The following is a 115,343-nucleotide window of genomic DNA, read 5'->3' on the forward strand; positions in this document are numbered from 1 at the left end:
TTTTATAGGCGTACCGTTGCGAGAAGTAATTACCGATTGCTGCAAGTCTTCAATCGATGTAACCCGCCCAACTCCTCGAATTAATAACTCTTGGTCTGGATTAATCAAAAATCCACCAGGAGCGTTGACATTGGCTTTCTCGGCAGCTTCAGTAACATCCTGCAAAGATACATCAAAAGCTTTCAACTTGGCTGGATCGACTAATACTTGATATTGGCGGACATCCCCGCCATACGCGATCGCCTGGGACACTCCAGGAACAGCCAAAACACGATTTGTTACTTGCCAATCCACAATCCGCCGCACTTCCATTAAAGAAGTTGTTTCCGATGTAAAAGCATATTGCAATACAGTCCCAATAGGTGAACTGATGGGAGAAATTTGCGGCGAATCTACACCCTCAGGCAGCTTCTCTTGCGCTTGCTGCAATCTTTCTGTCACCAATTGTCGTGCTTGATAAATATCAGTTTCCCAGTTAAAGATAACTTTGACAACTGATAATCCTACTGCGGATGCCGAGCGTACTGTTGTAACACCAGGAGTGCCATTAATTGCACTTTCAATAGGTAAAGTGACTAGAGATTCTACTTCCTCTGGCGCTAATCCTGATGCTTCAGTTTGAATTTCTACTTGGGGTGGCGCAAACGGGGGAAATACATCCAGCGGCATTTGCGACGCCACCCGAAATATCCAAACCGTAACCAGAATTGCAGCTAGAATAACTAGCCAGCGTTGTGCAATTGACCACTTGATGAAGGCACTGAGCATTTTACTTGTCAGTTGTTATCCTGAAAATACCCTTTTAAATAATTTCACAAAAAAATGAAATTAGGATGAAATTTGATAGCATCAGATATTAAATCTGGCGATCGCTCTTTTAAACCTTTGGCGTTGGTTGATGAGAATTAGACTCTTGTTTGTCCTGAATTAGAGGAATTGAAAAATCAACTAAGCTGGGTGTTGATGGCTGATAGGTTACTTTTTTTGAGCGACGACCTAACCAAAAAGCACCAGATGCGATCGCTCCCCCTGCGGGCAACATCCACCACAAAGGAATAAAATTTTGAATTTTAGATTGTGGATTTTGAATTGAAGAATCTGGCTTTTCTGTTTTGGTTTCTTTAGCTTTGCTATCACCGCGTAAAGATTGAGCATAAAGTTGAATTGCTCCTTGGGTGACTACTTTATCCCCATCAAATAAACCACTTTTAATTTCAACAACATCTCCAGCTATTTGGCCTAATTTCACATCAACAGACTCGAAAGCTGTACCATTTTGAACATAAACAACTTGCTTACCATTTGCTTCCACCACCGCTGAAGTAGGAATTGCCACAACAGGTGTCGCTGTTTTATCGGTCACTACCTCCAATTCAGCAAACATCCCCGGCTTTAACACACCGACAGAGTTATCTAATTCTGCCTTTACTGGCACAACCCGCGTTTCCCCTTCCACTACCGACCCAATTAAAGTAATCTTTCCCTCAAAAGTGCGGTTGGGTAAACTCGCAACTTTAACTCGAACTTGCTGGCCCTTTTTCACCTTGTCCAAGTCTTTTTCATAAATATTAGCCGTTGCAAAAACCTTACTATCATTCAAAATAGTCATCAACGGTTTAGTAGCTGCTTCAACCGATTGACCCGGCGTAACTTCTCTATCTGCAACCGTCCCCGAAATAGGAGCAACAACAGTAACAAGACCCTTAGAATTCGCAACACTTCCTAACTGTTGCAGTCGAGTTTCATAACCAGTACTACTCAACCGAATGCGCGATTTTGCAACATCAACCGCTGATTGAGCGCGTTTGAGTTCAGCTTCAGCTTCGACAACTTCCCGGCGGCTGTTTGCCTTAGTAACTTGCGCCTGTACTTCTGCAACTTTACCTTCCGATTCCCGCATTTCTCTTAGTGGCAAATCTACCTCGGCGCGTCTGACTTCTGTTTCCGCATCGAGAACATTGCGGCGGCTGTTTGCCTTGGCTAATTCGGATTTTGCTTGTGCTAAATGAGCTTGCGATTCCAACATCTGCCGTCGTGGAATAGCTCCCTTATCCGCCAAGTCCTTATCTCGGTCATACTGTTCCTGCGCGACTGCCAGTTCCGTTTTGGCTTGCGCTATATCTGCTTCCGATATTTTTAGCTGCCGCTGATAGTTTTCTTTGGCAATTTTTAAGATTTCTTTACGTTCTACTAAAGATTTGTCTCGTTCATACTGTGCCCTTGCTGCTGTTAGTTGAATTTTGGCTTGTGCTATCTCAGCGGCGGCTATCTGCGAATATTTATCATAGTTTTGTTGTGCTAACTTTAAATCAGCTTCAGCTTTTTGCAAATCTGCCTCAGCTTCAGCCCGTTTTTGCGCTGATTCTACGCGCAATTGTGCTAGTTCCGCACTTGATAAAACGGCTACTGTTTTACCCTTGGCTACCACTTCACCCGGTTTCACCAATAATTCGACTACGGTGCCGTTGATGGGAGCAGTCACCTCTACTTTTTGGTTGGGCAAAGTTTCAATTTGTCCTGTAGTTTTAATACCAACTGCTAGCTGCTTTTGGGTGACAGGTTCAACTTTAATTCCTAACCTTTTTGCTGTTTCTGCATCAACTTGAATAGCACCGGGAGCCTGAGTTGCTTCGCTTGCTCCGTGAAATTCATCTCCATGTCCAGCGTGTGCTAAAACAACTGTCGGAGCAGTTATTAATACTAAACTGAGTATTCCACTAGATAAGCTATGAATATAAGTGTGGGCTAGGTGGTGCGATCGCATAATTACAAAATTCTCTGCAATTTATCCCTACACTTGCACACAAAAATGAAATTGCCGTGAAATCTAGCGATCGCCAACCACACTCACAATATGTGGAGTACGCTTTGCCCAACTCTTCAAAAAACCTTACCTCCGATAGATGCAAGCTAAAATGGCAGGGCTAAGTCCATCTCTAAACCCTCGTTGCCGCGATCGCTATGAACGACCAACAACGTGCCTTAGAAATCCTCCAGCGCCTCAAACCGCTCTATTCAGATTCCCCGTGTCCCCTCAACTACGAAACCCCCGTGCAACTCTTGCTAGCCGTTATCATGGCGGCTCAATGTACAGATGAGCGCGTAAATCAAGTTACAGCAGAACTTTATAGCAAATTTCCAGATGCAGCCGCGATCGCCAGCGCTGACCCAGCCGAGTTAGAAACCATCTTGCGCCCGCTAAGTTTTTTTCGCAACAAGACAAAAAACATCCAAGCCACCAGTAAAATGCTGGTAGAGCAGTTTGACGGCCTGGTACCGCAAGATATAAACCAGTTAGTCAAGCTACCAGGGGTTGCCCGCAAGACAGCGACAATGGTGCTGCATTACGCTTATGGCATTGATGCCGGGATTACCGTAGATACCCATGTCAAGCGCCTAAGTTCCCGGATGGGATTTACCCAACAAACAGACCTCGACAAAATTGAAAAAGACCTGATGCCCCTATTACCGCAGTCAGAATGGGGAAATTGTTTCGTTTTCTTGACATATCACGGGCGGAATGTTTGCAATGCTAAAAAACCTGGATGCAGCACTTGTACCGTGGCAGACTTGTGCCCCGCTGCCGTCAAATAGGTTAACAGACTAAGTTTGGTGGCGATCGCGGGGTAATGGGCTAGCGCGATCGCTCTAGACAAATTTGTCTTCCTTGAGTCGTATGCAAAAAATTGCATCATCCCCCGCAATAGGTAATTCTTCACTAAAAATGCAGCCCAAGCCAAACCAAAAAAAGTCAAGCCCAACCAGCAAAAATCGCGGTGTAATACAGAACTGGATGATATCATTGCGATGAAATCAGAGAAATTAAAGGGCAATTAAATATGGCGAAAGCACCTGTTTCTCCCGTGGTGCTAGTCATCTTAGACGGCTGGGGCTACCGCGAAGAAACCGAGGGAAACGCGGTTGCAGCCGCAAAAACCCCGGTAATGAAGAGCCTTTGGGCAGCATATCCCCACACCCTGATCCGCACCTCTGGCAAAGCTGTAGGGTTGCCAGAAGGCCAAATGGGCAACTCAGAAGTGGGCCACCTGAACATAGGTGCAGGGCGGGTTGTACCGCAAGAATTAGTCCGCATCTCAGACGCCGTAGAAGACGGATCCATCCATCTGAACCCCGCGATCGCGCAAGTCTGCCAGGAAGTCAAGAGTAACGGCGGCAAGCTTCACCTAATCGGGCTTTGCTCTGAAGGCGGCGTGCATTCTCACTTAGGCCATCTAATAGGATTGCTAGAGTTAGCTGCATCCCAAGAAATATCCAATGTTTGCATCCACGCGATCGCCGATGGACGAGATACCAGCCCCAAAGAGGGTGTCGAGGCACTTGGCAAGATTCAAGACTGCATTGACAAACTTGGCATCGGGCGCATTGTCACCGTCAGCGGTCGCTATTACGCGATGGATCGAGATAATCGCTGGGATCGCGTCAAACTTGCCTACGACGTAATGACGACTGATGGCCCGGGCACTGGTCAAGCAGCCGTAGAATTATTGAAGGCTTCCTACGCAGAAGGTATCACAGACGAGTTCGTCCAGCCCACCCGACTTGCCCCCGGTGCAGTCGAAGCCGGAGATGGAGTAATATTCTTTAACTTCCGCCCAGATAGGGCAAGGGAACTGACTCAAGCTTTCGTAAATTCAACCTTTAAAGGTTTTCCACGAGAACATATCGTTCCTCTGTCATTTGTCACGTTTACCCAATACGACCCCACGTTACCCGTCTTGGTGGCTTTTGAGCCTCAGAACTTGAATAATATTTTGGGGGAAGTAATATCTAAGCACGGCCTGCGACAGCTTCGCACTGCTGAAACAGAAAAATATGCCCACGTCACTTATTTCTTCAATGGTGGCTTAGAACACCCCTTTGAAGGAGAAGACCGGGAACTCGTTCCTAGTCCAATGGTTGCGACCTATGACATGGCACCAGCAATGTCCGCAGAAGCAGTGACGGATGGGGTAATTGCCGCGATTGAAAAACACATTTACTCGCTGGTTGTGATTAACTACGCCAACCCAGATATGGTTGGGCACACTGGGAAGATAGAACCCACAATTCAAGCCCTCGAAACAGTAGACCGATGTATGGGGCGTCTGCTAGAAAGCATTAATAAAGCTGGTGGCACGGCGATTATAATAGCCGATCACGGCAACGCAGAATCTATGCTGGATGACGAAGGCAACCCCTGGACGGCGCACACAACGAACCCCGTGCCATTTATCCTGGTAGAAGGCGAGGGATTAAAAATCCCCGGATATGGCACTGATGTAGCTTTGAGAACCGATGGCCGTCTGGCGGATATTGCGCCGACGATTCTAGACATTTTAAAGCTGCCGCAACCGCCTGAAATGACTGGGGTATCAATGATAATCCCAGCTGATTTTGAAATCAGAAAAAATCGCACCCCAGTGCGAGTTTCCCTATGATTGGGGAATAAGGAATGGGGGCTGGGGAGACGCGATAAATCGGTGTCTCTACAAGGACTCCGGAGTCCGGAGTCCGGACTCCAAATGCCCAATTACAAAGTACCAAGTACAAATTAGAAATTACCATGACTCTTGTTACCATCATCCAAGTAATCTGGACACTATCTGCTCTGCTCCTGGTTGTTTTAGTGTTGCTGCACAGTCCCAAAGGCGATGGTATTGGGGGCATTGGGGGTCAAGCGCAGATGTTTACCAGTACTAAAAGTGCAGAAACTGCTTTGAACCGAGTCACCTGGACATTGAGTGTTATTTTTATGGGCTTAACTGTAGTTTTAAGCGCGGGTTGGTTGCCAAAATAGAAGTTGGAGTTAGGAGTTAGGAGTTAGATGGGTTGGAAAGTTTAAAAGTAGAAAGGTGAAATATTTAGACCTCCAAAGATTTAAATTTTCAAGTCTCTACAAGACTCATAATTCTTATTCTTCTAACTCAAAACGTGCTAGGCAAAGCTGCGCTAATAAGACTCAAAACGTGCTAGGCACCGCTACGCTAACAAAACTATTGGCAGCGATCGCTACCTTTTTTTTGGTCGTTTTAACCCATTTTCATAACTTGGGTAATGGCGATGTTGCTATAGCCCAAAAGCCACCCCAATTATCTGAAACTGCCCTACCCGCCGCTCAAGTTCACCCTTTGCCGCCCTTTTTGTTGCAATGGCAAGATAAGACTAATAGCGGCGATTACTTTTCTGGGGTGAAGCAAACTTCGGTTGGCTATTTGGTTTGGTCTAAGTTTCCAGTTAAGGTTTACCTGGAACGACCAGTAGAGTTAGATTCAGCATCCTTTGAGGGACGAAAATTTCAGGAATGGGTAAAAGGCGTGTTGCAGGCGGTGCAGGAATGGAAGGTGTATTTGCCCCTAGAGGTGGTAGAGAAGCCTGAAATAGCGGATATTAGAATCGGGCGATCGCGCCCTCCCCTACAAGCATCTTTCAACCGCGAAACCAGAGAATTTCAAATTCCTCGCGCCCGTTCTGCCCAAACCCGCTATGAGTTTTACATTAGTCAACAAGGAATTTTATCTCATCGCTACAATATCCAGCTTAGTCCCGACCAAGTAGGCAATTACATCGCCGCCGCTGCACGTCACGAACTAGGTCACGCGCTGGGAATTTGGGGTCACAGCCCATTAGAAACAGACGCCTTATATTTTTCCCAGGTACGCAATCCTTCCCCAATTTCTCCCAGAGATATTAATACATTGAAGCGAGTTTACCAGCAACCAACTCGTCTAGGTTGGTCATTATCTAGCCCAAATCTTTAAATAGTTTTTTAACGCAAAGACTTATATAGACGGGGATTTATCGCGTCTTTCAATAGCGCTTTGCCCTTAGGTATTACTGGCTACCTGACAAATTACCAAGAGATGAGACTTATTTTTATTAGTTCCGAGATGGGCGAGTTCAAGCCCAGCTTGTGATAGTTCTTGCAGCAATTCAGGTAGTTCATAAGCATGATGTCTCCAAATAGTAATTTCTTCACCTTCAGAGATTTCAACTTTCTTATTTATCCCTTTAATATCAAACTCTATAGAGTAGTTATGATTTAATTTAATATTTGCAACTTTGCTGTCTGTTTCTACATCATACTTTCTCACTAATTCACAATCTTCTGCTTGAATACCAATTTTTTCTTTAATTCCTGCGTATACTCGATCTACATGATATTTAAAACCGCCTCTGGCTATTCCATCCCATTTGGCATTAGAACCACTTTCGCTAGTGAAAATCAGTAAATCGTTTTTACCCATGCTGTCTCTAAAGTTTTTGAGCGCCTGGGATCTATTCTTATGATTGCTAATTGTTACGCCTAAATGTAAAAATACGTTTGCTGTATTGGCAGTTTCAAGATTAGCCTCATGTTCTACTAATAGTTTATTCAAAGAATTATTTTCTACGTCAATGCTATAGCTACTAAATTTTGTTTTGGGAAACCACTTAGTAAAATTATCTCTAGATATGGCAAGCATCTCTTCGCTAATATCTACAGCAATATATTTATTAATTTTCCCTAGTTTTAATAATTTAGAAATAAATTCTTTAACAGGATATGAGTTGCCAGAACCTACATCTATAATATTTAATTGCTCAACTTCTTGGGTGAGGGAGTTAATAAAGCTAAAATTGTTCCTCAATAGGTCAATTTCCAGGTTGGATGAACGATACCATCTAGGAATAAGATGTTTTAAATAAAAGTTATTCCAGCTTGTCGCTCCTTTGCCTTTGTAAGAATATTTTAAAGGTATTTCTCGTTTTACTTCTAAGGCATGAATTATCTCTAAAACTTCTTCTTCAGAAAAGATAGAGTAAAATTCATCACTTGGGTGAACGTTGCGAGGGAGGGAAATATTAGATGAAGAGGAAGGTTGCGAATTTGCATGAAAATTTGTAGCCATTGTTCTTACTCCTTGGCTTTATTTGCCTTTGCTAAAACTTGATAGGTTTCAGATAAAGTACAAGTTTATCTTGGTTTTATGCAAGCATTATTTAAAATATTCAATTTCTTCTAGGGATTAGATTTTACAACCCAAAGGTATTAGCCTGCACGGGCAGGCTGTAGAGTAGGCGGATAATTGAGCAAGAGCGTATTTAATAACGCCGTCCGCTGAGGGGAACTTTTCGCTCCTGCAAAACTTCGGTGTAAAGCTTTTCTAACTGGCTGATATTGTTCCTGAGCGTGTAACGTTCTAAAACCCTCGCCCTTGCTTTTTGACCCAGCAAAGTTGTTAACTCTGAATGATCGCGAAAGACTGGTAAAAGCGTTCTTAGCTCCGTTACGACGCGCTGCGTCTTAATCACGACACCAGCGCCTTTCTCCAATACTTCACCATCGGCACCAGCATCAGTCGCGAGACAGGCTAGGCCACACGCCATCGCTTCTAATAAAGAAAGTGACAAGCCTTCGACCAGAGAAGGTAAAACAAATACATCAGAACCGCGCAGAATTTCGATGCGCCGCTGTTCGTCAGCCTCGACGCCCCACCAGATGATGCCATCTTCAGAGTTATAGATTGGTTCTAAAGATGGCCTTAATGGGCCGTCGCCAACAATGACTAACTTGCTGCCTTGACCCATATCGGACTGGTTCCAGCCTTTTAGCAGCGCTTCGATGTTTTTCTCTGTTGAAATCCGCCCCAGGTATACGAAGACGCGCTGGGCTTTCAACTTAGATTTTAAGTTAGAAGGGCCGGGAGAATATTTTTGGACATCGACTCCGTTGGGAATTACGGCGATTTTTGCCTTCGGAACGCCGAGTCGTGCGAGTAAATCGCGCTGAACTTGAGAAAAGATAATTGTCCGGTCGTAGTTAGCCAAAAAAGGAGCGTACAACTGATACGCAAGAAGTTGCGTTCCCGATTTGAGATTGCGTCGCTTGGTATCAAATTGGGCGTGGAAGGTAGCAACTAGGGGGATATTCAGTTCCTCGCAAATCTCCGGCAGCAGGAAGTCTAGAGGAGAGAGTGTGAGGGAAGCGTGTACTACGTCTGGCTTTAGCTTCTGGAGCGATCGCGCTAAGATTTTGCTCGATTTGAGCGTGGGAATCGTGTAAACCTGGGACTTGTAGAGGAAGGGCAGAGAGACTTCTTTGAACCCAGGCCACTGATCCTGATTAGGTTCTTCTTCTTCGTCGGCGAAGTGCAAAAAGCTGACTTGATAGCCTCGGTCTAACAGTGCATTGGTGACTTCTCTAGAGTATGTGACATTACCGCAAAAAGGTGATTTCTTTCCCAGCCAAGCGATATGCATTTTTTAAGAGTTTTAAATTTTGAATTGTGAGTTTTGAGGTTTGAGCGATGGAGTCAAAACTCATAATTCAAAACTCATCACTTTTCATTTCCTGTACGGGAAATATACCAGGTTAAGACCCCTCCTGCGATCGCAATCGCTGCTAAACCCAGAAATACTGTCTGCAACCCCAAAATTGTCTCGGCAACTCCTGCTAAGGCTAAAGGCAGACTCAGCGCTATATTAATGACGTTGTTCTGCAAGCCAAACACTTTCCCCCGCATTTGGTCTGGGGTTTCTGCCTGGATCGTTGTCTGCATCGGTACGGCCACCAAGGCGGCAAAAGTACCTAAACAGGTTGTCAACAGCAATGACAGCCACAGACTGTGAGTAAATATACCCAATCCGACCAGAGACGCTGCCATTCCCATAGAACCATAGAGGCTAAGCTGGGTATGGGAGAATTTTCTTCCTGCGTGGCCCACTATTGTAGCCCCGAAGGCCATGCCTAAACCGCCAGCGGCTAGTAAAAAGCCGAACTGGGAGGCTCTGATGCCAGGAAGCACTGTTGCCAGACGCACTGCCAGAACTGAAAGGGCGGCAAAGATGGAAAACAAAATTATTAGCTGGATCAGGGCATTGCGGACGTTTTTGTTGGAGCGCAGATAACTCACTCCGTCGCGCACGTCTTGCCAAACATGAGGAGATTCATGCTCGATGCTGGTGTTTTCGCCAGTTTTGATTAACAGCAACACCAGTCCGGCGATCGCGTAACTTCCGCCTACCACAAGTTCCTTGCCAATGTCAACCCCTAAACCAAAATTAGCGGCGATCGCGTCGGCAATTCCCAAAACTGGTTCGCCAACTGCAAAGCCCACAATTACCGATGCCATCATCGTCATCGTGTAAAGTGAGTTAGCCGACAGCAGATGTCGGGGTTCGACAATCAGGGGAATAGTTGCCTGCTCTGCGGGTGCAAAAAACTGTGTCAGGGTAGAAACTAAGAAAGTGATGCCTAGCAGAATGCAGAAACCGAGGGGCAGGGTTCCCAACGGTGCCCAACCCTGGGAAATCCACAGCAGGAAGGGCATAGCTAAAACTAACCCACCGCGCAGCAGATTGGTTGCCACCATCACCCACTTTTTCGGCCACCTGTCTACAAACACGCCAGCAAGGGAACCAAACACGACGGCTGGGATGGTGAAGGAAATCATTACGGCAGAAACCCAGCCGCTGATAGTCTGATCTTCAGACCCAAAGTGATTGGCAATTAGGGCGATCGCCAACACCAGATACACCTTATCTGCCAGTTGGGAGAATACCTGCCCGCCCCACAAGGCTAGGAAGTTACGGTTTTTTAATACCGGGGCAAAGCCACCTTCTGCAACAATTTCGCCGTTACCAGTTCCGCCGGAATCAGGCATTAGGGAATTGGCATCAGGGCTAGTTAGCTCATCTGCTTTCATTTCCCCGTTTGAGGTGACAGCAACTTTTGCCTGTTCCTCGTTTTCTGTTTCCGGGACTTCCAGACGATCCTCAGCGGCAGGAAATGATGTAGCGGGGTTGGCAACTGTATCGGCTGGGTGCGATCGCGAGCCTTTGTCTCCTTTTGCTGCATTGTTTGCTGGGTACACACCCTTATCCGCTACAGCTTTTAACGAGTGCGAGGCTCGCGTGCGGCTTCGTGCTTCCAAATCAGAATAAGATCGTTGAGTCATGGTTTATACGGAATTCAGCTGGGACGAGAAACAAGCATCCATCAACTCTGCCGAGCGAATCGACCGACCGATGTGATACTGGACGTACTGACGTAAGGTTTGCTCAACTGACACCCATGCAGCGTTTTCCGCCTTACTCCTTTCGATCTCGGATAGTTCGGCGAGCGACATTTGCTGAAGCAGCGCCAACTCGATAGCAGTTAGCTTGGTAGTCAGCTTCAGGGGTGTTTGTGGATGGGCATCGGTCGTGTAGCTAGTGGAATCAGACGAATTTTGGTTGCCAGACTTATTCGCCATACCTACCGCGATCGCGGCAGGGGGTTGCTTTACCCCCGCCCATTGGCTGGACAATGCTGCCAAACTGACGGTTCCACCAGCGGCGGAACTAAATCCCACTCGCCAATCGGGGTCTTTAAAGTTCGGCTTTAGCGTCTGCTGGGTGATGCAACAAACCTGAACCTGGGGCGCAAGTCCAAATGTGGCTAGAAGGTGAAAGACTGCATGGGACAAGTGGGCTAATACCAAGAATGCACCGCTACCGTCGCCCTTTGATGCGGGTAAACGCTCCAATCGGCTCAGATGTTCGTTTAACAAACAAAATAGTTCCTCCTGTGGCTGATCGCTCAAAGCTTGAGAAAGTACGAATTCAGCTAGATATTGCCCTGCTGAGAGTTTGCCCAAGTCTTTGCTTAAACCAGGGTAAGACTCCAAGGTTTCTGCCTGAGTTATTTTATCGAGCGATCGCCCTTTGGCAATCATTAGTTCATTAACCACAAATAACCCACTCCGGCCTCCCAGCGTTGATTTGTGCTTGCGTGCCCCCGGTGCTACCGCCCGGAGCAAGCCAAATTCTTTTGTCAAAATTGTCAGCAGTCGGTCAGACTCCCCCAGCGGCATGCTTTTGAGATTAATTCCAGTGGCTTTGTAAGTTCGACTCATAAATAGGGGGTTTGACAATGGGGACTGGTGAGTAGGGAAGAAGTAACTGGTGAGTGGCAAGACTATATCCCCAATCCTTAGTCCCCAATCCCCTTTTCTAGCCTATCGCGCTGCCGAATCAAGTCGGGACCGCGAGAAGTGCCTAAACGAGTGGCTCCTGCCAGAATTAACTCTATAGCTTGCTCGATAGTACGGATTCCCCCCGATGCTTTAATGCCCACTCGCTCTCGCGTGACTTCCTTCAAAAGTCCCACGTCTGCAATTGTGGCTCCTCCATACAGCCCTGTGCTGGTTTTTAAGAATGCTACTCCCGCCTCCATACATATTTCCGCAGCGAGTCGTTTTTCTGCATCTGTCAGCAGGGCGGTTTCCAAAATCGCCTTCACTGTTTGTCCTGTTGACTCGCAAATTTCCGCAATTTCGCGATGCAGCTCGTTTGTTTTCCCTGATTTCAATAAGCCCAAGTTGATGACTACATCTAGCTCAGTTGCGCCATTGTCGGCTGCTTCTTGCGCTTCATAGAGCTTAGACGCCTTCGTTGTTGCTCCGGAGGGAAATCCGATCACGGTACATACTTTTGGTGACTTGCCGTGAAGACGCTCAACTGCTAGTCGAACGTAGGCGGGATACACGCACACCGCCGCAAATTTAAACCTATCGGCTTCGTCGCACCACTGCTCTACTTGCTCTGGCGTAGCTGCTGGGTTCAGCAGAGCGTGATCGATGAACGGGGCAATATCAATATCTGGATAGTCTGCCGCCATTGCTTTTACTCACTCTCACCTATTGTTAAGTTTTATCAGAAAATTAAGAAAAGTTAAAGTAAGTTTACCGAACTTTCCCCAAATTAATCTTTAGCGGGGATCGCCACAAGCAGGGGATTGGGGTAATCCGTACTATGGCGATCGCATAACTTCGCTAGCAAGCTTTTACCTAGTAGCAATTGCCCTCGTTTGCCTTATCCGGAAAAAGTTATAGAGAAATTGTAGAATTTAAGGTGAAGTAATTCCCGAATTAGAGTTTAGCCAAATATTCTCTACTAAACGTGAGGCGATATGAAGACAGAAGACAAAACGCTGACTATAATAATCACTGTTTTTAGTTTAATTGGCGCTACGTTCTTTGGAATCGGCCTTTTTAGTTTTATTGATACACAAAAATTTATTAAAACTGCTGCTTCTACTGAGGGTGTTGTTTTTGAACTTAACCCAGTGCAGTCTAGAAAAAATAGAGGCTTTACTTATGCTCCCGTCGTAAAATTTCAAACCCCAGATGGTAAAAATATCCAGTTTCAATCAAGCACTTCCTCAAACCCACCTGAGTTTAGTGTTGGACAAACGGTTCCAGTCCTCTACAATCGCAGCAATCCGCAAGAAGCACAAGTAGATTCGTTTGTTCAGCTTTGGCTGCTACCTACGGTTTTTGGCGGTTTTGGCATAATTTTTATGGGAGTAGGACCAACGCTAATTGTAATTCCTCTCTTATCAAAGAAGAAGGAAAAATGGCTTCAGGAAAATGGTCAAAAAATTCAGACTAAGTTTAGCAATGTAGAATGGAATACTTCTCTGAAAGTAAACGGTCAGTCCCCTTACATAATCGTTTCTCAGTGGTGCGATCCAGCTGCTTATGAAGTTTATACCTTTAGAAGCCAAAACATTTGGTTTAACCCTGAAGAGTTTATTAAAAGTAGCGGTACAGATTTAATAGATGTATATGTCGATCCAAAGAATATGAAAAAGCACTATATGGATATATCTTTCCTGCCAAAATTGAATAATTAAAGTTATATAAAAGCTTGCTGGCGATCGCGGATTAGATGAAGTGCTAGTGCGCGATCGCCCATCGATTCAAATAGCATAATTTAAAATTTTTATAATTAAGTAAATCTTTACCAAACTGCCTTAATGTTAGTTTTTAGCCCGTTGTGGTGTTATTCCCGCTACAGGTGGGAATACTAACTACTGATATGTTAGAAAAACCCTGACTTGGCTATGTATATGAATAAACCTGACAACTTAAATCGTATCAATGGAAAATTGTGGGAACGGTTTTGGGCGATCGCGAAACCTTACTGGGTGTCAGAAGAAAAAAAAGGCGCGATCGCGCTTTTAGTAGTTTTAGTAGTTTTGAGGATAACTATCAGCAGACTTGATGTGTTCAAAATAGAGCTTTACAGCGACTATATGAACGCACTCTCTGAGAGAGACTCAGCTACATTTTATCGGCTATTATTCACCTACGGCGCTGTGTTGATATTTATCGCTCCCATATTAGTTAGCCGCAGATTTGTGAGAGATAAATTAGGGTTGTTTTGGCGGCGGTGGTTGACGAATCATTTTTTAGATAAATATTTCCGCGATCGCGCTTACTACGAAATTAACCAAACCGGACAAATTGACAACCCGGATCAGCGCATATCTGACGAAGTAAAAGCATTTACTAGAACATCTCTAGGTTTTTTATTAATTTTTATAGGCGAGTTTGTTGAACTAATTTCTTTTATAGATGTTTTGTGGCGAATTTCTATAAATTTGGTAATTGTAGCTCTTGGTTACGCGGGAGTAGGTACGGCGATCGCTGTTGTTGTGGGGAGGAAATTAATTCCGCTGAACTTTAAGCAACTCAAGTTAGAAGCAGATTTTCGTTATGGTTTAATTCACGTCCGCGACAATGCTGAATCAATAGCCTTTTACAGAGGAGAGGAGCAAGAGTCAGCACAAGTAAAGAGAAAATTTGATAAAGTATTCAATAATTTTACTAAACTGATTAATTGGCAGCGAAATTTAGAGTTCTTTACAACGGGATATAACTACGTTGATAACATCATCCCAGTCTTAATAATGTCCTATCCATATTTTGCGGGGGACATTAAGTTGGGAGTTATTCTAAAAGCAGTTATTGCTTTCCGTCATGTTTTGAGCGCGTTTTCGGTAATTGTGAATCAGTTTGACGATTTGAGCGCTTTTGCAGCAGGGGTGAATCGTTTAGAAACTTTTGAAGAAGCGTTGGTTGCGCCTGATGAAGCACGTCGAAACGGCGCTAATATTGATACAACTGAGGCTTCTCAGTTTGCTTTAGAACATATTACTTTGTCTACCCCGAACCGTGAAAAGACTTTAGTTCAAAATGTTTCAGCAACAGTGGAACCGGGGGAAGGGTTATTGATTATGGGACAAAGTGGATGCGGTAAGAGTTCTTTATTGAGGGCGATCGCGGGTTTGTGGAATTCTGGTACTGGGCGAGTTTTACGACCAAAATTAGAGGAAACATTATTTTTACCGCAGCGACCTTATATGATTTTGGGCACGTTGCGACAGCAGCTATTATATCCCCACACGAGTCGTGAAGTTGAGGAAAATAAGCTGCATGAAGTGTTAGTTATGGTAAATTTAGCAGACTTGCCGGAAAGAGTGGGCGGTTTTGATGCTGAACTAGATTGGGCTGATATTTTATCGTTAGGAGAACAACAGCGTTTAGCATTTGCAAGGCTGTTGTTAACAGCGCCTAAATACGCAATTTTGGATGAATCAACAAGCGCCTTGGATATTAAAAACGAACAACGTTTATATCAGCATTTGCAAGAGAAAGGGACAACGTTGATTAGTGTAGGTCATCGTCCCAGTTTGTTGGCATTTCACCACCAAGTTTTAGAACTAGAGGGGGGTGGTAAGTGGCGATTGGTTCCAGCGGAGGGATATACCTCCGCCGCTTATGGAATGGGGTAACGGAGATAGTATGCGATCGCGCTTCTGGAGAAGCAGGAAATCCCTCACTTCTTAGTTGTCGTCGCTGTCTGAAAGGGCGTATATTTTCCCCCCAAGGCTTCCACAATTGTGCGAGTATTTGCCTCAATCATTTTGATGTAGGAATCGCCATCGCTACCAGGTGCGCCAATCGAATCAGAATATAACTGACGTGGGGCTAATTTAACTCCAGATTCTTGCGCTACTGTATTAATCAAAGCTGGGTTAATTGTTGTCTCTGCAAATATCGCAGCAACTCCAGCTTTCTTAACAGCTTCCACTAACTTTTGTACAGTTTGGGCACTCGGTTGTTCTTCGGTACTGATGCCAATTAAAGTACCCGCGATCGCTATCCCATACCCGCGAGCATAATATTGAAATGCATCGTGTGTTGTCACCAATTTGCGCTTATCGGCTGGAATAGTTTTAATTTCTTCAGTAACCCAAGTATCTAGTTGCTTTAACTCAGCAGTCAGTTTCTCTGCATTCTGGCTAAATTTATCTCTGTCTTCCGGTGCAAGCTCGATTAATGCATCGCGTATAGCATTGACCATTAGGATGACGTTATCAACATCGCCCCAAACATGGGGGTCTGGCACAACTTCTCCCTTGCCTTTCTCGAGTTGTAACGGCTTTGCTACCTCACCAACCGCTACCTTGCGAACCTGAACGCCGCTGGCGTTCATTAGCTTAATCAGCCCCGGTTCCAAATTATAGCCGTTGTACAGAATTAGCTTCGCTTTCTCCAAAGCTTGAGAGTCTGCTGGTACTGGTTCGTAAACGTGGGGGTCGGCTCCCGGTTTCAATATTCCTTTGAGCTGAATTTCGTCTCCTGCTACCCGATTGGTTAAGTCCGCGATGATGGTGCTAGTCGCCACCACACTAGGCTTGCCATTTGCGGCTGGGTTAGCACGGTTATCGGCGCGATCGCAGCCGCTTACCCAGAGTGCCAGTATTACGCTAAACGTCTTCAGCCATCCCTGTTTTCTAACTTGCTTGTGAGCCATCACTTCTATCTATCTTTAGTATTCTTTCCCTTTATAGATGTTTTCATAATTCTCTCATTTTTACAGTATGCTCTAGGAAAGCACTTTGGAGGATCAGCATGAACACCGTTAGTTTGCCACCAGACGCCGATTGGACTCAGATGGTATGCAATTTGCAAGATAGAGCGCTAGCGACACATGCTGGTACAACGATTAATGTCAGCCATGTGGGAGTGCAGTACCGGATGGTAGAGGCGCTGCGCGATGTCAGTTTTGCCATACAACCAGGGCGGCTAACTGGAATTATTGGCCCAAATGGTGCTGGCAAAAGTACCCTGATGAAGGCGATGCTGGGGTTGATTCCCGTTACAAGTGGCACTGTGGTGTACGGGGGTAAACCTTTGATGGAACAACGGGAACGGGTTGCTTACGTGCCGCAGCGATCGCAGATTGACTGGACTTACCCCGCTACTGTCTGGGATGTCGTAATGATGGGCAGGGTGAAGAAAACTGGCTGGTTCCGTCGCTTCTCCACAGTTAGCCGCCGCGTAGCAGCAGACGCCCTAGAACGGGTAGGTATGGGCGCTTACCGCGATCGCCCCATTGGGCAACTTTCAGGCGGACAGCAGCAGCGAGTCTTCCTAGCACGCGCACTAGCTCAAGAAGCAGATGTTTTCTGTTTTGATGAGCCGTTTGCTGGTATTGACCAAAAAACCCAAGCCATCATTTTTAACATCTTCCAAGAATTAGCCACCGCTGGCAAAACAGTTTTAGTTGTCAACCACGACTTAGGCGAATCTATCAACCATTTTGATGACTTGATTTTGCTAAATACCGATTTAATCGCCGCAGGTTCCCGCCAAGAAGTGTTGAGTAAGGAAAACTTGTATAGGGCTTATGGCGGTCAAGTGATGTTCTTTGCTCAAGCAGCTTAGAAAGTTTTGAATTTTGAGTTTTTTTAGCGTAGCCAAGTAGCACGTTTTAAATTAATCGCTCATAATTCATAATTCATCATCCCTAATTTATTATTATCCTGCGGGGTTTACCTAATAGATTCTTATGCTGGAATCACTAATTGAGCCGTTGCAGTATGGCTTCATGCAGCGATCGCTCGTAATTGCCATTCTAGTTGGGTTGCTCTGCGCTGTGGTTGGCAGCTATCTCATGGTGCAGCGACTAGCTTTACTGGGAGACGCCATCAGCCACTCAGTATTGCCAGGGTTGGCGATCGCTTTTATGCTGGGGGCCAATATCTTTATCGGGGCCTTTATTGCCGGGGTTTTGAGTACAATGGCGATCGCCTGGATAAGGACGCGATCGCCCATCAAAGAAGACGCCGCGATGGGTATAGTATTCTCCGCCTTCTTTGCCCTCGGCGTCACCTTAATTACCCTCATCCAGAAAGATAACAAAATTGACCTTAACCACTTTTTATTTGGCAACCTTTTGGCTGTCACAATTGAAGAAGTCCGCGACACAGCAATTATCGCCGCAATTGTGTTAATTCTTGTCGTGTTGTTGTACAAAGAGCTGCTATTTTACACCTTCGATCCGTTGGGCGCAGAAACAGCAGGATTGCCAGTTAATCTGCTCAACTTTGGGTTGATGCTGCTAATTGCCCTAACGATTGTCGCCAGCATGAAAGCCGTCGGTGTCATCCTAGTTTTATCCCTGCTAATTACGCCAGGAGCAACAGCCTATCTATTATTTAAGCAGTTGCACCAAGTAATGATTTTTGGGGCAATAATTGGAATTATATCCAGCATCAGCGGGATGTATCTCAGCTATTTCTACAACTTGCCTTCTGGCCCAGCCATTGTATTAGTTGTATCGGGCTTATTTGTGTTAGCGCTATTATTTAGCCCCAGTCACGGCATATTCACGAATAAACAGGCTAAATCTGGGCAACTATCGTCAGTACTGCGAGAGTTAAAAACGTTGCTCGGTTCGCGTAGCCTGCGGTAGAAATAAACCAAGCGATCGCGCTTACTAACCATTACAAAAAAAAATCATTTTTCAATAATTTTTATTGGATTTGTATAGGTAGTTTTGTACTAATTTTATATACTGTTTTACTGCTTTTACGTGTTTTTCTGTGGCCTTTACGTGTTCCTTTGCGGACTTTGTATATTCCTCAGTTGAATTGACCGCATCATCCTGTGCAGCCTTTGCGTGTTTGAGAGAGGCGTTTGCGTGCTGCTGTACGGCCTTGCCGTACTCTTGAATTAACTTTACCTGCTCCTGTGGAACCTCCCCGTTCCCCTCTAAAGCCTTTCCAACCTCCTCTACTAACTTCCCATGTTTTTCGCAGACTTTAGCGTGTTCCTCTGCTGCCTTTGCATTCTCATCTGATATCTGATGCATGAGTTGCTCGCCTTCCTATTGCTATAAAGTGTCTTCTGTACAGCTCATTTGTCTAAAATTTAATAACTATCTGCCCTTCCTAACCTCTACCTTATTGCCAGTATCGGAAGCCTTGCTTAAAAATGCCTGTTCTATCCCGGCATTGCCCACCTAGAACAGGCATCGGTGGCTCTGAACAACCTACTTTATAAAAAAATCAGGTTGATGGATTTTGTACAGCCCAAATAAAATAACTAGGAGCAATGTAGGCAAGACTACCTTGCTCCTAGCCATTATCAAGATTGTGCGTTAATAAGGATACGGCTGGTATGGCGATCGCGGGTAGCGCGGATAGGGTGCATAAGCTGGCGGTAAGTAGCCCCGATAAGGATTTGGTTGATATCGCGGCTCCTCAACTGGTACGATTTCATAGACATGAGCTTTCACCCTTGCTCCTGGGGGAATTCCATAAACAATCGGTGTAATTAACTTGTTTCTAGTTAAGGGCTGAGTTTTCCAAATTGTTTCACCGTTGCTATCTGTAAGAGATTCAAAAATAGTTCCAGCAGGCAAGATTTGGTTATAGGTTCTGACTATTGTTCTGCACTCACTATCCCCCCTATCCCGGCGTCGTCCACGCCATTGCGGTGTCTCGCAAATAGTAGTAGTTTCATTGTTATCGAAGATCAGTTGAGTACCGCTGGGGTTGACTACTCGCCAATAACGAATGTTTACCAACTCATCGCGTTTATATATGCCATTGTTTCCAGCTAAATCCTTGGGGGTTTGAGCAACAAGTTGTCGCTCTTGAGTAGGAACAGCAGCGGCAATTGGCTGAATTATAGCTGCGATCGCACTTAGAAAACTTAAGGAGAAAACTACTGCGGCGCTACGTTTGTTTAATTTATTGTCCATTTAGATAAATACCCCGTCTAGCCAAATCGCTCTACACTTTTAGAGTAAGATTGGCACAAGCGATCGCACTTCACTCAGTTGATTCACCTGAATGGGTGATTGTAACCTTATTATTGAAACTGTCTAAATTAAGCGCCATCAATCGTAGAGATAATCTAAAATATAAAATCTAAAAGCCAAAATCGAATGACAGTTCGCGGTTTTTTCCGAGCAGTTAAAGTCGAAAGTGCCAAGCCACCTTACGACACCATCCATTTAAAAGTGCTATATCCTGCCCAAATATCGGGAAGCCAACAGCAACTTGCTCAAGGCATACTGCCAGCAGATTCCGATTTAGCACCATTTCCAATAGTTATTTTCTTTGGGGGAATCAACTGCGAACCCTCTATGTACCACTGGCTTGCAGTTCAGCTTGCCCAACGGGGAATGGTGGTAGTGACATATGCCTGGATTGGCGAAAACCTGCCAGGGATGGTTAGCCTAAGTCCTGGCGTTGATATAGCTATGGCTAAGCCCGCAACTTATGGCACTGGTTCGACAGCTTTGGCTTTACCTGCACTGCTAGCCGAACTCGAAAGCCTCCAGGCAAACGGGATACTGGCGGGAATGCTGAACTTGCAACAAATAATTTTGGGCGGTCACTCCGCTGGTGGGAGAATGGCTCTAGAAAATGCTAACCCCCGCTTTTATCCCCCCGTCGCGGCGGCTTTTTCCTATGGTGCCCACAGCGCCGCAGCCACTATGCTGGGGTTTCCACCGAATACGATTTTACCCCTTCCCTCCGATGTGCCAATGCTTCTTATGGGCGGTACAAGGGATGGGGTTATTGCTGCGAACAGATGGATTTATGGCATGAGTGGCGCAGATCCTACGGAGTCAATTAGGCGTACTTTTGAGGAGGCGATCGCTGGTGGGCGAGATGACAAGTATCTACTACTGCTGGAAGGGGCTAATCACTTTTCCATCGCTTATCCGTCAGATAGTACCGTTGGCTCGTCACTTCAAGACTTGCCCGCTACTCAGCCGGAAGATGCAATCCGTTCTCTACTGGGCGACGCTGTTGGTTTGTTTATTGATGCTCATGTTCGGCACAAAAGGGGAGCATCCCAGGCGCTTGATGAGTTGCTAAGTAGCCATAATCCTTTAGTTGCATTTTATGTTGAGCGGAAGTAGCGCGATCGCTATAGCATTGGCCAAGGCGATCGCGGTAGCATAACAAAAGTTAACATTGCCTAAAATTTAGTTTTAGCTATCTGCAAGATATGGCTATCAAAGTTGGAGATATCGCGCCGGATTTCACCCTTACTTCCCACTCAGGAGCGCAAGTAAGCCTGAAAGACTTTCGAGGCAAAAAATCTGTCGTCCTCTATTTCTACCCAAAAGACGACACTCCTGGATGCACTAAGGAATCCTGTGCTTTTCGAGATCAATATGAAGTTTTCAAACAAGCAGGTGCAGAAGTAATTGGCGTTAGCAGCGACTCAACGGCATCTCACGAACAATTTGCTACCAAGTACCAATTACCTTTTACTCTATTAAGCGACACTGGCAATCAGTTGCGGAAGCTATACGGCGTCCCGTCTACTTTAGGAATTCTTCCGGGTCGAGTAACTTATGTTATCGATCGCAATGGAGTTGTCCAGCATATCTTTAACTCGATGTTAAACTTCAACGGTCACGTTGAAGAGTCGCTGAAAACTTTGCAACAACTGGCTAAGTAGTGCTGATTGTTCGTAGTTAGCGGTTGCTTTTTGGCTGGCCTAAATAAGGATAAAATCAGCCTTATGTGCTTGATATTTGTTTTTTAGAGTTTTCATGTTGTAGGCGATCGCGGTTTTCAATTAAGAACCGCGATCGCCTTTTTTGGTATCAGAGCTAAAAATTATAATAAGAAACCCGTTCTCTATAAGAAAACGGGTTTCTGGGTGTTTGATTTTTTGGGTTAAATTCTCTGCCTTAGCTCAATGTGCTTTTTCTGGCACAGCGCTATTGCCCAATGCAGTTTTGCCATTTTTGCCATTAGTATGACCGTTGCCATTACGAGGTTCAATTACGCCATAGCCGCCGTGATTGCGCTCGTAAATCACGTTAATTTCGCCCGTTTCAGCATTGCGGAACATATAGAAATCGTGACCGACTAGCTGTAGCTGTTCTAAGGCTTCATCTAGGGCCATCGGCGGCATAGCAAAATATTTGGTACGCACTACTTCTGTCGGCAGTTCTGGTTCGCGATCGCCAACCAAATCGCCCACCACTGGCTGTTGTTCCACAACCTCTCCAGTTTTTGGTAGCGCATTGGTCTTCTTATCCAGACGCCGTTCTTTATATTTACGCAGTTGTCGAGCAATTTTATCAGCAACCAAGTCTATGCTAGCGTATAGGCTTTCGCTGCTTTCTTCAGCGCGGATCACCGTACCGTTAGCGTAAATTGTTACTTCAGCCGCCTGTTTAGTATTTATCCGGGGATTGCGAGCCACTGACAAATGCACGTTTACTTCGGTCGTTAAGTTTTGAAAGTGGCTTACTGCTTTCTCAATCTTTTGATTCACGTATTCGCGAATCGCATCTGTGATTTCTATGTTTTTCCCGTGGATAACAAGCTTCATACTGAATACTCCATGCTGTACCGTAGTGGTAATTCAAAAAGTGTTCTGCGATTGCTGCTAAAGTAAGTAGCAATCTCGCTTCCGTTTTTGGTGTTAATAAACCAATAACGGAGGTAAAACTTTTAGACAAATCAAGTCTTTGGGTATAGTCACACGTTTTTCCATGTCCTAGCTTGCAGACTGCTCAACCAGGGGGCTTGTCCCTAGATGGGGCGGGCAAAGCAACGAATGGTGTTGTTGTCTCTTTTCTGTGCTGTTCAACCCAATGTGCATGCAGATCGGCGGTTGGGAGATACCCAGCCAAGCTATTGGGTTGTTGTGAAGAGGCTTCCTTTTTCAACTTTTAAGGTTATAACTTCAGACTAGCACTTTGTATTCTATAGAACATCCCCTTTTGGGTTCTCTTCAGAATCCTTTGCATCACTTGACATTTCTTGATCGCATATAGTTGATTTTTGTTGGAATTTAAGTCGAATCACTGTTGATTTTTGTCATGATTTTAAGTAGAGATGAATGTTCTGCTGGGGATGTTGGCTCGCCGTTAAGGGAATGCTGGTTGTACAACCGGGGGCTAATGCGCTATGAAGAAGCCTTGGCATGGCAGCGATCGCTTCAAAGTAGCCGCGTCAACGATCAAAATCTGAATGATGTCTTGATTTTGCTAGAACATCCCCCCGTCTATACGTTGGGTACTAGAGCAACTCTGGATTTTCTCAAATTTGACCCAGCCGCAACTAACTGGGATGTCTACCGAGTCGAACGAGGGGGGGAGGTGACTTACCATTGTCCAGGTCAGCTTGTAGGCTACCCGATTCTAAATTTGCGGTATTACCAGCAAGATTTGCACTGGTATCTGCGAAAGCTTGAAGAGGTGTTGATTCGCAGTCTTGCTGTCTATGGGCTAAAGGGCGATCGCGTTCCTGGTATGACTGGCGTCTGGCTGGAGGGGAAAAAAGTCGCCGCTATTGGTATCAAAGTCAGCCGCTGGATTACCATGCACGGCTTTGCTTTAAATGTTTGTCCCGATCTGGGCGGCTTTGAGCGCATTGTTCCTTGCGGCATTGCAGATAAACCAGTCGGTAGTCTGGCGCAATTTATTCCAGGAATTGACCTCGATGAGGTACGCGCTGTTGTTGCTACAGCTTTTGCAGAAGTTTTTGGCGTCAAGCTAATGAATGGGGAATAGGGAATAGGGAACTCCAGACTCTGGACTCCAGACTCCGGACTCCGGACTCCGGACTCCGGACTTTCAATGCCCTATGCTCAAATACCAATTACCGAGTTATATTGTTGAGCAAAAAATTATCCAAATCTACAAAAGAGCCAGCATAGGTCAAGGTTGGCACCTCGTATCCCTTTAAATTGACCGTATATTGCTCAAATCCCTTCTCGTTTGCGCCCAACTGTAACAGATAGGTATAGGTTGTTTCTCCCAAGGCGACATCTAGACCAAGCTGCTTGGTGGCTGATTCCAAACGAAAGGCTGCATTAACTGTATCGCCGATGGCAGTGTAGTCAGGGCGATCGCCCGAACCTGTGTTGCCTACCATTGCATAACCTGTATTGATCCCAGCGCCGATTCGCATGGGGAAAGGCAATGGATACTTATTGCTCAAATCTACGGTCATTTTATACAGGTCGCTCACTGCCTGTAAAATTTGCATCATCTCTTCATTGGTGACGCCTTTGGCACCGTGAAACCAGATGGCCATTACTGCGTCGCCGATGTATTTATCGACCCAACTGCCATAGTCTCGGATGATATTCCCGGCTTGACGGAACCAAGTACCGATGGCGGCTGAGAGAATCTTTTCATCAATTTGCCTGGTCAGTACGGTAAAGTCGCGGATGTCTACGACCATTACTGAGATTAGACGCCTGACGTGCAATGTTGAGGTGATGGTCTCTTTGTCTACCAACCCCATGTTGGTTTGATTGTCACGTTTTACCGATGGGCAATGGAACTCTAGTTCTGTCTGGCCAAAAGTGAGGCGATCGCCAGTGCGTAAAGTTACAGGAATGCTTACTCTGCGGCCATTGACAAAAGAACCATTGCGGCTCCCCAAGTCAATTAGATAAAACTCGCTCGTCTCAGTTGACTGCAACATGGCGTGGTTGCGCGAAATCCATCGATCCGACAACACAAAATTGTTATCGTCGCTGCGGCCAACTGTCCAGCAGTTACTACCCACCAATGGCAGATAGCGATTACCGGACTCTGTTTTAAGGAGCAGATATGGAGTGGGTCGCACAGTCACGGGGGCGAGGAGCAACGACGACTCGTTGCGAAGTGTTAAGTTTTCAATTTATTGTGGCAAATACACAAGATTGCGGGAAGCGTAACTAGCAATATTACTATTACTACGGGTATGTTGAGTGGATGTTATCAGGATTTAATAAATCCTAGACTCTGCCGCTCACCTACACCCCTTAAAGCTATTAGCTATTAGCCGCATTTAGGCCATAGATGCCGCCAGCCAAAACAAGCTGTCTACCAAAATTGTACTCAACACTGCTCCACCAAATGCCCACCAATGCAGGGTTCGCGATCGCAAGGCTGAAAGACCAACAACTAAGAGTATGGCTACCAGAACGAAAGACCAGCTTATACCCCAGGGGCTATTAACGATCGCGATCGCACTTTGAAAAATCGGTGTTGCCAGTGCTGGGTCAACTTGCATCAAGCTTCGCCAGTGCGGAATCAGATCGACTATGTAAAAGTATAAGTCCGTTACCACCGTTCCAAACAAGGAACCTAAATAAAACAAATTGCCAACCAGTCCCCAACCACGCCACACGCACCACAGGGCAAAGGGTAGACCAATTGCTTCTATGGGCAGGTGGATTGTGGGTTCCCACCTCAGCCAACCCCAATAAATTGAACCTGCCAACCAACTCCAGCTGAACCCCAGCAGCAAATCTCCCCATACTTGGGTTTTAGGACGCTGCATTAGAGTTACACCCAGCCACACCCAGCCTGCTGTCATCACTAGGCTTACCATCGGCATTAGCCGCACTAGGGGCGCTTGCACAAATACTGGCACTGAAACTAAAAAAGAAGCTGCGGCAAACACCCACCAAGCTTGACTTATCCCTTTTTTCCAATTAGCAGATGTTAAAAAATCTTTACAATCCTCGGCTGGATACTCAGGGGCGGCAGAAGATGTGAAGGATGACCAGGTATTGTTAACCAATGTATTTAATATTATTTACTTAAGTTTACATTACTCAAGATAACACAACATATATCCCAGGGGGGGGCATATTCTTAATCCTATCTTAAAAATGCGATCGCAATTAATGGTTATTGGTGAAGAGAGTTGAAGATCGGGGAATGTTATTAGAGACGCCGATTTATAGCGTCTCCCCAGGGAGAGAGGAAAACCTTCTCCAATCCAAAATCATCGCTGCGGAGAAACTCCGCCTGGGCAAAATCCAAAATCCAAAATCGCCAATCCCGATGAGGAGCGATCGCGGTAAGTAAAGGTTGATGGTTTTGGTGATATAACGTAGGCATTTGTGGAGTCTGGTTAATGGCGACAATGTATTTAGAAGCTGCTAGCAGCGGATGGCAGGTAGTAAATCCAGGGCTGTCAGTGGTGTTCCCCAGTTGGGGACAACCCTTACTGGGGGATGTGACTCCAGGAAATGAAGTTAATTTATTGCAGGGGATTGTTCAGGCATTCATTCTGGGGATAGTGCAAGGGTTAACAGAATTTTTGCCTATCAGCAGTACTGCACACCTCCAGGTCTTCAGCAAAGCCTTTGGCTGGGATGCTGTAGCGGGGAAGCCGTTTGTGGCGACAATTCAATTCGGTAGTATCGTCGCAGTTGTAATTTACTTCTGGAAAGATATAGCTCAAATTTTGACGGGAGGCGTGGAGGCAATTCGTCAAAAAGACTGGGGGCGCGATGAATGGAAAATAATCGTAGGGATAGCAATAGGAACTATACCGATCCTGGCGGGCGGCTTTATCCTCAAAAAGGCGCTAAACGACGATAAATCGAGTATTAACAGCATGACTACTATTGCTGTTGTTGCAATTGTGATGGCACTTTTGCTAGGAGCAGCCGAGAAGTTTGGCAGCCGCAAGCGGGATTTTAAGAGCTTGCAGATTATGGATGGGATTTTGATGGGATTGGGACAGGCGATCGCGTTAGTTCCTGGCGCTTCTCGTTCTGGTTCTACTATGACGGCGGGTTTATTTATTGGATTGGAAAGGCAAGCAGCAGCGAGGTTTTCCTTTTTGTTGGGTATTCCAGCCTTAGCGATCGCCACTATTTATGAATTTTTTCAAGAGGCGTTAGGCAAAGTCGATCTAACCCTAGTGTTTGTGGGGACGTTATCGGCGTTTGTGTTTTCTTATTTATCGATCGCGTGGTTGCTGGGGTATCTGCAAAAGAAAAGTACGTGGGTTTTTGTCTGGTATAGGTTAGCTTTTGGGGCGGCTATTTTAGCAGCAGTAGCTGCTGGGGCGTTGAAAAATTCTTAGTAATCGATCGTGGTTCGTAGGTTCGTAGGGTGGGCACTGCCCACCCTACAATTATGTTTAGATGGTGGGCACTGATGAGCAAATTTCATTATAAGAGAATATTTATTGAGCAATAGAAACCGGAGAATTTAAAACCAAAACTGCCGAGATTTCCACAAGGCTAAGTAGCGATCGCGCTTGCATCAACTCTCTCCTAATTTATAAAAACTCAAGGTAGCTTTATTAAGTTGTCAACAGCCACAATACCCTTTCACTCGTACAATTTTATTACGTCCACCACTGCTAACTGTAATGGTAGCATTGTAAAGTGCTGATTCATATCCAGTTTCTGCTAGAACATAATCAACACGCACCCTGATGCCATTAGCACTATAGGTAATACTAACTGTGTCTCCTTTTTTATTCCGTTTTTCACTTACAAATTTTAATTTAGTGTCTCTACCGTCGATATTCATCAATCCACCCTCATATAATGAACCCGATACAAAAACCCGGCGGCTAGAACGTTTACGATGGTCGGCAGGGGATTGCAAAGAGCAGCCACATCCTGATTCAACATCACCCTTAATGACCCCAACCACAGGTTGGTTAAGCATTTTGGCACTCGCTGATTTATCTTTGGAAATAGTATTTTGAGATGCTTGACCTGAAAGCATCAACTGAGATAAGACTGTGGCAGTTACAAGTGTTGAAATAATTGTCTTTTTCATCATTTTTCTCCCAAATTACCTAGATCCAACTCTGGTTGCTTGTGTCCTTTGCGGGTAAAAAAATTGTGCTGCTGCAACCAGCGTACCACTTGAACAAAACAACAATTTTTTATTCATGGTAAATTTTACCTTGGTTGATTGACTTGACACAGTAAAGTTTGTCTTTAACCCGCTAATGCTTTATAAAGCAAAATTACTCAACTTGTCTGCGCCCTCTGGCTAAATTCTAAACTCATCCTCAAAGTTAACTGACGAAGCGAACGTGCAGTTTCCATGAGCCATGTTGAATTTATAAGAACCGTGTTTACAATCTGGGCTGTTGCCTAAACCCTTTGTCAAAGAAGCTTGACACAAGGTACTTGCTCGCGACGCAATTACTCTCAGACAACTTACGATAAATTGCTAATGTCTGGGGGTTATCCTTTGGTGTAGGGTGGTTATTAAGTCGTCTGGGAGACAAGAGGATGAGATCATTCAAGTTGACAGCTGCTTTACTGGTACTGGGAGCAACGGTATACAGCACGAAGGCTGATGCAAGACGAGCGCCAAATCACAAATCATCACTCCTAAAAGAAGCAACCTCACAATCTCCATCACTGGTAGCGCAAAACGCTAGGAAATGTCCTAAAGATCGCATACCAGTGACAGTAAACGCGCCTGGTGGTCAATCACCATCCTATGCTGGCAAGCTTAATCCAAACGTAGATCCTGGAACGCGCTGTATCTTCTTTAAAGATGTTAGCTTTGATGGGCGACTACAGCGGTCAAGGCCAAGACAAACATGGCTGATAATTCACGGTTGGAGAAACGACTCTGAAGATGGTAAGACGGTGCGTTTAGCAAAAGAAATCGCCAAGCAAAAACCAGAAGACAGAGTTTTAATTCTTGACTGGGGACAGGCAGCAAAAAATGAAGGTGAAACTAACATTCCTGTTCTCAATGTGAACCTGGGTAACTATTATGCTACAAGCTGGATTAGACCCGTAGCTGAAGTGGCAGTCCAAGAACTGAGAAAGAGGGGAATTGACAACAAGGAAGCAAGCGAAAACCTCAATTTAGTTGGTCATAGCCTTGGCTCAATGCTTGCTGCTGAAATCGGTGCCGTTTATCTGGGACTAGATCCAAAGGGAAATAGAGTAAGCAATGAGGGGGTACGTGTCAACAGAATAATTGCACTTGATCCGCCATCAGAACTGAATGTCGATATATTTGCCAACATTGGGGGATATGATGTAGACGGCAGGACACCAGCCTACACAGCAGCAGAAGGTAAAAAACCAAGGGTACTTCATCCCGAAGCTGTAGACTCACCTAAAAAGTTCCGTGATGTATCTCGGTTTTCTAGAGCATTTGTAGGGTCGCGAAGCGTTGCTGGAAATCAAGAATTTGCTAGCTGGGCGCATGAGTCATTCCAGATGGAATTTGGTGGTCTTAGTGATGAGCATGGGCGGGTTGTGGAGACTTTTATCAAACTTATCTCCGAACATCCATTTAAACAACCAGGTTCAAAGGATAGCTTCCTAGACCTTGACGATAGCAAGGAACATAATGATTGCAATGGTAAAAGCAATAAATTTATAAAATGTGACGCCTATAACCCCAAACATGAAGGATCAATTGGAGTTGATTCTTCCAATAAACCTACTTCAGTGCGTTTTAGACAGCCTGGAATGCAAGCTCCTGATGAAGTAGTTGTCAGTGCAAATGGAGACTACACTTACAAGATAGATGGTATCAAGGGAAATAGAACGGTTAGCATTACATCTTTAGGTGGGAATCCTAAAATTTTAATAGATAATTATATTCCAGGTAATCCTGATTCGCCTTTATTCAACCGCTCGGCTAGATATTTAGATGTAAAAGTCGAGTTAGGTCAAGGACAAGCAAAGATAACGATACCGGAAACTAAAGTAACAATTAATTTCACGGGTGTTGGAGAAGTTATTAGCCGCAGAGAAAATCAACGATGGCAGATAGCAGCTGGTTCCACATCGGCGAAACCAGGTGGTTTAATCCGCACTGGCGGCAGCGATTTATCTTCCAGAGAAATACCCTTTGAGATTTGTGGCGAGTCTAAAACTTGGGTGCGCCCAACAGCAACAGAACAAAGAAGACACCTCCAGAACATGGGAAGAGGGCGATATTCTCTAGAGGTTATTGGAGAACTAGGGGGGGATTATTGGACGCATAATATTTTTTCATTTACGAGTTATCCTGGGGGAAGCGGTACTTTTGATATTACGCATCTTTCTGGGTTTTGGACACCTCAAAATCCTTCTCGTCCCTCGACGTGCGATAATGCCATCACCGCCCTTAACTCTGGAAAATTAGCTAGAGTCTGGGTGTTAAATTACAGAGTAATAAGTATCAAATGGTTGGCAAACCGCTATGTTATGGTAGTTAAGCCTACAAGTCGCGGTGCCCAAATAATTAACTTTTCAAGGCGAGAGCGTCAAGATTTACTTCCATTAACAGTTGTAGCGGAAAATGGTAGGAAAGTGGCAGTGTTGGCAAAGTGATATTAAGGTATTTCCAATTAAGCACTAGCAAGTAATTCACGCATTTAGAATAACGTAGAATATCCTCTATACATAGGCGATCGCCCTTTCGTTAACTTCCCCCGTTCAATACTCTGTCAATTTATGAAAATAGTACAACAACGGTCAGAAATGCTATTCTTAGCTACTGATTCAATAGTAAAAACCCAAAAATCATATAATGCTAACCTTAAACGCTACTTATGGAAATATTCCTTAGCTGCATTTTTCGCCATTACTGGAACAGCTTTTTTTAGCAATAAAGCCAACGCAACACAATTAAAATTTAAAACCCTAGCTAATCCTGACCTACAGACAGTATTGCTAGTGGCACAAACACAAGAAGCTGGAAATGTTATCTACAGGTCTGAGTTTAGAGTAAATCGTCAAAAATATTGGTTTTTTGCCACTCAATACCAGGGTGGTGCAGTAGTATTAAATATTTCTAAACAAAATTTTAGGGAAACACGACCTTTAAATGTTTTTAAATATCAGTTTATTTCTGATATTAAGAAAGCTCCGAGTAAAAATGCTAATTTCTATTTTACGGTGCGAGATGGTAATGGCTCGAACGTACCTACTACGATTTATAGGCTAGACCTTACTAACCCTAACAATCCAGTAGTGAAAAAGATTCGTACATTTCGCAGCTGATAAGGAAAAAGTCACGAATGAGATTACTAGCGATCGCTGCAAGTTTAGCAACCATTCTACTGATAACCTTTTCTGCTGTAGCTCAGAAAATTGATCGCCTCCCCCCAGCACCGGGAATTAATCTGAGTAGAATTCAGTACGTGCGTGGAGAAACCTCTCCCGATCGCAAACTTGAACGAGCAATCCTCCAAACCGAGTACAGGAAAGATGCGAGTAATACCTCGTATCCGCTACGGTACTCTTACAACAAAGTTGATTTAAACGGCGATGGCAATCCAGAAGCAATAGTTTCTGTCAGATCGTTTGCTGTCTGCGGAACAGGAGGTTGCCCTACCCTGATTTTCAGTTCAGATGGAAAAGACTACCGTTCAGTAGTGTATGAAGTCCTCAGCTTTGGCAGAATCATTGTTACGCCACAAAGAACATCTGGTTGGAACGATTTAATCCAGCCTTATCGCGATCGCGCTGCAAAAGTTACTCGTTATTACATCTCACGGTTCAACGGTAGAAAGTACACTAACTCAGATACCGTGCGACCGAAATCAACCATTAGTGGCAGAGTTTTTCTTGTCTCCGATGACGAACATCCTCTGCGCCCTTGAGTGCTAGCTAGGAGCTTTGGCTGATTGTGCAGCTATTGGAGGCTAGGCACAATACAAACAAGATTGGGTCTAGTATTAGAGTCTTTTGGGAGACAGGGTAATGAGTTTGCTAGATTGGCTGCTGAACAATCAACCGGAACCAGAAGAATCGCAACTCGACCTATTCGACAACTCGCAGCTAACCAAACATGAGCGAGCAGACACAGCTACAATCCGCAATGGCTTTACCATTGCAGCGTGAGCAGATTTCTAACTCTACTCAAATACTCGCTGGTTTAAGGTTTAAGAAAAAATTGATTCGCCAACTTTGCACAGGAGGAATTATAGGGGAATCTGTTATTTACCAACAAATCCTCGAATAAGAGAAGCAAGCAGAAGCATTAGCCATTTTTTTCCGCCTACTTCCGCGCCGGATAGGTACGGTTGAACCAGAAGTGCAAGAGCAAATTCGAGAACTATCCACAGCGCAGCTTGAGCATTTGGGTGAGGCGCTGTTGGATTTCTCAGAAGCGGCGGATCTGACTGTTTGGTTGGAGTCTCGTCAAGGTTAAAAGCCCAAAGCGAGCGCGATATCCAAAAACGCGATCGCCCGCTCAAATTCTTATACGCTATAAAACTAACTACTTTTGCTATTGTTATGAGCGAGTCTTCTATCCATCCTGCCTTAATTACCAAAGTTCTCCCAGATTCCATTGCCGAAGAAATCGGGTTTGAAGCGGGCGATCGCATTGTTTCTATCAACAGCCAGCGTCCCCGCGATTTGATAGATTATAAGTTTCTGTGCGCTGATGAAATTCTAGAGTTAGAAGTTATCGACGCCAAAGGTAAAACCCACTCCCTTGAAATAGAAAAAGACTACGACGAAGACTTGGGATTAGAATTTGAAACAGCCCTATTTGATGGCTTAATTCAGTGTAACAACCGCTGTCCCTTCTGTTTCATCGACCAACAACCACCAGGTAAGCGAGAAACTCTTTATCTCAAAGACGACGATTATCGCCTCAGCTTCCTCTATGGCTCTTATCTTACCCTGACAAACCTCACCCAACGCGAATGGGAACGCATTGAACAAATGCGGCTATCTCCACTCTACGTTTCCGTGCATGCAACTGAGCCAGATGTGCGAATTCGCCTGCTTAAAAATCAACGCGCTGGTCAAATTTTAGACCAACTCAAGTGGTTCCAAAAGCGGCGGTTGCAAATTCACGCTCAAGTTGTTGTTTGTCCCGGAATTAATGATGGGGAACACTTAGAAAGAACGCTGTTAGATTTAGCTAAATTTCACAAAGGTGAAGTGCCTGCTGTAGCTTCTGTGGCAGTAGTTCCAGTTGGTTTGACTCGGTTTCGCCCAAATCAAGATGAACTAAGCCCAGTAAGCCGGGAAAAAGCTGCTGAAGTGATAAAGCAAGTGCAAGCGTTACAGGCACAATTTCGTCAAAAACTGAAGTCTACTTGCGTTTGGTTGGCGGATGAATGGTTTCTGATTGCTGGGGAGGAATTACCCCCAGAATCCCATTATGAAGACTATCCCCAAATTGGTAACGGCGTCGGTTCGATTCGGCAATTTTTGAAGCAATTTCAAGAAGCTGCACAACAACTGCTACCGCAAGAAGTTTCTCCACCCAGAAAGTTAACATGGGTAGTGGGAAATGCTGTTGAAAAAGCGTTTCAACCCATCTTGCAACAGCTTAATCAAGTGCAAGGATTGGAAGTAAATATGGTTGCTTTGTGCAGCCAATATTGGGGACAGACAATTACTGTTACTGGGTTGTTAACGGGTGAGGATTTGCTTGGCGGGTTGCAGGGGAAAGAATTAGGCGATCGCATCCTTCTTCCATCTGTCATGCTAAAGCACGGCGATACTCTGTTTCTCGACGATATGAAGGTTGAAGAACTCGCCGATAAACTGGGTACTCCTATTTTGCCCGTCAGCGGAATTAACGAACTAATCGAGGCTTGTATAAAGCAATCTAAAGGTGAAAATTAATGAGCGTGCATGATGAAACAATCGCCAAAATTCGCCAACTGCCCGAACCGCTTGTTCAGGAGGTGAATGACTTCGTAGAACTCCTGTTGATGAGAAGCGAAGTAATGGAAGTTGCTGAATCAGACTTCTGCGAATATTTGCCGAATTTACAAGAGTATGAAGAACGTCTAGCGCGAGGAGAAATCCAGTGGTGACAATTGGGCGGGGAGATGTGGTTTTATGCGATCTTAACCCAGTGAGAGGTACAGAGCAGGCAGGAATAAGACCTGTGGTAATTATACAAATCGATCGCGCTAATGCCGTTAGTCCTCACACGATAATTGCACCGTTTACAACCAAAATTCGTCGTGTTATTTTACCCTCTCATGTGTTTGTTCCAGCAGGAATTGGGGGTTTAACTGCGGATTCGGTGTTACTTTGCGAACAGCTTTGAGTTGTAGACAAATCCAGAATTATTAAAGCGATCGGTCATTTGGATGATGTCTACCTAGAAGAGTTGGCAAAAGCACTGTGCGCGATTCTAGGTTTGTCACTATAAAACACGCGATCGCCAACTTTTACCATAAGTAGAGACGTTAGATGTAACGTCTCTACTTTGGTTAAACCTATCTCGTTTATTTGCGTTTTGCAGAAGCTTTGGCAGCTTTAGCAGCTTTTTTAGCAGCTTTCTCAGCTTCTAAAGCTGCTAATCTTGCCTGCTCTTTCTCTTCAGCAATTTTGTCAAGATAGTAATGGTAATCTCCCCGATACAGGCGAAATTCTCCATCGCGAATCTCGACAATTTTGTTAGCGACTTTGGAGATAAAATAACGGTCGTGCGATACTAAAATTACCGTACCGTCATAGTTTTGTATCGCCTCTTCCAGCATTTCTTTAGCTGGAATATCCAAGTGGTTGGTAGGCTCATCCAATATCATTAAATTGACTGGAGTCAACAGCATTTTTGCTAATGCCAGACGAGCTTTTTCACCACCGCTGAGAGCTTCAACTTTTTTGAATACGGTGTCGCCGCTAAACAAAAATCGTCCTAAGAGGGTGCGGACTTCTTCATTTTTCCACTCTGGCACTTCGTCATGGATAGTTTCCATAACTGTTTTTGTCAGTTCCAAGGCTTCCGCTTGATTCTGCTCGAAGTAACCGGGAAGGACGTTGTGATCGCCTAATTTAACTATCCCTTCCGTTGGCTTTTCCATACCCGTAATTAGACGCAATAGGGTAGATTTGCCAGCACCATTGGGGCCGAGAAATGCGATGCGATCGCCCCGTTCAATTAACAGTTCCGCGTCTAAAAATAGAATTTTGTCGTCATAAAAATGCGACATTTTTTTAATTTCCACCACCTCTCGTCCGCTGCGCGGCGCGGGGGGAAAGCGGAAGTGCAGGGTTCTTACTCCCGCCACTGGCGCTTCGATGCGCTCAATTTTTTCTAGTTGTTTTTCCCGGCTCTTTGCCTGGGTGCTGCGGGTAGCACTGGCGCGGAAACGGTCAACAAATACTTGCTGTTTTTCCAGCTCTTTTTGCTGGCGTTCGTAAGCACTTAACTGCGCTGCTTGATTCTCTTCTTTTTGTTGCAGATAAGCCGAGTAATTGCCTAAATAAGTAGTAGAAACTCCCCGTTCTGTTTCTACAATTTGCGTGCAGAGACGGTCGAGAAATTCTCTATCGTGGGAAACTATTACCATCGGGGTTTTTAATCCTTTGAGGTAAGTTTCTAACCACTCAATCGTTTCTAAATCTAGGTGGTTTGTAGGTTCGTCCAGCAGCAATAAGTCTGGTTTTTGTAGCAGAATTTTGCCCAAACTCATCCGCATTTGCCAACCGCCACTGAAGGCGCTAACAAGGCGATCGCCATCTTCTGGCTCAAACCCCATCTCTGGCAACATTTTCTCTATTTTTGTCTCTAAGTTGTAGCCATCAAGTGCTTCAAACTGACGCATATACTTATCCAATTTATGGATAAGTTTGTCTAGTTCCTCTGGGGTGGCGGTTTGCATATCTCGCTGCACCTGCGACTGAGACTTCATCGCTTGGTTGGCTTCTTTGAAGACTGTCCAAAATTCTTCCCGTACCGTCCGGGTGGGGTCTACTTCAAATTCTTGGGTGAGGTAAGCTATGTGTAAGCTAGCTGGACGGATGACTTCTCCCGTCGTGGGTTCCATCTCGCCAGCAATAATTTTTAGTTGAGTGGATTTTCCAGCACCGTTGACGCCGACTAAGCCAATGCGATCGCCTGGTTTGACTTCCCAGTTCACATCCTTAAGGATTTCGCCAGTCGGGTAAATTTTACTGATATGTTCTAGTCGCAGCATCAAGTAGTCTCCAAAGCAGGGGATGAATAGGTCAGGCGATCGCAGGTGTCGATTTTATCGTAACAAATTTTAACTATAAGTTACTGACTGACAACCCCTTGGAGACAGATAAAATATTCAAAGGTGCGAGCAGCGCTTCGCGATCGCGCCTCTCCCCCTACTCCCCCACCCGATTAGCTTTCTTGCTGCTGTTGCGCCGCCTGCGTCACTTCCTCTACGCTCAACCCTAGTGCAGTTGCGACTTGCTGGACAATCAATCCCAACGCCAAAAATCGCGCTACTGCTTCTAATTTTGCCTTGAGTTCAGCATCCTGAAAGGCTTCTTGATAGAACCTCGTATTTTTTAGATCTCTTAAACTAACATTGCTGCTATGTCCTTGCGACTATTGTTCGGCAACTTATAAACATAGTTTGACCCTGTTTTCTTTTCTTAAGTTTCAAAGCAAGCGTTGTGAGTCTAGGCAATATCTACTTTGAAAGTATATTTTTGAAATGCATCCAATTAGGATGCATTTTAGATGAAAATATAGAAGTCATCAGCAGCCACAACAACTAATTTATCGCCTATTAGCTACTTAAGAGGAGCAACAATAAAGGCAGCCATTGTGACGCTCTGATAACAGTAAAATAGTAGGATAAAAATGCGATCGCGCCTCTGCTTTATTGCTTTTAATCTTTAACATTCTTGACATTTAAAACACCGTTTGGGCAATATTTCGCACAGTACGAAATAGAGCTTTTTGCCTTTAAGTGCAGGTAATTGTATAAGTTTTGTTTAAACAAAAATGTGCCTAGTTCCTTGACAGGGAACTAGACACATCTTTAGAAAAGCGATCGCGCTGTAGATAATTAGCTAGAAGTTGAAGCAGCCAACTCTGCCAGACGTTCCTGCTGGTCTTGAGAAATACAAGACTGAATAATTTCATCGATATCACCTTCTAAAACCGGGTTCAGCGAAAAATTCTGACCCAAGCGGTGATCCGTCGCCCGACTGTCTTTGTAATTATAAGTGCGGATTTTCTCCGAGCGCGATCCCGTGCCCACCTGACTGCGCCGCATCGACGTAACAGCTTCCTGTTGTTCGCGCAGCTTGATCTCATAAAGCTTGGCACGCAGGATCTGCATCGCCCGTTCTTTGTTTTGCAACTGCGATCGCTCTTCGGTACAGAAAATCCTAATCCCCGTAGGCTTGTGCATCAGGTCAACAGCTGTTTCCACCTTGTTGACGTTTTGCCCACCCGCACCGCCAGACCGAGCCGTAGTCATTTCAATATCCTTCGGGTCGATATGGATTTCCACATCGTCCACCTCTGGCATTACGGCGACAGTAGCAGTTGAGGTGTGAACTCGTCCCCCAGCCTCGGTGACAGGCACGCGCTGCACCCGATGGACGCCCGCTTCAAACTTCAGTTTGCTGTAAACTTGGTCGCCCTGAATCTCCAGAATCGCTTCTTTGAAGCCGCCCATCTCGGCTAGAGACTCGCTTACTAGCTTGACCTTCCAGTTTTGGGTTTCAGCATAGCGCGAGTACATCCGCACTAAGTCGCCAGCCCAGATACTCGCTTCATCACCGCCAGTACCAGCGCGGATTTCCAACATGATGTTCTTGTCATCATTTGGGTCGCGGGGCAATAGCAATACTTTGAGGCGCTTTTCCAACTCTTCTAGCTTTGCTTCTAGTTCTTCGACTTCCAGAGCTGCCATTTGTTGGAACTCTGGCTCGCTTGCCGATTCTTTAACTACCTGTTTTGCTCCCAGCAAGTCTTGCTGAGTGGTTTTCCAGGTATCGTAGGTGTTGACCACTTCCTCTAGTGAAGAGCGCGACCTGGCTACCCGTTGATACTCGTTGGGATCTCTGGCGACATCGGGATCGGCCAGTCGGCGAGTTAATTCATTAAAGGTTTGCTCGACAGATTTTAGTTTCTCCAGCAGGTAAGTTTCAGCCATGACGAGTGCGATCGCTCCTTAAAAACAGCTTGCGTTGCAAAGCATTAAAACTTTCAACCCAGCATCGGCTGGGTGTTTGTAATAAAGCAAGCAACCCCGCTATTTTTTCTGTTTTTTCCCTGAATCCTCTGTTTGGGATTGATCTTCTGAGAGCATGCCGTATTTCCGCATGAAGCGCTCAACTCGGCCTTCTGTGTCAATGATTTTTTGAGTTCCGGTGTAGAAGGGGTGATTACCAGACCATACATCAACGTGCAGTTCTGGTTTAGTCGAGCCAACGGTCATCACTTCTTTGCCGTTACAGAACACCTTCGCTTCTGGATACCACTTGGGGTGAATATCAGGTTTAGCCATTTTTTTCCTCTGTTTGGATTAACGGTTAATAGGGTAATTGGTAATGGGTAATTGGTAATGGGGAAGATTTATTCCCCAGTCTGTTGAACAGGCGTCTTGTCTGTGTCCCAGTGCCCAGTTCCCACTACCTACTAGCTTAACGCTTAGAGTACTGAGGCGCTTTGCGGGCTTTGTGCAAGCCGTATTTCTTGCGCTCTTTAGCTCGCGGATCGCGGGTTAGATAGCCTTCTATTTTCAAAGGCTTGCGGTTTTCTGGATCTAGCTGGCACAGCGCTCTAGCTACTCCCAGACGTATTGAGTCAGATTGTCCTGTCAATCCACCGCCGTGAGCCTTCACCAGAATGTCATACTCAGTTTCGAGTCCCAGCGTTTCTAGCGGGGCTTTCGCTGTTGAGATATAGCTGGCATTGTAGTTGAAGTAATTGTCTCCAGGTCTGTCGTTGACAATCAACTGTCCAGTACCGGGAACTAGGCGCACTCGTGCAATGGAAGCTTTGCGGCGTCCTGTGCCCCAGTACATTGCTTGTCCGCTCTGTTGTTCTAGTGCTTGCATTAGTTCTGTTCTCCTGGAAGGGTATTAATTTTTAGTTCTTGGGGTTTTTGCGCGTCGTGGGGATGGTCTGGCCCCTCATAAACTTTGAGCTTGGTGAACAACTGTTTTCCGAGGGAATTTTTTGGCAGCATCCCCTTGACGGCGTGTTCAATAATTCTCTCTGGCAGACGAGCTTGCAGCTTGGCAAAACTTTCTGTCTTCATACCACCAGGGCGTCCGGAATGGCGGAAGTAGACCTTCTGCGTGCGTTTTTTGCCAGTGACTTGGACTTTCTCGGCGTTAATGACGATTACGAAGTCGCCCGTATCCATGTGGGGGGTGTAGGTTGGTTTGTTTTTTCCCCTCAAAATCATGGCGATCGCGCTGGCCAAACGTCCCAATCGGTGGTCGGCAGCATCGATGATGTACCAAGTTTGGTCTAGGGTATCTTTAGTGGGAAGAGGAGTTTTGTTCATAAGATTTATGAGTGTTGTAGAGACGCGCTGAATCGCGTCTGAGTTTTGAGCTAGTTATTAATCATTACTCATTGGTCAAAAGGCCAATGAGTAATGATTAATGACTGAGGACAAACTTGGGCTGGGTGTCAAACCAAACTTCGCGGTCGAACGGCATTTCTGGGTAGCCAACGCGCAGCAGGCACAGACCTTTGGCGGGGGCAGCATATTTTACTTCATGTCGCCGCTGGTTTACCCAGATTTCGGTGAAGTCTTCGGGCGATCGCTCTCCCTTGCCTACTTGCACCAGCAAACCCACCAGCAGCCTCACCATACCGTATAAAAATCCGTTGGCCTGAATTTCGATCTGAATAAACTGACCTGTTCGGTTACATTCTGCTGCCTGCACGTCTACCCATGAATGAGATCTTCCTGAGTTAGACCTGTGAAAGGCAGCGAAATGGTGCTTTCCCATCATTGGGTTCAGAGCCGCTTGGATTTTCGATTCATCAAGCGGTGCATAATAATAATGCCAACTGAAGGGCTTTACGAACAAGTTAGGCCGATGGTCGGTGTATATCGTATAGCGATAACGCCTAAAGGAAGCTGAGAAGCGAGCGTGCCAGTTTGGGGGTACGGGGGCACTCGCTCGAATCAGAATATCTTTGGGCAGGTGATTGTTTAGAACTGCCGCCCACTTGTCAGCTGGTATGGAACCTGTGGCGTCAAAGTGTGCGACTTGCGCTGCCGCATGAACTCCGGTATCGGTTCGACCGGCTCCTATTAGATTTACCGCTCGCTCCTGCACGCTAGAGAGGACTTTTTCTATTTCCTCCTGTACGCTTCGTCCGTTGGTTTGCCGCTGCCAGCCATGAAAATGAGTGCCCAGGTATTGAATTACCAGGGCAACTCGCTGTTTGTCTGCGTCCTTAGCGTTGTCCATTGCTATTGACTTTTGACTCTGGGGCTATGACCAGCAATGATGACCTCAGACCAGCTCGATGATAGCCATTTCGGCATTGTCTCCCCGACGGCGGATGGTTCGGGAAATGCGGGTATATCCGCCCTGGCGATCTCCGTAGCGAGAAGCGACCTGCTCAAATAGAGCGTGAACGAGATCCTTGTCGTAGATATAGCCCAGGGCTTGGCGACGCGCTGACAACGTGCCGTCTTTAGCTAGGGTAATTATCTTTTCGACTTCTGGCCTCAGCGCTTTTGCTCGCGTTTGAGTGGTGGTGATCCGACCGTGACGAATCAGTTCAGTAGCCAGCGTCCTAAGTAGCGCTTTGCGCTGGTCGGCTGGTAATCCAAGTTGTGGGACGCGACAACGGTGACGCATAATGATCGGTTAATGGGTAATGGTTAATGGTTAATTGGTGATGGATAAGGGCTACCAAAATGGCGATCGCTATTATCCTCTTACCTCAACTTTGTTTTGCCGCCTTTTCATGTGGCAAAGTTATGCCTAGCCGCTTCTGCAAGGCTTCAATTACCTCCTCAGCAGACTTTAGGCCAAAGTTTTTAATTTCTAGCAAATCCTCTTGGGTGTAATCCCGCAAGTCTGCTACCGTGTTAATTTGGGCACGCTTTAGACAGTTGTAAGCTCTCACCGAAAGCTGCAATTCTTCAATTGGAATCTGGCTTGTGGGGTCTTCATCATCTGTATAGTCGTCTTTCATCGACTCTAAGGTGATTTCTTTGAGAGGATTAAACAGATCCACCACTATGCTGGCGGCTTGACTAAGTGCCTCTTGAGGACTAATGCTGCCATTTGTCCAAATTTCCAAAATCAGCCTATCTCTTTCGAGAGAACCATCAATTCTGGCATCTTCAACGCTGTAATTTACCTTATGCACTGGCATAAATACAGCATCTATCTGGAGGAAGTCCACAGCTGTGGCTTCATCGCGTCCCCGTTCTACAGCTCGATAACCTTTGCCTTTGTCAACGCGGAACTCCATTTCCAGCGTTGCTCCCTCAGCTAGTGTTGCCACATATTGCGAGGGAGAAACCACCTCTACTTCGGATGGCAAATCAAATCTTTCGGCTGTTACGGTTGCCGGGCCTTTTACCAGAAGCCTACCAATTTGGTGTTGCGAGGTATGGCTTTTGAGAACAATTTCCTTCATGTTCAGCAAAATTTCCAGAACATCCTCTCGCACCCCCTTTATTGTGGCAAACTCATGGTTAACCCCCGCAATGCGAACCGCTGTCACCGCTGACCCTTCCAGGTTGGACAGCAGAACCCGCCTCAGCGCGTTGCCCACGGTCGTGCCTTGACCGCGTTCGAGAGGCTCCAGGACAAATTTGCTATATTGACTCTGATTCTTCTCAGTCTTGGACTCTACACACTCGATCTGAAACTGCGCCACGGAGTGACCTCCCTTGTTCATAAGACCCCTGGAAAGCACCTTCACGCCTTCCCAACGTTGCTCGATGCAAATTTGCCTAATTTAGATGACAATCCCTACGCACTAACTTTTTTAGATTTAGCTCATAGGCTGCGAACAGTATTAACCGCCGGGATCGTACTCCAACCGACACTTTTTTCCGCCGAGCCGAAAGTAAAATTGTCCCTAGACTCGACGCCGCTTGGGTGGACGGCAGCCGTTGTGGGGAATTGGCGTCACATCGCGGATCATAGTAATTTCCAGATTTGCTCCTTGCAGCGCCCGAATTGCTGTTTCTCGACCTGCTCCAGGTCCACTTACCATTACTTCTACCTGCCGCATTCCCTGATCTACAGCTCTTCGAGCAGCACTTTCGGCGGCTGTCTGAGCCGCAAAAGGCGTTCCTTTCTTAGCTCCTTTAAAGCCGCTAGAGCCGCTGGATGCCCAGGAAATAACGTCACCATTTATGTCAGAAATTGTGACAATAGTGTTGTTAAACGTAGACTGTATGAATGCTACTCCGTTGGGTACGTTGCGTTTTTGCTTTTTTGCACCAGTTTTCTTAGTTGGTCGCGCCATGTCGGTCTATTTGACTGTAGTGATAATTGGTTTGCAGCAATTCGATTGGATATTGGAGATTTTAGATTTTAAATTTAGTCAAAATCTAAAATCCTCGGAGGCGGAGAATCCCGACCTCCGCAAAATCCACAATTGAAACACAGTTATTTAGGCCCTGGAGCCTTTCTCTTGCCAGCAACAGTAAGGCGTCTGCCACGTCTGGTTCGCGCATTTGTGCGCGTCCTCTGTCCGCGCACGGGCAAGCCCATGCGGTGACGGCGGCCACGATATGTACCAATGTCAACTAGGCGCTTGATGTTTATTGACTCCAAGCGCCTAAGATCTCCTTCTACCTCATAGTTGGTTTCTACCGCTTCTCGCAGGGCGGCTACTTGAGGATCGGTTAAGTCTTTTACCCTGATATCGGGATTAACCCCTGTTGTCGCCAAAATTTCCTGAGACCGTGATAGCCCGATTCCATAAATGTATGTCAGACCGATCTCTACGCGCTTTTCGCGGGGAAGGTCTACCCCAGCAATCCGTGCCACGCTTTTTGTCTCCCTCTTATGCGTTGAATGCTAAATTTTTTGACTTTAGACTTTAGACTTTAAACTTTACAATTTAGACTTTGGTTTTTATACCATTAACTGTCTATAATCGATTGTTTGCAGTCTACCCTCACCTCTAGGATGAATAGGGTCAGTCTATAGTTTTTCGTCCCTAGTCACTTGTGTGTTGTGGTTGAACGAGTTATCCTTGGCGTTGCTTGTGTTTTGGGTTAGCACAAATCACCATAACTCGTCCGCGCCGCCGAATAACTCGGCATTTCTCACAAATTTTACGAACAGATGCTCGAACTTTCATGCCTCTCCTGGCAATACTGCAAGCTCAGTATTATATCATTTTTTGCTTGTGTTTGTCAGTAAATTGGAATTGAGTAATTTAATTAGATAAGCTTTTTTTAAACCTATTTCTTGCGTAGACGGTAAGTGATTCTGCCTTTGGTTAAGTCATAGGGTGTCAGTTCAACTTTGACGCGATCGCCTGGGAGAATTTTGATGTAATTCCGGCGTATTTTACCGGAAATATGGGCTAAAACATTAAACCCATTATCCAAATCAACACGAAACATAGCGTTGGGCAGCGATTCTGTCACCGTGCCTTCCATTTCGATTAAATCTTGTTTAGCCAATTTGTCTTTTCCTCAATTAGTACTTGTTTGCTGAAGTTCACTCAGCTGTTCCCAACCCTTTACTTCACGAACGGTATGTTAATCAAGGGGTGGCTTAACATATTTTATCAAATATTTATTCCCAAGCAGGTGAGAGACTTAACTCCTAGTCATCTCACCTAGAGCTGTGACTAACCCCGTACAGATTAAGGAAGGGTAGTTAAAGAGCGATCAGCTCTTTAAGAGTGGTTGTAACTTCATTAAGGGAGCGATCGCCATCCACCGATACCAAAATTTGGCGATCGCTGTAGTAATCAATTAAAGGAGCAGTCTGCTGACGATATACTTCCAAACGGTGGCTAATAACCTCCGGCGTATCATCCGCTCTTCCTTCCTTACGCGCCCGTCCCAGCATCCGCTCAACTAGAACTTCGTCCGCTACTTCCATGTTGACTACGCGATCGCAGCCTTGACTCATTTCCCGCAACAGGTTGTCCAAAAAATTAGCTTGGTTAACGTTACGTGGAAAGCCATCTAGTATCCACCCAGCTTTAGCATCTGGCTGATTTAGACGTTCCCGTATCAAATCCAAAATCAAATCATCCGGAACCAACTCGCCGCGATCCATGTAGGACTTTGCTTTCAGACCCAGAGGCGTACCTTCAGCCTTGGCATTGCGTAAAATGTCACCAGTGGAAATATGAGGAATTTCGCAAACATCAGCCAGTATTTTGGCTTGCGTTCCTTTCCCTGCCCCTGGAGGTCCCAAAAATATCAATCGTGTCACTTGTCGCTTGTCCTTTGTTAGTTGTTAGTTGGGTAAAGGCTAAGCATTGCGGCAATTAAATTTTGGTATGAGCCGCTAAATATTTGTCGCGCAACGCCTGCCACCCTTACAGTTGTTAGTTGTTAGTTGTTATTCGCCACTACCCACTAACAAAAACTACTAACCCCTAACCACTGAGCGCCGCCTACTGTTTGACCATTCCTTCGTAGCGCTGCGAGATAACGTAAGTTTGAATTTGTTTGGCTGTATCAATTGCGACGCCAACCAGAATCAATAAAGAAGTAGCTGCCAAACCCCTAAATGTCGTTACACGGATGACTCCTTCGATAGCTGTTGGGATGATGGCCACCAAACCCAAAAATATAGCACCCAAGAACGTCAGGCGATTCAATACGCGCTCCACATAGTCAGTAGTGGCTTTACCCGGACGAATTCCGGGAATGCTTGCTCCCATCTTCTTCAGGTTCTGCGACAAATCGACTGGGTTAACAATCAGCGAGGAGTAGAAATAGCTGAAGAACACAATCAATACTAGGTAAACCGTTGCATATATCCAGGGTGTCTGACCGTTTGGGTTCAAATAATTACTAGAAACCTGGACTATAACTTGATGGAGATTCGCTACTACTTCATTTTTGCTGTTCTTTGTAACCTGTTCTAAAAAACTAGGTAGAACTAGGACTGAAGATGCAAAAATAATGGGCATAACTCCACCTTGGTTTAGCCGCAGCGGCAGATAGCTATTGCGCTCCCGATATAGACGACGACCTACCTGACGGCGTGCAGAAACAATAGGAATTCGTCTGGTTCCTTCTTGCACAAAGACAATCCCCACAATCATGATGAGGAAAACCAGTAGCAGGATAATTACCCTACCCACGAACTCGCGATCGCTGTTCTGAGCCTGTTCGATAGTTTTGCCCAGAGATGTGGGCAGAGTAGCAACAATATTTAGAAAAATCAACAAGGATGCGCCGTTACCAATCCCTCGCTCTGTAATCAGCTCCGACACCCACATAACAAACATGGATCCTGCTGTCAGAGCCAGCGCTGTTGAAGCAACAAATAACGGTCCTCCGCCATTTATTGCATACCGCTGTAGCAAGGTAGTGGTAATAACACCACTTTGAATTACGGCCCAAACCAGCGATACATACCGAGTTATCTGAGAAATTTTTCGCCGTCCTGCCTCACCTTCATCCTTCTGCAATTTTTCCAAAGAGGGGATGGCCGCAGTCAAAAGCTGGATAATGATGGAGGCATTAATATATGGCAAAATTCCCAGAGCAAAAATGCCCACAGCGGAGAGGCCGCCTCCAGAGAAAATGTCTAAAAAACCAACCAGTTGGTTAGTTTGAAGATCTTGCCCTAGCTGAGCGCGGTTAATTCCGGGGACTGGTATATGAATGCCAAGGCGAATCAAAATTAGCAAGCCGATGGTGACAAGCAGCCGACCGCGAAGGCCAGCTGCTTGAGCCATCTGCATAAAAGTCTCTTGAGCTGTTGGGGCTTTGTCTCGACTTACGACCATTAAGGAATACCTCGCACAAAAGGAGTCATTAGTAAGCAGCCATTAATCAGCACTCTTCAGTCAAAAGCCAGATTAATTCTGGCTTTTTGCTGATAAATTCTGACTTATGGCTTACTTTTGTCTTCATTCTGGCTTCTGGCTTGCAGACTCCTCGATTACTTCACAGCTCCCACCCGCTGCCTCAATCTTGTTGCGAGCACCAGCGGTGAAAGCAGCTGCTTTCACGTTCAGACTCACATTTAGATCTCCGTCACCAAGAATCTTGAGAGGGCCATCATTTGTTGTAATAATTTTGGCCTTTATCAACGAAGCTAGGGTAACATCTGTATTAGCCGGGAGTGAAGCCAGCTTACCTACGTTGATCGTAGTGTATTGTTTGCGATTGATGACAGTAAAGTGCTTTAACTTGGGCAGACGCCGATACAGCGGAAGTTGACCCCCTTCAAAGCCAGGGCGCGTACCTGCCCCCGATCTCGACTTTTGTCCGCGCATCCCTAAACCTGCGCTGGCACCTTGACCTGCTGCAATACCCCTACCTACACGGCGGCGGCGCTTTGTTGAGCCTTTTTTAGGCTGAAGATTATCTAATTTCATGTCTTTTTCCTTTGTTAGTTGTTAGTTGTTAGTTGTTAGTTGTTTAGTGTTGGTTATTAGCCATCTTTACCTATTACCTACTAACTACTAACTACTAACTACTAACCATTAAGCGTATAGGTTTTCGATGGAAATGCCACGTTCTTCAGCCACATCAGCAAATGTGCGTAGTGTGGAAAGGGCATTAACGGCAGCTCTAGCGTTGTTCAATGGATTATTTGAACCCAACTGTTTGGCCAAAATATTGCGAACACCAGCTAATTCCAGCACCGTTCGCACTGCTCCACCTGCAATAACCCCAGTTCCAGGTGCGGCGGGGCGCATCATTACTTTTGCACCTCCACCATCACCGTTAATTGGATGGGGAATGGAATTGGACTTAGTTAAAGGAACATCAATTAAGTGCTTTTTGCCGTCTGCGACGCCTTTGCGTACTGCCCCAATAACATCGCTAGCTTTACCGACTCCAACACCCACCTGCCCACGTTCGTTACCAACGACAACGATCGCACGGAAGCTGAGTTTTTTTCCACCTTTAACAACCTTGCTGACGCGACGTATTTGGATCACGCGCTCTTGAAAGGTGCTTTCCTTTTCTTTGCGGGCAGAGCTTTTGCGACGCTCTTTGCCCTGGCTTTTGTCTTTATCTCTAGGAGTGCGATTTGCGTCCATTAGAAATCTAAACCAGCTTCTCGAGCTGCCTCCGCTAAAGCTTTTACGCGACCGTGGTATAAGTTGCCGCCCCGGTCAAAGACGACTTTTTGAATTCCTTGCTCGAGCGATCGCTGTGCAATCAACTTGCCCACCTGGGCTGATGCTTCACAGCTTGCTCCCGTTGTTAATTGCGACTTTACCTCTGGTTCCAGAGTGGAGGCAGCAGCCAAAGTATGCTGCTTTTGGTCGTCAATAACCTGGGCATAAATGTGCTGGTTCGAGCGAAACACTGCTAGCCTTGGACGGTCTGCTGTCCCGTCTACCTTGCCGCGCACCCGCCGATGTCGAATCCGAATTGATTCTCTACGACTAACCTTCATAATTACTTCTTACCTGCCTTACCAGCTTTACGTCTAACCACTTCACCGGCGTAGCGGATACCTTTACCCTTGTAAACTTCCGGTGGACGGACAGCACGGATTTTGGCGGCTGTGTTCCCTACGATTTCTTTATCAATGCCGCTGACAATCACGTTGGTGTTGTTTTCCACCGCCAACTGGACGCCTTCGGGGGGTTCAATTTGAACCTGGTGGCTGTAACCGACATTCAAGATCAGATTGCGGCCTTGAACCTGCGCTCTATAACCGACCCCTTGAATTTCCAAACGCCGCTGAAATCCTGTAGACACGCCTTCGACCATGTTTGATACCAGGGTGCGAGACAAGCCGTGACGCTGGCGGGCAGGCCGGGAGTCATTTTTGGCTTTCACCAGTATGGTGGAGCCTTCCTGCTCTACTGTCACCTCAGCTGGTAGAATCCTGGAAAGTTGACCTTTAGGACCTTTAATTGCAACTTGTTGCCCATCAATAGCAACTTCTACCTTAGCCGGGATGTTAATGGGGCGCTTGCCAATACGAGACATTACTCACTACTCCTTACTAATTTTGGATTTTGGATTTTGGATTTAATCTAAAATCCAAAATCTAAAATCGGGACTACCAAATGTAGCACAGCACTTCCCCACCTACACCCTGACGCCGCGCTTGACGATCCGTCATAATGCCACTGGAGGTAGAAATAATTGCAATTCCGATACCTCCCAGCACGCGGGGTAATTCTTTGCGGTTGGAGTAAACCCGCAAACCGGGTTTGCTAACTCGCTTCAAGGCGTTAATCAGCGGTTGGCGGTTCTTGCCCTTGTATTTGAGGGTGATCGCCAAATTTCGCTTGACGCCTTCGCCAACTTCTTCAAACTCACCAATGAAGCCTTCTTCCTTGAGTACTTGGGCAATGCTGCGGGTCATTTTTGTTGCCGGTACTTCTGTTGTTTGATGCCGCGATAAACCTGCATTCCGAATGCGGGTCAGCATATCTGCAATTGTGTCGTTCGCCGCCATTGTTCCCTCTTTACTTTACTGCCTCAGCTATCCCGGAAGGGCATACCCATTTCTTTGAGTAAGGCGCGTCCCTCTTCGTCCGTCTTTGCCGTTGTGATGATGGAGACATCCATGCCTCGAATTTGATCGATGCTGTCGTACTCTATTTCTGGAAAAATAAGCTGCTCTCTAATGCCTAAGCTGTAGTTTCCGTGACCGTCAAAGCTTTTCGGACTGACGCCGCGAAAGTCACGAATCCGAGGCAGTGCCAAGCTAATTAGGCGGTCGAGAAAGGCATACATCCGATCGCTTCGCAGTGTTACCATGACGCCCACTGGCATACCTTGGCGGATCTTGAAACCCGCGATCGCTTTTTTGGCTCGCGTCACTACTGGTTTTTGACCTGCGATCCGGCCAATTTCGGTTATAGAAGATTCCAGCGCTTTGGCGTTAGAAGACGCTTCACCCAAGCCCCTGTTGATCGTAACTTTCACTACCTTCGGTACTTGATGGATGTTTGTGTATTTAAACTGCTCCATCAGTTTGGGGACAAGCGTCTCTTGATATATCGATTTCAGTCGTTGTGCCATAGTTTTTTTGTTCCTCCCTGGGCTTGGTCAGGGAAATAGTTTTGCCTGTTTTTGTTGAGTTTTGAGTTACGAAAGTAATTCTAAATTCTCCACTCAAACCTCAATATTATTTGTCGATGATCTCACCAGTTTTCTTCAGCATCCGCACCTTACGCCCATCTTCCGTAAAGGTGTAACAGACACGGCTGGCTACCTTCTCTTTCGTGGAATAAAGCATAACGTTTGAACTGTGGACAGGAGCCTCCAAAGTGATGATTTGGCCGGATTCTCCTTCTTGTTGAGGTTTGACGTGCTTGGTTATGATGTTAACCCCTTTGACAATCACCTTACTGAGTTTTGGTAACGTCCGGAGGATTTCACCTACCTTGTCTTTATCTTTACCAGAAATCACCTGTACCGTATCGCCTTTTTTGACGTGCATTTTATGGCGTACAGTAGTTTTGGTTTTGGCAGTTTTATATTGTTTTGCCATCAGAGTACCTCGGGAGCTAAAGAAACAATTTTGGTGAAGTTCTTATCGCGCAGCTCACGCGCAACAGGACCGAAAACGCGAGTTCCTCTGGGGTTGTTGTCTGCGTTGATAATTACGGCAGCATTGTCGTCGAAACGAATGCTCATACCGCTATCGCGGCGCATACCCTTGCGGGTGCGGACGATCACAGCTCGCACTACGTCTGATTTTTTTACCGCCATATTAGGAATAGCATCTTTGACAACGGCGATGATCACGTCGCCAACGCCGCCATAGCGACGGTTCCCGGCACCCAAGACGCGGATGCACATCAATTTTCGTGCCCCGCTATTGTCAGCGACATTTAGGTAGGATTGGGGTTGTATCACAATTTATCTCCCTGCAAGATTTTGGATTTTGGATTAGTGATAATGGACTTTATTTGTAAATCCAAAATCTAAAATGCAAAATTTATTTGAGGATTTCCGCAACGATCCAACGCTTGGTACGACTTAGGGGGCGCGTTTCCTGAATGCGGACGCGATCGCCCTCTTTGCACTCATTTGCCTCGTCGTGAGCTTTGTATCGCTTGGTACGCACCACAATTTTTCCGTACTTGGGGTCTGGAGAACGGTTTTCCACCGCCACTACGACTGTCTTATTCATCTTGTCGCTTACAACCAGACCCACTCTTTCTTTAACTGGCATTGGAGTCTACTCCTCGTCTTTTGCATCAGGTTGTGTAACGCTCTCTGTCTCAGAAGAAGCCGCAGCTTGCCGCCGCTCTCCTTCCACAGTCATCAACTGCGCCAGACGATGTTTGGCATGTTTAAACTGGTGCGGCTTTTCCAAACGTCGAGTTGCTTGCTGCATCCGCAATTCAAACAACTGACGCTTGGCAGCTAAAATCTCATCAGCCAGTTGTGCGTCGTTTAAGTTTCTGGCATCTTCTATCTTGGGCAGAGGCATAATCTACGACTGTTCCTCTTCACGAGTGATAAACTTCGTCTTAATCGGCAACTTTTGTGAAGCCAAGCGCATGGCCTCTCTCGCGGTTTCTTCGGAAACTCCGGAAATTTCAAACAACACGCGCCCCGGTTTAACTACAGCCACCCAAAACTCTGGCGAGCCTTTACCAGATCCCATCCGCGTTTCAGCAGGACGCATGGTAACGGGTTTATCCGGGAAAATGCGAATCCAGATTTTTCCACCCCGACGAATATAACGGGTCATCGCTCGACGGCTGGCTTCAATTTGGCGCGAGGTAATCCAGGCGGGTTCTGTGGACTGGAGACCAAACTCACCAAAGTTAAGGTTGTTACCGCGAGTGGCTAGGCCAGCCATACGCCCGCGCTGTTGTTTGCGGAATTTAGTTCTTCTGGGACTTAACATGATTTGGTAATTGGGAATTGGGAATTGGGAATTGAGAATTGGGAATTGGGAATTGGGTTTGTTCTTTCCTATTACCCATTACCCATTACCGCTTCCCCTTATTCAGAACGGTCTTCAAAATTCTGACGGCGGCGACGCTGTTGTTGACGGCGTGGTTGAGCCGCAGGAGTAGGCTCTTGTTCCTGACCGGGAATTATTTCCCCTTTGAAGATCCAAACTTTGACGCCAAGAATTCCGTAGATGGTTTTGGCTGTCCGGTAAGCATAATCAATGTCTGCGCGGAGGGTATGCAGAGGTACTCTGCCTTCTCTCGTCCATTCGGTTCGGGCAATTTCCGCCCCATTTAACCGACCGCTTACCTGCACTTTAATTCCTTGAACTTCAGCGCGTTGGGCGCGTTGAATTGCCTGACGCACGACTCTCCGGAAGGAAACCCGTCTCTCTAGCTGTTGGGCAATGTACTCAGCAATCAGCCCTGCATCGGCATCAACCCGTTGTACTTCCACAACGTTAATGCGAATCTGACGGCTGCCGCTGCCCAGTTCTTGTACAAGACCGGCACGCAGTTGTTCAATGCCTGCACCGCCTCTACCCACAACTACGCCAGGACGAGCTGTATGGATTTCTAAATCTATCTGATCGGCTTTGCGCTCAATTCGCACTGCTGCAATACCAGCATTGCTGAGAGTTCTCTCAACAAACTGCCGAATTTTGTGGTCTTCTTGCAAAAGTTCGGGATAGCGCTTGGCATCGGCATACCAACGGGAACGATGCTCTTGGGTAATACCCAGCCTAAACCCAATTGGATGAATTTTCTGTCCCACAAATACCTCCTATCTAATAGCGTTGAGCGTTGAGTTTTAAGTTTTGAATTTAATAATTAAAACTTTTCACTCCTAATTCATAACCCGTTGATGCTAAGTCTTGACTATTCTTGCTCGCTTGCGTCAGCCGCAACAGCAACGGTGATATGGCACGTTGGCTTGCGAATTTGATAGGCTCTACCTTGAGCGCGGGGTCTAAATCTCTTCAGCGATGGCCCCTGATCGGCATAAGCCTGAGAAATCACCAGGTTATTACGGTCAAGCCCAGCGTTATGCTCGGCGTTAGCCACAGCTGAACGGACTAACTTACGGATTGGTTCGCAAGCGCGATAGGGCATAAACTCCAAAATAATTAGAGCTTCTCGATAAGATATTCCCCTAATCTGATCGAGAACCCGCCGTACTTTGTGAGCCGACATTCTGACGTAACGCGCGCTCGCTTTTACTTCTGTATTTGTATCAACCGCCATAATCTTCTCCTAGACTTATAAATTCTGAATTATGAATTACAAATTCCGAATTAAATTCATCGTTCATAATTCAAAATTCATAATTATCTACCCGACTTCTTATCGCTCTTCGAGTGTCCGCGAAACGTCCGCGTGGGAGCAAATTCGCCTAATTTGTGCCCTACCATCTGTTCGCTGACAAAAACGGGAACGTGTTGACGTCCGTTGTGAACTGCTATCGTATGTCCCACCATCTGCGGCAGTATTGTCGAAGCACGAGACCAAGTTTTGATCAACTGCTTTTCGCCCTTGGCGTTGAGCTTTTCAATCTTACTCAGCAGATGATCCGCAACAAAAGGACCTTTTTTAAGAGAACGACCCATATTTACAGAATTGTGAGTTTTGAATTATCAGGCAACCAACTAAATACTAAAGATAGTTAATAAGTTTGAGCTTTGAGTTAAAAAGCCTTACCTTCATCACTCAAACTCATAACTATTTAAGACTCGCGACCACCACGGCTACGCTTAGAGGTTTTCCGACGACGACGGACAATCAAAGAATTACTAGGCTTCTTCGGTTTGCGAGTTTTAGCTCCCAAGGTTGGCTTACCCCAAGGCGTCACTGGCCCCGGACGACCGATAGGCGCACGCCCTTCACCACCACCGTGCGGGTGGTCAACTGGGTTCATCACGCTTCCTCTGACTTTGGGGCGGCGTCCTTTCCAGCGATTACGACCAGCCTTACCAATGCTTATATTTCTGGCTTCGATGTTGCCGACTTGTCCAATTGTGGCGTAGCACTCGCGACGCACCATACGGACTTCACCTGAAGGCAGCTTAATCGTTACATAATCGCCTTCTTTAGCTACCACCTGAGCGGCTGCACCAGCTGCGCGAACAATTTGGCCGCCCTTACCTGCCACCAATTCCACATTATGAACTGTTGTACCCAAGGGAATTTTGCCTAGTGGCAGAGCATTGCCAATTTCAATTGGTGCGTCGGGTCCAGCGCTGATGGACGTACCCACCATCAACCCAACTGGGTGGAGAATATAACGTTTTTCTCCATCTTGGTAAAACACTAGGGCAATCCTAGCGTTGCGGTTGGGGTCGTACTCAATCGCGGCTACTTTAGCAGGTATGTTGCGCTTGTCGCGACGAAAGTCAATTATGCGATAAAGCTGTTTGTGGCCGCCACCGCGCCGCCTGCTGGTTATGATGCCGCGATTGTTGCGCCCTTGAGGGCTATGGCTGTTGCGAGTTAGTGATTTCTCCGGCTCACTCTTTGTGATTTCAGAAAAGTCAGAAACGCTACGTTGCCGAGTTCCTGGAGTGTATGGCCGATAAATGCGGGTGCCCATAACAGAGTTGTTAGTTGTTAGTTGTTAGTTGTTAGTCATTGGTTGTTAGTTTCTAGTTGCTAGTTGTGGTTAGCCACTAGCCGCTAGCCAAAACCCCACCAGCCACTAACTAAACTTCTGGGAATAGGATATTTTGGAGCGATTCTCCTGCTGCTAGAGTCACGATCGCTCTTTTGTAATTCGGCTTAAATCCGATAAATTTGCCGACGCGGCGCTTTTTGCGTGGAGGGCGAATGGTGTTTACGCTCTCGACTTTGACCTTTAACAGGTCTTCAATTGCCGCTTTTATTTCTGGTTTTGTCGCGGTGGGAACAACTTCAAAGACATACTTGTTCTGCTCCATCAGCAGAGTAGCCTTCTCGGTCACAATTGGCCGCAGCACCAAATCCGCGAGGTCGCGGGGGTTATACTTAGTCACTGTAAACCTCCTGGATTTTGGCTAGGGCGGATGCGGTTGTCACGATTTTGTCAGCATCCAACACGTCATAGACATTTATGTTAGTGGCGGATATTAGCTTGAGGTTGGCTATATTTCTAGCTGACAAATAAACCATTTCTTCGCGTTCATTCAAGATGAGTAAGATTTTTGATTCTGGCTCAACTCCCCAACGCGCGATCGCTTGTACAAGTTCCTTGGTTTTAGGCTGAGGCAACTTATCAGCAAATGGCTCAACCACAATTATGTCTTCAGCACGACTCTGAATTGCTGTTCTCAGTGCTAGCCGCCGCTCTTTGCGGTTCATCTTGGTTTCATAGTCCCTCGGCTTGGGACCGAATATCACACCGCCGCCCCGCCACAGTGGGGAACGAATAGAACCAGCTCTAGCGCGACCAGTTCCTTTTTGGCGCCAAGGTTTGCGTCCTCCACCTCTAACTTCCGCACGGGTTTTGGTGCTCGCTGTTCCTTGACGCGCATTTGCTAGTTGTCTGACTACGGCTCTGTGGACAATATGACTAGCATTCTCTGCTTTAGCAACCTGTAATTCCAGTGTTGCTTGTCCTACTTGTTCGCCGTCCCAGTTTCGCACCACGCATTCAACCATCTTCTCTGTCCTCTGTACGTTTGTCCTTTGTCCGTTTGTTACTGGCCAACCAGCAATTACCGATGGCCAATTACTAATGGCCAATGACTATCGACCTACTTTTTTCTCAGGCACAATACTAAGAAGCGCACCGGGTTTACCGGGAACAGCTCCCTTGATCAGCAACAAATTGCGCTCGGTGTCCACTCGCACGACGGTCAATTTGCGAATCGTAACGCGCACGCCTCCCAAACGGCCAGCCATTCTCTTCCCCGGATAAACCCGTCCTGGTGTGGTTCCAGCACCAATCGATCCAGGCAAGCGATGGTTTTTGGAACCGTGGGACATTGGCCCGCGCTTGAAATTGTGACGTTTTTGATAACCAGCGAAGCCTTTACCAATACTTGTGCCAACTGCATCTACAATTTGGCCTGCGGTAAAGATATCAGCTTTGACTTCCTGACCTAGTTGAAATTCACCCACATCATCTAGGCGATACTCTTCTAGATGACGCAAAGGCTTTTCTCCAGACTTTGCCAAGTGACCTAGTTCTGGCTTATTCAGCGACTTTGGTTTGACTTCTTTAAAGCCCAGCTGAACGGCTGTGTAGCCATCCGTCTGCTTGGTTTTGATCTGCGTAACGGTGCATGGCCCTGCTTGAATGACCGTAACAGGAATGGCTCTTCCTTCCTGGTCAAACACTTGGGTCATGCCGAGCTTGGTGCCAAGGATACCTATAGACACGAGTTTCAGGTTTCTCCCTTCTACACACTACAAATATGTCGGACTACTACCGACAGACAAATTCGCATATCTCCTGCGATCGCTGCGTAAACAGCTACCGACGGGAAGATGCCCCGCAGATTCGCTATTAACGCTTCTAGCAGGGTCAAGCTTCTAGCAGTTTAAATATTGCTTTCAGCTAACGAGCGTGAATTTGTTTAATGCCAAACATCAGCACTGGCATACTATCCTGGCCGGCACGGACTTAAGCAGCAAGCTACTTAGTATCCGACTTATGCCTGGGGGTAGCCTTTTAGGCTGACTTCCGCATTGGAGTCGGAAGTTTTGGCAGCCTTAAATTTTGGCCACGATCGTTAACTATAAACTACATTTGCAAACTTGTCTAGCAAATTACAAATTTATTTTTACCGATCGCGGAATGGCAAGCACCGTAAGGGCTAATCGAAAAACAACACCAAATAGACAACCTTTCTACACCCACTCTCAAGCCAGCATTGAACTACTGTTGATGGGCACTCGCCGCCAAACTATAATTAGCCCAGCAGCGATTCATAAAACTTAAAACGGGGCAGAAAGTAATATTATGGCACTCCTAACGACTGGTAAACCCTTTATTCGCGATCTAGAAAAGTCTGGTGCTTTGGGACTATATATGCCCTTGGAAGGCGGGTATGAGGGTCGCTATCAACGGCGTCTGCGGGCATCAGGCTACATCACGTTGCGAATCACTGCACGGGGACTAGGTGACTTAGCGGCGTATTTAACTGGCGTTCACGGCGTCCGTCCTCCTCATCTGGGTAAAAAAGACATCCGTGTTTTCTTCATACCACCTGTCATCAACTACCAGCTAGAACACCTACCACAGCATTCAAAAGGTCTGGTGCTGTGGATTATTGAAGGGCATATTCTCTCTCGTCAGGAAGTTGAATATTTAACTACCTTGCCAAGCCTAGAGCCTCGCCTGAAAATAATTGTAGAAATGGGAGGCGATCGCTCCTTCCGCTGGACGCCACTCAAAGATACCTTGGCTGCTGCTTAAGCCAAAAACTAACATACGCTAATCCCCGCTGGGACACCTATATTGATTGTGTCCCGGCTTACCCAGGCGATCGCGCTTCTAAAGTTGCAATCAAACCTTTAGATCTGCTTAAAGCTTTTGATACCTTAAAATAACACCGCAGCTAATAGGGGAAGCTCTCATGCTGGAAAATCGCGACTATACCTTAATCATCGACAAAAGTGGCAGTATGTCGCTCAACGATCAGCCGGGAGGAAAAACCCGCTGGGATGTCATGCAAGAATCTACCCTAGCGTTAGCCAGCAAATGCGAACAATTTGACCCGGATGGGTTAACAATTTACGTGTTTTCCGGCAAATTCAAACGTTACGAGAATGTAACAGCCAGCAAAGTTGCACAAATTTTCCGAGAAAACGAACCATCTGGTCGCACCGATCTAGCAGGTGTCCTCCAAGATGCCACACAAAACTACTTTCAACGCAAAGCTGCCAAACAAACAAAACTAAATGGAGAAACCATTTTAGTGGTAACAGATGGAGAACCTGATGACCGGAAAGCAGTGATGAAAGCGATCATTGAAGCCTCTCGTCGAATAGACCGAGATGAAGAACTGGCGATTTCGTTTGTTCAAGTAGGCACCGATCCTCAAGCAACTAAGTTTCTCAAGATATTGGATGATGAATTACAAAGTGCTGGTGCTAAATTTGACATCGTTGACACTATAACTATTGACGATATGGAAGATATGACCCTGACAGAAGTGTTGCTGAATGCTATTACTGATTAGTAAGTAGTGCGTGCAGATTAGCAGCCACTACTCGCGATCCGGCATAGCTGTAGTGCAGGGTAAACAATAATGTGTGCCTGCACATATATCGACACTAAGGGGTCAAAATTATGGAATCTATAGACGACTTGTTAGCTCAGATCAAGGCTGAGTATGCCGAACCACATAAACCATTAGAACTGCAAAAACCTCAATCGCTACAAGGGGAACAGCTTAGTCAGCAGCAACAACAAGGAAAAAGCGCCGCTAGTGGATATGCTGACACTACAGCCTTCGAGCGAGAGCTATTTGCATCTAACAAAAATTGCAATGAATCGCCGGAGAACAACTTATTAGCACAGCTCAAAGTTGAGTTTGAGGAAGAACAACGAGCGGAAGAGATAAAAAAACAGCAGCAAATCCGAGAGGAACAACTGCGACAGGAACAACTCAAGCAGCAACAACGAGCCGCACTTAAAGTAAAAGCGCAGGCTTGGCTAAAAAAAATTAATCCATCGTCAGAAGAAGGTTTGTGGTTTGAAGAGTTTGCCTGCGCGTACCCCAATAAACTAGAGGCAGCGCTTGATTACCTGCAAGCTTTGGAGCAAACGCAACCCTAAAAAAATATTTATAAAGTTGCACGTATTTCTATTAATTTTTTGGTTAAATTTATCTTCAGGATAAATTTAACCAAAAGCTTGTGGTGGCAAATTTATAATTATTCTAAATTTAGTAATTGCCATACACTCAAATATAACTATGGGGAAAATTTGCCTCGCGTGGGTGAATAAAGCTAATTTGTCTTGATTTGAGATAGCTTTCCCTGAAGAGCCGTGCGATCGCCAGCATATACGCCGCTTCACCACGAACATACTAAATAGTATTAACTAGCGTAATTGAGATTTTTGTATATAAATCGCAGGATTATCAGCGATTTGGCATAGGCTAGAGAAAGAAGTAGCGATACTCACAGGAGGTTATCTCTTGGTAGAAGGAGGATCTTTGGCAGAAAACCGTGATTACACCTTAATCATCGACAAAAGCGGCAGTATGTCAACCCCAGATCAACCGGGTGGCAGAAGTCGCTGGGAAGCCGCGCAGGAGTCTACAATGGCTCTGGCGAGGAAATGCGAACAATTTGACCCGGATGGGATTACGCTTTATCTGTTTTCAGGACGGTTTAAGCGGTTTGACAACGTGACCTCTAACAAGGTGTCGCAAATATTTCAAGAAAATGACCCCTCTGGGACCACTGACTTAGCCAGCGTACTCAAGGATGCCACTGACCGCTACTTTGAAAATAAAGCAGCTGGCCAGACTAAGCCGAATGGAGAAACAATCCTGGTAGTCACAGATGGCGAACCCGACGACCGGAAAGCAGTGATGCGAGTGATTATCGAGGCGTCCAGACGCATGGAGGCAGATGAAGAACTGGCAATTTCCTTCATTCAAGTTGGCACAGATCAAATGGCAACCAGGTTTCTCAAAGTCTTGGATGATGAACTCCAAGGTGCTGGAGCCAAGTTTGATATCTGTGACACCATAACGCTTGACGATATGGAGGGTCTGACTTTGAAGGAAGTGTTGCTTAACGCAATCAGCGATTAAAAACTTTAGACTTTGGACTTTAGATGTCCAAAGTCTTTTTGACAATCGTGCGATCGCTTCAAGTGTTAATTAAAGGAGGGTATTGGCGTGGAAGATCGCGATTACACGTTAATTATCGACAAAAGTGGCAGTATGTCTACTCCCGACCAAGCAGGTGGTAGAAATCGCTGGGATACTGCTCAGGAGTCTACCTTGGCATTGGCGAGAAAATGCGAACAGTTTGACCCAGATGGTATTACTGTTTACGTGTTCTCCAGCCGATTTAAAAAGTACGAGAATGTTACCTCTAGCAAGGTTGCACAAATATTCCAAGAAAACGATCCTGCTGGCACGACGGATCTAGCTAGCGTGCTGAAGGCTGCTACTGACGGCTATTTCCAGCGCAAAGCAGCAGGTCAAGCCAAAGCGGGTGGAGAAACCATTTTGGTTATAACCGACGGGGAGCCAGATGACCGCAAAGCCGTAATGCGGAACATTATTGAAGCATCTCGCCAGATGGAACGGGATGAAGAACTGGCAATTTCCATAGTTCAAGTCGGATCGGATGCAACAGCCAGTAGGTTTCTTAAGGCGTTGGATGACGATTTGCAAGGTGCTGGAGCCAAGTTTGATATCTGCGACACCATTACTCTGGATGATATGGCAGATATGACGCTGGCTGAAGTGCTACTCAATGCCATAAGCGACTAAAAACAAATCCATTTTGGGATGGCTGCCTGGTAAGAGAAAAGGCAGCTTTACTTTTAACTTTGTTTACCTGCCAATTTGGTGAGGAACGCACTAGCATAGAAGGGTGACAGAAATCTACTACCCCTTGAAATCGTTAAGGGAGGGTCACTGGTTTAAGCTAATTTGTGGAGCCAGTTTCCAACACCTCCCTGCTGTTCGGAATCTAACTTTGGCTTATACTCTGGCTGGAGCGGACTGTATTGATGTGGCAGCCGATCCAGCTGTAATTGCAGCAGCTAAAGAAGCTATAGAAACTGCCGCGCACCTTCGTGGTGATGCTCAGCGACGAGGCTACGGGGTAAGTGGTTCGCCTCTGCTGATGGTGAGCTTGAATGATGGAGAAGACCCGCATTTTCGGAAAGCAGAATTTAACTCAACCGAGTGCCCGAGCGAATGCCCGCGTCCGTGCGAAACAATTTGCCCAGCGGGAGCGATCGCTTTTTCAGGATTAAGTGAGGGTTTTTCTGGGGTAATTGACGCCCTGTGCTATGGCTGCGGGAGGTGCGTGCCAGTATGTCCAAGCCAACTAATTTATACTCGTTCCTACGTGTCAGTCAGGGAAGCGATCGCGCCGTTGATATTACAAAGCGGCATTGATGCCCTAGAAATACACACACAAGTAGGGCGATTAGAAGATTTTAAGCGACTGTGGCAAGCGATCGCGCCTTGGAGCGATCGCCTCAAGCTCTTAGCAATCAGCTGTCCCGATGGTGAGGGCATGATTGATTACTTATGGGCACTATACGACCTGATAAAGCCACTTTCGTACCCCCTAGTTTGGCAGACCGATGGCCGTCCCATGAGTGGAGATATTGGCGCAGGAACCACAAGAGCCGCAGTGAAGCTAGGACAGAAAGTTCTCGCCGCTCGATTACCCGGATATGTACAGCTTGCAGGTGGCACAAACAATAGCACAGTAGAGAAGCTAAGAGCAGTCGGGCTACTCAACAATTTTGGATTGGAAAATACTTGTGACGAGCCACTTTATAAATCGCCAATCCAAAATCCCAAATCCAAAATTGCAGGTGTTGCTTACGGTAGTTATGCCCGCGTGCTGATGTCACAAGTCCTAGAAGAGTTAGAAAAGATAAATAGAGACATATTTTCTCTAGGTGTTGATGTTCAACAACAATCATCAACAGGACGTTTAGAAGATACACCCCTTTTGCTCTGGCAAGCAGTCGAGCTAGCCAGCTCCCTTGTTTCACAACTCAAATCATCCGTCAATCATTGCAGCAATTAATACCCCTAGTGATGAATTCAAACGGTATAAATCCCTCTAACGAACCGCTTATTTCAGATAGTGAATCGCCGATTGTACAAGAAAACATCACTTTAGGAAGGATGCAGATTACAGACGACCTTAATAAACTATTAGCGATTTTGCCCGATGAAATTCGACAGCCTTTGGAAAAGCATGAAGCGCGAGATCGTTTAATTGAAGTAGTTTTAGATCTAGGTCGCCTTCCTGAAGCGAGATTTCCCGAAAAGGCAGAATACCTCTCGCAAACGCCAGTTACACGCGAAAACTTAAATTATTGCGTCCAGCGAGTCGGACACTTTAGCGGTGATAACCGGGCAGGCATCGAGCAAACTTTACACCGCATCAGCGCTATCCGCAACCGTCAAGGCGAAATTATTGGCCTTACATTGCGGGTTGGTAGAGCCATTTTCGGAACTATTGGTATGATTCGCGACTTGGTACAAAGCGGCCAGTCGATTCTCATGCTGGGGCGTCCGGGTGTTGGCAAAACTACAGTATTGCGAGAAATTGCCAGAGTGTTGGCGGATGAATTACAAAAAAGAGTTGTAATTATCGATACCTCTAACGAAATTGCAGGTGATGGAGATATCCCTCATTCAGCGATTGGTCGTGCAAGAAGAATGCAAGTCGCCAGACCGGAACTTCAGCATCAAGTGATGATTGAGGCAGTGGAAAACCATATGCCAGAAGTCATTGTTATTGATGAAATTGGTACCGAGTTAGAAGCTCAAGCGGCTCGTACTATTGCAGAACGTGGCGTGCAACTCGTGGGAACCGCACACGGCAACAGGATCGACAACCTAATTAAAAACCCAACCCTCTCCGATCTAGTAGGCGGCATTCAGGCTGTGACGCTGGGAGATGAGGAAGCCAGACGGCGGGGTTCTCAGAAAACAGTGTTAGAGCGTAAGGCTCCGCCAACGTTTGAGATTGCAGTCGAAATGCTCGAAAGACACCGTTGGGTGGTGCATGAGAGCGTTTCTGACACGGTTGATACCCTCCTGCGAGGACGCCTTCCCAATCCGGAAGTTAGAACCGTTAGCGAAGCAGGAGAGATACAAATTAGCCGAGAAGTACCCAATGCACCGATAGCACCCCGGAGTAGAGACGGCGATTCGCTAAGTTCAAGGACGACCTATGGAGGACGTTCCAGCTACGAAACTCCGGCGCGACCCACTGGCTGGCGAGCAAGCGGACAGATGATGCCGTTGGCAGGAAAGAGATCAACAGATCAAGGGAGACTAGGAGTAGCAGAGAGTAGAAGCAGAGGAGACTTTTCAAGGAGTGACGAGCGACGCCCGACAACCGATCAGTCGTCTATTACATCGCCTTCTTTTGACCAACTGCTAGATGAATCTTGGCATCAGCAAGATGGGTTTGGTAATGAGGTAAGGTCGGCAGGGCCTAATGGTGAGGATCTACCGTTACAGGTTTATCCTTATGGTGTAAGTCGTCAGCAGTTGGATCAAGTGATTGGCGTTCTAAACTTGCCTGTCGAGGTGACAAAGGATATGGATAGTGCGGATGCGGTTTTGGCGCTGCGAGCGCACGTCAAAACTCACTCCAAATTACGGCACGTTGCTAAATCCCGTCACGTTCCTATCCATACTATTAAGGCCAGCACGATTCCTCAGATCACTCGCGCTCTCAAGCGTCTGCTGAACATGGATGACCCCAGCCTGCCAGAAGAAGCAGAACTCACTTTATTTACCCGCAATGGTGATGAAGATGAGATTGAGGCTCTAGAAGAAGCCAGACTAGCGGTAGAACAAATTGTAATTCCCAAGGGACAGCCTGTAGAGTTGCTACCGCGTTCTGCCCAAGTACGGAAGATGCAACACGAGTTAGTTGAACACTATCGCCTCAAGTCGTCTAGTTTTGGCGACGAACCCAACCGACGGCTGCGGATTTACCCAGCGTGACCGATGAAGTTTGAAGTATAAAGTATGAAGGAAAAGAGTTTTAAACTTCATATTTTATACTTCAAATTTTATAAACATGAGAATTAAAAATTTCCAGCAGGCAGAAGTAACGCTGCAAGATAAAGAAGAACAATTTCAAAGTGCGATTTCTAATATTCCAGGCGCTATTTATCGCTGTGCCTACGATTCTGACTGGAGAATAATATTTATTAGCGATGCGATCGCTACAATCGCAGGATTCCCAGCCACCGACTTCATTGATAATAAAGTCCGCACTTTTGCCAGTATTATCCATCCTGAAGACAGGGCAAGAGTAAGAATAGTTGTCCAGCAGGGTGTGGAGGCGCAAAAGCCATATACCATCGAGTACAGAATAATACACGCTGACAGCAGCGTAAGATGGGTCTACGAAAAAGGCCAGGGCATTTTAGGCGAAGACGGTAGATTGCAATGGTTAGATGGAGCTATTTTTGATATCAGCGATGCCGTAGCGGCGGCTACGCAACGCAAACAACTAGAACAAGACAGAGACAGGTTTTTTAATCTCTCGCTTGATTTGCTTGCCATCGTTGATTTCCAGGGCTATTTCCAGCGGGTGAACCCTATATGGTCAAAAGTCTTGGGCTATACCAGCCAAGAACTCTCCTCAAGACCATTTATTGAATTAGTTCATCCAGAAGACCGGGAAAAAACTATTGCCGAAGCGCAAAAAGTCTTGACAGGCACCGAGAGCATTGGTTTTGAAAATCGCTATCGGTGCAAAGACGGATCTTATAAATGGCTGTTATGGAATGCAACAGCATATCCAGAACAGCAATTGACGTATGCGATCGCTAGGGACATTACCTCTACAAAACAAGTTGAAGCCAAATTGCAAGAGTCGGAACATAAATTCCGCAACCTCTACGAAGCAACAGGTGATGGTGTAATGCTCCTAAACGAGCAAGGCTTCTTTGATTGCAACCCTGCCACTTTAGCAATGTTTGCTTGTACGACAAAAGAGGATTTTTGCGGCAAGCATATAGGCGATTTTTCTCCAGCTAACCAACCTTGCGGTAAGGATTCCCTGAGTTTTGCACAAGAGCAAATTGCCATAGCACTCGAAGAAGGAAGCTGCCGATTTGAATGGCTGCACCAGCGCTGCGATGGTTCAGAGTTTCCCACAGAAGTGTTATTAACCGCTATAGAAATAGATCAAAAAAAAGTGCTGCAAGCAGTAGTGCGGGACATCACCTCGCGCAAAAAAGCTCTGGCGGCATTGCACGAAGAGAGAGAACGGTTCCGCTGGTTGTCCAATGCTACTTTTGAGGGAATTGCAGTCCACGAGCAGGGCAAAATTTTAGAGGCGAACCAAGCCTTAGCAACGATGCTGGGATATGAGGTTGCTGAACTAATTGGCACGAACGGCTTGGAACGGTTTACACCAGAATCGCGGGATATAGCCATAAAAAATATGATGGCTGGCTATGAAAAGCCTTATGAAGCAGTAGGTTTAAGAAAAGACGGGTCAACTTTTCCGGTTGAGCTTCAGGGCAAAACCATTATTTACCAAGGGCGGCAGGTCAGGTTACTCGCAGTAAGAGACATCACCAGTCGAAAACAAGCTGAGGCGGCGTTACAAGAAAGCGAGGAGAGGTTCCGGGCGATCGCGGAGGCTACTCCTGTGCCCACACTCATCACCCGTGTCGCCGATGGCCGGATATTGTACGCAAACCAATCTCTGGGGCCTACTTTCGGTCTTGACTCTGCTGAGATGATCGGTCGCAAAATTCCAGATTTTTACTACGAGCCAGCAGAACGCCAATGCTTGCTGGAATTGCTGCAAAGAGATGGGTATGTCCGCAACTATGAAAGCCGTGCTAAGAAGGCAGATGGTACGCCATTTTGGGTTGTGGTGTCGATTTGTTTTTTGACATTTAACGGCGAAGAAGCGCTGCTGACTACGTTTTATGACACTACAGAGCGCAAACAGGCAGAAGAAACGTTGCGGCAGAGCGAAGAGCAGTGGCGGGCGATCGCGGAAGCAGTTCCCAACCCTGTGTTCATCAGCCGTGTCGTCGATGGAACAATTTTATATGCGAACGCACAAGTGCTTTCAACTTTCGGACTTAGTGCTGACGAGGTTATTGGTTACAAAACAACTGAACTCTACTACGATGCCAGCGATCGCCAAAGGTTACTAGAGTTACTTTCAAAAGACGGCCACATCAGCAACAGCGAAGTCAGAGGTAAAAAGCTAGATGGCACTTTAATTTGGTTTGTCATATCGCTACGCTACATCACATTCAATAACGAACAAGTATTGGTGGGGGCGTTGTACAACATTACAGAACGCAAACTGGCTGAGGCAGGGCTTATGCAGCGATCGCGCCTTTCCACATTAGCCGCCGAGGTGGGAGTCGCACTGGGACAGAATGGGATCTTATGTAACATCATGAACCAGTGTACGGAGACGATAGTGCGGCATCTAGAAGCGTCAGTTGCTAGTATTTGGACGCTCAACCCAGCAACCAAAGTGCTTGAGCAGCAGGCTCTCGCGATAGCGCACCCCCCGCTAGAAGACTTTGCTACTACTATCAATTTTGGCAACGAGATCGTTAGTTTTATCGCTAATCCAACCCTGCCCTACCTCAGCGCTAGTTATAAAACAGAGGAGTTGGGGAGTGGGGGTGGGGAAATAGTCGCTGGGGAAGAATTTTCCTCTTCATCTATGCCTAATAATTTCTCGGGCTACCCACTGATTGTAGAAGAGCGGCTTGTAGGCGCGATCGCTGTTTTAAGCGACGTGGAGATTACCACTACAGTACACAGCACCTTGGGCTGGGTAGCCAACGCGATCGCCCTTGCTATCGACCGTGCTTGGGCGCGGGAAGAACTGCTGAGTCGCCGGGAAGCTTTGCTCTTCGATCTCGCCAGCCAAATCCGCAACTCTCTCGACCTCGACACTATTTTGGAAACGGCTGTAGTAGAGATCCGCAACTTGTTGCAGATAGACTGCTGTGAATTTATGTGGTTTCGCACAGCCGAAGGCGAAAACATTTCCATTGCCAGACAGGAAACGACAGAGAATTTAGAAGAGGAAGCTATCTCTACAAGGGAAATTTTCTCTCTGGCTCCTTCACGCGATCGCCCCAACGGTCAAGCGTATTGGGAGATAGTTAAAGAATCGAAGAATTATGGCTTGTCTAGCTTCATAGGTAACTTTTCGGCTTCGTCAGTTGCGCCTTTAGGAGACAAGTTGTTAAACCTAGAAATTGTAAGAATTGATGATGTGCAAACTTTGCGAGAGCCAGGATTGCGCCAGTTGTTAATTTATTTGGGCAAAACCGCTTTACTGTCACTACCGCTTCAGACTTATACTGGTCAAATTGGTGTCATTACTTGCGGTCATTGTAGCGAGGCGCGGCTTTGGAGTGATAGCGAAGTGGAACTGTTGCAAGCGGTGACAATGCAACTAGCGATCGCCATCGACCAAGCGGAACTCTACACCCAAGCCCGCAATTCTGCATCTCTAGCCCAAGCTCAGAGCCAACAGCTAGAGCAAGCCTTACTCCAATTGCAACAAACCCAGACACAGCTAATTCAGACCGAAAAAATGTCCAGTCTGGGCCAAATGGTAGCTGGTATCGCCCACGAAATTAACAACCCCGTTACCTTCATTCACGGCAACTTGGGTCATGCCAGAGCCTACATCAAAGATCTGCTGAGTATTCTGCAACTCTACCAGCAACATTACCCCGAACCCGTGCGAGAGATTCAACAAATTTGCAGGGATATCGATCTGGACTTTGTGACAGCAGATTTACCCAAGGTGCTGTCTTCGATGCAAATAGGCGCTGACCGGATTCAACAGATTGTGCTTTCGCTGCGTAACTTCTCCCGGCTGGATGAAGCTGGCATGAAGCCTGTTGATATTCACGAAGGCATCGACAACACTTTATTGATTTTGCAGCACCGCTTGAAGCCCAAAAGTCAATTTTCGGGAATTAATATTGTCAAAGAATACGGCGAGTTGCCACCTGTAGAGTGCTATGCAGGTCAGTTGAATCAGGTGTTTATGAACATCCTAGGCAATGCTATCGACGCCCTCGAAAGCCAGCCAGAACCTCGGATTATCAATATCTGCACTGAAGTGAAGAGTGGCGATCGCGAAGGTTCTCTGCCTAACCCTGATTGCCCAACCCCCAATAATACACATGTTGCGATTCGGATTAAAGACAACGGGCCGGGAATGACGGAGCAAGTAAAAAAGCGTCTGTTTGACCCCTTCTTTACCACCAAGCCAGTTGGTAAGGGAACAGGTCTTGGTCTATCGATTTCCCACCATGTCGTAGTGGAGAAACATGGAGGGACTCTGCAATGTGTCTCCCAGCCAGGAGAGGGAGCCGAATTCTGGATTGAGATTCCGGTTGCAGCCGCTGGGGAAGGCTCTGCTACGTGATGAGAGAGACTTCCTAAAGAAAATTAGAAAAAATTGTTGACAATTCCTCGGTAGCAACTGCTATTATATGTAAGGCGAAATCAATGGGGTGTCGCCAAGTGGTAAGGCATCTGGTTTTGGTCCAGACATTCCGAGGTTCGAATCCTTGCACCCCAGTTTAATTATAGAGACGCGATTAATCGCGTCTCTATGCTTTTTAAGGCAAGGCAATGTGTGGCAAGATAAACGGTAAAATTGCCGCGACCAAAATATGCCTGCGATCGCTCCTAATATTCTCGCTCTTGATTTTGACGGTGTTCTCTGCGATGGGCTAATCGAGTATTTCCAGACGGCTTGGCGCACTTATTGCCAAATCTGGTCGCCCAGTAGTCTGACACCGCCTGACGATATGGCTCCGATTTTCTACCGATTGCGCCCGGTAATTGAAGTCGGCTGGGAAATGCCTGTTTTAATTAGGGCGCTAGTACTGGCAATACCTGAAGAAAAGATTTTGCAGGAGTGGCCCTCTGTAGCCCAGCAAATTCTGCTAGAAGATAATCTGAGTGCAGGTGATATTGGCGTAAAGCTAGATAGCCTGCGCGATGAATGGATAGAGACAGACTTAGAAACTTGGTTGGGGTTGCATAGGTTTTATCCGAGTGTAGTCGAGAAAATGCGATCGCTGCTTGCTGATTCGTCGGTACAGCCGATTATTGTCACTACCAAAGAAGGACGCTTCGTGCGCCAGTTATTGCAGCAGCAACAAATTGAGATGCGCGACGAATGGATTATTGGTAAAGAGTGCAAGCGTCCCAAACATCAAATTTTGCGGGAATTAATAGAGGCGTCTAACAAGGATGCTGTTAGCCTTTGGTTTATCGAAGACCGACTTAAAACCTTACAATCGGTGCAACAGCAACCCGACCTGAATCAAGTAAGGCTATACTTAGCAGATTGGGGCTACAACACTGCGATCGCGCGGGAATCTGTCCGCAATGACGAACGAATTAAGCTATTGTCTCTATCGCAGTTTGCCCAAGATTTCGATAATTGGCCTTAGTAAAGTTGGGATTTTGGATTCAGATTTAGATGAACGATCCAAAATCCTAAATCTAAAATCTAAAATCTAAAATCCTATGCTGGATTTAAACAAACTAGCCGGACAAATCCCTGGTATCAGCACGCACCTGACAGAAGTTGCAGCTGCTAGCCGCATACGCCTAGAACGCGCCCAAGAATTTTTAGAAGAAGCTTACCAACAACAGGCAGAGTTGGTGCAGAAACAAGAACAGTGGCAACATCGTATATGTTTCAGCGCCGCCGTTCCCATAGAGCCTTTGGATACTCGCATTTACGTGCAGACTCCCCCGGCTCAACACACAGTCATTGCTACTGATGGTTCTCAGATGGCGCCAAACCATCATGAAATAGCTTATTGCTATTTAATTAATATGGGTTTGGTGATGCTGCATTACGGGCAAAGTTTGCACCCAGTTTTAGATAGCGTGCCGGAAGTTTTCTATAAATCTGAAGATCTTTATGTTTCTCGCGAGTGGGGAATTAAAACAGAGGAATGGATGGGTTATCGGCGCACGGTTTCAGAGGTACTGCTGTTGGCTGAAGCGGCAACAACTTGGGCTAACACTGCTAATGTTAAATTGCCGATTTTTGATAGTGCTGAAAATGCTACACCGTCCACAACTAACGAGCAATCTAACCATCCAAAATCCAAAATCCAAAATCTAAAATCGCCAGTTCCAATGTTAGCGATGACAGATGGGCCGTTAATTTATTGGTTTCTAGACAAGCTGCCATCTGACGCCCGCGATCGCATCCTTCCCCCCATCTTAGAGGCTTGGGATACAATGCGTGACTCTAAAGTTCCTCTGATGGGATATGTCAGCGCCTCTCGCAGTTTTGAAGCGCTTAACTTCCTACGTTTGCAAGCTTGTCCCCACGATGTACCTGATTGCACAACCCATTGCAACGGTGAAAGCGAAAAAGCACCTTGTCACGTTTTCGACCCGTTACGAGATACCAGCGTTTGGGCATCTCAATTGCAACCCGGTCAACGCGGCCCTTTATGGCGCAGCGAACTGCGAATTCTCGATTGGTATGAGCAGCATCGCATCTACTTCTGCTATGTCCACGTAGGAAGTGAAATTGCCCGAATTGAAGTTCCGGGTTGGGTGGCTGAAGACGAGGAAATGTTTGAGGAAGCTTTGGGGTTGATGTTGGGTCAAGTACAGAAGGGTTATGGGTATCCAGTTGCTTTGGCCGAAGCGCACAATCAGGCTGTAGTACGTGGGGGTGATCGCGCTCGTTTCTTTGCCCTCCTCGAACAACAAATGATTAAAGCAGGCTTGAGAAATGTCGGTACTTCCTACAAAGAAACCCGCAAGCGTGGCAGCATTGCTTGAGCCATTGCTAAATTCTCTTTTTCTAGCTGTAAACGTTTAAGGATAACCCATTAGTAACTCAAAGCTTGCAGCTGCCTTTTATCCTTGAATGTTTACTACTAAACCAGAGTTTTTGAGCGATTTACGACCACTATCTTTTGCTACTCCTACCCCTAACTCTGCCAACTCTATTGTTTTTGAGAGTAGCTCGATATTTACTAAAATATTTTCAGCGTTTCCATCACGCGCTATGTCTTCCTGCTTATTTGTATTTTCACCGCGTAAGTAGTAATATTCACAGCCTACTTGATTACTCAAAGCCCAGAAACAAACAGTTACATAGTTTGCAGAAAAAAGTTATATAACCTTAGTTCCTCGATTGCAGAAAACTACGTTACTCAATCCGGCTCCATGAGGAGCTATTACAACTTGAGCAGAAGAAAATAGTGCTGCTTGATCGGATACGGATAGCGACTCTAATGTTACCTGTTCAAAGCCAAATTTTTTTAAAAAATTTATCACCTCAACTTCATTAATAACTCTACGACAACTGCCTTTGCACGGCTGATATAAATTCGTTTGGGTAAATCTGAGTTGTTAATGCCTGGCTTAAGTAAAAATTCTTTTCTGAGGAAATCACAGACCCATTTAGGCATATTACCTGTTCTTCCCGCTAAAGATGGAACAACTAATGTATCTGTTTTTATATGATGGTATTTCAAACTTTCTACTAGCTTCGTTTCCGGAATTTGCAATAAATTTAGCGTCTCGCGCTGATACGGAAATTTGTAAGTATTAATTATGAACTTGTCTATATCTTATATAGAAATTCCACTAGAACGCAGTAAATGAATTCGCGGCAATACATCAAACATCCAATGAAAGTAGCCTTCACCGCCTATGACTGATAAAACCGCTACTTTACCCGGTACTTTATAGACTGATGGTAATTTCCACTCTATAAAATTTAAAGGCTCTTTTGGAGCATTGGAAAAATTACTTGAAACATCAGCTACCAGATAACCATCTGGAGTTACTACTGCACCGTTTCTATTCCAAACTTCTCCATCCGGAAATACAGCAACAAAGGCGGCGGGAGATTCATGCTTATATTCTATATCAAATTCGCCATGAATCTTTTCATCAACTGTTTTAGGTTGGGTTATATAAATTTTATTACTGTTATAGATTTCTTTATAAGTTGCTTTAATCACGCCTTTATCCTTGTTATATGCATTAACTCCATAAAGAGCTGATTTATAAATTCCTTTAGGATATTTTATAAAAATTGTAATACCAGGCATCCGGAATATTTTTCCTATAGCAGAGTAGCGAGTTTTCCTTGTTGATGCTTTTATATAAGTGAAATATGTATTAAATCTTTCTTTGATCTTTTTGTACATTTAATTTTTCTCCAACTCCACTTTGATTTTTATGACTATTAGTTTATTAGGTCACGGTGCAAATTTCTGAGTAAGGTTTATTAATGTTGCAAGAAACGTGGTAGTAAAGTTGACAAAAAAACTTATAAAACTTTATCTAGCTAAAGATATAGATGGTTAATCTAATAACGTGAGGCAGTGCTTGTTAGAGCAAACTTATAAGCCATATCCACCAGTACTTCTAGACTGGTGAATATAGCTTCTAAGGTTTGTTTATTTAGTTTCTATATTTATGAGTAAATGCAAGTATTTCCGCCATATTAATTAACCCAACTATCCAAAGCATTAAAATTTAAATAATACTGTTGGTAGTTTTATATCAATTCAATAAATGTAAGAAGAAAAATCGCCATATCGGTCAGATGCAGGGGTTTAACTTTGGAAAACAAATTATTATTTACTTGAATGATGTTAGTAATGACATCGATGTCTGAACCTCCTCCTAAAATGCTTGCTAGCGCTTTATTCAAGCACGGGGAAATAGCCTCCAAAGTTATTCTTCCCAAACTGCCATTGCAGTTATTAACATGGTTAGCTCAGATAGAATATAAGGTTACTATCGTAGAAGCTACCGTTCAAAGCTTAATCAAAAAGATTCTGTTTCTTCGGCCAGCGTGTGTATAACTAAATTCATCTGCTGCCGCTTTTGGGCGAGAAAGTTTTCGCATTGCCGCAAATATTCTATGGCGGCGTTAAATTCATCGAAAACTGAGGCTAGTTCCATTTCGCCGGATTCAATTTTATTGACAATAGCCTCAACTTTGGCAACTGTGACTTCATAATTCCAGGCTTCTTGGTTGGGAACGCTAGCTGACTTGCGGCGTGAAGTACGGGTGGAATCGCTCATATAAATTTTAGATTGTGGATTTTGGGTTAAAGTAATCAACCGAGCTGATATTATTCTTTATCGATAATCTCGGTAATTGTGGCTTTAAGACTACCTTCGCCTAGCTGAATATATAGTTCTTGTCCGAGATTTAAATTGTTAGAGGAACGGGCGATCGCTCCCTTTTCTTCCCTGACCACAGCATAGCCACGCTTTAGCACGCTATTCGGGTCAAGAGTTGCTAACTTTTCTTTTAACAACTGAACGTTACCAGTTGCTTGCTCTAAACGGCGCGATGTTGCCCTGTGCAAATATTGACGAATATCACCAATTTTCTGCATTTCTCGCTGAATTTGGCGGTCAAGAGGCAGACGCTGCAATCGCGATCGCAGTCTTTCCAGTTTGTCCTCGCTTGTCTTCAACCGTTCGTACACCGCATCGTTCAGAGCATCTAGTCTGGAAAGATGTTCCGTGTAAAGACTAGCTAATTCTGGCACAACTCGTTCAGCCGCAGCCGTAGGAGTATGAGCGCAAAAATCGGCAACTAAGTCAGCTAGAGACTCATCTCGCTGATGTCCTATCCCAGTAATTACAGGAATCGAACAGCTAGCGATCGCTCTCACCACCCTCTCATCATTAAAACAAGCTAATTCCTCAACTGCCCCACCTCCTCGCGCCAAAATCAATACCTCGGCGCGACCATCTCGCGCTACCCGATCGATGGCGGCTGCAATAGAGTCCGGTGCTTGTTCGCCTTGCACTATAGCGGGCGAAAACAGTACGTGCAACCCCGGATAACGTTGCCCTAAAGTACGTTGAATGTCTCCCCAGGCGGCAGCTTGGGGTGAAGTGACAACAGCAATAGTTTGCGGGTGGATGGGGAGGCTACGCTTTCTTTGTTCATCAAATAAACCTTCCGTCTCAAGCCGATCTCGAAGTTGGCGCAAGCGTAGTGCCTGCAACCCTTCACCAGCAGGCAAAGCTTGCCAAATATTAAGCTGATACTCTCCCCGCTTCGGATAGAGGCTGATAGTCCCCAACACAATCAACTGCTCTCCCACTACAGGCAGTACAGCTAGTTTGCTTACAGAGCGGCTCCACGCCACACAGCGCATAGAAGCATCGCCTTTGGGGTCTTGCAGCGTGAAGTACAGTCCGCTGGGATACTGCCTAGCGCTGGAGACTTCACCAGTTACCCAAACCTGCCTCAGCCGATCGTCCTGCTCTAGCAGGTCTTGGATGTAAGATGTTAATCCTCCTACCGAAAGAGGCGTATCAACAAGCAAAGTGCCCATATATGCCAGATTATTGCTGAAAAATATTTATATATGCCATTCTAAATCTAGAAAAACCTAGAAAACTTGCAAAAACACTAAATTTTAAAACCTCGTTTTTTTTGAGATACCTGTGATAAGATAATACACATGTACCAGTTAGCTGCCAAGCTTTAAAGTCTGAAACCAGACGCATTGTAGAGATTTGTGGTTGTTTGGCAGGGTAGGTAATGCAAAATCTCTACAGCAGAAGATAAAACTTATCTCTAACTTGGTTGCGTCCCCACACTCTTTTTGAGGCATTAATGGCTACCCATTTAACAAAGAATCCCGATAAAGAAAAAGCCCTATCCCTGGTGCTGAACCAGATTGAAAAGTCGTTTGGTAAAGGAGCCATCATGCGGCTGGGCGATGCCAGCCGCATGAAGGTGGAAACCATCTCCAGTGGGGCAATGACGCTGGATTTAGCCTTGGGCGGTGGCTTGCCGAAGGGACGGGTAATTGAAATTTATGGGCCAGAAAGTGCTGGTAAGACGACACTAGCACTGCACGCGCTCGCAGAAATCCAAAAAGCCGGAGGCGTTGCCGCTTTTGTCGATGCCGAACACGCCTTAGACCCCGCCTACGCTGCCGTACTGGGTGTTGATATTGAAAACCTATTAATTTCCCAACCAGATAACGGCGAGTCAGCGCTGGAAATCGTAGATCAGCTCGTTCGCTCTGCCGCCGTTGATATCGTGGTTATCGACTCTGTAGCTGCACTCGTACCTCGCGCTGAAATTGAAGGCGATATGGGTGATGCCCATGTCGGTTTGCAAGCCCGTTTGATGAGCCAAGCTCTGCGGAAAGTTGCTGGTAACATTGGTAAATCTGGCTGTACGGTCATTTTCCTCAACCAGCTACGGCAAAAAATTGGCGTTACTTACGGTAGCCCAGAAACCACAACTGGCGGTAACGCGCTTAAGTTCTATGCGTCTGTCCGCCTAGACATTCGCCGGATTCAAACGCTGAAAAAAGCGAATGAAGAATACGGTATCCGCGCTAAGGTCAAAGTTGCTAAGAATAAAGTCGCTGCTCCGTTCCGCATAGCTGAGTTTGATATTATCTTTGGCAAAGGCATTTCCCAAGTGGGATGTCTGGTGGATTTGGCCGAACAAACTGGAGCAGTTGTCCGCAAGGGAGCTTGGTACAGCCACAACGGTGAAAATATCGCTCAAGGGCGGGATAACACCATGAAGTACCTCGAAGAGAATGAGGAATTCAGAGCGAAGATTGAGAAGATGGTGCGCGAAGAACTGGATCGTGGAGCAGTTGTTCCCGCTAATTCAGTCACCCCAGCTGATAGCGACGACGATGACGATGTTCTAGATGAAGATTAATTAATTCTCGCTTTGGGGCAAAAAGCTTCCCAGACTGCTATCTGGGAAGCTTTTTTGGTATTTTATTTTTACTTTGATTGCCGCTGGTAAAAACGGTCTAATATTTCGCCTTGCTGGGGATTATTTAATTTTGGGGATAAGGGTGGAGCCAAGGGATCGGATGAGGACAAATCCCCTTTCAAAAAGGCGGATGTGTCGTCAGGATTGTCGTTAGGCAGTACATCCCAGTCAATAGATGATATTGAAATCATGTCTTCGGCGGTTGTTCCCTGTGGTGCGGCGGCTATAGTGTTGAGTTGTGCCAGTAAATCGGGGGGAACTTCGTTTAAGGGTTGGGTTTGCCCGCAGAAGAAAAAGGAAAATACAACGCTGCCCAGCCTAATGCGATCGCCATCTTTGAGCAGTTGGCGTTGATGCACTGGCTCTCCATTTATGTAAGAACCATTGGTGCTGCTTAGGTCATAAAAATAAAAACCATCGTTGTCGATATATTGAATGGCAGCATGGCGGCGAGACAACTTACGATCTTGCATCCGCATAGCCAAACCGCGATCGCGTCCTATAGCCCAAACCCGCTGCGGTTGCAGCAGCATCTGGCTTTTCCCATTCAATAAATTTGTTACCAAATATACTTGCCGCTCTTGGACAACCCCCTGCACGTACCTCGGACTGATGCCACTCAGAGATTTATTGCTGGTGTTTTCCAACTGGAGAATTTCATCGAGCAACCCGCGATGATGCTCGTAGAGCTTGAGAAATACCTGATACAGACCTATTCGTTGTTCGATTTCCATATCTTCGGATGAACAAGGGCAGAGCTGAGGTGTCTGTAGCTTTTAAAAATTCTTAGCTTCAGAGTTTTTATTTTTGAATAAATAAAATCCCTTTCTAACTCAAAAGGCAACGCTAGATAAACTCTTTCAGTCACTATACCCCAAGCCATATACTCAGAGCTACGCTACCTCTCTACTTCCTAGCTTAGAGCGCCGACAAGGGAGACAATTCAGCGCTGTTACTGGAAATTATTCAATTGCCTGCATGAGAAAGTTTACCGCTTGCGTTCAGCTTTGTCTTCTAAGCCAAATAACCACACCATAAGGGCGACTACCCCAATTTGTAGGGCGAGGTTAGGGAGTGCTTGGGCGACTTCCCGCCCAGCCGCTAACTGAGCCATGAAAACAACAGCACCAATAAAACCAGAAGCACCACAAGAGAAATAGACAAATTTCCTTAAGCCTCGGTAAGGGGCTTTTGCTTCTGCTTTCAGGCGTGCATATTTTTCAGGATTGATTGACTGGGATTTTTTGACTTTGCCGTTGCGATTTTGGGAATTTGGTGAAGCCATCAGCCTTGAGTTTGACCAGATGAAGATTGCTGCTAATTTTTATTATGACAGAGCTACTGGTATAAAATAAGTTTCTTATTGGTTATGTGTCATTGGAGATTGCTGTAAATAAGCATAAAGAGGGTTATAAATAAAATTAGTATTAAAGCAATCCTAATAATCTTTAATATAAAAAGCTAGCTTTAGCGTAGCCTCTGTGACAATTTCCTATTTTTGTAAACAAGATTCATACTGCTTCAAGAATCCGTGCTTGCACAAAAATAGCGATCGCGCCTTTATTGAGAGAGGGCGTTACATACTAATTCAAAGCCTTTAATTAATGTCATTTTCTGCAAGTTCAGCCTTTTCCCATTTTTCAGCTGTTCTCTCAAATTATTGAAAATGAAGTGAATAAATCTAAAGCTGAAGACTAAGCTTTAAAGAGGAAAGCCTCTCGCTGATGTTTTGGCGAGAGGCTTTCCCCTAAACTATCGGCTATTGCTAACCACTAAACTACGCGCCCACAGATTCCTTAGCTGCGTACATAACTTCAACTGTAATGACGTTGAAGCCGCGATCGCGTGCAAACTTCTCGGTGTTGCGCTTCACTTTACCGCGCACAAATCCAGGAACTTTATTTAGTTCCGCTTGCGCTTCCTTGTTCCAACCCAAGTCAGAATCGGCAGAAATACCCTTAGTAATCACTTCCTTGGTATCGTGACCGCCAAATATTTCTAACAGGTGATCTTCCATTCCCAAAGTAAAGGAATTGTAGACCAAATCTGCAATTTGGTTCGTTCCTTCGTAACCGCAGAATGGCTTATAACCAATAGGGAAATTCTGAACGTGAATCGGTGCTGCAATTACACCGCAAGGGATATTCAGACGCTTGCCAACGTGACGTTCCATTTGCGTGCCAAAGATAGCAGAAGGTTCAACGCGAGCGATCGCATCACCAATTAGGCCGTGATCTTCTGTGACAATAACTTCGTCGCAGTATTCGCTCACCTCTTCTTTAAACCACTCAGCATCATACTTGCAGTACGTTCCAGCCCAGACAACGTGAATTCCCATTTCACGTGCCAGAATTTTAGTCAACGCCGCCGCGTGAGTGCTGTCGCCAAAAACAACAGCCTTCTTACCAGTTAAATTCTGACAGTCGATAGAACGAGAGAACCAAGCAGCTTGAGAAACATACAAAGTTTGATTGTTGATGTAGTCTTCGTAGTCAACATCCGCACCCCCAGCATTAATAATTTGCTGAATCTTGCGGATGCAACGAGCAGTTTCTACCACACCCATAGGGGTGATATCGACATAAGGCATCCCGAATTCTTGCTCTAGATAACGAGCAGCCATTAAGCCGATTTCGCGATAAGGTACTAGGTTAAACCAGGCTTTCGGCAGATTCTTCAAATTATGGACAGAAGCACCTTCTGGAATTACTTCGTTTACCTGAATTCCTAAATCAGCCATCAGCCGCTTTAACTCGGTGCAGTCGTGGTGATTGTGGAATCCGAGGCTGGAAATGCCGATGATGTTGACGGAGGGCTTCTCAGTTTTCCCTTCTGGTAAATCGCCTTTTTTCCGCGCTTTTTCGATGTATAACTGGACGATTTGCCGCAGGGTAATGTCCGCAGCTTGCAGTTCGTTCACGCGGTAGTGATTTACATCCGCTAGCATTACGTCTGATTTCGTTTCTATCGATGCACGTTCGACAAAATTTTCCAGGTCTTCTTGCAGAATGCTGCTCGTGCAAGTAGGAGTTAGCACAATTAGGTCGGGGCTTTCCTCAACATCCTTGCGGGTGATGTTGTCTACTACCTTTTCCTGGGAGCCACGCGCCAAAACGTTCCGGTCTACGGAACTGATTGTAACTGGGGTGAAGTTGCGATCGCGCTCTAGCATGGAACGCATGACGTTAAAGTAGTCATCGCCAATAGGTGCGTGCATAATGGCGTGGACGTTTTTAAACGAACTGGAGACGCGCAGAGTACCGATGTGGGCGGGGCCTGCATACATCCAATAAGCTAATTTCATAAAGTTCTCCCTTGTGCTGTTTGCTAATGCTACATTTTCTCGGTGAAAGCATCCTCAGCTTTACCAAGTTGAAATGATTCTTAATGATTAGGCCATCATAGGTAAATATTATTTACCTATTGGGTGGAGGTAATGCTATTGTTGCGAACCAAATGTTACAAACCTTCTTAACATCAGCGGATCTAGAATTGCGATCGCGCCGATGAATAATTACTGGTTAACTTTAACTCCGCTTCAGTCTTTGGTGGTGTCTGCGAGATTAGTTTTGTCAACTCTTTGGGATGTATGTCCCAGGCCAACAATCCCGTAAAGCCCATGAACACTCCAAACGCAGTAGGAATCATTGCCGCGCCAAACAGCCAACGCTTCTGCAACAAGGAAGTTAAGGCAAAAAGAGCGATCGCTATAGATACAAAAGCATCGGATAAATCGAATTGATCGTCGTGGACATTAAGCTTATCGTACTTCTTTTGCTCGTTCTCAGCTTTGGCTCTTAATTCTTCCTTTTTCTGGTTTTGCGATCGCGCCAGTTGTTGAAAAGCAACTATCTGTTTTTGATATGTAGATCGCGCCGCTGGTGGTTGCGAATTAGCTTGCAGTTGTAGCTGCACAACTGTAGCATTCGCAATCTCTTCCCTAATATTGCGTGCTTGATACCAAGCCCAATAGTCTATCTTGTCAGCTTGCGCCTGCTGCATTTGCTGGACGATATTATCACCCTTAACCTGACAGATTCCCATAAATGTCGCCAGCAAAGCAACAGTAATGGCAACATAACTATTTAGTTGATTTCTTGACTTCTCCTTACTGGTAGCAGTGGTTTCTTCCTCGTCGTCAAAGTTGACCACTTCCGTCGGGTCTATTTCCATAATTTCTATATAACTAATGACCTGAATTTTTCTACTTAGAAATTAGCAGCTAGGCGATTAAACTATAAAATTCTCAAAGCTTGACGTTGTGCTTCGAGCAATTCTTCAATACCTTTTTCTGCCAAATCCAGCAGTTGATTTAGTTGGGTGCGACTATATGTTCCGTCTTCAGCAGTTCCTTGGACTTCAATTATGCCCAGATGCTCGTTCATCACAACATTGAAATCAACCTCAGCGGCAACATCTTCGGGATAGTTCATATCCAAGAACGGCTCTCCCTCTAATAATCCTACAGAAACAGCGGCGACTTGGTGGAGAATGGGCGATCGCTCTATCTCACCATCTTGCACGAGTTTATCCATCGCACTCGAAAGCGCCACAAACCCGCCAGTGATAGAAGTAGTGCGAGTTCCAGCATCAGCCTGCAAAACATCCGCATCTATAATAACCGTGCGTTCGCCCAATGCTTGCAAATCAACACACGCCCGCAAGCTGCGTCCGATTAGCCGCTGAATTTCCTGGGTGCGTCCGGATAGTTTCATAAATTCGCGTTCCCCGCGTTGGGGGGTTGCTCCTGGCAGCATTCGGTACTCAGCCGTCAGCCAGCCTTTGCCCGTACCTACCAAAAATTTAGGAACGCCTGGTTGAACTGTAACTGTACAAAGAACCGCTGTGTCGCCGCACCGCGTAAGCACGGAACTAGCTGCGAAGCGAGTGAACCCCCGCTGAAACTCTAAGGGACGCAGTTGATTTGGTTGCCGATTATCAGAACGCTGCCACGCCATCGCCCTTGCCTCACAAAGTCCTTGATTAGGATACAGCACAAGGGCTAAGTGCCCACCTTTATACTTGATTAAGTTTCTGCAAAATCTCCTGTTGTATTTGTTCTGGGGTTTGGTCGCCAGAAACTTTAAGCAGGCGCGATCGCTGTTCGTAGTATTCCAAAATAGGGATAGTGCGCTCTTGGAATAATTCAATTCGACGCTCTACTATGTCTGGTTGGTCGTCCAGGCGACACGATTCATCGCTGTCGGAACCCGTTCGCCCCAAAATTCTACTCATCATCACGGTAGGCGGGACATCTAGGTAAATCGCCCAGTCCAAGGCTTGACCCAAATCGTCTAAAAGAAAATCTAGCTCTTCAGCTTGAAAGGCGGTGCGGGGATAACCATCGAATAGCCAACCCTTGCTTGCGTCAGGTTGATCTAGCCGCGATCGCATAAATTCTATCAGCGTTGGATCGGGCACTAATTCGCCCTTCTCCACATAGGGTTGCGCTTGTATTCCCAGCGGGTTTTGGGCAGCGATCGCGCTACGCAACATATCTCCCGTTGAAATCCAAGGGATATTTAGCAGGCTGCATAGTCTTGCCGCCTGCGTTCCCTTACCTGCCCCTGGCCCGCCCAGAATCACCAGTCTCACCCTAATGCACTCCTACTTTCGTGGAATCAACTATGGTCTGGATGCTGAACTTTTATTAAACAGCAAACATATATGCCTCTGCTGGCTATTTTGCCACCTATCGGGCTATTACTGTGGCATTTTTAGGCTTTTTGCTTCTAGAGGAAAGCGCCATCCTCCTGCATCGGCCAATATGCTGTTGACGTACTTATATATATAGTGTTTGATTTAGGGGATAATCAGCAAACAGCACTAGATGTTGCTTTTTAGCAACGCCTGTAAAGAGTCATCGCCCAATAGACATTGCCCTATGGTTGCACAGCTAGAAACTCCAACTCTCAACAGCGATCGCCGCTTACTTCCCGCCATTGAAGGATTGGTACAGGTTTTTACCTCTACTCACCGCAGCTTTTTTACTACTGTGATGGCGCAAGCGCTTAGAATTGCGGGGCAGGGTACGCCTGTGCTGGTGGTTCAGTTTCTCAAAGGAGGAATTAAGCAGGGGCACGAGCATCCCATGCGCTTGGGGCAGCATTTAGATTGGATTCGCTGCGATTTGCCCCGCTGCATTGATACCCCACATTTGGATGAAACAGAGGTGCAGTCTTTGCTTCGCCTGTGGCAGCATACTCAAAAAGTAGTATATGAGGGTAAGTATTCCCTGGTTGTTCTGGATGAACTTAGTTTGGCGATTAATTTTGGCTTAATCCCACAATCGGAAGTTTTGGACTTTCTTGAAAAACGCCCCAGCCATGTAGATATTATTTTGGCAGGGCCAGAAATGCCCCAAGCGCTTCTAGATGTGGCAGATCAAATTACAGAAATTCGTCGCAGCGATCGCCCTTAGTCATTTCGGATTTTGGATTTGAGATTTTGGATTAATCTCAAATCTCAACCGCGTAGTGGTGAGTTTCGATCGCAATTCCTACGGCGAAACCGCTAAACTTGACCCATTACCCGGCTCTAAAGTTGTAGATGGTCTAGCAACAGATGTGGGGTTTAGCAGGAAGAATGCAGCTCTTTTTGCTGTTTCTTCAGAAACTTTAATTTGCGTCAGGGTAACTAAACCATCCTTGATGAAAGAATCCCTAACAAGGATACTTTCTCCAGTGTTGAAAGGAGTTTCATAAAAAACTTCACTTATTCCTGCTGAAATAACTAATTTTAAGCAAGATAAGCAAGGTTCTAGAGTGACATAAATAGTTGCACCAGCAGTAGAAATACCGTGCTTTGCAGCTTGCGCGATCGCATTTGCTTCCGCATGAACAGAACGCGATGGCATAATTTTACTAGCATCGCAACTGCTAAGCCCCTCATAGCAGTATCCCTGAGCAGTACAATGAACGGACCCAGCTGGCGAACCATTGTAACCCGTTGCCAAAATCTGCCTATTTTTAACTATTGCAGCACCAACCGGAAACGCGAGGCAAGTTGAGCGAGTTGCTGCAAGTTTCGCCAACATCAAAAAATACTCGTCCCATGTTGGCCGTTGAGATGATTCGTATACTTGTAAGATATTTTGCATTACGAGTAAGTAGAAAAGGATATTGCAACCAGGATAAAATTTTCTTGGTTAGATAACTCCTGTTGAGCCAAAACCATTAACTCCCCTAGTTGTATAACTTAGATTATCAGCTTCTTCAACTTCAACGTGAATTACGGGAGCAATTACCATTTGAGCAATTTTCATGCCTTTGGTAACTTTAAACGAATTCTTACCATGATTAATTAAAATCACTCCTATTTCACCCCGATAGCCTTCATCTATTGTCCCTGGCGTATTTAGTACGGTAATTTGGTGTTTCAGAGCTAGTCCACTTCTGGGTCGGATTTGCGCCTCAGTTCCTTGAGGTAACTCTATTGATATGCCAGTGTGTATTAGCTTGCTTTCTCCAGCAGGTATTTCTAACTCTTCTAAAGAAAATAAGTCTAAGCCAGCATCATTTGTATGCGCGTATTTAGGGATTTCTGCTAAACGATCCACTTTAACTATTTTTAGCTTCATTTTTATCTTTTGATAAGTTCTTTATTTCCACTCATTATCATTAATTTACTCTACCATAACGCGCTAAAAGCATATCAACGACAACTTTTGTCCTTGATTGTTGTAGGAGCGATCGCCAAACCCAACTTAATAAATAGCAAACTGGTTTTCAATGAATCTAAATATTAGGTTGTTTTGTTCGCGAAACGCAATTTTCTATACGCTAATTATGATTGAGCTAAATTTTTAGTAGTATCTTCACGGTGCTAATCTGGCCTTTCCAAGACGATTACTTTCATACCACTCTGCGATCGCTGGAACCCAATCTTGAAAGTGAGGCCACATCAGTTCGCAAAGCTTTTGAATCTCGATTTGAGCATTTTTCTTATTTCTAAGGTCGCAAAAATGAAGAAAAGACCTTAAATTGAAGCTGACGATAAAGTGCTGACGATAATCAAAAGGAAGTTTTCCTCTTGCGTGTTCCTCCGACATACCAGCCTCAATATCAAGGTTGTATCGTTTAGCTGCTTCTAGACACCACTTCAAATCTTCTTCTCTTTGCTCTGGACTGTAGTAGTATCGTTTACCCTGGCGATCTGAATAATAGCCCACTGGGCGAAGATAGAAAACATCTTCTATATTTTTCTTGCCTTCCACTACATCAATAAATTGGTTGCCTGTGTAGCGAAATGACTGAACATCAAAGGATACTCCAACACGATGAGTACGAGCTTGTTGCATTACGCTGTGGGGAAAATAGCCACAGTTGAAGACAATTTGGGGATGCTCCAACGGGCCATAATGCCCCCTTTCACCCGCTAAGAGGCGCTTAACAATAATCTCGCCACAGTTTGACTCTGATGGCCACGAATCGCGTTCATCAAATACAAAACCCTCGGTATAATCTTGGTGCAGGGCAGCATAAACCACCTGCTGAGGATTTGGTGTTTTGGCAATAACTTCTACTCGGAATCTATGCATTAGACGTTCGCAACTGTTTGACCGCACCCAGGATTGATTGTTGTACTCCTGAATATTTAAATTTATTGTGCCAGAAAAAGGTACACTCTTTTTAAGATTGGTATATCTACTTTGACCACGACCGCCGTAAGTTAAAGAAACCTTCTAGGAAGTTTTGTAAACCCTTGTTGTGGCTGAGTCTTTGTTTGTCCCACTCGGCGGCAGCTTGGTAGGTAATTTCTGAGAAAGTAGGCGAAATGTGGGGAAAGTCAGCGATCGCGCTCACCTTAATGTTGTGGCGCATGGCAAGAGCGATCGCCTGAATTAACTCAACTGCTTGGAACCCAACAATAGAAGCCCCTAAAATCTCTCCGTTACCCCTCACAACAATTTTACATAAACCCGTAGTTTCTCCTATCATTAAAGCTGCTGCCACCGACTTAAAATATTGTCGCAAAACTAATACATCCTTTCCATATCTGGTTCTAGCTTGCTCTTCAGTCATGCCTATTCGTGCCAATTGCGGGGAGGAAAATATGCAATAAGGAATTTCGCGATAATCTATCTTATAACTTGGTAAAAATAGCGCATTCTTTAGAGCAATTTTAGCTTCGTACTCGGCAATATAAGCTAACTGATAGCCACCCGATACATCTCCACAAGTGTAAATGCGGCGGTTAGTAGTTTGCAGTTTTTCATTAATATGAATACCACGCGGATGAAATTTTACCCCCACGCTTTCCAAGTTTAAATATTCAATTTTTGGCAGGTGTCTAGTTGCTAATAAAATCTCATCTGTTTCGATAGCTTTATTGCCAGCTTGAACCCATTTTTTACTGTCAATTGGCCTAACTTGAGTAATCGGACTATCTGTGATGACGCGGACGCCCTCGGCTTCTAGTTGCGCTTGCACTAAGAATGCTGTTTCTGGGTCTTCTTTGGCTAAAATACGCGAACGACTTGTAACCAGAGTCACGTCAGCACCCAGCCGCGCCAGAGTTTGAGCCATTTCAGTACCAGTGGGAGTACCGCCTATGACTACCCAATTTTTAGCAAGCGGTTTGGTGATATCGGCACGCCAAATATCTGCTGGTGTGAGATAGCCAGCGGCTTGCAATCCATCAATTTCTGGAACTGCTGGAGTAGAGCCAGTAGCTATTAGGAAGGCACGCGATCGCAAACGTCTGCCGTTAACCACAAAGGCAAGGTGAGGTTTGCGAGAAAATTCTCCACTACCAACAATTACATCAACGCCCAAAGAACTCAAAATAGCTGGCGAATTTTGTTCTTCAAGGGTAGAGACGACGCTGCGAGCATACTGCATTGCCTCATTAAATCGAATTGATACAGACACGCGATCGCCAAGCCTATGTCCCTTGGGCTGTTCGCCAATATCTTTAGAATCTTCTTTCGAGTCAGCGTGCAGATGAACGCCGAATTGATTGGCGTCACGCACCTGCTGGGCGACTAGCCCTATATGGGTTGCAGTTCTGCTGTACATATAACCCGACATCAGCCAGTTTTCCCCCGTCTGTTGAGGTTCTACTAGGGCAACGCGGGCTTGTAGGTGGGTGGCGGCTAGGGCGGCATAACGTGCAGCTTGAGAGCCTCCTATTACCACTAAATCATAGTCAACGCTCACGATAAATCTTTAATTTAAAATTTCTGCTAAACCTTTGATTAGGCGCTGGTTATCCGCAACAGAGCGAACGGCAACCCGGAAATAGCGATCGCCTAATTCGGGAAAACTCAAACAGTCGCGGATCAGAATTTTACTATGCTTTAGCAGTTTTTCCTGCAATTGCGAAGTTGGATGCTCGGACTCAACGAGTAAGAAGTTAGCGGCGCTCTCGTATGGTCGCAATCCTGGCAATTGTTCCATGCCTTCAAACAGTTGTGATTTTGCTGGTGTCAGCCAGTCCCAGGTTTGTTGTTGAAATTCTTTGTCTTGCAATACAGCTACGCCAGCAGCAGCAGCTAGGGTGTTTACAGGCCAGGGATCGCGCATGGTTTGCCAGCGGTTAAGGCGGTCGGGGTGAGCGATCGCGTAACCTAGCCGCAGACCGGGCATAGTGTAGAACTTAGTGAGCGATCGCAGTATCGCCAAATTGCTGAATTCCGTCACTAATGGTATCAAGCTTTGCTGCTGATCTGGAGGCAGAAAATCCATAAAGGCTTCATCTACAACTACTAGAGCAAATTGCTCTAACAATGGCAGAAGCGTCTCTTTAGAAAACAAAAAGCCAGTGGGATTGTGGGGATTATTCAGGATCAGGCCGATTTTTGATTTTTGATCTAAAATTTCAAATCTCATATTTAAAATCGGCTTGACCTCTGCCGAAAAATCAAGCGGGCACTCTATGACATTGGCATTGAACGCCCGGAGTGCCCGCCAGTAGTCGCCAAAAGCTGGGGTAACTAAACAAGTTACCTCCAGTTTTGCCAGATCCCAGCCTGCCCAAGTTAATAACTCTGCCGACCCATTGCCTGGGAGAATCCAGTCAGGCGGCAGAGAGTGTGCAAGCCCCAGAGCCAATCGTAACTCGTAGTAATTAGGGTCAGGATAGGCTCTGAGAAAGTCTAGGTGAGCCTTTATAGCGGCGATCGCCGATTGGGGAGGACCCAAGGGATTGATACTGGCAGAAAAATCAAGAATACTCGCAGGGGAACAGCCTGCCAGTGCAGCTGCCCAAGCTAAGTTTCCCCCGTGAGTAGGCCGTTTCAAGTATGAGTCCTCCCAATAGAAGAAGTGGTTAGTCTTGTGGTGCCACCTTCTCCTTAAACAACTTACCAGCAGAAAACGCAGGAACCTTGGTTGCTGGTATTTCCATCTTGTCGCCAGTTTTGGGGTTGCGACCCTCGCGGGCTTTGCGCTCCCTTGATTCAAACGATCCGAAGCCTACTAGGGTAACTTTGTCGCCCTCGGAAACAGCTTCCATAATGGCTTCCAACGCTGCCGTCAACACTGCGTCGGCTTCTTTCTTGGTAACACTTGCCTTTTGTGCTACGGCATCAACTAATTCGCCCTTGTTCATGTTCAGTCATTCCTATGGTTTACACAATGGGTTAATCCCTGCTTAAAATTCCTGATACAGGGATGGTGACGCGATTCGGAGAAAGGGATCTTTAAGTAAAAATCCCTGAAACTGCCGCAATATCGAGGTTTCACTGCAATATTCTAAATTGCTCTAGCCCGTTGTGGATCGTTGAAACGTTTAAGTTATGTGGATTTCAGGATTTTTATGCGATCGCTGGGTATTTTGGGCAGCAAATCATCCCTCATAAGTGTTCATTGTTCATCGCATTTCCACCGCGATCGCACCCTCAGCACCCGGCAAATTAACGATAAACAATGAACAATCACCAACCGTTTAGCGATTTCCGCCTTGAACGGGTAAACCTCCGCGTCGCAGAATTTGGCGTGCATCTGGACTCGGCGTGTAATTATAGCCAAACGTGGAACGAGACGAGTCATCAATAACCTGAGGCGTCAGCAACACAATCACCTCTTGTCGCCGATTCTCCCGGTTAGTTCGTCTAAATAGAGCGCCAAGAATGGGTATATCCCCCAAAATAGGCACCTTGCTTATAGTTGTTCGCTCTGAGTCCTGAATAATACCTGACAAAATCAGCGTCTGACCATCTCGCAAACGGATTTGCCCAGAGGATAGAGTGCGTTCTGATAGTAAAGTAATGGCGGCACCGCCCTGACCCGTATTGATGGTTTGGACAGGAGCAGAGACGGAGGGATTCACCGTCAGGGTAATAAAGCCATTATCGTCAATGCGACCGACAGCAACCTGCAAGATTAAACCAGCATCTCTTTTTTCAAAAGTTGTAGTTTGTCTGGTACCTCCAGGAGTGTCGTTGAACTGGACGTTGACATTTGTAATCACTTCCTGAGTCAGCTTGACACTTGCCGTCTGGTTTTCCTGGATTACCAAAGTCGGGTCTGTCAAAATCTTGGCATTGCCACTGACAATCTGCGCCTGCAACCGAGATAGCAATCGGGTCGGGAATTGGAACAAGGATGGCAGAGCGCTCGTAAGCGTCGCATTTGTACCCCGCGTTGTAGTTACAGTCCTGACTCCAGTTGTGGGGTCAACAGTTTCAGTAATAATGTTGGGCGTTGCTGGAGTGAAGTTTGTGAAACCGGCCTGTAGCGGGTTAGTTACGTTGATGAAAGGTCTAGGAACCAACCCGGGTTGTGCCTCTTGCTCAGTTACCACATTATTAGGAGTAACTCTGACCGTGCCCGGTATCAGCCCCTCAATCCGTATAGGATTGTTGGGATCGACGAAAACGTTTGCACCGCCAAAAGGATTAGCGATGACAGGTACGCCTGTCACACTGTTGGCCGCGGTAGCTGCACTAGGAGGATTGGTACCGCCATAATTAACGACCGCTGCTCCTCCGTCAACTGTAAAGAAACTCTTACCAACCCCGAAGGAGAAGCTAGTGTTTAAGTCATCGGTGTTCAATAAGTTGACATCAACAATCTTGACGTTCACCGCGACTTGGCGTTTGCGGGCATCCAGCTGAGTCAACATGGACGAAGCAATTTCAATTTGGCGCGGTTCGCCAACCATAGTGAGGGAATTGAGTCGCTCGTCCGTCAGGACGGATAATCCGGAAAGAAGTAGAGGTCCTTTGCCGACATTGGCCGCCAGTGGGATGATCTGGGTTAATGATTCCTCAGTTGTGCGGCGGTCAGCACCCTCTCCCGTCGTAGTTCTTGTCGTGCGATTTACAACCTGTTGAGACTCGGCTCCCTGGGCGCTGAGGAAACCTGCGGCAGCGCTTGCAGTAGCCTGATTGAGGCGAAAACTGCGCGTAACCAACTCGCGAGCGGCTTGGGGCAGCTGAGTACCCACAAAAATGGTGTTGCCGCTGCGGTTTGCCTGCAAGGCAGAGAGCCGGAGGACGTAGTTGAAGACATCTTGAACGGGTTCGTTTTCGATATCTAGGGAAATTGTTGGCCCACCCGGTCCACTTGGGGCACCCTGGGCGCCCTGACCACCAGCAGCAACACCTCCGATAAATGCAAGGTTGAGGCCAGCAGAACGGGCTAGCAGCCCTAAAACTTCTCGGACGGGAGCATCTCGTAAGACCAGACGGGGTACGCGAGTAGCTGTACCCAAATCTATGACAGAGCTAGAGGAATCAAGATTGGAGACTGCTATATCACCGACTGGTGGCGCGATCGCTCTGGGCAAGAAAGGAGGCGCTGGCGCGACTGGCTGAGCGACACCAGCAGGCGGTGCTGGATTGCCGTCTATCGTGATGTTGGGATTGGGAACAAGTATGGATGGCTGAGGCAGACCAGGGGTTGGTGCAGGCGGAGGCGTTTGCGTCCCTGTTGGCGGTCCAATTTGAGCTGGCTCAACTGGCGCTTGGGCAGTGGTAGTAGGATTTGCTGGCGTTAGAGCGGGTAGCCCGCTGGCGGGAACGCCAGCGGCTCTTGCCCCGCCTCCCGCCGCAGGTGGTATACCAGGCAAGGGCTTTGAGGCACTTGCGCCTTGATTCCCGGTTACGGCATTAAATGTTAAAGTAATCCCCTTATTGTCGGCGTTCATGATCTGGCCGGAAGGAGAATTTGTGGCACCGCTGACGAGGACGCGAATGCTGTTAGCATCATCTTGAGTGACAACTACCGACTTGATCCCCGGCATGGGGTTGTCCTGACGGAAGCTGCTCCCAGAAGGCAAACGTAGCTCGCTATTAAGCACGTTAGCTATTATGTCATTGCCACTACTCACCATCATGATCTGAGGCTTTTCTGTTGAATTAGCCTCTAGGGTGAGTTCAATACCTCCACTTGTCTGATTCAGGCGCACAGCTGTCACAGGGGTTGTCGCCGCTCTAACTGGCATTGCCAACAGCGCGATCGCTGCTCCCCCAATCAAAATTTCACCTAATTCTTTAGGCTGTCTCACAATTCACTCCTCACTAAAAATTCCAATTCTCAATTGGGAATTTTGAGTTATTAATTCATAATTCCTTAAGGACGACGCAAATGCAAAACAGAATGTAAAACAGAGTTTCTGGATCGCACCCAGTTTATTTCCCCTTATGCTGTGCTAAAGCAGCAGTGCCTATTACGCACACCGCTGCAAACACCGGAAACCGCCCCTAGAAAATCCCCAATTACTTTTTGGGTTGCGCCGCCGCCGCTTGCGCTGCTGCTGCTTCCTGTTCTGTCAGCGGCAACAACGCATTCAGCTTAAAATTGGCTCGGATCGTCGGTTGGTTAACTATCACCGCCTTTCCTTGCTGGTCAACCATAAATTTCTGAGGTTTAGTTCCACCCAACTCTGCTTTGAAGTCTTTAACGCTCAACAGCAACGGCAAGCGTTCAATACTTCGCATAGTTGACTGTATTTGGTCAAATGTACCCTCTAACTCTACATCGAAAGATTTACGTTTTAGTTTGCCGTTCACCTCCGCACCCAGCGAACTATCAGTTATCACATTTTTTACATCATTATTGGCAGTATTGCCAGCCTGTTGGTCATTAGGCTGAAATCTTATCAACTGTCCCTGCGTGCCATCAACGAAACGATTGACATCCAATAACAAAGTGTCCAGCGTTTTCTCATTAGAGAACAAAGCCAGTACATCTTTTTTTTGTCTTTTCGCCTCCGCTAGCTTAACATTAGCCTCCTCATACTTTTTCTTTATGTCATTTTCTTGTTGAATTTGGCTTTTCTTCTCTGTTACTTTTGTTTGTAGTTGCTGGTAACTATCCCACGCAGGCTGCACATAATTTAGCAGTAAATAGATAGCTCCTCCCAGACCTAGAACCGCGAAGAGAACGCCACCAATCATTGGCGTGAATGTAATGCCAAACATAGTGGGATAAGGAGACGCGCTATCTTCTCCGCCTTCTTCAAGGGGACTAAACTCGTCAGCGTATGTCATGGTTGAATAACTCCTTTGGTCTGAAGGTTTCTTATCCTAGATACAATACCCACGGCACCCTTGCGATCTAACTCTCGAACTAACTCTGAACTAGGTACATCAGTAAGGCTTGTTTGAATCTTGTACTCCACCACTTTTGGCAATTCGATCTTCACATTCGCCGCTTGTGCTTGGGTCTTAGGAAGTTCCAAAGTAGTGGGGTTGGCAACCAAACTAGCACTTACTAACTGGGTTGAGTCTTTTTTTAAGAAAGAAGACCGCTGAAGCGTCAACAGAAAGTCGTTTACATCGTTGAAGGAGCGTGCTGTTCCTGAAATTTCAAGATTAGCTATAGGTAGTGGCGTAGTTTGGGCTTGAGCATTAGGGGCGGGTGTAGCAGCAGGTGCTGGTGCAGCCTGCTCAGTCTGTACAATGGTTTTAATTTGCACCCCTGGAGGAATGCGATCGCGCACCTCTTGCAACATAGCTGACCAAGGCTTAATTTGATTGAAAACGCTGGCTAGCGCTTGGGTTTCCCCTTGAATGGTGGTGGTCTGTTGGGTGATGCTTTTTATTTCATTCTGTTTTTGTGTTTGGCTAGCTAGCTGTGTGTCTAGCTGCGATCCTTCTTGCTCCAATTGGGCAGTTTGCTGATTTAAATACCACAACAAGCCGCCAACTGCACCTGGCAAGAGCAGGCCAACTGCTACCCCTGCAATTAGGGGAACCATCGTCCCGATTGGAGTTTTTTCTTTCTTGGGCTTGTTAGACCGCTCGTTTACAAAATCAGGGCGATCTTTAAGAAAATTAACATCTAAGCTATACATCGCTTTAAACCTCCCTTAGTCCTAACCCCAGTACAGTACCCAATCCCGGTCTTTGGACTTGAGGAATTTCTTGGTCAACCTCCAAAGAAAGAGCTGCCACCGGGTCTACTTGAGTCGTAGGCAAACTTAACCTTTGCGTGAAAAATTCATCTAGTTGTCCAATTCCACCCCCAGGCCCTGCTAGTAAAAGCTGCGCCACTTCTAAATTTTCGCTCTGATTTAGATAAAAATCGATAGAGCGACGCAGTTCATCCGCTAGCTCTCCCAACACTCTAATTAAAGCCGCCATACCCGGATTGATGCCCGTCGCACCAGTGCGAACGCTATCTACGGGCGTGTTGGGAATCGTCATTCCTTGCAGCAACTCCGTGTTTCTCGACGTTGGCAAATTCATCGCTCGCGATAGAGCGCTCTGAAGTTGGAAAGTGCCGATAGGAACGGTGCGGTTAAATTGGGGAACGCCATCGACGATAATGGCAATTTCCGTGCTGTCGAATTCAATATCCACCAGAACTGCGGCTTCTTGTGGTGCAAATTGCCGTAACTGTTCCCTAATCGTGCGAATTAGGGCAAAGCTGTTAATCTCTAGAACATCTATATTTAACCCGGCTAGCTTGAACGTTTCGATATAGGTGTCTGTTACTTCTTTGCGGGTTGCTACCAGCAGTACTTGCACCTTCTCAATGCCATCTTCATCTGTAAAAAAGCCGAGCTTCTGATAATCTAAATCGACTTCTTCGCGGGGGTACGGCAAATAAAGGCCAGCTTCATGGTTTAAAACCATTTCACGCAGCTCTCTATCATCTAGCTCTGCTGGAACTGGAATAATCCTAATAACAGATTCCCGCATAGGCACTGCTGTAGCAACGCTATCGGCTTTGATCTTAGTCTCTGCCATTGCGGCTTGGATCATTTCTGCCAAAGCTGGTGCATCGGCAATCTGCCCTTCTTGAAATATGCCTTCGGGCACTTCCGTCGAGTGCATCGCTGTTAATTTAAAGCCCTGACCGTGCTTGCGTAGCTGTGCAATATTAATGCGTTCTGGAGCCAGTTCTATACCGATGCCTTTGGTTCGTTTGGCAAAAACGCTTTTAAAATCTAAACCTTTTAAGCGGTTAAGCATATTTTGGTCGGTAGATGGGTGTTGTGCCGATGATGATTGTCTAATGCAACTCTTGTATGAGTGCCAATAGATCTAGAGAAGTATATGCTACCCAATCTAGCTTACAATTGCCTCGCGTGAAGTAAATACCGAAGCCAAAAACCGTTAATACGAGGTTAGTACAGCCTCGTACCCAGCGAAAGGTTGTCGCCCGGATACATATCGAATAATGTAGGATGATTTACTGCTAACGCCGAATGCGGAATCCCGATTCATAATGAGCAGTAGGAAGACCTGGACACGTTTAGTAGTATGCGCCCTGTTTGGATTGCTCCTTAGCTGGGTGGTGAGCTGTAGCACCACTCCATCTATATCAGGAAGTCAGGAAATTGAGTTCTGGACGATGCAGCTACAGCCACAATTTACAGACTACTTCAAAAACCTAATTTCCTCTTTTGAAGCTGAAAATTCTGGCCTTATAGTCCGGTGGGTAGATGTACCCTGGTCGGCGATGGAGAGCAAAATTCTGACCGCTGTAGCTGGAAAAACAGCGCCGGATGTGGTAAATCTAAACCCTGATTTTGCCTCGCAACTCGCCTCTCGGAATGCATGGTTGGAGCTAGACTCTAAAATATCACCCCAAGTACGCCAGCAATATTTACCTAATATATGGAAGGCCAGCACGCTTAATGATAAAAGTTTTGGCATTCCTTGGTATCTAACGACGAGAGTAACGATTTACAACGCAGATTTGTTTAAAAAAGCGGCTATCAGTAACCCACCGCGTACTTATGAAGAATTGGCCCAGGTGGCGAAGATTGTTAAGGAAAAAACGGGCAAATACGCTTTTTTTGTAACTCTGGTTCCGGGGGATTCGGGGGAGGTGCTGGAGTCCCTGGTGCAGATGGGTGTCCAATTGGTAGACGCGCAGGGGAAGGCAGCGTTTAATACTCCTGCTGGTATTGCGGCATTTAAGTATTGGGTAGATCTCTACAAAAATGGGTTGTTGCCAAAGGAAGTTTTGACCCAAGGACACCGCCAAGCAATTCAACTGTATCAGTCGGGTGAGACGGCGTTGCTGGCTGCGGGTTCGGAGTTTTTCGGCACGATCGCTAAGAATGCACCTGCGATCGCTCAGGTTTCTGCTATCTCACCCCAAATTACTGGCGTCACTGGCAAAAAAACTGTGGCTGTAATGAATCTTGTCATCCCCCGCGATACTGCCAAGTCTGATAACGCTCTTAAATTTGCCTTATTTGTCACTAACAACAAAAATCAACTGGCTTTTGCTAAGGCAGCTAATGTTCTGCCGTCTACAGTTGAATCGCTGCAAGATAGCTACTTCAAATCTGCTGATGCCAATGCTTCCTCAGCGGATAAAGCACGGATCGTAAGCGCTAGCCAGATGCAACAAGCTGAGGTGTTAGTTCCCGCAATGCGCGATCTCAACAAGTTGCAAAAGGCAATTTATGAAAATTTGCAATCAGCAATGCTGGGTAACAAAACAGTAGAACAGGCTGTGGCTGATGCTGCGACACAGTGGAATTCTCGATAAGTAGTTGCAGGCAATTGCACGAATGACGCGATCGCACGCTAGCGCGATCGCGCTTCATGACAGACAATCGTATGAGTTAATGTCTCTCAATCCACATGCAAAATTTTTTCTCTGGTTTGCCTGGTGTCCTGCTCATCGTCGTGTTATCGGTAGTCGCCAGCTATATAGCCATATCGTTGATAGAACACCAAGTTCACCAAAATTTGATGCACAAACGACGCCTGCCTAAATGGGCATATCGGGTATGGCCTTACATTATGGAAATATATGAAGGCCATGCTGTACGGCATCACGGCATCTGGTATCGCGATTTTGACTTTGAACCTCATCCAGATGGTCGTCACGATAATATCGACATCCGTCTAGTTGAGACAGCATGGCTATTCCTAGCCTTTGCTCCCATTATGTTGCTGTTCTTTGCAGTTTCCCCAATCGCGGGTGTGGTGTGGATAATTATGGGCATCGCACACGACCGTTTGTGGAACATCCTGCACAACCAAATGCATATGCCCGAAGCAGTATTTTTTGCTGACTGGGGGCTTTATCGCTGGTTGGCTAGGCATCACTTTATGCACCACCAAGCTACGAACAAAAACTACAATATTGTGTTTCCTTTTGCTGATTTTGTTTTGGGAACTGTATCTAAACCCCGGTTTAGAGATCTGCGCGAAATGATGCGTCTTGGTTACCTGAAACCAAAATCATCACGTGCTAAAGCGCGTCTTGAAGCAATCCGAACCAAAGTAGAATACTCGCGTCGCCCGTTGGTAGAAGCTACGGTCTAAACGGGAAGAATAGATATGGCAACCCCCCTTAACAAAGGGGGGTTTAAATTTTAAATTTAACCTCGATTATTCAAAATTCATAGTTTATAATTGCTGCTGTTGTAAAAAGTATCCTAGTAAATAAAGCGAACCACACAAAACTATTAAATTTTCTGGGTTGGTGTTTAAGTTTGCAGCTTCCAGACCATCTATGAGATCTGGATATAACTGACAAGATGCTAAATTTGGGCAGATGTTTTTAGCTAGAGTTGCTAAATATTCTGGGTCGGCTGAAGTGTTGTCGGGTACGGGGACTAAATACAAGCGATCGCCTGGTCGCAACAAGGCTTGAAAAATATCCGCATGATCTTTAGTCGAGAGCATTCCCATTACCCAAGTTTTAGAATCTAGCTCCCCCACATTCGCAGGTTGCGCCTGGGAATTGGGAGGATATAAAGTATCAACAAATTGACGCAGGGCGATCGCTGCTTCTGGGTTATGGGCACCGTCGATGAGTAAGCGGCGATTTTTCCAGATAGTCCATTGGAGGCGTCCGGGCCATTTAGTTTTTGCCATACCAGAGGCGATCGCTTCTGCTGAAATATTCCAGCCTTGTTGTTGAAGAATTTGCAGGGATGCGATCGCTAATGCTGAATTACTTAGCTGAATTTCTCCAAGTAACGGCAAAGGATACTTTATAGATTTTGGATTTTGGATTTTGGATTTTGGATTTAAGTTTAAATCCTCAACAATTTCATATTCTGCCCACCCCTCTCCAATGTGTTGTGCTGGTTGTGGGAAAACGGCAGGACAATTTAGCTGGGCAATGCGTTGTTTTACGACTGCCATTGCTTCTTTTGGCAGTTGTCCGATTACGGCTGGACATCCTAGTTTGAGGATGCCAGCTTTTTCGCCTGCAATGTCGGCTAGGGTGGGGCCAAGTACCTGCCAGTGTTCGCGGCTGATGGAAGTTATTATGGTGATGAGGGGGCGATCGCACACGTTTGTCGCATCTAGCCGTCCTCCCAACCCTACTTCTACTACGGCGACATCTACTTGCTGCTGGGCAAAATATAACCAAGCAGCGGCGGTAATTACTTCAAATTGAGTGGGTGTGTATTCCCTAGCGAGACGATTATTTGCTGTCTCTACAACCTGCATGAGTAATTGTGCTAGGTCATTAGTAGAAATAGGTTTTTCGTTGATACAAATTCGTTCGTTCCAATCAATTAAATGAGGAGAATTATATCGTCCAACGCGATAACCAGATTCGGTTAATACGGAGGAGAGATAGGCACAAACAGAACCTTTACCATTTGTTCCAGCCACATGGATTATGGGGACAGAATGGTGGGGATTGCCTAAAGAAGCCAATAATTTTTCAATGCGCTCTAGGCCGAGATTGACGCCAAAGTGCTGAAAAGGGTTAAGGATAGTGTCGATGTCCACAAGCACGAATACTAAGTTTATTTAATAACTTTTATTTCTTGTGTAAATTAGCACAATCATTGTTTAGAACATTTACAGGGGAATTACTGTCTATGTGCGGGTATTATACGCTATGTAGATTGGCCTGAAACGCAAATTTTATCTGTCAAATAGCTGGAATTATCAAGATGGCAACAAAAGATAAGGCAACAACTAAAGGTTTACGCGGTACTGAAGCGGGGGCTAAAACTCGCATTCTTCTCGCTTTGTGGGACATGGGGGGAGCAAATAGCCAGGTTAAGAAGGGTGATTTAACCGAACGAATAAAGCGAACGAATGAGAGGGCTGCTGACTATCAAGGTGTATTTGGACAGTTAGAGGAAGCAGGAGCGATCGCTATATCTAAAAACTTGGTATCGCTAGCGGATAAAGGGGTGCAGACGCTAGGCGAGGGACTGAAGAGTGGTGAATTTGAGTTTGATGGGACTCAAATTGGAACCAGAACTGCTAACGCGCTGTTGAAGTGGTTGCGTGAGATGGGAACCCTAGATGGGGGTGTAGCGGCGAGTGCTGGCAAAGGTAAAGCAACAGGGGGAGCGATCGCGTCTTATGACGAATTTAAGCCCTTAGCGTTGGAAGTGTACGACAGCCTGAACCGGGATTACAACTTAGACAATCTGGTGCCAATTTACCGGATTCGGCGGGAGATTGGGGAAAGTGTTAGTCGCGACAAGTTCAACGAGTGGCTGCTGGAAATGCAAGCTAAGGATATTTTGCAACTCATCGGCGGTGAAATGCCAGATATCACTCCCGATCAAGCTGAAGACTCTATTAAGACTAAACTTGGCGCAGTGCGTTACTACGCGAAACGCTTAAATTCTCAAAACTAACCGAACTCTGTTTCCAGTTTTCTACCTCACACAAAAAGCCATGACCAATTTTTCTGTTTCCTCCATTGAAGAGCTTAACGCTGCTATCGAAAATCAAAATCCCTTTGCTAAACCTCCTTTCCTGAATGCCAAAGACATTTGGGACAAAGAATTTCTTGATATTGAGACTATAAATTCCCACGCTTCTGAAGCTGTGTTTCAAGCACTTAAGCAAATCCAGACGGGTCAATACTCGACAACTTCAATAGCCATCACTGCACAAGATGGAACAGGCAAAACTCACATTATTAGCCGCATCCGCCATCGTTTGCAATCTCAGGGTGGTGCCTTGTTTGTCTATGCAAACAAATATGGTGACATCAGTCAAATTAAACAAGGATTCCAATCAATTTTAGCCGATAGCCTTAAAAAGATTGGTAGCAAAGAAGTTATGCAATGGCAAGAATTGGCAACAGACATGGTGAATGAGGCATTAAAGGCAGTAAACCCTAAAAATAAGACTTTTTTGCCTAAAGATCTACTCCAGCAAATTGAGGAAACCGAAGAGAGTAAACCAGAAGTATTTAATAAATGGCTCAACAATGCAGCCAAAGCATTTTGCAAAATTAAGAATGTTAATAATCCTGATACTGTCCGGGCAATTTTGTGGACGTTATCTGCCGATAAAAATCTTTTTGCGATTAACTGGTTGGCAGGCAAGGAATTAGCTCAATTCAAAGCAAATGAACTAGGACTACCTACTCAAAACCAATCTTTTGATGCGGTTCTACAAATCCTAGATTTGATTAGTGAATATAACCAACTTGTAATTTGTTTCGACGAACTAGACAATCCTGACATAGATCCTGATACTTCTTTGACAAGAGCGCAGGTTGTCGCTGGTTTAATCAAAGAACTGTTTGAAAATCTCAAACAAGGAATAATCCTCAGCGTAATGATGCCTGGTGTTTGGAGTAATAAAGTAAAAGCGTTACCTGGGGGAGTCTACAATAAGATTTCTGCTCAGGGTAGTCCGCTGGAGCTAAAATACCCTGATGGTAATTCCATCATCCAATTAGTCACCTTATATTTAAGGGAGTTTTATAAAGCAAAAAACTTAGTTCCTCCAAATCCAACTTACCCATTTACGCAAAATCAACTCACAGACCTTGCTGATGATAAACCAACCATTAGAGAAGTTTTAAAATGGTGTCGAGATAACTGCGTTCCTGGGGTAGAACAGCTCGATCCAGTTGAAATTGCTTTTTCTAAAGAGATGGAAGAAGAACTAGGAAATTCTTTAGATGATAATTACCTAGTTGCTAATGCTCTTTTGTTTGGGTTCCAGAGGTTGATTGGTAAAACTGTAGAAAGAGTAACAATTGAACAAGTTACAGATAGGGTAAAGAAAAGAGGTGGGAAAGATGATTACATCAATTTCAAGATAATTGGTAACGAAACTGGAAAAAATGCCACCATTGGAGTTGCTGTTCTTCAGTATACTGGCGGCAAAACACTAGGAGCCGGATTGAGAAGGCTAAATGATTACGAAACTTTTGGCTTGACTCGCGGCTGTTTGGTTCGTTCCAAGGGCAAAAAAATTACTCCACATATGGAGAAAACTTATCTAGAACCGCTGGTTAGGCAAAACGGTGGGGAAGTTGTGCCGCTGAAAGAAGAGGAAATTAAACCGCTGATAGCAATTTATTCGGTTTATCAAAAGCGCGAAGTTGACTATAAGGTGACTGATTTGCAGATTTTCAATTTTATTGCCGAAAAAGGTGCTGAAAAAATGCTAGGGGTTAGTAACCCTCTCGTTCAAGAGATTCTCAGCGATCCATCCTATGAAGTTCCTGCGGATATGATCGAAGAAGAACCCGTAGTTTCAGAAGAATATATGATTGCTGATGTATCTGAATCAGACAACCAAGAGATTCTCAGCGATCCATCCTATGAAGTTGCTGCGGATAGGATTGAAGAAGAACCCACAGTTTCAGAGGAATCTATGATTGCTGATGTATCTGAATCACGTAACATGGATGATGGAATCAACGCGCTATTCAACAGAATTAATGGTTGATGTCCTGACTATAGCAGTCCTAAATGCTTCGCAGTGGCAAGCTCCCCGACTTCTCTTGCGAAGTCGGGGACCTGAAGAGCTAGCATCTCATAGCTCAAATACGATTGCTATATAAGTTGAGTCCAACAGAGAAATCTATGAGTACCATGCAGACAAAACTACCGACCGATACTTGGGTTGTAGCGACATGGGACGAATTTATCCAAACCATTGAAGACCCCGCCTATCAAAAAACGAAAGGCTACTACTACAATGGCAAAATGAGGATTGAAACTATACCAGTCAGTCCCGATCATGCAAAAGATAATGGGATTATTGCTATTGCTGTCACCTTATTCGCCGCTTGCAAAGGCATTTTACTGAATTGCTTGGATAACTGTACCTACCGTAAAACAGGCGTTCGGGAGTGTCAGCCCGATGTATCTTATTACATCGGAGAACGGGCGCAAATGGTACCGACAGGAACCGCGATCGCTAATCTTGATAATACCCCAGCGCCAGACTTAGCTATCGAGATTGCTGATAGTAGCCTAGCTGATGATAAAGGCGAAAAACGGTTGCTTTATGAAGATATAAAAATAGCAGAATACTGGATAGTTGATGTGCAGAAAGCAGAGATAATTGCTTTTGAAATTATCCCCACTGGCGGTAGTAGAAGGATTACTGAATCTCAAATATTGCCAGGTTTACAGATGGCAGTATTAGAAGAAACTTTGCGGCGCAGTCGCCAAATGGCACACTCTCAAGTTGTGCATTGGTTATTAACTCAATTTCAACTATAAGATGAAGTATGCCGTCAGTTAATTCGGTAAACATTGATACTGCTATAAGACTACCCGCGCCAGACATTGAAGCGTTAATTCAAGGGCGAGCGATCGCAGCTATGCCTCGGCTCGATATCGGGGGGCGACAATTTGCTCTATACCCAGGTGATGCATCTATTAACTTACTACTAACTGAGCAACACTATCGACCGAATTTTTTGTCTATTGCTCAAACTGCATTTACTCAGTTAAATCCTGAAACAACCACAATTAAAGCTTGGGCTAAATGTGAACTCTGCCAAATACTAGATGGTAGAGAAGATTTAGATGCTTTGTCACAGTTAACAATCTGGAAAAAAGAGGCGTTAGAAAAAATTTTATCGCAATTTCCTTATATTTTTTTGGCACATTTACGAGTTTATCTGTTATCTCAACCATTGGAAATACCAGCCAAGAATCAAGGTCGATTTGTGGCTTTACCTCATCCTCTGAGCGTTACAGATGATTCGCCAGTGTTGAGCGATCGCACTTTCAACCAACGCCGCCATCAGCTAGAAAATAGACTCCCACCGCAGCATCCAGAATTAGAAGAATTGCAAGGTGCGATCGCGCAACTTACCATCACCAACCCAGCAGCTAAAGAACTGGATCGGGACATTAAAATATTTCTAGGTTGGGGTAGTGATGAACCTGCAAAGCAACTCGATCGAGATTGGTCTTGGATCGAGAAAATTGCAGAAATAGGAAATTCTAGCGACGGTCATACTTTTGAAAAACTGGTGCGTAGAGGATTACTTAAGTTAGGCTTCAGTGGTTCTGGTATAGATCCAGAATCAATGGGTGGAGCCGGAGGGATGGATTTCTACTGTGAAAGTCCTTACCCAATGGTGGGAGAGTGCAAGGCGACTAAAACAGAGAAAGTTCCTGATGGAACCCCTGCACAACTCCTAAAAATTGGTATGAACCATCTAGGTAAAGCTCAATATGACCGTTCAATTAAATTAATTGTAGCGGCTGGAGAGTTAAATTTTTATGCCAATAGAACCGCTACTGAAAATCAAATGAATGTCATTAGACCCGAAACACTACAAAGATTAGTTGAAGTGCAAGCACAGCAGAAAAACTCTATAAACTTATTAGAGCTAAAACAGTGTTTGCAGCAAGAACCGTTTGGCTTGGCTGACGATAAAGTTAATACTTATATTGACAATGTATGGAAAAATATTAGGCTGCGATCGCACCTCGTCCAGCTTGTAAAAAATTACGTGAAAAACACAGGTTTAGATAATGCTGGAGTTGAAGCTTTACATGGCGCATATTTTGGCTCCAATCCACCTCAGCCGTTAAAAACTGAGGAAATGCACGAAATTTTGATCGAGCTTTCCTCGCCTTTAACGGGATACTTGGGACGAATTAAGGGAAGTGATTGGAGGAGCGATCGCTTTTATTTCTTGCGCGACTTATCGCAGGATACTTGAAATAACTAGCGCGATCGCCCTCTTCCGATTTAAAGGTTGCGATCGCCCCTGCGATCTGAGTAATTATGAGTTTTCCAGGATACGTTTCCAAGTGGTAAGCCACTGGTGGCAAGGTTCGTCAATTGGAGCAATGTTTCTGCGTCTTTGCGCCAGCGACTGAGTATAAGCTGCAATCCACGCGATCGCTAATTCTTGCTCTGTCACCGTACCCCCTCCCATTGCTCGACTAAATTGCTTTTTGATCCACTCTCTAAAGGTCAGGATTTCTAGAACAATATCAAAGTCATCTTCAATTTCTTGACAACGCGATACAAGTTCATCTCTTCGTTCAGGTTCAACACTTGTCACAAAGCCAGCTAAAGCAACAGTCGGGTGTGCTTCCAACTTATCTGCTAGTTCTTCTAATTCATCTCGCAAGTAGGCTTTCCCATATTTTGCATCCCATGCTTCAATAATCTGCGTAGCCTCTAGTATTTCAATATCACCTATATTACCGTGCTTTTTATTTGCCGAGCGCATCTGTGAGAGAGGCTTCAACGCTCCATCAGGAAATAGTTGACAGTCTTCCAGTGCTTGCATCAAACTGTGCATAGCAATTTCCATAATTCTTGCTGCATAATCAGACTCATTAATATGCCTTCTTATAATTTCACTTAAAAATTCCTGGTTCACTTTTTCACGTGACTGTAAAAACTTGTGTAAACTCTCTATTGTTTGCTCAGCTAAGTCTCTAAAAGCCTTTGCCCGATTCAGTAGTTGTGATAGCAAATAATGCAGAGCAGCTTCGGGAGATATTTCGTTAGCCTCAATCCCTTCCACAAGGCTGAGCCATTGCAGCCTCGCGCCCCTAATATTAGCCTTATATACAGGTGAGTAAGGATAATTTTCTGCAAGGCTGCGCGTCATCATAAATCCATCCGCGTTCAATTTGAGCAGATCGTAGCGTCGCAAAATTGGAGTGATATACTGCTTATCCAAAGAGCGCATGGATATACCATCACGCCATGAAAAGGATTTGCTGCTTGTACTGCCTTTATGCAGCCTAATACTTTGCGTCGGCTCGATGGCTTTGATGCATAACTGCATAATTGTTAACCCAACCAACGCTCTGCCAACTTCACTGGTAACTGAATCCACAAGCCTATTGAAGATATTAAGATGAATATGGCTCAGTTGTGAAAAGTCAATATCGGCTAAATTATCTCTGCACAAGAGGATCTTTTGTTCTAGATAACCATTAGCAAGTTCTTTAGTTATTTTTTGATATTTCAGTCTAGCTGACTGACTCATTCCCCCTTCTAAGAAAACCTGTGCGGTGCCATCGGGTAGCACAAGTTCACTCTTATCTCTGAATACTCTTAGATGCAGCTCGCTCATCACTTTATCCTAAGCTTTTGCGAAGTTGTACGCTTCTGGGTGTTAGCGTTGGAAACGCATAGGGAATGAGATACTCGCCTTTAGTTATTTGAGGATTTGTGTTGTGGTTTCTGACTTCGTAACCCATGCTGCGTAAATACTGGAGGTAAGAAAATACCTCTTCTGCACTAACTCCCCATAGCAATGCGATCGCTTGTTCTGATAGTTGGGTTGCTACTCCTATCCCCCTAACCACGCATTGAACAACACGCCAAAACATATCCACTTTTAATTTAGGATGAAAAGTTAGAACCCCATTAATCCGGGGGGTGTACTGATAATAACCAGAAAGCTGAACCAAATCCGCCTTACCTGTAATCTCAATAAGTTTTTCCTCGAATGCTTTCCACAGTGCTGTAAACAACTGTTTGTCTAAATTTTTAGCGCATAGCTTTACGCTCCTAGTGTTCAACTTCCATTCATCGTGCCCCCAAGATGGATATATATCAATTACAAATTGATTTTCTTCTTGGCCTTTCTCTTCAAGCTGTGCTTCTATCATCCAGCAAGAGGGATTCAAATCATACTTGAGATAAATTGCTGAACTGTTAGGAACTTCTTTTTCACACCAGGCAAAATCATTTGACAAAAATTTGACTACCTGCCCTTGACTAAGACAACTAACTGCTGGCATTGAAAATAGTTGTCCAGTCATGCGTAAATTTGAAATTGCAGCTTTAGCCTTCTGAGCGTATCTTTCACTTATTTGACGCTTGCGCTTTCTAAATCCCAGCTGCTTTTCAGGTGCCAAATAGTGTATGGTAAACGGTAGCGCAACACCCATAACTTGATCCAAAATACTAAGAGCTAAAATTCTACCCAATTGTGGCGGTACCGAATTCCCAATCTGTTCTATACAAACTTGGCGATTTCCCACAATTTCATAATCGTCAGGAATTGTTTGTAGTCTCTTGAACTCTGCAACAGAAAATTTGCGGTTTTCCCAACTGAAGGGGCCAGTGTATTGTCCGCCTTGTGCTTTAATAGTCCGCACTGGCATCTGTGGGTCAGCTTTGTAAAGAAAGTCAGAAAACTTTGATCGCCAGCTAAAAACTGGGTTGGGATGACCCATTTCCTCTGTATAAAAGCTGTAATTTAGGCCGGGTGGTATATTTGTAAGAAGGTGCCCGTACCTTCCTCCAATACCTGGCTCTACATCGGATGTGTCAGCGCCTTGAACTGCTTCGGCAGCTGAATAAAACGGTTCTTGGTCAGGAGAATCAGGGCCATGAGTTGGATAGGGAAATAAATAATTACCTGACTTCAATCCAACAATAAATAAACGTTCTCGATGCTGAGGTACTCCATAATCAGCTGCATCGAGAATGCGAACATAAATTGTGTAGCCTGCTTCTTTAAAAGCATTTTGAATTTCTTTCCAAGCTTCTCCCTTCTGCGCTCCCGTAATTCCATATACATTTTCAAAAAGGAATCCTTTTGGCTGTAGTGTCTTTACTAAACGGACATACTCCTGAAAGAGCTTACCTCTGGAATCATTGGTTCCTGCAACTCCCGCTGCTCTACGGCCTGCCGCAGAGAAAGTTTGGCAGGGTGGCCCACCAATGATAAAGTCTACGTTTATTTCGGGACTCGGAAAAAATTCTCTAATATCTATGCAGATTGGTTTGGAGTTTTCTAACCGCTTCCCAGGTTGGCAATTTTTTTTTAAGGTCTGGACGTACTTGGCTTCAAACTCCACCATTTCAATAATGTCGAAGCCAGCATCATGGAATGCGATATCAAGGCCACCGCCACCAGCGAATAAGCTTAGAGTTTTGATGGGAGGATGACGCTGTTTAGCCAGCCAGCTGCGAAGAGATAAGCCAAATCGATCTGGCCAATTTGAGCTACGCCTAACACCAAGCGATCGCAATATTTCCTGAAACCAGACAACTTTTTCAGGATAGATACCAGGTAAATTCAAAGGGAGGGATAGCTGTTGCATGCGCTGGCGAAGTCGGTAAGTATCAAACTGCCAACATCATCTTAATAGAGTTTGCCTCGCCTTTAACGGGATACTTGGGACGAATTAAGGGAAGTGATTGGAGGAGCGATCGCTTTTATTTCTTGCGCGACTTATCGCAGGATACTTGAAATAACTAGCGCGATCGCCCTCTTGGGTTAAATTTCCTTTCAACCCATCCAAACCACACCATTAACCAGGACAACTACACACATAAATTGGCTGACATATCCGGCGCGTTCGCGGGCGTCTATTTCTGCGGCGAGAACTGCGATCGTCGTCATAGTATGTCTCATCATGACAACTTTCCCTGTCGCCACAAATCGGCGCACGCGAAAAAACTCCTAAATCTTTTACAGAAACTTCCGCTGTAAAAGTACCTTGTTCAACAACTGTATCGCGCTCTTTAATTGCATACTCAAACTTATTTTCGCCTTCTAAAACTGAAAAAGTACGACCTTTATGGCTATCTCCAAATTTGACCTCAAAGCTTTCTGAAGATTCACCTTTATCATATTCTCTATCCGTGTATGGATAGGGGTTTTTCTTCATCCCCTCAGTCACGTTCTTGATAACCACCCTTCGTTTAGGAGCAGGAAGGTTTGAGCTAGAATTGAACCGAGCGTTTATTGTGTCTGGCGTATAAGCTGTACCAGGACATTGACCTACATATTCAACTCGCTTAAATTTGATTAAATTCGTATCATAAGTAGTCTCATTTTTCGCCTGAATCTGTGCGCCGTTTGCATGAGCAGTTAGCGCAACTAAAAGAACAACCGCGATCGCCGCAACCAACAAAACGGCAGTTCTTTTGATTGCGTCCGGTATCCTCAATCCGCCTTTACGTCTCATAATTCCTCTTCCGACCAATAAAATCTACGCCCCTTACCTTTGGCAGATGCTGGGGTCTGTTTTTAGTGTCGTGTATTAATTATTGATTGTTTCCGTTCCCAGTTGCTTGCTACCGTAGCCGACTTTAACTTAAGGAAACTGCTTTTTAGGGCGATCGCCACTGGGATCGGAGAAAACAAGCTTCATATTAGCGAAAACAAGCCTTGTAACATAATTGTTATCTAGGATACAAGCAATTTAATTATCTTAATGTTTGACAGTTCCTAAATAAACGGTAAAAATAGATACAGAAATACTTTTTTGATTTCTTTTTTTTTGGCTGGGGTTACAGCCCCAGGCTGGATTTTCTACGGAGACGGTAAGCGAGGGGAGTAGGTTGCGAGAGCAACCGCCCAGCGAATCGGTCGGGGTAGTCTCTCACTCACAACCAACTCAAGCGCAATAATATCGGAGGCAAAGAATATGAAACTTTCTTTTAGAGGTAGCAGCTGCGAGGACAACCCACCCATGCTGGAAGTTCGGGAAAGCGACATCGTGGGCAAGGGGGTTAGAAATAGCACATATAGCTATCTCAGACATATTCCCACACCCCAACCAACCGTAAACTTGAAGAACGAGCGTGGTATTGCCTTTCGCACTGCACAATCGGTAGCTGTAGAGCCAACCATACCAGAGGAACTGGCAGTAGAGAGACGATTAATCGCGTCTTTCCAAAGTCAGAGGAAATCAGTCACAGATAAAACCTGTCAGAAAACTCTGGATGAGGCAGATAAAAATCACATCGCTAATATCTGCCGCAGCCTGGAACATCGCCTACAGGTAGCCAAAGCCAAAGGAGATACAAATTTGCTGCGTCTTCTGGAAGCAGAGTCAGCGCAAATATCCTTTTGCAAACTGTAGTTGGCGGCTAAGAGTAGATAGATATAGCAATTCTATTTGAGTTGGAGATGTCATAGGTTTAGATCCCCGACTTCTTGGAGAAGTCGGGGATCTCGCCTTGTAGTAGGTGGGCGATCGCTAATATGCGATCGCCTTTTTTTGTGCTTTCTATTCGCCGTGTCATGGATCGCAGATATTCGTATCCCTAGCAACAACGCCACTTTCTAGAATGTAAATAAATGTAAGATAAATGGTCGCGCTTGTTGTTCTAGCACCTGAGATTACACGTCGCTGCGATTGAGACTGCCTACCCGGACAGCAGAATGCATAACGGCTACTCTTTTGTCTGGGGTTAGAAGCGGCGCTAACTGCTAAAAACAGTACAGCAATATTACCCAAGGGATTGGGAATATTTAGATTAAACGAACGAACAATTCTGCTGATGTCATTTGTGGAGAACGCTGAAATGCTTGAATCTTATCGTCAACACGTCGCCGAACGTGCGTCGGCTGGAATTCCCCCCCTACCTTTAGATGCCCAGCAGACATCGCAACTGTGCGAATTGCTAAAAAATCCGCCCGCAGGTGAAGAAGAAACATTATTGGCATTGTTGCGCGATCGCGTTTCCCCAGGAGTCGATCCCGCCGCATATGTAAAAGCTGGATTTCTGACTGCGATCGCTAAAGGCGAAACCACCAGCCCCCTAATTTCACCTACCTACGCCATCGAGTTGCTAGGAACAATGGTAGGCGGCTACAACGTGCAATCGTTGATAGATTTGCTCAAATCTGACGATGAAACATTGGCATCAGCGGCGACAACTGCGTTAAGCAAAATCATGCTGGTATACGATGCCTTCAACGATGTAGACGAATTAGCCAAAACTAACGCCCACGCGAAGCAAGTAATGGAGTCTTGGGCGGCGGCTGATTGGTTCACCTCTCGCCCCACCTTGCCGCAAACCATTACCGTGACGGTGTTTAAGGTTCCGGGAGAGACGAACACAGACGATTTATCCCCCGCACAACACGCCACAACACGCCCGGATATTCCCTTACACGCCTTGGCAATGCTGGAATCCAAGCAACCGGGAAGCATAGAAACCATTGCTGAGTTGAAGAAAAAAGGTCATCCCGTCGCTTATGTAGGGGATGTGGTGGGGACTGGTTCATCGCGCAAATCTGCGATTAACTCAGTTTTGTGGCATATTGGCAACGACATACCCTTCGTGCCGAACAAAAGGGCAGGGGGATATATATTAGGGAGTGCGATCGCGCCCATCTTCTTCAACACCGCAGAAGATGCAGGTGCTTTGCCCATCCAGTGCGATGTCACGAAGATGGAAACGGGAATGGTAATCACCATCCATCCATATAAAGGAGAAATTACCAACGAAGCAGGCGAAGTAATATCCACCTTCAGCCTCAAACCCGACACCATCATCGATGAAGTACGCGCAGGCGGACGCATCCCCCTACTTATCGGACGCAGCCTCACAGATAAAAGCCGAGTTGCCCTTGGCTTAGAAGCTACCCCCCTCTTCATCCGTCCTCGCCCACCCATCGACACGGGCAAAGGCTACAGCTTGGCACAAAAAATGGTCGGCAAAGCTTGCGGCTTAGCGGGTGTTCGTCCCGGTACTTCGTGCGAACCGATTATGACAACTGTCGGTTCCCAAGATACCACAGGCCCGATGACGCGGGATGAACTAACAGAACTCGCCTGTCTGGGTTTCAGTTCTGACTTGGTGATGCAGAGTTTCTGTCACACCGCAGCTTATCCCAAGCCAGTTGATATCAAAACTCACAAAGAATTGCCGGACTTCATGGCGCAGCGCGGCGGCGTCGCTTTGCGTCCCGGCGATGGCATTATCCACTCTTGGCTGAACAGAATGTTGCTACCGGATACGGTAGGAACTGGCGGCGATTCGCACACTCGTTTCCCCTTGGGAATATCCTTCCCAGCAGGTTCAGGTTTAGTTGCATTTGCTGCTGCTTTGGGTGTAATGCCTTTGGATATGCCCGAATCAGTTTTAGTGCGGTTCACAGGTGAATTGCAACCCGGTATCACGCTGCGGGATATCGTAAATGCGATTCCTTATGTTGCCATCCAAAAAGGTCTTTTGACTGTCGAGAAACAGAACAAGAAAAACATCTTTTCTGGGCGAATCATGGAAATTGAAGGCTTGCCAGATTTGAAAGTTGAGCAAGCTTTTGAATTTACCGATGCTAGTGCTGAACGTTCTTGTGCAGGTAGCACAATTAAACTCAGTATGGAGACAGTTTCCGAGTATCTACGTTCCAACGTTGCGCTGATGAAAAACATGGCAGCACGGGGCTATGCCGATGCGCGTACCATTATGCGCCGCGTCGCGAAAATGGAGGAATGGTTAGCGAATCCTGTATTAATGGAAGCTGACGCAGATGCGGAATATGCAGAAATAATTGAAATCGATTTGAACGATATCAAGGAACCGATTGTTGCTGCACCGAATGACCCCGATAATGTTAAGTTGCTGTCTGAGGTTGAGAATGACCCCGTGCAGGAAGTATTCGTCGGTTCTTGCATGACTAATATCGGTCACTATCGCGCCACTGCGAAGGTGTTGGAAGGCGAATCAGCAGTTAAAACTCGCCTATGGATTTGTCCCCCAACGCGAATGGATGAACATCAACTAAAAGAAGAAGGTGTTTATGGCGTATTTGATACCGCAGGTGCGCGTACAGAGATGCCGGGATGCAGTCTCTGCATGGGCAATCAAGCGCGTGTAAAGGATGCAACGACGGTGTTTTCTACTTCTACTCGCAACTTCAACAACCGCATGGGTAAAGATGCGCGAGTTTATCTTGGTTCGGCTGAATTAGCGGCGGTTTGTGCGATGTTAGGTCGGATTCCCACAGTGCAAGAATATATGGACATTGTGGCGAAGAAGATCCAGCCTTTTGCTGGCGATTTGTATCGCTATTTGAACTTCGATCAAATTGCTGGTTTTGAGGATGAAGGCCGCGTGATTTCCTTAGAAGATATGCCCAAGATTGAAGATATTTTGGGTATTCCATCTGGTGCGCTTCGCTAGTACCTATTGGAAGAAACCTAACCCCCCAAACCCTTCCCTCTCCGAAGCGGAGAGGGAAGGGGGAGAGGTCAATAATATACGCGATCGCCCCTAATGGTTATTATTAGAAACTTAGTGCGGGGTACTTACACAAGAGTGCAAAGCGCTACGCGGTACTATGGCGCAACGCTTGCCTCAATATGCTGCAAAAGCTAGACAGATGGCGCGATCGCGCCTGAATGCCCTACATCCAGCGCACAGTCCGCAGCCAAGGCCAAACCCCTGTTTTCCTTCTCATTTTCACCCCTTTACTATGTTCTGTGACTACATCCTTTAACTCCTCAGTTGTAAAGCTGTAGCCCAAATCAGAGGCAACTTCTATAAATTGCTGGGGTTCGTCTGCTGCTTGGAATTTTTCTCTTAAATCCGTATCTTGAGCAGCAGCTTCTAAAAATTGATTAGCACTTTGTTTAGACATCTTTACACTCACCCTTCTTGAATTGCGTCTTGCCTCATTTACGGAAGCATTTTTAGACTATGTTATCTAAAATTCTTTTATAGCTCAATATTGCAAATTACTACGTCCATCAACCTGATGATTTTTATAGAAAACCTCCTTTTCTTAGGGAGTACCTCCTCGTTTCTGCTATTTACAGGTTGGGTGTGGAGAAAAGCCAAGCCTTTTAGCATTCCAAAACCGCTTCCTAGCTGGTTTTATGTCTGGTTCTATATTGTCCTTATAGGGGGGATTGTGCTTCCCCTGCTAGCACTGATTCTGTGGGGAGTGTGGTGGAGTCATCCCAGCGTACTTCAAGCGCTCATTCCCTATTTTGCCATGCTGGGGTTACAAATATTAGCAGAAAGCGTAACTTTGAACCGCTTTCACTCCTGCGTGTGGGTGATGATTCCTTGCTTATACGTCCCTTATCGCATCTGGCAACTGCATACTGCGTTGACGCTCGTGAGTCTTGATAGCGAATTAATATGGGTACAAAGATTGTTACTTGCTGAAATAATTCTTTGGATTTTCAACTACGGCGTACACTTGTCGCAGATACCACGCCTGCTTGGCTGGGAAGTACATCGAAGTAGCGATTTAAATCCACCGACAAATCGGTAAAACCTGCTATGCTAGGCAGCTATAATATCCCTGCGATCGCATAAATTTCTATTGGGAGTATCGCTTAATAGGGAAAGTGATTTTTGTAATAGATATCTTTTAAAATTCATCTCAAAGCTTCGTACCCCTTTGTGTAAAGGTGAACTTCTACAGATGTTTAATAGGCAACCTAGATAATAAAGGAACTAAAAATGGATACTGTCGCAACCGTGAAACAGGAATGGCAGACGCAGGCGCTTGAAATTTTTATGCAGCTTGTAGGCGCTCCTGATGGAGACTTAGGAAAAGTCGGTCGTCTTTCCAATACTATCAACGATGATTACAGCTTAAAACTAATGGTGGAGTTTCTCTCGCGCACTACGCAAGGAAGACGTGCATTTCAGGAGCGTCCGCGCCTGGGTAAAGTCGATCTGCAAGAACTACATCAGTTACCAGAAAATACGCTGGGATATGCTTACTCGCATCACATGATCGAGAACAATTTAACTCCATTCCAACTAGGTGAGACTGAGGATGATTATTCCTTTTTGCTTGTGCATATAGTTGAAACCCATGACATCTGGCACGCAGTCACAGGTTGTGACACGAAAATAATAGGAGAGATCGAGCTACAGGCATTTTATGCTGCACAGCATTATGCTAGTCGTTTCTGGTTGGCACTGCTTGCTAAAAATTTGCTGAAAGCGGCGATCGATGATATTGAAGTCGGCGAACAGTATATGGATGCGCTGACTGGGGGCTGGTTGCGGGGAAAACAAGCGCGTCCCCTGTTTGGCATCGACTGGAAAGCCTTATGGGAAACGCCCCTGGAAAACCTGCGTACTGAGTTTAACCTCAATCGACCGATGTGAGAGGTTTAACTCCCTTATAGGTGCATTGGAAGGGCTTAGACTAGCAATTTTAAAACCTGCACAGTTTATGCTGTATTCCTCCAGTATTACCCCGCAGAGGTGGGCAAATCATAATTTGTCTTGTTAGTTTTAGGCGTTAATTAATTATGTTGTTGTATTTTGTGTATGCAAGATTAATATAAATTTATCTATATAAAAGTAAGTAGGGTGGAAAACCAAATATTGCAAAAAATAGCACAAGTAGGGCTTCTTATGTTTACGCTTTAAAAAAACTAGGCGCGATCGCACCTATGCACAATCGTCAAATTTAAACTAGGCGGGTGAAAATCGGGCATTAGCGAGATGTTTATAAACTTGTAATTACTATCGCAGGCGGGTTTAACAAGGCCCGATATATCAGAAAAAGATTATCTCAAGATTGTCTGGATATTAAAATTTGCTTATTACTTAGAAGAAACCTGCCTTGATGCGATAGAAGCGGCTATTAAGTAGGAAAAAGTATTCTTATCTTGAAATTAAAGGTCTATAAGACGGCAGAAATTTCATCTACCATCTTGAGCCTTCCTCTACGCACAGCATGAAGTAGACGGTCGATTGAGAATGCTTCTTCTGGGCTGAGTGAATCCTGTAACAGTGCAGCCAACAGCCCATAACGGTCAGCTAGGGTAATGCATCTAGTGTAGGCGACAGAGGCAAATAGTTCGGCGATCGCAGCTTGCAGTAGGCAGATTTGAACTTGCATGATTAATACCTGAACTCGATACTTCTAATATGAATCATTTAGCTTTTGTACATTGCGATCGCACCATTGGATGTTAAGTGATAATAGTTGATATTACTTGCGATCGCAGGCATAGTTAAATGTGATCCTATGCTTCCAAATTCGCGATCTCGATCACAACAACAGCCAGCTAGCATACAATTGTAGTAACGCAAAAAATCTGGCCGATTAACTTCAAAGAAGCATTATCAAAGGCGGCGTATCCTACTCCTCGCGATCGCCCGTGCCAGGAAGCCAAACACATATAATCTCAATTAAGGGGATCTAACTATGAGCCAAGATCGCAATAATAACTATCAGTCCGATGCATCCGAAGCTGTGACTGAGGATGGAGAACCTTTGCGGATACGACCTTGGGGCAAAGTAACACTTTTAGAAGAAAGCCCGCGTTACAGGATTAATCGCATAGAGGTCAACCCAGGCCATCACATCAGCACCCAAATGCATTATCATCGCAGCGAACACTGGATTGTAGTCGCGGGCACAGCTAAGGTCATTTGTGATGGAAAGGAGACAACATTGATCCCAAAACAGTCAACCTACGTTCCAATGAACACCCCTCATAGGGTAGAAAATCCAGGCGTAATTCCTCTAGTGATGATTGAAGTACAAAATGGGGAGTACCTTGGGGAGGATGACATTATCCGTTTCCCACACGATTCGTAACACTTAATATCGCCTCATTTGGGCTTTATATCGCGCCTACGACGAGTCTGGCGACAAACGTCAGCGATCGCGATCGCTATAAAAACTAATAGCGATCGCACTATAGTGACTATTTTTTTTTATTAAATAAATACAAGCAGCACATCTTAAAAATAGCTTTCAACGCTTGTAAAGCAGAATTTTTTTACCCCTGCTAGGGCTGCTAGCTTCAGCAAATTGGCTGATGAATAGTTAGCGAATTGGCGGTGGAAGCTGCTGGCTGGTGTAACAGACAATCATTAACATCTAAACAGGAATTTATCCGAAAGATGGTACTCACAGGTTGTTTGACAGAACTATCATTACCAGAAATTTTTTGGTTATTAGAGCAAGGAAGACAAACCGGATTGCTCACCCTTAGCACTACGCAAAAACCTGATACCGATAAGGAAAAGTTTCACTACATCTGGCTGCATCAGGGTCGTATTGTGGCGGCTTCCAACAATCTAGAGTGCCAAGGATTGCTATCAGAGATTGGCCAAAAGGGATGGGCGAGTAAGGAAGTTGCAGATCAAATATGTCAGTTGTGTCCAAGCAATACGCCCATAGGTGATTATCTGAGAGTTGAAGGAGTGCTGAATAGCTTGCAGTTGCAACAGTTGTTTGCACAACAAGTAAAGCAGCCAGTATATGCCTTGTTTGAACTCGCCAACGCCTCATTTAAATTTGAGCCTAAAGCAGCCTTACCCTGGGCAGAAATGACGGGTTTGAGCATAAGTACTGTTGAGGTGACACTACAGGGTTTACGGGCGCTTACCGACTGGAGCCACCTAAAACACAAGTTTTCTGACCTTAATTCTGCCTTGTTGACCAGCCGTAGCAAACCCTCATATTTACAGTTTGAACCCTTGGAGTGGCGAGTTTGGGAATTTGCAGACGGGACGGTTGACTTGGAGGCGATCGCCCGCGCACTAGGACTCCCCTCACAAAAAGTCCAGCAGATTGCTTTCCGACTCATTGTTGTAGGTTTGGCAAAAGAAGTAGAACAAGATATCGTGCCACGAAAACCCCAACCAGCCGAAAAGCAAAATCTGCGCTCCACAGAATCTGCCAAAAATCCTAAACATAGTTCGGCTTTTGTGCAAAACCTAATTACTATCTTGCGACAACAAGCCTAACATTTAAAAATGTGGAAAAGCTATGGCTGCAAACTCAAATCAATGGTTTTCACCCAGTAGTGATTCCCACGCAGATCTTAAGGAGTTGATGTCCGCAACTCTGGCAACTAATATAGTATCGTTCCCAGCATCTTGTAGTCGATCTTTCCAATAGCGGATGTTATCCGAGTTATTCATCCAGAAGTCAACAACAGTAGATACAACTTGGTCTAAATCCCATCCTCCTTTGGGGGGAACCGTGTCAATAGATTCAAGGAAGGCATCAAGGGTACACTTATAAGCTCCCAAGTATTCCACGCCAGTATACGCTCTTTGCTGGATAATTTCCTGCTGATGATTAAAGAAAGATAAAATTGGAGATACACATAGAATAGAAAAGGTGTATTTCATACGCATCCTCCACGATCGTTGGCTGTATTTTAGTGATTAATAGCAAGTTTTAGAAAATAGTATGGTCACATTAGTTACATCCATGACATCCTACTAAAGTCAAATTTTAAAATATTCCCTTCGCAGTAGGATGGTCAAAGAAACTTAAGGCTTGAAAGTTTCTGATAGCGCAGCGGCTGCAAAGAAATTTGATGTTATTGTTAACAAACTTATTAGACTTCTGGATTACAAATTTTAAAGGGGAGCTGGCGGCTGTGAGTGCCGCCTTTTTGTGGGCAATGGGTGCTGTGGTATGGTCGAGGGTAGGTCAGCGCATCCCGCCTCTAGAGCTGAATTTGATTAAGGGGGGAATAGCGATCGCCCTACTCATTCTCACCCTGCTTTTGCAAGGTCAGCTTTTGCCTGATATCAACCCAACTGCACTCTTGTTGTTGATGCTTAGTGGAGTTGTTGGCATTGGTTTTGGAGATACCGCTTATTTTTCAGCTCTTAATTGCTTAGGTGCGCGGAAGACTTTGCTGATAGAAACTCTCGCTCCACCTCTAACAGCAGTGCTAGCATTAATATTCTTACAAGAACAACTAACCTCTGGCGCTTGGTGCGGCATATTGTTAACCATTTTGGGCGTCGCTTGGGTAATAACAGAACGCACCCCAGGCTCAACTGGAGATACAACGCACCAACTGCGAGGAATCGGGTGGGCGCTACTAGCAGCGGCAGGACAAGCAATTGGTGCAGTGCTATCTCGTGCGGCGCTTACTCAGTCGAGTATAAGTTCTTTGTGGAGTACCTTAGTGCGCCTGTCAGCGGGAGAGGTAATATTGTTGTTGTTGATTTTGCTGGGACGGCGGCAAGTTAGCAACTTGCTCAAGCCTTTGCAGTCTTGGAAGTTATTAGGAGCGATCGCTATAACAGCCTTTGCTAGTACCTATCTGGGCATTTGGTTGCAACAAACTTCACTTAAATTCGCGCCTGCGGGGATTGCTCAAACTTTAAGTGCTACCAGCCCTTTGTTTGTGTTGCCAATTGCACTCTGGATGGGTGAAAAGATCGGTTTTAGGGCTATTTTGGGCGTTTTTGTGACGTTGGGTGGGGTGGCGCTGTTGTTTAGCTGGCGTTAAAGTGCAAGCTTTGAGGTAGCGCGCGATCGCAACTTTCTTGAGATAGCATTGCTGAAGCGATACAGTACATCCCCGCTAATTGCACAAGTAGATTAGCTACTTGTTGCAATCAATAGCCTTTACATCTAAAACAGATTATAATAGTCTTTTTCTAAAAAGCGTGGGTGAATAAGATTAAAATGATTAAAAAAATAAAAGCCCAATATCCTTTGACAACCTATATCCTACTAATTGCATCTTTAACAGGTTGTGCAAATAATGGTACGCCAAACAGCAACGGGAAACCAGAGCCAAGGGCAATGGATCAAATGTCGGCTCAATCATCAAATGAGCCTCTTTACCAAGAATCCTCTGTCAGTTCTTCAAATAATCCAATAGACGTAAAAATAAACTTTAATGGAGAGGCAATAAATTCAAAACAAATATATGTAAAGGGTTGGACAAATCTTCCTGCTGGGTTTATTTTCACAGTAGGCGCGTGCAGATATGTTATTAGCGCATCTCAAAAAAGAACTTGTCTGCCAACAGCCAATCCAAAAACCCAGGATGTAATAGTAACCGAAGGCACATTTGAAGCAACTTTTTCAGTTCCTCCAAAAGAAAAAGTTAAGAAAGCTTGGAATAATTTACCCAAAACAAGCAATAGCTTCCAAGACAAAGAAGCAATACCTGAAGACTTTGTTACTCTCGAAGTTATTGGTAATCCAGCAAAACAGAAAGGTGAAATTTTAAAAGTAATAGGGGGCGAAACAGGA

At 45.5% G+C, this 115,343-nt stretch carries 122 protein-coding genes, 1 tRNA gene and 2 pseudogenes (2 of these 125 cut by a window edge); 49 read left to right on the forward strand and 76 right to left on the reverse strand.

Annotated features, from left to right (window positions below; genetic code table 11):
- Together H6F77_RS10400 and H6F77_RS10405 are read right to left on the reverse strand one after the other, a co-directional pair.
- Positions 1-768: the 5' end (the start) of an efflux RND transporter permease subunit gene (locus H6F77_RS10400; RefSeq protein ID WP_190488061.1), read on the reverse strand. It extends 2,349 nt beyond the left edge of the window; 768 of the gene's 3,117 nt are visible here — the first part of the coding sequence; its start codon is at positions 766-768; its stop codon lies beyond the left edge, outside the window.
- 109 nt (positions 769-877) lie between these two features.
- Positions 878-2,764 carry an efflux RND transporter periplasmic adaptor subunit gene (locus H6F77_RS10405; protein WP_190488063.1) on the reverse strand — a complete coding sequence of 629 codons (1,887 nt, stop codon included), beginning with the start codon at positions 2,762-2,764 and terminating at the stop codon, positions 878-880.
- 197 nt (positions 2,765-2,961) lie between these two features.
- On the opposite strand from H6F77_RS10405, the gene nth reads away from it, so the two are divergent.
- From nth to H6F77_RS10425, 4 genes are all read left to right on the forward strand, one after another.
- Positions 2,962-3,594, forward strand: a complete 633-nt coding sequence (nth, locus tag H6F77_RS10410) for an endonuclease III (protein WP_190488065.1) — start codon at positions 2,962-2,964, stop codon at positions 3,592-3,594.
- A 245-nt stretch (positions 3,595-3,839) separates the two neighbouring features.
- A complete protein-coding gene (gpmI, locus tag H6F77_RS10415; RefSeq protein WP_190488067.1) occupies positions 3,840-5,438 on the forward strand; it encodes a 2,3-bisphosphoglycerate-independent phosphoglycerate mutase in 1,599 nt (532 codons plus the stop codon).
- Positions 5,439-5,563: 125 nt separating this feature from the next.
- Entirely contained in the window at positions 5,564-5,797 is a 234-nt protein-coding gene (secG, locus tag H6F77_RS10420) for a preprotein translocase subunit SecG (protein WP_190488069.1), read from the forward strand.
- Between the two features lie 55 nt (positions 5,798-5,852).
- A complete protein-coding gene (locus tag H6F77_RS10425; protein ID WP_190488070.1) occupies positions 5,853-6,758 on the forward strand; it encodes a peptidase in 906 nt (301 codons plus the stop codon).
- Positions 6,759-6,824: 66 nt separating this feature from the next.
- On the opposite strand, the gene H6F77_RS10430 is transcribed toward H6F77_RS10425, so the two are convergent.
- The 5 genes from H6F77_RS10430 to deoC form a co-directional block, all read right to left on the reverse strand.
- On the reverse strand, positions 6,825-7,889 hold the full coding sequence (locus tag H6F77_RS10430) for an L-histidine N(alpha)-methyltransferase (protein WP_190488072.1): 1,065 nt from the start codon (positions 7,887-7,889) through the stop codon (positions 6,825-6,827).
- A gap of 193 nt (positions 7,890-8,082) precedes the next feature.
- Positions 8,083-9,240, reverse strand: a complete 1,158-nt coding sequence (locus H6F77_RS10435; protein ID WP_190488074.1) for a glycosyltransferase family 4 protein — start codon at positions 9,238-9,240, stop codon at positions 8,083-8,085.
- A gap of 77 nt (positions 9,241-9,317) precedes the next feature.
- Positions 9,318-10,643 carry an MFS transporter gene (locus H6F77_RS10440; RefSeq protein WP_242022057.1) on the reverse strand — a complete coding sequence of 442 codons (1,326 nt, stop codon included), beginning with the start codon at positions 10,641-10,643 and terminating at the stop codon, positions 9,318-9,320.
- Between the two features lie 297 nt (positions 10,644-10,940).
- Complete coding sequence (recO, locus tag H6F77_RS10445; protein WP_190488078.1) at positions 10,941-11,876, reverse strand: DNA repair protein RecO; 936 nt, start codon at positions 11,874-11,876, stop codon at positions 10,941-10,943.
- A gap of 77 nt (positions 11,877-11,953) precedes the next feature.
- Positions 11,954-12,640, reverse strand: a complete 687-nt coding sequence (gene deoC / locus H6F77_RS10450; protein ID WP_190488080.1) for a deoxyribose-phosphate aldolase — start codon at positions 12,638-12,640, stop codon at positions 11,954-11,956.
- A 291-nt stretch (positions 12,641-12,931) separates the two neighbouring features.
- Between deoC and H6F77_RS10455 the strand changes: the two genes are divergently transcribed.
- Together H6F77_RS10455 and H6F77_RS10460 are read left to right on the forward strand one after the other, a co-directional pair.
- A complete protein-coding gene (locus H6F77_RS10455) occupies positions 12,932-13,657 on the forward strand; it encodes a DUF3592 domain-containing protein (RefSeq protein WP_190488082.1) in 726 nt (241 codons plus the stop codon).
- A gap of 216 nt (positions 13,658-13,873) precedes the next feature.
- Positions 13,874-15,601: an ABC transporter ATP-binding protein/permease gene (locus H6F77_RS10460; RefSeq protein WP_190488084.1), complete on the forward strand. Its 1,728-nt coding sequence runs from the start codon at positions 13,874-13,876 to the stop codon at positions 15,599-15,601.
- A gap of 44 nt (positions 15,602-15,645) precedes the next feature.
- Here H6F77_RS10460 and H6F77_RS10465 read toward each other — a convergent pair whose 3' ends face one another.
- The gene (locus H6F77_RS10465) at positions 15,646-16,626 is read right to left on the reverse strand and encodes a metal ABC transporter substrate-binding protein (RefSeq protein ID WP_190488086.1); all 981 of its coding nucleotides are present in this window, start codon (positions 16,624-16,626) and stop codon (positions 15,646-15,648) included.
- Between the two features lie 140 nt (positions 16,627-16,766).
- On the opposite strand from H6F77_RS10465, the gene H6F77_RS10470 reads away from it, so the two are divergent.
- Positions 16,767-17,540: a metal ABC transporter ATP-binding protein gene (locus tag H6F77_RS10470; RefSeq protein ID WP_375335932.1), complete on the forward strand. Its 774-nt coding sequence runs from the start codon at positions 16,767-16,769 to the stop codon at positions 17,538-17,540.
- A 124-nt stretch (positions 17,541-17,664) separates the two neighbouring features.
- On the forward strand, positions 17,665-18,570 hold the full coding sequence (locus H6F77_RS10475; RefSeq protein WP_190488090.1) for a metal ABC transporter permease: 906 nt from the start codon (positions 17,665-17,667) through the stop codon (positions 18,568-18,570).
- A gap of 51 nt (positions 18,571-18,621) precedes the next feature.
- Here H6F77_RS10475 and H6F77_RS10480 read toward each other — a convergent pair whose 3' ends face one another.
- Both H6F77_RS10480 and H6F77_RS10485 read right to left on the reverse strand, forming a co-directional pair.
- The gene (locus H6F77_RS10480) at positions 18,622-18,969 is read right to left on the reverse strand and encodes a hypothetical protein (RefSeq protein ID WP_190488092.1); all 348 of its coding nucleotides are present in this window, start codon (positions 18,967-18,969) and stop codon (positions 18,622-18,624) included.
- A gap of 288 nt (positions 18,970-19,257) precedes the next feature.
- On the reverse strand, positions 19,258-19,863 hold the full coding sequence (locus H6F77_RS10485) for a hypothetical protein (protein ID WP_190488094.1): 606 nt from the start codon (positions 19,861-19,863) through the stop codon (positions 19,258-19,260).
- 186 nt (positions 19,864-20,049) lie between these two features.
- Between H6F77_RS10485 and H6F77_RS10490 the strand changes: the two genes are divergently transcribed.
- The gene (locus H6F77_RS10490) at positions 20,050-21,036 is read left to right on the forward strand and encodes an alpha/beta hydrolase family protein (protein ID WP_190488096.1); all 987 of its coding nucleotides are present in this window, start codon (positions 20,050-20,052) and stop codon (positions 21,034-21,036) included.
- An 89-nt stretch (positions 21,037-21,125) separates the two neighbouring features.
- Positions 21,126-21,584 carry a peroxiredoxin gene (locus H6F77_RS10495; RefSeq protein ID WP_190488097.1) on the forward strand — a complete coding sequence of 153 codons (459 nt, stop codon included), beginning with the start codon at positions 21,126-21,128 and terminating at the stop codon, positions 21,582-21,584.
- A 240-nt stretch (positions 21,585-21,824) separates the two neighbouring features.
- On the opposite strand, the gene hpf is transcribed toward H6F77_RS10495, so the two are convergent.
- A complete protein-coding gene (gene hpf, locus H6F77_RS10500) occupies positions 21,825-22,469 on the reverse strand; it encodes a ribosome hibernation-promoting factor, HPF/YfiA family (protein ID WP_190488099.1) in 645 nt (214 codons plus the stop codon).
- Between the two features lie 493 nt (positions 22,470-22,962).
- Between hpf and lipB the strand changes: the two genes are divergently transcribed.
- Positions 22,963-23,655, forward strand: a complete 693-nt coding sequence (gene lipB, locus H6F77_RS10505; RefSeq protein WP_190488100.1) for a lipoyl(octanoyl) transferase LipB — start codon at positions 22,963-22,965, stop codon at positions 23,653-23,655.
- 88 nt (positions 23,656-23,743) lie between these two features.
- On the opposite strand, the gene H6F77_RS10510 is transcribed toward lipB, so the two are convergent.
- The 3 genes from H6F77_RS10510 to H6F77_RS10520 all read right to left on the reverse strand — a co-directional run bounded on the left by H6F77_RS10510 (position 23,744) and on the right by H6F77_RS10520 (position 25,986).
- Positions 23,744-24,727, reverse strand: coding sequence for an adenylate/guanylate cyclase domain-containing protein (locus H6F77_RS10510; RefSeq protein WP_190488102.1), 984 nt, complete (start codon positions 24,725-24,727; stop codon positions 23,744-23,746).
- Between the two features lie 198 nt (positions 24,728-24,925).
- Positions 24,926-25,663, reverse strand: a complete 738-nt coding sequence (locus tag H6F77_RS10515; RefSeq protein WP_190488104.1) for a DUF3120 domain-containing protein — start codon at positions 25,661-25,663, stop codon at positions 24,926-24,928.
- A gap of 146 nt (positions 25,664-25,809) precedes the next feature.
- Positions 25,810-25,986 carry a hypothetical protein gene (locus H6F77_RS10520; protein WP_190488106.1) on the reverse strand — a complete coding sequence of 59 codons (177 nt, stop codon included), beginning with the start codon at positions 25,984-25,986 and terminating at the stop codon, positions 25,810-25,812.
- A gap of 16 nt (positions 25,987-26,002) precedes the next feature.
- On the opposite strand from H6F77_RS10520, the gene H6F77_RS10525 reads away from it, so the two are divergent.
- Positions 26,003-26,962, forward strand: a complete 960-nt coding sequence (locus tag H6F77_RS10525; RefSeq protein ID WP_190488108.1) for an undecaprenyl-diphosphate phosphatase — start codon at positions 26,003-26,005, stop codon at positions 26,960-26,962.
- Between the two features lie 230 nt (positions 26,963-27,192).
- Here H6F77_RS10525 and H6F77_RS10530 read toward each other — a convergent pair whose 3' ends face one another.
- Positions 27,193-27,675: a hypothetical protein gene (locus tag H6F77_RS10530; protein WP_206753454.1), complete on the reverse strand. Its 483-nt coding sequence runs from the start codon at positions 27,673-27,675 to the stop codon at positions 27,193-27,195.
- 461 nt (positions 27,676-28,136) lie between these two features.
- Here H6F77_RS10530 and H6F77_RS10535 point away from each other — a divergent pair, with 461 nt between their 5' ends.
- The 8 genes and pseudogenes from H6F77_RS10535 to H6F77_RS27850 all read left to right on the forward strand — a co-directional run bounded on the left by H6F77_RS10535 (position 28,137) and on the right by H6F77_RS27850 (position 33,885).
- Positions 28,137-30,191 carry an alpha/beta hydrolase family protein gene (locus H6F77_RS10535; RefSeq protein WP_190488113.1) on the forward strand — a complete coding sequence of 685 codons (2,055 nt, stop codon included), beginning with the start codon at positions 28,137-28,139 and terminating at the stop codon, positions 30,189-30,191.
- Between the two features lie 123 nt (positions 30,192-30,314).
- Positions 30,315-30,863 (forward strand): hypothetical protein, encoded by a 549-nt coding sequence (locus H6F77_RS10540; protein ID WP_190488115.1) that lies wholly within the window; start codon positions 30,315-30,317, stop codon positions 30,861-30,863.
- A gap of 17 nt (positions 30,864-30,880) precedes the next feature.
- Positions 30,881-31,465: a COG3650 family protein gene (locus tag H6F77_RS10545; protein ID WP_190488117.1), complete on the forward strand. Its 585-nt coding sequence runs from the start codon at positions 30,881-30,883 to the stop codon at positions 31,463-31,465.
- A gap of 100 nt (positions 31,466-31,565) precedes the next feature.
- Entirely contained in the window at positions 31,566-31,706 is a 141-nt protein-coding gene (locus H6F77_RS10550; protein WP_190488119.1) for a hypothetical protein, read from the forward strand.
- 136 nt (positions 31,707-31,842) lie between these two features.
- Positions 31,843-32,016: pseudogene (locus H6F77_RS10555) on the forward strand (DUF4351 domain-containing protein); the annotation flags it as partial.
- Positions 32,017-32,102: 86 nt separating this feature from the next.
- Positions 32,103-33,452 (forward strand): TIGR03279 family radical SAM protein, encoded by a 1,350-nt coding sequence (locus tag H6F77_RS10560; protein ID WP_190488121.1) that lies wholly within the window; start codon positions 32,103-32,105, stop codon positions 33,450-33,452.
- Positions 33,452-33,646: a hypothetical protein gene (locus tag H6F77_RS10565; RefSeq protein ID WP_190488123.1), complete on the forward strand. Its 195-nt coding sequence runs from the start codon at positions 33,452-33,454 to the stop codon at positions 33,644-33,646. The genes H6F77_RS10560 and H6F77_RS10565 overlap by 1 nt, the downstream gene beginning before the upstream one ends.
- Positions 33,640-33,885 (forward strand): type II toxin-antitoxin system PemK/MazF family toxin, encoded by a 246-nt coding sequence (locus H6F77_RS27850; protein ID WP_309228829.1) that lies wholly within the window; start codon positions 33,640-33,642, stop codon positions 33,883-33,885. Before H6F77_RS10565 ends, H6F77_RS27850 begins: the two co-directional genes overlap by 7 nt.
- Positions 33,886-34,066: 181 nt before the next feature.
- Here the strand turns inward: H6F77_RS27850 and H6F77_RS10575 are convergent, their stop codons facing one another.
- From H6F77_RS10575 to H6F77_RS28340, 33 genes are all read right to left on the reverse strand, one after another.
- Entirely contained in the window at positions 34,067-35,761 is a 1,695-nt protein-coding gene (locus H6F77_RS10575) for an ABC-F family ATP-binding cassette domain-containing protein (protein ID WP_190488125.1), read from the reverse strand.
- Positions 35,762-36,610: 849 nt separating this feature from the next.
- Positions 36,611-37,708, reverse strand: coding sequence for a peptide chain release factor 1 (prfA, locus tag H6F77_RS10580; protein ID WP_190488127.1), 1,098 nt, complete (start codon positions 37,706-37,708; stop codon positions 36,611-36,613).
- Positions 37,709-37,807: 99 nt separating this feature from the next.
- Positions 37,808-38,062 carry a 50S ribosomal protein L31 gene (gene rpmE, locus H6F77_RS10585; RefSeq protein WP_190488129.1) on the reverse strand — a complete coding sequence of 85 codons (255 nt, stop codon included), beginning with the start codon at positions 38,060-38,062 and terminating at the stop codon, positions 37,808-37,810.
- A 136-nt stretch (positions 38,063-38,198) separates the two neighbouring features.
- The gene (rpsI, locus tag H6F77_RS10590; protein WP_190488131.1) at positions 38,199-38,615 is read right to left on the reverse strand and encodes a 30S ribosomal protein S9; all 417 of its coding nucleotides are present in this window, start codon (positions 38,613-38,615) and stop codon (positions 38,199-38,201) included.
- Complete coding sequence (rplM, locus tag H6F77_RS10595) at positions 38,615-39,070, reverse strand: 50S ribosomal protein L13 (RefSeq protein ID WP_190488133.1); 456 nt, start codon at positions 39,068-39,070, stop codon at positions 38,615-38,617. Before rplM ends, rpsI begins: the two co-directional genes overlap by 1 nt.
- A gap of 97 nt (positions 39,071-39,167) precedes the next feature.
- Complete coding sequence (truA, locus tag H6F77_RS10600; RefSeq protein WP_190488135.1) at positions 39,168-39,992, reverse strand: tRNA pseudouridine(38-40) synthase TruA; 825 nt, start codon at positions 39,990-39,992, stop codon at positions 39,168-39,170.
- Positions 39,993-40,037: 45 nt separating this feature from the next.
- A complete protein-coding gene (gene rplQ, locus H6F77_RS10605; protein ID WP_190488137.1) occupies positions 40,038-40,388 on the reverse strand; it encodes a 50S ribosomal protein L17 in 351 nt (116 codons plus the stop codon).
- A gap of 85 nt (positions 40,389-40,473) precedes the next feature.
- Positions 40,474-41,421: a DNA-directed RNA polymerase subunit alpha gene (locus H6F77_RS10610; RefSeq protein WP_309228830.1), complete on the reverse strand. Its 948-nt coding sequence runs from the start codon at positions 41,419-41,421 to the stop codon at positions 40,474-40,476.
- Positions 41,422-41,625: 204 nt separating this feature from the next.
- Entirely contained in the window at positions 41,626-42,018 is a 393-nt protein-coding gene (gene rpsK, locus H6F77_RS10615; RefSeq protein WP_190488141.1) for a 30S ribosomal protein S11, read from the reverse strand.
- A gap of 143 nt (positions 42,019-42,161) precedes the next feature.
- Entirely contained in the window at positions 42,162-42,545 is a 384-nt protein-coding gene (rpsM, locus tag H6F77_RS10620) for a 30S ribosomal protein S13 (protein WP_190488143.1), read from the reverse strand.
- A 202-nt stretch (positions 42,546-42,747) separates the two neighbouring features.
- Positions 42,748-42,861: a 50S ribosomal protein L36 gene (gene rpmJ / locus H6F77_RS10625; protein WP_190488146.1), complete on the reverse strand. Its 114-nt coding sequence runs from the start codon at positions 42,859-42,861 to the stop codon at positions 42,748-42,750.
- Between the two features lie 103 nt (positions 42,862-42,964).
- The gene (gene infA, locus H6F77_RS10630; RefSeq protein WP_008191178.1) at positions 42,965-43,189 is read right to left on the reverse strand and encodes a translation initiation factor IF-1; all 225 of its coding nucleotides are present in this window, start codon (positions 43,187-43,189) and stop codon (positions 42,965-42,967) included.
- A gap of 199 nt (positions 43,190-43,388) precedes the next feature.
- Positions 43,389-43,955, reverse strand: a complete 567-nt coding sequence (locus H6F77_RS10635) for an adenylate kinase (protein WP_190488148.1) — start codon at positions 43,953-43,955, stop codon at positions 43,389-43,391.
- Between the two features lie 184 nt (positions 43,956-44,139).
- Entirely contained in the window at positions 44,140-45,486 is a 1,347-nt protein-coding gene (gene secY / locus H6F77_RS10640; RefSeq protein ID WP_190488150.1) for a preprotein translocase subunit SecY, read from the reverse strand.
- A 123-nt stretch (positions 45,487-45,609) separates the two neighbouring features.
- Positions 45,610-46,080: a 50S ribosomal protein L15 gene (gene rplO, locus H6F77_RS10645; RefSeq protein WP_190488152.1), complete on the reverse strand. Its 471-nt coding sequence runs from the start codon at positions 46,078-46,080 to the stop codon at positions 45,610-45,612.
- A gap of 108 nt (positions 46,081-46,188) precedes the next feature.
- Entirely contained in the window at positions 46,189-46,752 is a 564-nt protein-coding gene (gene rpsE / locus H6F77_RS10650; RefSeq protein WP_190488154.1) for a 30S ribosomal protein S5, read from the reverse strand.
- Positions 46,752-47,114, reverse strand: a complete 363-nt coding sequence (gene rplR, locus H6F77_RS10655) for a 50S ribosomal protein L18 (RefSeq protein WP_190488156.1) — start codon at positions 47,112-47,114, stop codon at positions 46,752-46,754. Before rplR ends, rpsE begins: the two co-directional genes overlap by 1 nt.
- A gap of 2 nt (positions 47,115-47,116) precedes the next feature.
- On the reverse strand, positions 47,117-47,656 hold the full coding sequence (gene rplF, locus H6F77_RS10660; protein WP_190488158.1) for a 50S ribosomal protein L6: 540 nt from the start codon (positions 47,654-47,656) through the stop codon (positions 47,117-47,119).
- Between the two features lie 73 nt (positions 47,657-47,729).
- Positions 47,730-48,131 carry a 30S ribosomal protein S8 gene (rpsH, locus tag H6F77_RS10665; RefSeq protein WP_190488160.1) on the reverse strand — a complete coding sequence of 134 codons (402 nt, stop codon included), beginning with the start codon at positions 48,129-48,131 and terminating at the stop codon, positions 47,730-47,732.
- A gap of 23 nt (positions 48,132-48,154) precedes the next feature.
- Positions 48,155-48,700 (reverse strand): 50S ribosomal protein L5, encoded by a 546-nt coding sequence (gene rplE, locus H6F77_RS10670; RefSeq protein WP_190488161.1) that lies wholly within the window; start codon positions 48,698-48,700, stop codon positions 48,155-48,157.
- A gap of 106 nt (positions 48,701-48,806) precedes the next feature.
- Positions 48,807-49,172 (reverse strand): 50S ribosomal protein L24, encoded by a 366-nt coding sequence (gene rplX, locus H6F77_RS10675; protein WP_242022048.1) that lies wholly within the window; start codon positions 49,170-49,172, stop codon positions 48,807-48,809.
- The gene (gene rplN / locus H6F77_RS10680; protein ID WP_190488163.1) at positions 49,172-49,540 is read right to left on the reverse strand and encodes a 50S ribosomal protein L14; all 369 of its coding nucleotides are present in this window, start codon (positions 49,538-49,540) and stop codon (positions 49,172-49,174) included. Before rplN ends, rplX begins: the two co-directional genes overlap by 1 nt.
- A gap of 82 nt (positions 49,541-49,622) precedes the next feature.
- Complete coding sequence (rpsQ, locus tag H6F77_RS10685) at positions 49,623-49,859, reverse strand: 30S ribosomal protein S17 (protein ID WP_190488166.1); 237 nt, start codon at positions 49,857-49,859, stop codon at positions 49,623-49,625.
- Between the two features lie 6 nt (positions 49,860-49,865).
- Entirely contained in the window at positions 49,866-50,120 is a 255-nt protein-coding gene (rpmC, locus tag H6F77_RS10690) for a 50S ribosomal protein L29 (RefSeq protein ID WP_190488168.1), read from the reverse strand.
- A 3-nt stretch (positions 50,121-50,123) separates the two neighbouring features.
- Positions 50,124-50,543 carry a 50S ribosomal protein L16 gene (rplP, locus tag H6F77_RS10695; protein WP_190488170.1) on the reverse strand — a complete coding sequence of 140 codons (420 nt, stop codon included), beginning with the start codon at positions 50,541-50,543 and terminating at the stop codon, positions 50,124-50,126.
- Between the two features lie 98 nt (positions 50,544-50,641).
- Positions 50,642-51,367 (reverse strand): 30S ribosomal protein S3, encoded by a 726-nt coding sequence (gene rpsC / locus H6F77_RS10700; protein ID WP_190488172.1) that lies wholly within the window; start codon positions 51,365-51,367, stop codon positions 50,642-50,644.
- A gap of 104 nt (positions 51,368-51,471) precedes the next feature.
- Entirely contained in the window at positions 51,472-51,837 is a 366-nt protein-coding gene (gene rplV, locus H6F77_RS10705) for a 50S ribosomal protein L22 (RefSeq protein ID WP_190488180.1), read from the reverse strand.
- Positions 51,838-51,920: 83 nt separating this feature from the next.
- The gene (gene rpsS / locus H6F77_RS10710) at positions 51,921-52,199 is read right to left on the reverse strand and encodes a 30S ribosomal protein S19 (RefSeq protein WP_190488182.1); all 279 of its coding nucleotides are present in this window, start codon (positions 52,197-52,199) and stop codon (positions 51,921-51,923) included.
- A 116-nt stretch (positions 52,200-52,315) separates the two neighbouring features.
- A complete protein-coding gene (rplB, locus tag H6F77_RS10715) occupies positions 52,316-53,179 on the reverse strand; it encodes a 50S ribosomal protein L2 (protein ID WP_190488184.1) in 864 nt (287 codons plus the stop codon).
- Between the two features lie 109 nt (positions 53,180-53,288).
- Positions 53,289-53,597 carry a 50S ribosomal protein L23 gene (locus tag H6F77_RS10720; protein ID WP_190488186.1) on the reverse strand — a complete coding sequence of 103 codons (309 nt, stop codon included), beginning with the start codon at positions 53,595-53,597 and terminating at the stop codon, positions 53,289-53,291.
- Entirely contained in the window at positions 53,590-54,222 is a 633-nt protein-coding gene (gene rplD, locus H6F77_RS10725) for a 50S ribosomal protein L4 (RefSeq protein WP_190488354.1), read from the reverse strand. The genes H6F77_RS10720 and rplD overlap by 8 nt, the downstream gene beginning before the upstream one ends.
- A gap of 87 nt (positions 54,223-54,309) precedes the next feature.
- Positions 54,310-54,945: a 50S ribosomal protein L3 gene (rplC, locus tag H6F77_RS10730; protein ID WP_190488188.1), complete on the reverse strand. Its 636-nt coding sequence runs from the start codon at positions 54,943-54,945 to the stop codon at positions 54,310-54,312.
- Positions 54,946-54,965: 20 nt separating this feature from the next.
- On the reverse strand, positions 54,966-55,094 hold the full coding sequence (locus H6F77_RS28340; protein WP_255515719.1) for a hypothetical protein: 129 nt from the start codon (positions 55,092-55,094) through the stop codon (positions 54,966-54,968).
- Positions 55,095-55,285: 191 nt separating this feature from the next.
- Between H6F77_RS28340 and H6F77_RS10735 the strand changes: the two genes are divergently transcribed.
- From H6F77_RS10735 to H6F77_RS10790, 12 genes are all read left to right on the forward strand, one after another.
- Positions 55,286-55,507, forward strand: a complete 222-nt coding sequence (locus tag H6F77_RS10735) for a hypothetical protein (RefSeq protein WP_190488189.1) — start codon at positions 55,286-55,288, stop codon at positions 55,505-55,507.
- Between the two features lie 21 nt (positions 55,508-55,528).
- Positions 55,529-55,984, forward strand: a complete 456-nt coding sequence (locus H6F77_RS10740) for an NAD(P)H-quinone oxidoreductase subunit N (protein ID WP_190488191.1) — start codon at positions 55,529-55,531, stop codon at positions 55,982-55,984.
- A gap of 160 nt (positions 55,985-56,144) precedes the next feature.
- Positions 56,145-56,750 (forward strand): vWA domain-containing protein, encoded by a 606-nt coding sequence (locus H6F77_RS10745; protein WP_190488193.1) that lies wholly within the window; start codon positions 56,145-56,147, stop codon positions 56,748-56,750.
- A gap of 110 nt (positions 56,751-56,860) precedes the next feature.
- Positions 56,861-57,349, forward strand: a complete 489-nt coding sequence (locus tag H6F77_RS10750) for a salt stress protein, Slr1339 family (RefSeq protein WP_190488195.1) — start codon at positions 56,861-56,863, stop codon at positions 57,347-57,349.
- 382 nt (positions 57,350-57,731) lie between these two features.
- Entirely contained in the window at positions 57,732-58,337 is a 606-nt protein-coding gene (locus H6F77_RS10755; RefSeq protein ID WP_190488196.1) for a vWA domain-containing protein, read from the forward strand.
- An 87-nt stretch (positions 58,338-58,424) separates the two neighbouring features.
- A complete protein-coding gene (locus H6F77_RS10760; protein ID WP_190488198.1) occupies positions 58,425-59,027 on the forward strand; it encodes a vWA domain-containing protein in 603 nt (200 codons plus the stop codon).
- 103 nt (positions 59,028-59,130) lie between these two features.
- Complete coding sequence (gene ldpA / locus H6F77_RS10765; RefSeq protein ID WP_190488201.1) at positions 59,131-60,309, forward strand: circadian clock protein LdpA; 1,179 nt, start codon at positions 59,131-59,133, stop codon at positions 60,307-60,309.
- A 101-nt stretch (positions 60,310-60,410) separates the two neighbouring features.
- The gene (locus H6F77_RS10770; protein ID WP_190488356.1) at positions 60,411-62,252 is read left to right on the forward strand and encodes a R3H domain-containing nucleic acid-binding protein; all 1,842 of its coding nucleotides are present in this window, start codon (positions 60,411-60,413) and stop codon (positions 62,250-62,252) included.
- A gap of 76 nt (positions 62,253-62,328) precedes the next feature.
- Positions 62,329-66,693, forward strand: coding sequence for a PAS domain S-box protein (locus H6F77_RS10775; RefSeq protein ID WP_190488203.1), 4,365 nt, complete (start codon positions 62,329-62,331; stop codon positions 66,691-66,693).
- 84 nt (positions 66,694-66,777) lie between these two features.
- Positions 66,778-66,849 (forward strand) — tRNA-Gln (locus H6F77_RS10780).
- A gap of 94 nt (positions 66,850-66,943) precedes the next feature.
- Entirely contained in the window at positions 66,944-67,732 is a 789-nt protein-coding gene (locus tag H6F77_RS10785; RefSeq protein WP_190488205.1) for an HAD family hydrolase, read from the forward strand.
- A 76-nt stretch (positions 67,733-67,808) separates the two neighbouring features.
- Positions 67,809-69,092, forward strand: a complete 1,284-nt coding sequence (locus H6F77_RS10790) for a DNA double-strand break repair nuclease NurA (protein ID WP_190488207.1) — start codon at positions 67,809-67,811, stop codon at positions 69,090-69,092.
- 78 nt (positions 69,093-69,170) lie between these two features.
- Here H6F77_RS10790 and H6F77_RS10795 read toward each other — a convergent pair whose 3' ends face one another.
- The 5 genes and pseudogenes from H6F77_RS10795 to xseA all read right to left on the reverse strand — a co-directional run bounded on the left by H6F77_RS10795 (position 69,171) and on the right by xseA (position 72,634).
- The gene (locus tag H6F77_RS10795) at positions 69,171-69,389 is read right to left on the reverse strand and encodes a hypothetical protein (RefSeq protein ID WP_190488209.1); all 219 of its coding nucleotides are present in this window, start codon (positions 69,387-69,389) and stop codon (positions 69,171-69,173) included.
- Positions 69,390-69,428: 39 nt separating this feature from the next.
- Positions 69,429-69,611: pseudogene (locus H6F77_RS28855) on the reverse strand (glycosyltransferase family 61 protein); the annotation flags it as partial.
- Positions 69,612-69,889: 278 nt separating this feature from the next.
- Positions 69,890-70,474, reverse strand: a complete 585-nt coding sequence (locus H6F77_RS10810) for a hypothetical protein (protein WP_190488213.1) — start codon at positions 70,472-70,474, stop codon at positions 69,890-69,892.
- A gap of 625 nt (positions 70,475-71,099) precedes the next feature.
- Entirely contained in the window at positions 71,100-71,360 is a 261-nt protein-coding gene (xseB, locus tag H6F77_RS10815; RefSeq protein ID WP_190488215.1) for an exodeoxyribonuclease VII small subunit, read from the reverse strand.
- A 50-nt stretch (positions 71,361-71,410) separates the two neighbouring features.
- Complete coding sequence (gene xseA / locus H6F77_RS10820) at positions 71,411-72,634, reverse strand: exodeoxyribonuclease VII large subunit (RefSeq protein WP_190488217.1); 1,224 nt, start codon at positions 72,632-72,634, stop codon at positions 71,411-71,413.
- Positions 72,635-72,918: 284 nt separating this feature from the next.
- Here xseA and recA point away from each other — a divergent pair, with 284 nt between their 5' ends.
- Positions 72,919-73,992, forward strand: a complete 1,074-nt coding sequence (recA, locus tag H6F77_RS10825; protein ID WP_190488219.1) for a recombinase RecA — start codon at positions 72,919-72,921, stop codon at positions 73,990-73,992.
- 68 nt (positions 73,993-74,060) lie between these two features.
- Here the strand turns inward: recA and H6F77_RS10830 are convergent, their stop codons facing one another.
- The 6 genes from H6F77_RS10830 to H6F77_RS10855 form a co-directional block, all read right to left on the reverse strand.
- The gene (locus tag H6F77_RS10830) at positions 74,061-74,786 is read right to left on the reverse strand and encodes an FHA domain-containing protein (RefSeq protein ID WP_190488221.1); all 726 of its coding nucleotides are present in this window, start codon (positions 74,784-74,786) and stop codon (positions 74,061-74,063) included.
- 254 nt (positions 74,787-75,040) lie between these two features.
- Positions 75,041-75,337 (reverse strand): DUF3493 domain-containing protein, encoded by a 297-nt coding sequence (locus tag H6F77_RS10835; protein ID WP_190488223.1) that lies wholly within the window; start codon positions 75,335-75,337, stop codon positions 75,041-75,043.
- A 492-nt stretch (positions 75,338-75,829) separates the two neighbouring features.
- Entirely contained in the window at positions 75,830-77,356 is a 1,527-nt protein-coding gene (bchB, locus tag H6F77_RS10840) for a ferredoxin:protochlorophyllide reductase (ATP-dependent) subunit B (RefSeq protein ID WP_190488225.1), read from the reverse strand.
- Positions 77,357-77,538: 182 nt separating this feature from the next.
- Complete coding sequence (locus H6F77_RS10845; protein ID WP_190488227.1) at positions 77,539-78,225, reverse strand: DUF4337 domain-containing protein; 687 nt, start codon at positions 78,223-78,225, stop codon at positions 77,539-77,541.
- A 62-nt stretch (positions 78,226-78,287) separates the two neighbouring features.
- On the reverse strand, positions 78,288-79,010 hold the full coding sequence (rph, locus tag H6F77_RS10850; RefSeq protein ID WP_190488360.1) for a ribonuclease PH: 723 nt from the start codon (positions 79,008-79,010) through the stop codon (positions 78,288-78,290).
- Positions 79,011-79,068: 58 nt separating this feature from the next.
- Positions 79,069-79,647, reverse strand: a complete 579-nt coding sequence (locus H6F77_RS10855) for an adenylate kinase (RefSeq protein WP_190488229.1) — start codon at positions 79,645-79,647, stop codon at positions 79,069-79,071.
- A 289-nt stretch (positions 79,648-79,936) separates the two neighbouring features.
- Here H6F77_RS10855 and H6F77_RS10860 point away from each other — a divergent pair, with 289 nt between their 5' ends.
- On the forward strand, positions 79,937-80,473 hold the full coding sequence (locus H6F77_RS10860; RefSeq protein ID WP_190488231.1) for a P-loop NTPase family protein: 537 nt from the start codon (positions 79,937-79,939) through the stop codon (positions 80,471-80,473).
- A 78-nt stretch (positions 80,474-80,551) separates the two neighbouring features.
- Here H6F77_RS10860 and H6F77_RS10865 read toward each other — a convergent pair whose 3' ends face one another.
- The 6 genes from H6F77_RS10865 to hbs all read right to left on the reverse strand — a co-directional run bounded on the left by H6F77_RS10865 (position 80,552) and on the right by hbs (position 85,605).
- Positions 80,552-81,151, reverse strand: a complete 600-nt coding sequence (locus H6F77_RS10865; RefSeq protein ID WP_190488232.1) for a deoxycytidylate deaminase — start codon at positions 81,149-81,151, stop codon at positions 80,552-80,554.
- A gap of 48 nt (positions 81,152-81,199) precedes the next feature.
- Positions 81,200-81,631, reverse strand: a complete 432-nt coding sequence (gene dut / locus H6F77_RS10870) for a dUTP diphosphatase (protein ID WP_190488234.1) — start codon at positions 81,629-81,631, stop codon at positions 81,200-81,202.
- Between the two features lie 237 nt (positions 81,632-81,868).
- Positions 81,869-82,591 carry an FAD-dependent thymidylate synthase gene (gene thyX / locus H6F77_RS10875; protein WP_190488236.1) on the reverse strand — a complete coding sequence of 241 codons (723 nt, stop codon included), beginning with the start codon at positions 82,589-82,591 and terminating at the stop codon, positions 81,869-81,871.
- A gap of 106 nt (positions 82,592-82,697) precedes the next feature.
- Complete coding sequence (locus tag H6F77_RS10880; RefSeq protein ID WP_190488238.1) at positions 82,698-84,212, reverse strand: dihydrolipoyl dehydrogenase family protein; 1,515 nt, start codon at positions 84,210-84,212, stop codon at positions 82,698-82,700.
- Positions 84,213-84,221: 9 nt separating this feature from the next.
- Complete coding sequence (gene cobD / locus H6F77_RS10885) at positions 84,222-85,295, reverse strand: threonine-phosphate decarboxylase CobD (RefSeq protein WP_190488240.1); 1,074 nt, start codon at positions 85,293-85,295, stop codon at positions 84,222-84,224.
- Between the two features lie 28 nt (positions 85,296-85,323).
- Positions 85,324-85,605, reverse strand: a complete 282-nt coding sequence (gene hbs, locus H6F77_RS10890) for a non-specific DNA-binding protein Hbs (protein ID WP_190488242.1) — start codon at positions 85,603-85,605, stop codon at positions 85,324-85,326.
- A gap of 189 nt (positions 85,606-85,794) precedes the next feature.
- On the opposite strand from hbs, the gene H6F77_RS28345 reads away from it, so the two are divergent.
- Positions 85,795-85,926 (forward strand): hypothetical protein, encoded by a 132-nt coding sequence (locus H6F77_RS28345; RefSeq protein ID WP_255515720.1) that lies wholly within the window; start codon positions 85,795-85,797, stop codon positions 85,924-85,926.
- Between the two features lie 15 nt (positions 85,927-85,941).
- Here H6F77_RS28345 and H6F77_RS10895 read toward each other — a convergent pair whose 3' ends face one another.
- The 4 genes from H6F77_RS10895 to pilM form a co-directional block, all read right to left on the reverse strand.
- Entirely contained in the window at positions 85,942-88,506 is a 2,565-nt protein-coding gene (locus tag H6F77_RS10895; protein ID WP_309228831.1) for a secretin GspD/PilQ domain-containing protein, read from the reverse strand.
- Positions 88,507-88,717: 211 nt separating this feature from the next.
- Positions 88,718-89,491: a pilus assembly protein gene (locus tag H6F77_RS10900; RefSeq protein WP_190488244.1), complete on the reverse strand. Its 774-nt coding sequence runs from the start codon at positions 89,489-89,491 to the stop codon at positions 88,718-88,720.
- Positions 89,488-90,297: a PilN domain-containing protein gene (locus H6F77_RS10905; RefSeq protein ID WP_190488245.1), complete on the reverse strand. Its 810-nt coding sequence runs from the start codon at positions 90,295-90,297 to the stop codon at positions 89,488-89,490. The genes H6F77_RS10900 and H6F77_RS10905 overlap by 4 nt, the downstream gene beginning before the upstream one ends.
- 4 nt (positions 90,298-90,301) lie before the next feature.
- On the reverse strand, positions 90,302-91,420 hold the full coding sequence (gene pilM / locus H6F77_RS10910) for a type IV pilus assembly protein PilM (RefSeq protein WP_190488247.1): 1,119 nt from the start codon (positions 91,418-91,420) through the stop codon (positions 90,302-90,304).
- A gap of 256 nt (positions 91,421-91,676) precedes the next feature.
- Here pilM and H6F77_RS10915 point away from each other — a divergent pair, with 256 nt between their 5' ends.
- Together H6F77_RS10915 and H6F77_RS10920 are read left to right on the forward strand one after the other, a co-directional pair.
- Positions 91,677-92,954 (forward strand): ABC transporter substrate-binding protein, encoded by a 1,278-nt coding sequence (locus H6F77_RS10915; RefSeq protein WP_190488249.1) that lies wholly within the window; start codon positions 91,677-91,679, stop codon positions 92,952-92,954.
- A 95-nt stretch (positions 92,955-93,049) separates the two neighbouring features.
- Positions 93,050-93,739 carry a sterol desaturase family protein gene (locus tag H6F77_RS10920; protein WP_190488251.1) on the forward strand — a complete coding sequence of 230 codons (690 nt, stop codon included), beginning with the start codon at positions 93,050-93,052 and terminating at the stop codon, positions 93,737-93,739.
- A gap of 84 nt (positions 93,740-93,823) precedes the next feature.
- On the opposite strand, the gene H6F77_RS10925 is transcribed toward H6F77_RS10920, so the two are convergent.
- On the reverse strand, positions 93,824-95,167 hold the full coding sequence (locus H6F77_RS10925) for a bifunctional folylpolyglutamate synthase/dihydrofolate synthase (protein WP_190488253.1): 1,344 nt from the start codon (positions 95,165-95,167) through the stop codon (positions 93,824-93,826).
- Between the two features lie 167 nt (positions 95,168-95,334).
- Here H6F77_RS10925 and H6F77_RS10930 point away from each other — a divergent pair, with 167 nt between their 5' ends.
- From H6F77_RS10930 to H6F77_RS10945, 4 genes are all read left to right on the forward strand, one after another.
- Positions 95,335-96,036 carry a hypothetical protein gene (locus tag H6F77_RS10930; protein ID WP_190488255.1) on the forward strand — a complete coding sequence of 234 codons (702 nt, stop codon included), beginning with the start codon at positions 95,335-95,337 and terminating at the stop codon, positions 96,034-96,036.
- A 40-nt stretch (positions 96,037-96,076) separates the two neighbouring features.
- Positions 96,077-98,095 carry a P-loop NTPase family protein gene (locus H6F77_RS10935; protein WP_190488257.1) on the forward strand — a complete coding sequence of 673 codons (2,019 nt, stop codon included), beginning with the start codon at positions 96,077-96,079 and terminating at the stop codon, positions 98,093-98,095.
- Positions 98,096-98,232: 137 nt separating this feature from the next.
- Positions 98,233-98,877: a Uma2 family endonuclease gene (locus H6F77_RS10940; RefSeq protein WP_190488258.1), complete on the forward strand. Its 645-nt coding sequence runs from the start codon at positions 98,233-98,235 to the stop codon at positions 98,875-98,877.
- A gap of 8 nt (positions 98,878-98,885) precedes the next feature.
- Positions 98,886-100,337, forward strand: coding sequence for a DUF1802 family protein (locus tag H6F77_RS10945; RefSeq protein WP_190488261.1), 1,452 nt, complete (start codon positions 98,886-98,888; stop codon positions 100,335-100,337).
- A gap of 63 nt (positions 100,338-100,400) precedes the next feature.
- On the opposite strand, the gene H6F77_RS10950 is transcribed toward H6F77_RS10945, so the two are convergent.
- The 3 genes from H6F77_RS10950 to H6F77_RS10960 all read right to left on the reverse strand — a co-directional run bounded on the left by H6F77_RS10950 (position 100,401) and on the right by H6F77_RS10960 (position 104,568).
- On the reverse strand, positions 100,401-101,714 hold the full coding sequence (locus tag H6F77_RS10950; RefSeq protein WP_190488263.1) for a hypothetical protein: 1,314 nt from the start codon (positions 101,712-101,714) through the stop codon (positions 100,401-100,403).
- Between the two features lie 4 nt (positions 101,715-101,718).
- Positions 101,719-103,698 carry a DNA cytosine methyltransferase gene (locus H6F77_RS10955; protein WP_190488265.1) on the reverse strand — a complete coding sequence of 660 codons (1,980 nt, stop codon included), beginning with the start codon at positions 103,696-103,698 and terminating at the stop codon, positions 101,719-101,721.
- A gap of 210 nt (positions 103,699-103,908) precedes the next feature.
- Positions 103,909-104,568: a hypothetical protein gene (locus H6F77_RS10960; RefSeq protein ID WP_190488267.1), complete on the reverse strand. Its 660-nt coding sequence runs from the start codon at positions 104,566-104,568 to the stop codon at positions 103,909-103,911.
- A 462-nt stretch (positions 104,569-105,030) separates the two neighbouring features.
- Here H6F77_RS10960 and pirA point away from each other — a divergent pair, with 462 nt between their 5' ends.
- Together pirA and acnB are read left to right on the forward strand one after the other, a co-directional pair.
- Positions 105,031-105,468, forward strand: a complete 438-nt coding sequence (pirA, locus tag H6F77_RS10965) for an arginine synthesis PII-interacting regulator PirA (RefSeq protein WP_190488270.1) — start codon at positions 105,031-105,033, stop codon at positions 105,466-105,468.
- A 445-nt stretch (positions 105,469-105,913) separates the two neighbouring features.
- Positions 105,914-108,523: a bifunctional aconitate hydratase 2/2-methylisocitrate dehydratase gene (acnB, locus tag H6F77_RS10970; protein WP_190488272.1), complete on the forward strand. Its 2,610-nt coding sequence runs from the start codon at positions 105,914-105,916 to the stop codon at positions 108,521-108,523.
- 223 nt (positions 108,524-108,746) lie between these two features.
- Here acnB and H6F77_RS10975 read toward each other — a convergent pair whose 3' ends face one another.
- A complete protein-coding gene (locus H6F77_RS10975) occupies positions 108,747-108,980 on the reverse strand; it encodes a Nif11-like leader peptide family natural product precursor (RefSeq protein WP_190488274.1) in 234 nt (77 codons plus the stop codon).
- A 273-nt stretch (positions 108,981-109,253) separates the two neighbouring features.
- On the opposite strand from H6F77_RS10975, the gene H6F77_RS10980 reads away from it, so the two are divergent.
- Positions 109,254-109,622: a hypothetical protein gene (locus tag H6F77_RS10980; protein ID WP_242022050.1), complete on the forward strand. Its 369-nt coding sequence runs from the start codon at positions 109,254-109,256 to the stop codon at positions 109,620-109,622.
- A gap of 191 nt (positions 109,623-109,813) precedes the next feature.
- The gene (locus tag H6F77_RS10985) at positions 109,814-110,473 is read left to right on the forward strand and encodes a Coq4 family protein (protein ID WP_190488278.1); all 660 of its coding nucleotides are present in this window, start codon (positions 109,814-109,816) and stop codon (positions 110,471-110,473) included.
- A gap of 523 nt (positions 110,474-110,996) precedes the next feature.
- Here the strand turns inward: H6F77_RS10985 and H6F77_RS10990 are convergent.
- A complete protein-coding gene (locus tag H6F77_RS10990; RefSeq protein WP_190488280.1) occupies positions 110,997-111,215 on the reverse strand; it encodes a hypothetical protein in 219 nt (72 codons plus the stop codon).
- 309 nt (positions 111,216-111,524) lie between these two features.
- On the opposite strand from H6F77_RS10990, the gene H6F77_RS10995 reads away from it, so the two are divergent.
- Both H6F77_RS10995 and H6F77_RS11000 read left to right on the forward strand, forming a co-directional pair.
- Positions 111,525-111,920, forward strand: a complete 396-nt coding sequence (locus H6F77_RS10995) for a phosphomannose isomerase type II C-terminal cupin domain (protein WP_190488283.1) — start codon at positions 111,525-111,527, stop codon at positions 111,918-111,920.
- 308 nt (positions 111,921-112,228) lie between these two features.
- Positions 112,229-113,077: a DUF4388 domain-containing protein gene (locus H6F77_RS11000; RefSeq protein ID WP_190488285.1), complete on the forward strand. Its 849-nt coding sequence runs from the start codon at positions 112,229-112,231 to the stop codon at positions 113,075-113,077.
- Between the two features lie 39 nt (positions 113,078-113,116).
- Here the strand turns inward: H6F77_RS11000 and H6F77_RS11005 are convergent, their stop codons facing one another.
- A complete protein-coding gene (locus H6F77_RS11005) occupies positions 113,117-113,467 on the reverse strand; it encodes a hypothetical protein (protein WP_190488287.1) in 351 nt (116 codons plus the stop codon).
- Between the two features lie 191 nt (positions 113,468-113,658).
- Here H6F77_RS11005 and H6F77_RS11010 point away from each other — a divergent pair, with 191 nt between their 5' ends.
- Both H6F77_RS11010 and H6F77_RS11015 read left to right on the forward strand, forming a co-directional pair.
- Positions 113,659-114,588 carry a DMT family transporter gene (locus H6F77_RS11010; protein ID WP_190488289.1) on the forward strand — a complete coding sequence of 310 codons (930 nt, stop codon included), beginning with the start codon at positions 113,659-113,661 and terminating at the stop codon, positions 114,586-114,588.
- Between the two features lie 179 nt (positions 114,589-114,767).
- Positions 114,768-115,343 carry the 5' portion of a hypothetical protein gene (locus H6F77_RS11015; RefSeq protein ID WP_190488291.1) on the forward strand. The gene runs 90 nt beyond the window's last position, so only the first 576 of its 666 coding nucleotides appear in the window; the start codon lies at positions 114,768-114,770; its stop codon lies beyond the right edge, outside the window.

This window comes from Microcoleus sp. FACHB-831, assembly GCF_014695585.1.
Taxonomy (GTDB): domain Bacteria; phylum Cyanobacteriota; class Cyanobacteriia; order Cyanobacteriales; family FACHB-T130; genus FACHB-831.

Coding starts and splice junctions, on each gene's coding strand:
- H6F77_RS10835 (WP_190488223.1), bottom strand. CDS start 75,337: ATGGCTTCACCAAATTCCCAAAATCGCAACGGCAAAGTCAAAAAATCC.
- H6F77_RS10770 (WP_190488356.1), top strand. CDS start 60,411: ATGCAGATTACAGACGACCTTAATAAACTATTAGCGATTTTGCCCGAT.
- rpsQ (WP_190488166.1), bottom strand. CDS start 49,859: ATGCCAGTTAAAGAAAGAGTGGGTCTGGTTGTAAGCGACAAGATGAAT.
- H6F77_RS10745 (WP_190488193.1), top strand. CDS start 56,145: ATGCTGGAAAATCGCGACTATACCTTAATCATCGACAAAAGTGGCAGT.
- H6F77_RS11010 (WP_190488289.1), top strand. CDS start 113,659: ATGTTATTGTTAACAAACTTATTAGACTTCTGGATTACAAATTTTAAA.
- hpf (WP_190488099.1), bottom strand. CDS start 22,469: ATGAAGCTTGTTATCCACGGGAAAAACATAGAAATCACAGATGCGATT.
- rpmE (WP_190488129.1), bottom strand. CDS start 38,062: ATGGCTAAACCTGATATTCACCCCAAGTGGTATCCAGAAGCGAAGGTG.
- H6F77_RS10955 (WP_190488265.1), bottom strand. CDS start 103,698: ATGCAACAGCTATCCCTCCCTTTGAATTTACCTGGTATCTATCCTGAA.
- H6F77_RS10995 (WP_190488283.1), top strand. CDS start 111,525: ATGAGCCAAGATCGCAATAATAACTATCAGTCCGATGCATCCGAAGCT.
- H6F77_RS10790 (WP_190488207.1), top strand. CDS start 67,809: ATGCTGGATTTAAACAAACTAGCCGGACAAATCCCTGGTATCAGCACG.
- rplR (WP_190488156.1), bottom strand. CDS start 47,114: ATGAAGGTTAGTCGTAGAGAATCAATTCGGATTCGACATCGGCGGGTG.
- H6F77_RS10915 (WP_190488249.1), top strand. CDS start 91,677: ATGAGCAGTAGGAAGACCTGGACACGTTTAGTAGTATGCGCCCTGTTT.
- nth (WP_190488065.1), top strand. CDS start 2,962: ATGAACGACCAACAACGTGCCTTAGAAATCCTCCAGCGCCTCAAACCG.
- H6F77_RS10750 (WP_190488195.1), top strand. CDS start 56,861: ATGGAATCTATAGACGACTTGTTAGCTCAGATCAAGGCTGAGTATGCC.
- rplD (WP_190488354.1), bottom strand. CDS start 54,222: ATGGTTGAATGCGTGGTGCGAAACTGGGACGGCGAACAAGTAGGACAA.
- H6F77_RS10440 (WP_242022057.1), bottom strand. CDS start 10,643: ATGCCTGATTCCGGCGGAACTGGTAACGGCGAAATTGTTGCAGAAGGT.
- H6F77_RS11000 (WP_190488285.1), top strand. CDS start 112,229: ATGGTACTCACAGGTTGTTTGACAGAACTATCATTACCAGAAATTTTT.
- xseB (WP_190488215.1), bottom strand. CDS start 71,360: ATGAGCGATTCCACCCGTACTTCACGCCGCAAGTCAGCTAGCGTTCCC.
- H6F77_RS10775 (WP_190488203.1), top strand. CDS start 62,329: ATGAGAATTAAAAATTTCCAGCAGGCAGAAGTAACGCTGCAAGATAAA.
- dut (WP_190488234.1), bottom strand. CDS start 81,631: ATGAAGCTAAAAATAGTTAAAGTGGATCGTTTAGCAGAAATCCCTAAA.
- H6F77_RS10990 (WP_190488280.1), bottom strand. CDS start 111,215: ATGCAAGTTCAAATCTGCCTACTGCAAGCTGCGATCGCCGAACTATTT.
- H6F77_RS10525 (WP_190488108.1), top strand. CDS start 26,003: ATGGCGACAATGTATTTAGAAGCTGCTAGCAGCGGATGGCAGGTAGTA.
- deoC (WP_190488080.1), bottom strand. CDS start 12,640: ATGGCGGCAGACTATCCAGATATTGATATTGCCCCGTTCATCGATCAC.
- H6F77_RS10960 (WP_190488267.1), bottom strand. CDS start 104,568: ATGAGACGTAAAGGCGGATTGAGGATACCGGACGCAATCAAAAGAACT.
- H6F77_RS10470 (WP_375335932.1), top strand. CDS start 16,767: ATGGTATGCAATTTGCAAGATAGAGCGCTAGCGACACATGCTGGTACA.
- H6F77_RS10920 (WP_190488251.1), top strand. CDS start 93,050: ATGCAAAATTTTTTCTCTGGTTTGCCTGGTGTCCTGCTCATCGTCGTG.
- lipB (WP_190488100.1), top strand. CDS start 22,963: ATGATTTTAAGTAGAGATGAATGTTCTGCTGGGGATGTTGGCTCGCCG.
- H6F77_RS10560 (WP_190488121.1), top strand. CDS start 32,103: ATGAGCGAGTCTTCTATCCATCCTGCCTTAATTACCAAAGTTCTCCCA.
- H6F77_RS10950 (WP_190488263.1), bottom strand. CDS start 101,714: ATGAGCGAGCTGCATCTAAGAGTATTCAGAGATAAGAGTGAACTTGTG.
- H6F77_RS10475 (WP_190488090.1), top strand. CDS start 17,665: ATGCTGGAATCACTAATTGAGCCGTTGCAGTATGGCTTCATGCAGCGA.
- rplO (WP_190488152.1), bottom strand. CDS start 46,080: ATGAAATTAGATAATCTTCAGCCTAAAAAAGGCTCAACAAAGCGCCGC.
- recO (WP_190488078.1), bottom strand. CDS start 11,876: ATGAGTCGAACTTACAAAGCCACTGGAATTAATCTCAAAAGCATGCCG.
- H6F77_RS10975 (WP_190488274.1), bottom strand. CDS start 108,980: ATGTCTAAACAAAGTGCTAATCAATTTTTAGAAGCTGCTGCTCAAGAT.
- pirA (WP_190488270.1), top strand. CDS start 105,031: ATGAAACTTTCTTTTAGAGGTAGCAGCTGCGAGGACAACCCACCCATG.
- rplB (WP_190488184.1), bottom strand. CDS start 53,179: ATGGGCACCCGCATTTATCGGCCATACACTCCAGGAACTCGGCAACGT.
- rpmC (WP_190488168.1), bottom strand. CDS start 50,120: ATGCCTCTGCCCAAGATAGAAGATGCCAGAAACTTAAACGACGCACAA.
- rplF (WP_190488158.1), bottom strand. CDS start 47,656: ATGTCTCGTATTGGCAAGCGCCCCATTAACATCCCGGCTAAGGTAGAA.
- rpsI (WP_190488131.1), bottom strand. CDS start 38,615: ATGCAAGCACTAGAACAACAGAGCGGACAAGCAATGTACTGGGGCACA.
- H6F77_RS10430 (WP_190488072.1), bottom strand. CDS start 7,889: ATGGCTACAAATTTTCATGCAAATTCGCAACCTTCCTCTTCATCTAAT.
- rplV (WP_190488180.1), bottom strand. CDS start 51,837: ATGGCGGTTGATACAAATACAGAAGTAAAAGCGAGCGCGCGTTACGTC.
- H6F77_RS10935 (WP_190488257.1), top strand. CDS start 96,077: ATGACCAATTTTTCTGTTTCCTCCATTGAAGAGCTTAACGCTGCTATC.
- rpsS (WP_190488182.1), bottom strand. CDS start 52,199: ATGGGTCGTTCTCTTAAAAAAGGTCCTTTTGTTGCGGATCATCTGCTG.
- H6F77_RS10810 (WP_190488213.1), bottom strand. CDS start 70,474: ATGTACAAAAAGATCAAAGAAAGATTTAATACATATTTCACTTATATA.
- rplE (WP_190488161.1), bottom strand. CDS start 48,700: ATGGCACAACGACTGAAATCGATATATCAAGAGACGCTTGTCCCCAAA.
- prfA (WP_190488127.1), bottom strand. CDS start 37,708: ATGGCTGAAACTTACCTGCTGGAGAAACTAAAATCTGTCGAGCAAACC.
- rplX (WP_242022048.1), bottom strand. CDS start 49,172: ATGGCAAAACAATATAAAACTGCCAAAACCAAAACTACTGTACGCCAT.
- truA (WP_190488135.1), bottom strand. CDS start 39,992: ATGGACAACGCTAAGGACGCAGACAAACAGCGAGTTGCCCTGGTAATT.
- hbs (WP_190488242.1), bottom strand. CDS start 85,605: ATGAACAAGGGCGAATTAGTTGATGCCGTAGCACAAAAGGCAAGTGTT.
- rpmJ (WP_190488146.1), bottom strand. CDS start 42,861: ATGAAAGTTCGAGCATCTGTTCGTAAAATTTGTGAGAAATGCCGAGTT.
- H6F77_RS10930 (WP_190488255.1), top strand. CDS start 95,335: ATGGCAACAAAAGATAAGGCAACAACTAAAGGTTTACGCGGTACTGAA.
- H6F77_RS10480 (WP_190488092.1), bottom strand. CDS start 18,969: ATGCATCAGATATCAGATGAGAATGCAAAGGCAGCAGAGGAACACGCT.
- H6F77_RS10540 (WP_190488115.1), top strand. CDS start 30,315: ATGAAAATAGTACAACAACGGTCAGAAATGCTATTCTTAGCTACTGAT.
- H6F77_RS10455 (WP_190488082.1), top strand. CDS start 12,932: ATGAAGACAGAAGACAAAACGCTGACTATAATAATCACTGTTTTTAGT.
- rph (WP_190488360.1), bottom strand. CDS start 79,010: ATGGCGTGGCAGCGTTCTGATAATCGGCAACCAAATCAACTGCGTCCC.
- H6F77_RS10435 (WP_190488074.1), bottom strand. CDS start 9,240: ATGCATATCGCTTGGCTGGGAAAGAAATCACCTTTTTGCGGTAATGTC.
- H6F77_RS10985 (WP_190488278.1), top strand. CDS start 109,814: ATGGATACTGTCGCAACCGTGAAACAGGAATGGCAGACGCAGGCGCTT.
- pilM (WP_190488247.1), bottom strand. CDS start 91,420: ATGCTTAACCGCTTAAAAGGTTTAGATTTTAAAAGCGTTTTTGCCAAA.
- H6F77_RS10530 (WP_206753454.1), bottom strand. CDS start 27,675: ATGATGAAAAAGACAATTATTTCAACACTTGTAACTGCCACAGTCTTA.
- rplQ (WP_190488137.1), bottom strand. CDS start 40,388: ATGCGTCACCGTTGTCGCGTCCCACAACTTGGATTACCAGCCGACCAG.
- H6F77_RS10565 (WP_190488123.1), top strand. CDS start 33,452: ATGAGCGTGCATGATGAAACAATCGCCAAAATTCGCCAACTGCCCGAA.
- H6F77_RS10550 (WP_190488119.1), top strand. CDS start 31,566: ATGAGTTTGCTAGATTGGCTGCTGAACAATCAACCGGAACCAGAAGAA.
- recA (WP_190488219.1), top strand. CDS start 72,919: ATGGCTACCCATTTAACAAAGAATCCCGATAAAGAAAAAGCCCTATCC.
- H6F77_RS10520 (WP_190488106.1), bottom strand. CDS start 25,986: ATGCCTACGTTATATCACCAAAACCATCAACCTTTACTTACCGCGATC.
- H6F77_RS10535 (WP_190488113.1), top strand. CDS start 28,137: ATGAGATCATTCAAGTTGACAGCTGCTTTACTGGTACTGGGAGCAACG.
- thyX (WP_190488236.1), bottom strand. CDS start 82,591: ATGCATAGATTCCGAGTAGAAGTTATTGCCAAAACACCAAATCCTCAG.
- H6F77_RS10405 (WP_190488063.1), bottom strand. CDS start 2,764: ATGCGATCGCACCACCTAGCCCACACTTATATTCATAGCTTATCTAGT.
- rpsH (WP_190488160.1), bottom strand. CDS start 48,131: ATGGCGGCGAACGACACAATTGCAGATATGCTGACCCGCATTCGGAAT.
- acnB (WP_190488272.1), top strand. CDS start 105,914: ATGCTTGAATCTTATCGTCAACACGTCGCCGAACGTGCGTCGGCTGGA.
- xseA (WP_190488217.1), bottom strand. CDS start 72,634: ATGGGCACTTTGCTTGTTGATACGCCTCTTTCGGTAGGAGGATTAACA.
- H6F77_RS10465 (WP_190488086.1), bottom strand. CDS start 16,626: ATGGCTCACAAGCAAGTTAGAAAACAGGGATGGCTGAAGACGTTTAGC.
- H6F77_RS10460 (WP_190488084.1), top strand. CDS start 13,874: ATGAATAAACCTGACAACTTAAATCGTATCAATGGAAAATTGTGGGAA.
- secY (WP_190488150.1), bottom strand. CDS start 45,486: ATGGTCGTAAGTCGAGACAAAGCCCCAACAGCTCAAGAGACTTTTATG.
- H6F77_RS10495 (WP_190488097.1), top strand. CDS start 21,126: ATGGCTATCAAAGTTGGAGATATCGCGCCGGATTTCACCCTTACTTCC.
- H6F77_RS10845 (WP_190488227.1), bottom strand. CDS start 78,225: ATGGAAATAGACCCGACGGAAGTGGTCAACTTTGACGACGAGGAAGAA.
- H6F77_RS10575 (WP_190488125.1), bottom strand. CDS start 35,761: ATGCTGCGACTAGAACATATCAGTAAAATTTACCCGACTGGCGAAATC.
- H6F77_RS10785 (WP_190488205.1), top strand. CDS start 66,944: ATGCCTGCGATCGCTCCTAATATTCTCGCTCTTGATTTTGACGGTGTT.
- H6F77_RS10865 (WP_190488232.1), bottom strand. CDS start 81,151: ATGCAAAATATCTTACAAGTATACGAATCATCTCAACGGCCAACATGG.
- H6F77_RS10940 (WP_190488258.1), top strand. CDS start 98,233: ATGAGTACCATGCAGACAAAACTACCGACCGATACTTGGGTTGTAGCG.
- H6F77_RS11005 (WP_190488287.1), bottom strand. CDS start 113,467: ATGAAATACACCTTTTCTATTCTATGTGTATCTCCAATTTTATCTTTC.
- H6F77_RS10830 (WP_190488221.1), bottom strand. CDS start 74,786: ATGGAAATCGAACAACGAATAGGTCTGTATCAGGTATTTCTCAAGCTC.
- H6F77_RS10905 (WP_190488245.1), bottom strand. CDS start 90,297: ATGTATAGCTTAGATGTTAATTTTCTTAAAGATCGCCCTGATTTTGTA.
- H6F77_RS10860 (WP_190488231.1), top strand. CDS start 79,937: ATGGTTGCACAGCTAGAAACTCCAACTCTCAACAGCGATCGCCGCTTA.
- rpsK (WP_190488141.1), bottom strand. CDS start 42,018: ATGGCGCGACCAACTAAGAAAACTGGTGCAAAAAAGCAAAAACGCAAC.
- H6F77_RS10545 (WP_190488117.1), top strand. CDS start 30,881: ATGAGATTACTAGCGATCGCTGCAAGTTTAGCAACCATTCTACTGATA.
- H6F77_RS10900 (WP_190488244.1), bottom strand. CDS start 89,491: ATGACATACGCTGACGAGTTTAGTCCCCTTGAAGAAGGCGGAGAAGAT.
- H6F77_RS10490 (WP_190488096.1), top strand. CDS start 20,050: ATGACAGTTCGCGGTTTTTTCCGAGCAGTTAAAGTCGAAAGTGCCAAG.
- rplP (WP_190488170.1), bottom strand. CDS start 50,543: ATGTTAAGTCCCAGAAGAACTAAATTCCGCAAACAACAGCGCGGGCGT.
- secG (WP_190488069.1), top strand. CDS start 5,564: ATGACTCTTGTTACCATCATCCAAGTAATCTGGACACTATCTGCTCTG.
- bchB (WP_190488225.1), bottom strand. CDS start 77,356: ATGAAATTAGCTTATTGGATGTATGCAGGCCCCGCCCACATCGGTACT.
- rpsE (WP_190488154.1), bottom strand. CDS start 46,752: ATGGACGCAAATCGCACTCCTAGAGATAAAGACAAAAGCCAGGGCAAA.
- H6F77_RS10485 (WP_190488094.1), bottom strand. CDS start 19,863: ATGGACAATAAATTAAACAAACGTAGCGCCGCAGTAGTTTTCTCCTTA.
- rplM (WP_190488133.1), bottom strand. CDS start 39,070: ATGAACAAAACTCCTCTTCCCACTAAAGATACCCTAGACCAAACTTGG.
- gpmI (WP_190488067.1), top strand. CDS start 3,840: ATGGCGAAAGCACCTGTTTCTCCCGTGGTGCTAGTCATCTTAGACGGC.
- H6F77_RS10945 (WP_190488261.1), top strand. CDS start 98,886: ATGCCGTCAGTTAATTCGGTAAACATTGATACTGCTATAAGACTACCC.
- H6F77_RS10740 (WP_190488191.1), top strand. CDS start 55,529: ATGGCACTCCTAACGACTGGTAAACCCTTTATTCGCGATCTAGAAAAG.